The sequence below is a fragment of the Veillonellaceae bacterium genome (assembly GCA_012523975.1).
Taxonomy (GTDB): Bacteria; Bacillota; Negativicutes; order JAAYSF01; family JAAYSF01; genus JAAYSF01.
Genome location: JAAYSF010000071.1, coordinates 57,672 through 165,678, shown reverse-complemented (window position 1 = coordinate 165,678; position 108,007 = coordinate 57,672). Strand labels below are relative to the sequence as shown.

The window sequence follows — 108,007 nt, the reverse complement described above, 5'->3', positions numbered from 1 at the left end:
TGGGGAAACCCGCCACTTTATTTTTAGGTTGATTAGATTTTGACCTAGCCTCGTTGTTTTTTTAGGGACACGAAGGTATAATAAATACATATAAGCAGAAGGATGTGAGAACATGTTCAGCTTTAGCATGCCAGAACTGGTACTGATTTTAGTCATAGCGCTAGTAGTTTTTGGACCGGGCAAGCTGCCGGAAGTCGGTAAGGCGCTTGGCAGAAGCCTTCAAGAATTTAGACGCGCTACAAGCGGAGAGTCAGCTAAGCAGGTTACAGCACAATCAGAGGCTGTTAATGATAATAAGGTAGAAGATAAAAAGTGAGGACAGCCTTATGTCTGATATAACACCAAACAGTCAGGAAGAAGAGCTGGCACCAGCCCCGACCGAGGGGGAAATGTCGCTCGTTGACCACCTGCAGGAACTCCGATGGCGAATAATTACAATAGTGATAGCCGTTTTAATTGGAAGCGGTGCCGCGTATTTTTATGCACAGGAGATTATCCATTTTATAACGGCGCCTGCCGGCAAACTTTATTACCTCAATCCGGCCGAAGCTTTTTTTACATATTTGAAGGCCTCTTTTTTTGTAGGCTTTTTATTAGTACTGCCGATTGTACTATACCAGATATGGGCATTTGTTGTGCCGGCGCTGACCACTACTGAACGCAAGACGGCTGTAATTCTGCTGCCTGCGTCGGTATTGCTTTTTTTTGTGGGCTTGGCATTCTCGTATTATTTCGTCTTGCCGGCCGCCATCAAATTTTTTATGGGATTTGCAACCGAAGACCTGCAGCCCTTATTTTCGTTGGGGCAATATCTGTCGTTTGTAATTGCTTTTCTCCTTCCTTTTGGGTTTATTTTTGAACTGCCGCTTTTTGTGCTTGTTCTGGCTAAATTAGGGATTATCAGTTCGGAATTTCTTAAGGCCAAGCGTAAAATCGTAATTGTCGGCACTTTTGTTATTGGTGCCGTAATATCGCCGACTCCGGATGTATTTTCTCAATCAATGATTGCTATCCCAATGATTATATTGTATGAATTAAGTGTTTTAATTGTAAAATACGTGCTGCGCAAATAATACAACACCTGATATTGAAAGGAGCACTCAATTTGGCTTTTAATGATTTACGTGAATTTATTAATGCTTTAGAGCGACGCGGTTGGCTAAAAAGAATTACTCAGCAAGTTAGTTGTGATTTGGAGATAACTGAAATAACTGATAGGGTATCAAAAATGACGGGCGATAAGAATGTCGCGCTATTGTTTGAGAATGTCGAAGGTTACGATATTCCGGTCTTAATTAATGCCTTTGGCAGCATGGAACGGATGGCGCTCGCGCTTGGAGTCGAAAAAATTGACGAAGTGGCTGATGAAATCAGCCAAATTCTCAAGCTGCCATATATATCGCTTCAAAATAAATTAGACTTAGTTAAAATTATCCCAACTGCCAAACGGGCTATTAATTTTCCGAAGTATGTAAAAAATGCGCCGTGTAAAGAGGTTATTATTAAGGATCAGCCTTCGCTCGATAAGTTTCCGATTTTGAAGTGCTGGCCTGACGATGCCGGTAAATTTATTACGCTGCCGCTCGTGTTTACCAAGAATCCGCAAAATGGTAAGCGCAATGTCGGCATGTATCGGATGCAAGTTTATGACGGACAAACTACTGGAATGCACTGGCATATTCATAAAAACGGCGCCGACAATTACCGGGCTCATCGGGAACTAGGGTTAAATAAAATTGAAGTTGCAGTTGCTATTGGCGGTGATCCGGTATTAACTTATGCTGCAACAGCTCCGCTGCCGCGTGATATAGATGAAATGGTATTTGCCGGATTCCTTCGTAAAAAGTCGGTTGAAATGGTTAAATGTGAAACTGTTGATGTTGAGGTACCAGCCCATTCGGAAATCGTCCTTGAAGGCTATGTTAATATTGACGAACTACGGCGGGAGGGCCCCTTTGGCGATCACACTGGATACTATTCATTAGCTGATATGTACCCGGTATTCCATATTACTTGTATTACCCACCGCAAAGATCCAATTTACCCTGCTACAATTGTAGGTAAACCACCGATGGAAGATTGTTTCCTGGCTAAAGCTACCGAGCGAATTTTCCTGCCGGTATTAAAAACCCACTTGCCGGAAATTGTTGATATGAATTTGCCGCTTGAAGGCGTTTTCCACAGCTGTGCGGTTGTTTCGATAAAGAAGAGTTTTCCTCAGCATGCCAAAAAAGTCATGCATGCCCTTTGGGGAATGGGGCAGGCTATGTTTACAAAAATGATTATTGTAGTTGATTCGCATGTGGATGTTCAAAATATGAACGAAGTTTGGTGGCGCGTTTATAATAATATTGATGCCCGTCGCGATATTGTCATGGTGGATGGACCGCTTGATGTCCTGGATCATTCTTCGCCGATGCCTAACTGGGGAACTAAGGTGGGAATAGATGCTACTAAGCCTTGGCCTGAAGAAGGACATACTCGTGAGTGGCCTGATGAGATTGTAATGTCGGACGAAATGAAAAATATAGTAGATAAGAAGTGGAAGGAACTCGGCCTTGAGTAAATTAAAAGCACATCTTGATAATATTGCCTTATCACATTCGGTATTCGCGCTGCCGTTTGCATATATGGGTGCTGTACTGGCGGTTGGAGGAGCTCCGAGCGGCCGCGATTTTTTTTGGATTACGCTAGCCATGGTTGGCGCGCGCAGCGCCGCCCTGGCCCTAAATAATTTCATTGACTTGAAGTATGATCGATTGCACCCCCGTTTTACTAAACGACCGATGGTCACAGGCGAGGTTAGGGCCTGGGAAGCTATTGCATTGATAATTGCAACTTTGGCGCTGTTTGTGTTGGCGGCGGCTAATCTTCATCCGTTGGCGCTCAAACTCGTGCCGGTCGCGCTTATTCCGCTTGCGGTATATCCATACATGAAACGATTTTCCTGGACTTGTCATTTAGTGCTCGGCTTGGCGTTGTCGATAGCGCCAACAGGCGCATATATTGCCATCCAAGGCACGCTGCCTTTAGGTGTTATACTGTTGGGGTTAGCGGTTGGTATTTGGATTGCAGCTTTTGACGTTATTTACGGCTGCCAGGATGTAGAATTCGATAAAGCCCATGGTCTTAACTCGATGCCAGTCCGTTTTGGGATCCAAGGAGCCATGAACTTGGCAAAAGGGATGCATTTCATAAGTATTGCATCATTCGTTGCAGTTGGTATACTATTTAATTTATCTTGGATCTACTACATAGGTGTGGTGCTGGCAGCTGTAGTTTTGGCATATCAGCATTCGATTGTCAGCAGTACTGATTTCAGTAAAGTCACTCAAGCCTACTTTATGCGGAATGGTCTAGTAGGCATTTTGGTCTTTCTGTTTACTTTTGCAAGTTTAGTATTTTAGCAGATTAAACTATCAGATGGAGGCCGTAATATGACAGCAACAATTTTAGAGGGTAAGGAATTTGCCGCAAGAATCAAAGGTGAAGTGAGCCGACAATTGGCGGCCTTGAAAGTCGAGTCCGGAATAACTCCCGGGTTGGCTGTTATAATCGTAGGTGAAAACCCGGCGTCTAAAGTTTATGTAGCGAATAAGCATAAGGCTTGCGAAGCAATAGGTATTTACTCTGAGGTAATCACAATGCCGGAGAATACAACTAAAGAACGGCTTTTAGCTGAAATTTCCCGGCTTAACAATGATGATAGCATTCATGGTATTCTTGTACAATTACCATTACCTGACCATATCCGTAATGATGAACCCGAGATAATGAATAGCATCTCACCTGATAAAGATGTTGACGGATTCCATCCCGTCAATGTCGGTAAGCTGGCGATTGGTGAAGAACACTTGGTGCCATGCACACCGCATGGCTGTATAAAAATGTTAGAATTGGCAGGTATTGAAATAACCGGTAAGCGGGCCGTAGTCATTGGCCGCAGCAATATCGTCGGTAAACCGATGTTTCATTTACTGCTGGCCCGGAATGCTACTGTAACGGTATGCCATTCGCGGACACAGGATTTAGCGGATATAACCCGTCAGGCTGATATTTTAGTCGCTGCAGTTGGTAAGCCTAAATTTGTTACTAAAGATATGGTCAAACCAGGCGCGGTTGTAATAGATGTAGGTATCAATCGGGTTGCTGACAAAAAATTGGTTGGCGATGTTGATTTTGACCAAGTCAAAGAAGTTGCAGGAGCTATTACTCCGGTCCCGGGTGGTGTGGGATTATTAACTATCGCCATGTTATTGCATAATACTGTTAAGGCTGCAGCTGTGCTTAACAAAAGGTAAATCAATTTGGGAGGGCAGCAACATGAAAAGTGATGTGGAAATTGCGCAGGAAACAGTTTTGAGCCCGATTACCGATGTCGCCGCTAAGATTGGTATTCCTGGCGAAGAACTTGAGTTATATGGTAAATATAAGGCCAAGGTTTCGCTAGAGACTTGGGAACGGGTTAAAAATCGCCCAGACGGCAACCTCGTGCTTGTAACTGCAATCAACCCAACCCCGGCCGGCGAAGGGAAAACGACAACAACTGTCGGACTCGGTGACGCACTAAGCCGTCTTGGCAAAAAAACAGTTATTGCCTTGCGGGAACCCTCACTCGGACCCTGCTTCGGCATCAAAGGCGGAGCTGCCGGCGGCGGCTATGCTCAGGTAGTACCGATGGAAGATATAAACTTACATTTTACCGGCGATTTTCATGCTATAACAACTGCGCATAATCTTTTAGCCGCTATTCTGGATAATCATATCCAGCAAGGCAATGAACTCAATATTGATCCACGGCGCATAACCTGGCGCCGCGTTCTAGATATCAATGAACGCGCTTTGCGTAATATCATTTGTGGGCTTGGCGGAAAAGTTAACGGAGTGCCGCGCGAGAGCGGATTTGATATAACGGTGGCCTCAGAAATGATGGCAATTTTGTGTTTGGCTCGCGGCTTGGATGATATGAAGGAGCGCATTGGACGAATTATTGTTGCTTACACTTATGACAATAAGCCTGTAACTGTTGCCGATTTAAAGGTAACGGGAGCTCTGACCTTATTGTTTAAGGACGCAATAAAACCTAATCTGGTCCAGACATTAGAAAAGACACCGGCTTTTGTTCACGGCGGACCTTTTGCAAATATTGCGCATGGCTGTAATAGTGTAATGGCAACTAAGTTTTCTTTGAAGCTTGCCGATATTGTTGTTACCGAGGCTGGTTTTGGTGCCGATCTTGGCGCTGAAAAATTTATTGATATTAAATGCCGATTTGCTGATATCAGACCATCTGCAGTCGTTATTGTTGCTACTGTGCGCGCCCTTAAAATGCATGGCGGTGTTCCTAAGAATGAACTTACGGGCGAAAATATGGCGGCGCTTGAAAAAGGCCTTGCCAATCTTGAAAAACATATTGAGAATATGCATAAATTCGGCTTGCCGGCTGTTGTCGCTATCAATGCATTTCCCACTGACACCAAAAACGAACTGGACTTTGTCGCAGAAAAGTGCCGGGCGTTAGGAGCAGAGGTTGCATTGTCGGAAGTTTGGGCTAAAGGTGGAGCCGGCGGACTTGAACTTGCGGAAAAAGTACTTAAAGCTGTTAAAACCCCTAATAATTTTAAGTTTATCTATGATGAAACAAGCCCGATTAAGGAAAAAATTGCGACAATTGCCCGGGAAATTTACGGGGCTGACGATGTTAACTATACATTGGCAGCTGAAAAAGCGATAGCAGAATTAGCAGCCAACGGTTTTGATAAGACTCCTATTTGCATGGCTAAAACCCAGTACTCTTTAAGTGATGATATGGCTAAGATTGGACGGCCGAACGGCTTCACGATTACGGTTCGGGAATTGCGGATTGCTGCGGGAGCAGGCTTTATTGTAGCGCTCACTGGCGATATTATGACCATGCCGGGCTTGCCGAAACGCCCTGCAGCTGAAAGAATGGATATTGACAATACTGGTAAAATTACCGGTCTGTTTTAATTAGCCGCTGCCGATGTCCGCAAGAATGAAAGCTAAGCGTCTTTTAATATTTAAATAGTTATCGGAGGAATGACATTGACAAGAATTTCAGTTGAATTAGTGCCTAGAAATGAAGAATTTCTAACGGCAGAACTTAACGCGTTAATAGACCAATTCCCTGTCGATACCGTCAATATTCCTGACCTTTTAAAGTTTGATATTCGAAGTTGGACAGGCTCCGGATTGGTTCGGCGTGCAGGTAAAAAGGCCATTCCTCACATACGTGCGATTGATATTGACGTTCGCAAGGCACTGCCAATGGCGCAATTTCTAATAGATAATCAAATCATGGAGGTTCTTGTGCTGACCGGCGACCGACCTCAGGACATGGGACACAAGATTTATCCGTCAACTAGCGTAGATGTTATCAGGAAATTTAAGCAAGAGCTGCCGAACGTTAAGGTGTATGCTGCCATAGACCAATACCGTTCCAGTATTCGCACTGAAATAGATTATGCAATGCGCAAGCTGTACGCAGGAGCTGATGGTTTTTTCACTCAACCGTTTTATGATCTAAGGTTTATGGAAATTTATGCTGAGCAGTTACAGGATACAGAAGTATTCTGGGGTATTTCTCCGGTAGTTTCTGAGAACTCGGTAAAATATTGGGAGGTCAAAAACAATGTTGTCTTCCCAGCCGGGTTTAAGCCAACCTTAGAATGGAATATTAATTTTGCCAAACAGGCATTGGATTTTGTCAATAGTATAAATTCCAATATTTACTTTATGCCAATTCGAATAAAGGTCGCAGAGTACTTATCAGGAATATTTAACTTTATAAAGGAGGATAAAAATGTATAAGATCCTCGTAAAACGAGAATTAGCGCCAAATGTAAAATTGTTTGAAATGGAAGCGCCGCTCATTGCGAAAAAGGCGCTGCCGGGTCAGTTTGTTATTTTACGTATTGATGAAGATGGTGAGAGGGTTCCTTTGACAATTGCCGATTTTAATCGGGATAGAGGAACTGTCACTATTATATTTCAAGAGGTTGGAGCCACAACCAAGCAGCTTGGTATGCTTAATGAAGGCGATAGTCTACTTGACTTGGTCGGGCCGCTTGGCAAGGAAACCCATATTGAAAAGTTTGGTACGGTAGTCTGCGTAGGTGGCGGTATTGGAATTGCGCCTGTTTACCCTATTGCTCGCGGCATGAAAGAGGCCGGAAATAATGTGATTTCGATTATTGGCGCCCGCAATAAGGATATTCTGATTTATGAGGAGGAAATGGCTGCCGTTAGCGATAAATTTTATGTAACAACTGACGACGGGTCGAAAGGCCATAAGGGATTTGTAACCGATCCTTTAAAGGAACTAATTGAGTCAGGAACAAAAATAGATTTGGTAATGGCAATCGGACCTGTTATTATGATGCGTAATGTCGCTGCTACGACCAAACAATATAAGATACCAACCGTTGTAAGTCTTAATCCGATTATGGTTGACGGCACGGGTATGTGCGGCGGCTGCCGGGTTTCGGTAGGCGATGAAACTAAGTTCGCCTGTGTTGACGGACCAGAGTTTGACGCTCACCAAGTTGATTTTGATGCGCTGATCTCCCGTCAAAAGATGTATCTTCCGCACGAAAAGAAACATTCCGAATACTGTGAAAACCACGGTAAAGGGGGATGCAAATGTCACTCTCACTAAAGAAACATAAGATGCCTGAACAAAACCCCCAAGAGCGGGCTAGAAATTTTAAGGAAGTAGCCCTAGGCTATAGCGAGGAAGACGCTGTTTCCGAGGCCGAACGCTGTTTAAACTGTAAAAACCCGGCCTGCCGTAAAGGCTGCCCGGTAGGAATAGATATACCTGGCTTTATAAAGCATATCAAAGAGCGCAACATCGATGGAGCGTTTAGTACCATTAAAGAATATAGCAGCCTGCCGGCAATCTGCGGACGTGTTTGTCCGCAAGAGGAGCAGTGTGAAAAGCTATGTATATTGGCAAAAAAAGGTGAATCTGTAGCCATCGGCAGGTTAGAGCGATTTGCCGCCGATTATGCTAAAGCTAAGGGACAAGCCGTTGAGCCGATTGAGTATTCGCCGGATGCGCGTAAAGTTGCTATTGTTGGCTCAGGTCCGGCCGGGCTCACCTGTGCCGGCGACTTAGCCAAAAAAGGCTACAAGGTTACTATATTTGAAGCGCTTCATCAACCGGGCGGCGTGCTGTCGTATGGCATTCCTGAATTTCGTCTGCCCAAAGAGGATGTAGTTTTGCCGGAAATTAATAACCTCCGTAAAATGGGGGTAGAAATAGTCGTTAATGTTGTAATCGGAAAAACCATAACTATCGACGAGCTTATGGAAGAAAAGGGCTTTGATGCAGTATTTATCAGTACAGGAGCGGGCTTGCCGTACTTTATGAATATTCCGGGAGAAAACCTCAACGGCGTGTACTCAGCTAACGAATTTTTGACTCGCTGCAACTTAATGAAAGCCTACCGTTTCCCGAATAGCGGAACTCCGATTCATGTTGGGCAAAATGTAGCTGTTGTGGGCGGCGGCAATGTTGCGATGGACGCCGCACGGACAGCACTGCGGCTGGGAGCGGAAAATGTCTATATCGTTTATCGTCGTTCCGAAGCTGAACTTCCGGCTCGCCTGGAAGAAGTTCACCACGCAAAAGAAGAAGGCATTCAGTTCAAATTGCTAAGTAATCCGGTTGCCGTTATTGGCAATGAAAATGGGTGGGTCACAGGCTTGGAATGTATTAAAATGGAACTTGGCGAGCCGGATGCGTCAGGACGACGCCGGCCGGTCGAAATTCCAAACTCTAATTTTGAGCTTAAAGTCGATACTGTTATTATAGCTATCGGTCAAGGCCCGAACCCGCTTGTTCAATCTACTACAAAAGGACTTGAAACTAATAAACGCGGCAATATTGTGGCTGACTCGGAAACAGGCGCAACTAGCCGGCCTGGTGTATTTGCCGGCGGTGATATTGTTACCGGAGCGGCAACTGTCATTTTGGCTATGGGAGCAGGCAAGAAAGCTGCTGCCGCCATAGACGATTATTTAAAAGCTAAGGATGCTAATAAAGAAAGCTAGAATTCATTGTAAAACTTGACAATTGTCCATGCTCACGCTATATTGTTAGTATTATATATGTAAAGGCGATGACAGGAAGGAGTACACTATTGTTGGCTGTTTAGAGAGGAGACTCACGGCTGTAAAGTCTCTCAGACCGGATAGTGGAAGGTAGTCCTTGAGCTGTTGCGTTGAAATTTCAGTAGGCGCAGCCGGTGGCCCCGTTACGGCGTACGAGTTCAGCTGAGTTTAGGCTGGAGAAACAAGGTGGTACCACGAAAGCAGGCTCTTTCGTCCTTTTAGGACGAAAGAGCTTTTAATTTTTTTAGGAGGAGTCTTTATGGAAGAAAAAAATATCCCGTCAGTGTATGACCCACAAGCTGTAGAATCGAGATGGTATAAGTTCTGGGAAGAAAATTCTTTATTCCACGCGGAGCCCGAACCAGATAAACAGCCATTCAGTATTGTAATTCCGCCACCCAACGTTACTGGCCAGCTCCATATGGGACATGCTCTTGATAATACGCTGCAGGACGTGCTGATTCGCTGGCGCCGTATGCAGGGCTACAATACATTATGGATGCCTGGTTCAGACCATGCAGGTATTGCAACTCAGATTAAAGTTGAAGAGACTTTGGCAAAGGATGGTCTAACCCGTTATGATTTGGGGCGGGAAGACTTTATTGATAGGGTTTGGGATTGGAAACATCAGTATGGCAGCCGAATCACTACTCAGCTGAAAAGTCTTGGCGCTTCCTGTGACTGGGCGCGTGAGCGTTTTACTATGGATGAAGGCTGTTCGCGGGCTGTTCGTGAGGTATTTGTTTCTCTTTATGAAAAGGGCCTTATATATCAAGGTAGCCGAATTACTAACTGGTGCCCTCGCTGCAACACGGCTTTGAGTGATATTGAAGTTGAGCATGAAGACAAACCAGGCAATTTGTATCATGTGCGCTATCTGGTCGAAGGTACTGAGGATCAATATGTTACTGTTGCAACTACCCGCCCGGAAACTATTTTAGGTGACAGCGGGGTTGCCGTCCATCCTGATGACGACAGATACCGAGATTTAGTCGGCAAGAATCTGATTTTACCGATAGTAGGGCGGAAACTTCCTATTGTTGCCGATGAATATGTAGATCCTTCCTTTGGAACGGGTGCGGTCAAAGTTACTCCGGCTCATGATCCTAATGACTTTGATATGGGGCTTAGACATAAACTGCCGGAAATCGTTGTTATTAATAATGACGGAACAATGTCTGAAGATACCGGTAAATATGCAGGAATGGATCGGTACGAATGCCGCAAACAGCTCGTACATGATTTAAAGGAATTGGGCAACCTTGTAAAAATTGATGAACACAACCACGCTGTCGGTCATTGTCAGCGCTGCCGGACAGTGGTCGAGCCGCTTATTTCAAAACAGTGGTTTGTATCGATGGAACCTTTGGCTAAACCGGCGATTGAGGCTGTACAATCAGGCGCAATAAAGTTTGTTCCGGAGCGGTTTACCAAAATTTATATCAACTGGCTTGAAGGGATTCGGGATTGGTGTATTTCCCGTCAGATTTGGTGGGGGCACCGCATTCCGGCTTGGTATTGCGAATGCGGCGAAACTATCGTTTCTCGGGACGATATTTCAGTTTGTCCTAAGTGCGGCGGCAAACTGGAACAGGACCCTGACGTGCTTGATACTTGGTTTAGTTCGGCTTTGTGGCCATTTTCGACCATGGGCTGGCCTGAGCAGACCGCTGAATTAAAACAGTTCTACCCGACCAGCGTGCTGGTGACTGGCTATGATATTATTTTCTTCTGGGTAGCCAGAATGATTATGATGGGCTTAGAGTTTAAAAAGGAAATTCCATTTAAACATGTGTTTATTCATGGTTTGGTCCGCGACTCACAAGGACGGAAAATGAGTAAATCGCTGGGTAACGGTATCGATCCGCTGGAGGTTATAGAGAAATACGGCGCTGATACACTTCGGTTTACCCTTGTTACCGGCAATACGCCCGGCAATGATATGCGCTTTTACTGGGAGCGAGTGGAATCAAGCCGGAACTTTGCTAATAAGCTATGGAATGCATCGCGGTTTGTAATGATGAATCTTGAAGGCTTTGATGCCGCGGACAAGCCTAAAGATGAAGCATTAACCTTGGCCGACCGTTGGATTCTAAGCCGTTATGCGCAAACAGTAAGTGAAGTTACCCGTAATCTTGACCGTTTTGAAGTGGGTGAAGCGGCTCGTTTATTATATGAATTTATTTGGAATGAATATTGCGATTGGTATATCGAACTGGCAAAATCCCGTCTTTACAATAAAGAAGACGAGGTTAGCAGAGGAGCCGCGCAGTATGTATTATGGTATATACTTAATAATACTTTAAAATTGCTGCATCCGTTTATGCCGTTTATTACTGAGCATATCTGGCAGCATCTGCCGCACGAAGGGGTAAGTATTATTGTTGCACCATGGCCTAAAGATCGGCCTGAACTGATTTCAGTCGAAGCCGATCGGGATATGGGCGTAATTATGGATACAATTAAAGCCATTCGTAATATGCGAGCCGAAGTTAATGTGCCGCCCGGCCGCAAGAGCGAGGTTATCCTGCAGATTGCCGATGATTTCAGAACTACTTTTGAGGCCAATCAAAGCTATTTAAAAACACTGGCCGCAGCTGAGCCTATAACTATGCTGCCTATCACTGAGCAAAAACCAGAGAATGCGATGACTGCTGTTGCTAGCGGTGTTGAAATATATCTCCCGTTAAAGGGACTTATAGATGTTGAAAAAGAGACAGCCCGCTTAAGAAAAGAACTCGAAAAAATCGAGAAAGAGCTTAGCCGTATTGCAGGTAAACTTGCTAATGAGGGCTTTGTCGCAAAAGCACCGGCCGAAGTTATTGAAAAAGAGAGGGCCAAAGAACAGGAATACCGTGAAAAACGTGATGCTATCAACGAGCGGTTAAGCTATTTGGCCAGACTATAAGAGGATGGCTGAGATGACTTACGAAGATTCACTGCAATACCTTACTCAGCTAGGAAAATTCGGTATAAATTTAGGTCTGACCAGAATCGAGCGACTGCTTGAGCTCATGGGTAATCCTGAACGCTGCTTTAAGCCTATTCATGTTACAGGCACTAACGGCAAAGGGTCCACAACGGTAATGCTGGCTTCCATCCTACAAGCCTCAGGCATTAGGACTGGTATGTATACCTCGCCCCATCTTAATGAATATACTGAGCGAATAGTCGTAAACGGTCAGGAGATTTCCGAGACAAAATTTAGTGAGGCAATTTCATATACAGCGCAATTTGTAACTAAAATGGCGGAACAAGGATGGGAGCACCCAACAGAGTTTGAAGTGCTGACAGCAGCGGCGTTTTATTATTTCGCCGCTGCTGATGTAGAGTATGCCATTATTGAAGTTGGGCTTGGGGGGCTTTTAGATTCAACTAATGTTATTAATCCTGAAGTAGCCGTAATTACAAATGTAGCCCTTGAGCATACCGACCGCTGCGGCAGTACCATCGCTGAAATTGCTGCCCATAAAGCAGGTATTATAAAAAATGCTGTACCGGTTGTTACCGCTGCGCAGCATGATGCTTTTACGGTAATTAACACAAAGGCGTTAGGCACTCGATCCGATGTGTATTTGCTTGGTCGCGATTTTAAAGCTACGTTTGCCGGCTTAGCGGGTTTGCAACAAAAGGTTAGTTTTGAGCTGGTTGATGATCCGGACGGTCCAAAACAAGTGACAGCTAATCTCATTGGCAGTCATCAGGCTGAAAACTGCGCCTTAGCGATAATGACTGCTATTCTTATCGGTAAAAAAGACAAGCGAATAAGTTGGGAGCAGATAGTGAAGGGGGTAGCTGCTGCAAAATGGCCAGGCCGGTTTGAAATATTCTCCGGCCGGCCGATGGTAGTAATTGATGGTGCGCATAACCCGGCAGGGGCAATAAGGCTGCGCGATAATCTTGATCTTGTGTTTGCTGGTAAAGAGATTGTCTTTTTGCTAGGGATTTTAAAGGATAAAGATGTTTGCGGTATTGTTAATTCCCTGATTAGGCCTAATGATAAAGTTGTTGTTGCCGCGCCTTTATCAGACCGTGCCGGCGAGCCAAGCGAGGTTGCAAAGCTAATAAAGGCTAACGTAGTAAGCACTGCTGAAAATATTGAAGAAGGACTTCGACTGGCTAAAGTTTTGGCTGGTTCTGACGGTATTATATGTATTGCTGGTTCACTTTACCTAATCGGTGCCGCCCGCGCTATAATAGTAGGTGGACAAAAAATTGGCTGTTAAGTATAATGTCTGTATAATTAATGGATAGGTGAAACATGTGAGAATATCATATCGGCTTATAAAATTACAATACTATTTTGATTTGATTATCGAGCACTGCATTATCGCGGTGGCCTTTTTTTTGCCGTTGTCAGCTATTACTGCTGATGTCTTTTTTGTGGCAGGTTTAACGGCTTGGGCTCTAAAGATGATTGCAACCCGCAAATTCAGTCTGAAACGCACCCCGTTTGATGAACTCATTTTAATGTTCATCATTTTTTCAGCACTATCTATCGGGAGTTCGCCTGACCGAGGGTTTAGTTTTTACAACTATTATAATTTGATGGGCCGCTATATACTTATCTACTATTTGGTCGTTAACAATATTCAATCGACCGACCAGGTAAAAAGGATTGTATGGGCTATTTTAGGATCAGCTTTTATTGTCGCGTTATACGGTTTTTATCAGTATCTATTTAGTGACAGAATGATAACAGAATGGGTTGATTATGAGCAGTTTCCAGATCTTAAGTTTAGGGTATTTTCTACTATGCAAAATCCGAATCTGCTGGCGGGATTCCTTGTTACTATTATGGCAATTGCTGCCGGGCTTGGCTGTAAGGAAACTACTCTTAACTGCAGAAGCGCAGCTTTTAGTCTGGTTGCAATACTGGCGGTCTGCCTTGTACTTACCTATTCCCGCGGCGCTTGGCTTAGTGTTTTAGCTCTAATTGCCGCATTTGGTGTATTGTATAATCGAAAAATCTTTTGGCTGCTATTATTGCTTCCTCTTCTTGGGCTGTTTGGCCATGATGTTTTACTTGAGCGTTTGATGTCGATATTTAATCCGACTGATACTTCTTCAACGCTTCGGATAGCGCTATGGGAAAGTACGGTAGCCATGATAATGGACAAGCCATTCTTTGGGATTGGCTGGGGAGCATATTGGATGGTTTATCCTGAGTATGATTTCTTTATTAACGATTCTAGTACCAAGATTGTCCATGCGCATAATATGTATCTAAATATAGCAGCCGAAATCGGAATACCTGGCTTGATGGTTTTTCTGGGGATTATTTATTCTCATTTAAAGACTGCTGTAAATTTGATCAGCTATTCGGCAAATCGCTTTACAGCGGGCTTGATGCTTGGGATTGCCGCTGCTCTTATCGCTCTGGCTGTCAACGGATTAACAGATTACATCTTGTTTAATATCCAGATGTCGATGCTATTTTGGTTGCTGAATGCGATAATTACCGTTCTATGGGGCGAAAGCTGCAGGTATGGAACAACGTCCAGGTTTTTGAAAAAAATGTAAAAGTGTAAACTTTAGCAGGATTTTCCTAGGATATCACGAATAATTAGTATTAATAACAGACAAGTCATATAGTTATCGCTAAACACAAAAAGGGCCTCCGGCCCTTTATTTCTGTATACAAATGTGTGAAATTTCGTACTAAATAGTCGTTAGCTCCAAACCTGAAATATACCCAGGCTAAGCTCGGTCAGTAGATCGATGAAGGGGGAAGGGTTTATGAAGCTTGCAGAGGTCAGACAGATACTCGGGGCCGAAATTCTTAGCGGCGAAGAGTTATTACTAGTGAAAGAAGTTGCCACGGTCTGCGGCTCCGATTTGCTGAGCGATGTTTTAGCCTGTCCCATTAAGGAAACATTGCTTCTCACTGGCCTAACTAACGTTCAGGTCATTCGCACAGCCGAGATGAGTGATTTAGTTGGGATTGTTTTTGTAAATGGGAAATGCCCTAACGCCGAGTTACTGCCAATGGCTCAGCAAAAGGGTATTCCGTTGCTTACTACAAAACTACCAATGTATGAGGCCTGCGGACGACTTTATCAACATGGGCTGAAAGGTTGTATGTAGGTGGAACAAAGCACACAGTTTATCGTATTGGACTTTGATCTAAATGGTTCAGACTTTGACGCAGCAGGTGAGGCGTCAAGTAAAATAAAACTTGTACTTCAGCAAATAGGTATTCCTGCCGAGGTTATACGCCGTATCGCTATTAGTACTTATGAGGCCGAGATGAATGTAATCATTCATGCTTATCGAGGTAAGATTAAAGCGGAAATATTTTCAGACCGTGCGCAAATAACCGTTAATGATGAGGGACCTGGCATTCCTGATATCAAACTGGCTATGCAGGAAGGTTACTCAACGGCGCCTGATTATATTCGCGAGATGGGGTTTGGTGCCGGTATGGGCCTGCCGAATATGGTTAGGTGTACCAACGAATTTGAGATTAAATCGAAAGTTGGGGTTGGGACAACCATCACGATGACTGTTTATTATAATGGAAGTTTTAATGCTCTTACCAGGTAGCATAACTAAGTTTTAATGATAGTGTGGTGTTGAATGTGGGCGACTATTTTCATTCGGTTCGATTAATTGAAAACCGCTGTAAAGGTTGTGTCATCTGTGCTAAACGTTGCCCCACAGAAGCTATAAGAATACGCAGGGGCAGGTCACAGATAATAGAAGCTCGCTGTATTGATTGCGGTGAATGCATTCGGCGATGCCCGGCCCATGCCAAAACGGCCGTTACTGATTCATTGGATGACTTAATTCAGTACAAGTATAATATTGCGCTGCCGGCACCGACCTTATATGCACAGTTCAGTGCTGATATTCGGATTGATAACATTTTAGCCGCTTTAATGGAATTAGGTTTTCATGATGTTTTTGAAGTTGCCAAAGGCGCTGAAATAGTATCGTTAGCGATCAAGGATTATTTGAAGCGTTCCGACATTAGGTATCCGGTAATTTCGTCGGCTTGCCCGGCTGCTGTTAGGCTCATTCAAGTCAAGTTTCCCGAACTTATTGACAATCTTGTGCCCATCGACTCGCCGGTAGAAGTAGCGGCTCGAGTCGCTCGTGCAAAAGCCAGCCGCAGGCTTGGATTAAGTCCAGATGAAATAGGAACTTGGTTTATTTCGCCTTGCCCGGCTAAGATGACTGCCGCCAAGCAGCCGCTTGGCTCCGAAAAATCAAATATTAGCGGCGCTATAGGCATTTCACAAGTTTACGCCCCGCTCTTGAAGGCACTGCAAGATATTCCTGCCGGTGTCGAAAGGCGGCATGCTTCTTGGGTTGGTGTCAATTGGGCTGTGTCGGGCGGCGAAAGTGCGGCTGTTGGTTCCGAAAACCAACTCATTGTGCATGAAATAAATAATGTAAGCGACATTTTAGAACAAGTTGCACTAGGCAAGTTATCCGGCGTTAAATATATTGAGACTTTGGCGTGCGCGGGTGGTTGTATCGGCGGTCCGCTGACTGTCCAAAATCGCTTTGTTGCTGAGTTTAACATGAAAAAACGGGCTCAAAATATGCAGGCAGAAGATGCTGCAAAAGGCCGGGTGCCCCTCCAGGAATACCGCGAGTCGGCGCTTGGCGTAAGTGAGCGGCGTGCGATTGAGCCGCGCCCGATATTGCGTCTCGATGAAGATATTTTTAAGGCCATGTACAAGGTTGAGGCTATGGAAAAAATGCTTAAGCAGCTGCCGGGACTCGACTGCGGGTCGTGCGGCTCACCAAACTGCAAAGCGTTAGCTGAAGATATTGCTCAAGAAAAGGCCAGTGTAACCGACTGTGTATTTAAATTGCGGGAACGAGTAAGTGAACTTGCGAAGGAAATGATGGATTTGGCCGAAAAGCTGCCGCCATCTCTGGACAAGGAGCAGAGCTAATCGGTAAATCGTAAAAGCAGCGAGGGAGGCGTTTATGTGCAAATAAGTCAAATAGTGTCAGAATTGCAGCTTGAAATCGTTGCCGGCCATGGTAGGCTTAACCGGGAGATAAGCGGCGGCTATGTTTCAGATCTGTTGAGCAATGTTATGGGGCGGTCCTGCGCTGGCACAGTTTGGGTTACTATGCAAGCTCACCAAAATGTTGTTGCAGTAGCAGCGCTCCTGGATCTGGCCGCAGTTATTATAGCCGGTGGCGTTACACCTGATCATCAGACAGTAACTAAAGCCCAATTCGAAAACATCGTGATTTTGACGACAACGCTGTCCGCGTATGAGGTCGCTGGCCGTCTATATGGTATGGGGATTAAAAGTTCATGATGCGGCGCTTCGTGGCCGATCTCCATGTTCACTCACTGCTGTCACCATGCGCGGCCATTGAAATGACGCCACGAAATATTGTAAATTATGCAATTGAGCACAACATTGATATCATAGCCATTACCGACCATAACGCGTGTGATAATGTTCCTGCAGCCGTTGAAGCCGCTGCCGGAACGAATGTTACTGTTATTCCGGGTATGGAGATTGAAACCAAAGAAGAAGTCCATCTAATAACTTTGTTTGAAACTGTTGCTCAGTTAAAATCATTTAACGACTATGTAGTCAATCATCTGTCCGGCCGATTGAACGATCAAGGGCGTTTCGGGGCCCAAATTATTGTTGATGCCTATGATGAATTTCTCGGCTGTCGCAAGGAAATGTTATTAGCCTCGCTAACCTGTGGGGTAGAGGAGGTGACGGCCGAAGCAGCCGCCCGGAACGGGATATGTATTGCAAGCCATGTTGATCGGCCGGTCTACAGCATTTTATCGCAGCTAGGTTTTGTTCCGCCAGATTCATTGCTTGCGGCTGTCGAAGTATCACGCTTAACGAGTATTCAATCGGCAGCAGAAAAGTTTCCGGGAATTGGAGGGCTGCCTGTTATAACTTCTTCCGACGCCCATTTTATCAGCGACTTTATCACAGGTCCGAAGACCGTCTTTTTTATGGAAAAGCCGACGCTACTAGAAATTAGCCTGGCGTTAAATAACCAGAATGGTCGAAAAGTTCTAAGCTAGTTGATTAATCTTAATTTCTTGTCAAGGGGGTTAACCATGAGTAATCAATGTAAATGTAACTGTGACGGCAAAAACAATCCTTTTACCCAATTGGACGAAATTCTTTCGAAATACAAAGAGGTTAAAGGCGCTCTGATTCCGGTGCTGCAGGAAGCACAAAGCGCGTATGGCTACTTGTCGAAAGAAGTTATTGAACATATCGCGGTCAAAATGAATATTCCGGTTAGTCAAATTTATGGCGTTGTAACATTTTATGCTCAATTTCACCTTAATCCGCGCGGCAAAAATATTATTAGGGTTTGCCAAGGGACTGCCTGCCATGTGCGCGGAGCCAAAGCGGTTTTAAAAGCAGTAGAAGATAATTTAAAGATTGCGGCTGGTGAAACTACTCCCGATCTTAGTTTTACCTTGGAAACTGTTGCTTGTATCGGGGCTTGCGGGCTAGCGCCGGTTATGATGATTAATGAAGACACCCATGGGCGTCTAACACCGGAGAATATTCCCGAAATTCTGGCAAAATATCGCTAAAATGCGTGAATTGTCGCTTCATATTCTTGATTTAGTGCAGAATTCCCTGGAAGCAGGCTCCTCAGAAGTCAGCCTGGTCGTTATTGAGGATCTGGCAAACGACAAGCTAGTTATTACTGTTAGTGATAATGGCAGGGGTATGAGTGAGAGCAAAAGAAATAGTGTTAGTGATCCGTTTGTAACTAGCCGCCATACTAGGCGTGTGGGCCTGGGCCTTCCGCTTGTTGATATGTATACTCAATTGTGTAATGGCAGTATGAATATACAATCGCAGCCGGGAGCGGGCACTACCGTCCAGGCTATTTTCCAGTACAGCCATTTTGATCGTCCGCCGCTTGGCAATATGGTAGAAACAATAAAAACAATCATTATCGCCAATCCCGGCTTATTGTTTAAATATACTCATAAAGTAGGAGACAAGACTTTTCAGTTATCTACACATGACATTACTGAAGCTCTTGGCGATGTTCCGCTTAGTTTCCCTGAAGTAATTGTTTGGCTTGACGAATACCTGACAACTAATTTGGATGGTTTATATGGAGGTGCAGAGCATGAAAACGATTGAGGATCTGAAACGTTTACGCGAACAAGTTGAATCAAAGACAAAACTGCGGCACACAACGGGAACAAGAATTATTGTCGGCATGGGCACATGCGGTATTGCTGCCGGAGCCCGTGAGGTTATGTCGGCAATTTTAGCTGAGATTGCCCGGCGCAACCTGGAGGACGTTGCTATTACTCAAACAGGGTGTATAGGTATGTGCGAACAGGAGGTTTTAGTAGATGTTGTCCGGCCGGGCGAGCCGAGGGTCACTTATGGCAGGGTAACGCCCTCTGACGTGGCTAAAATTATCGCCCAGCATGTTGTGAACGGGCGTATTGTTGAAGAACTTGCAGTTGGTAAAATAGACTAATATTCGATTGCGGGAGGGAGTAAATTGGAACACATTAGGTCGCATGTACTGATCTGCTCAGGAACAGGCTGTGTTTCCTCAGGGTCGAAAAAGGTAGAGGCCGCTTTGCGCGACCAATTAGCTCAAAAAGGCCTTGATAAAGAGGTGAAGATTGTTGAAACCGGTTGCCACGGTTTTTGTGAAATGGGGCCGCTGGTTATTGTCTATCCTGAAGGCGTTTTTTACGTAAGGGTAAAAGAAGATGATGTTGCGGAAATAGTTGAGAGCCATTTATATAAAGGACGGATAGTCGAGCGATTGCTATACAAGGAACCTATTTCTTTAGAAAAAATACCGAACTATGGCGATATACCATTTTATAAAAAACAGATGCGAATGGTTCTGGCTAATTGCGGTCATATTGACCCCGAAAATATTGAGGAGTATATCGCAGTTGGTGGTTATGAGGCGCTGGGGAAAGCACTGTCCGAAATGCAACCTGCCGATGTTATTGAAGAAGTTAAAAAGGCCGGTCTTAGAGGCCGGGGGGGCGGCGGTTTTCCTACCGGCTTAAAATGGGGCTTTACACGCAATGCGCCCGGAGAAAAGAAGTATGTTGTTTGTAATGCCGACGAGGGTGATCCGGGCGCTTTTATGGATCGCAGCATTCTTGAAGGGGACCCGCACCGGATTATTGAAGGGATGGCAGTGTGCGGCTACGCAATAGGGGCTGACGAAGGCTATGTCTATGTACGGGCTGAGTATCCGCTGGCTATAAAAAGACTAAAGCTGGCTATTGCTCAGGCTGAAGATTATGGCTTATTAGGGGAAAATATTCTCGGGTCGGGTTTTAACTTCAAGGTTAAGATTAAAGAGGGGGCAGGGGCCTTTGTCTGTGGCGAAGAAACGGCGCTGCTCGCTTCTATTGAAGGAAAGCGGGGAATGCCCCGACCGCGGCCGCCGTTTCCGGCAGTTTCAGGCCTGTGGGGTAAGCCTACCAATATTAACAATGTTGAAACCTTTGGCAATGTGCCGCAGATAATTACTAACGGCGCTGAATGGTATGCTTCCATCGGAACTGAGCGCAGCAAGGGAACTAAAGTCTTTGCACTTACCGGCCGTATTAATCACACCGGCTTGGCTGAAGTACCGATGGGAATTAAAATGCGGGAAATAATATACGAGATCGGCGGCGGTATTCCTAACAGCAAGAAATTTAAGGCCGTGCAAATCGGTGGTCCGTCCGGCGGCTGTCTGCCGGAGCAGCTCTTGGATTTATCTGTCGATTACGACTCACTGACTGAAGCCGGGGCAATGATGGGGTCCGGCGGTCTAGTTGTTATGGATGAAACAACTTGCATGGTAGATGTAGCTAAGTTCTTTCTTAATTTTACGCAATCAGAATCATGCGGCAAGTGTACGCCATGCCGGGAAGGCACTAAGCGGATGTTAGAAATTTTAACTCGGATTACCGAGGGTGAAGGCAGAGTCGGTGATATTGAGCTTCTTGAGACAATGGGTAAAAATATTAAAGCAACAGCACTCTGCGGTCTTGGTCAAACGGCTCCTAACCCTGTGCTCAGCACTCTTAAATATTTCAGACATGAATACGAAGCCCATATAAATGAAAAGAAATGTCCGGCGGGGGCATGTGCTAAATTGGCAGGATATACAATAACTGACCTGTGTAAAGGTTGCAGTTTGTGTAAGAAATCCTGCCCGGTTGAAGCAATTAACGGTGTGGTCAAAGCTAAGCATGAAATTGACCAGGCAATATGTATTAAGTGCGGCACCTGTCTGAGCAAGTGCCCGTTCAAGGCAATTATCAAAGGCTAAATGAGGAGGGCGAATTTCATGGAAACGGTTAATATTACAATCGACGGCAGCCTATTCGAGGTTCCAAAAAATTTCACCGTCCTCGAAGCGGCCCAGACAGCCGGAATCAAAGTTCCTACTTTGTGTAATCACCCGGAATTAAGACCGGAGGGCAACTGCAGAGTTTGTGTGGTAGAAGTTAAAGGCGCCCGCAGTTTAGTTGCATCTTGTGTGTATCCGGTAAGTGATGGGATGGTCATAAATACTAACACTCCAGCTGTTAGAGATGCCCGTAAAATGGTTGTTGAATTGCTTTTAGCTAACCATCCGCAAGATTGTCTATCCTGCCAGCGAAATCTGAATTGTGAACTGCAAACGATTGCGGCTGACTTAGGGATCAGACAAGTACGGTTTGACGGAGAAAAGAAGAGTCATCAGATTGATAATAGCAACCCTTCACTGGTACGTGACCAAAATAAATGCATCTTATGCGGCCGCTGCATTCGTGCATGCAGTGAACGCCAAGGTGTTCATGTTTATAGCTATGCCAATCGTGGGTTTAATACAACGGTGGTACCCGCCTTTAACCAGACGTTAGACAAAGTGGCTTGTACCTATTGTGGTCAGTGTGCCAGTGTATGTCCGACAGGGGCTATTGTCATCAAAGATGATACTGCGCGGGTATGGCAAGAGTTGGCAAACCCCGCTAAGCATGTTGTAGTACAAACAGCACCGGCTGTCAGAGTAGCATTAGGTGAGGCTCTTGGGCTGCCCCCTGGTGCTGTAGTTACAGGCAAGATGGTAGCTGCCCTAAAGCGACTTGGCTTTGATAAGGTTTTCGATACAAACTTTAGCGCTGATTTAACGATTATGGAAGAAGGCGCTGAATTTCTGCACCGGCTGAAAAACGGTGGCAAGCTGCCGATGATAACATCATGCAGTCCGGGGTGGGTAAACTTTGCTGAGCTATTTTATCCTGATTTATTAGAGCATCTTTCATCGGCCAAATCGCCGCAACAAATGTTTGGCGCCCTTGTTAAGACATATTATGCCGAACAAGCTAATCTTGACCCTGCAAACATAGTTTCAGTATCAATTATGCCTTGTACTGCTAAAAAAGCTGAAGCGGCTCGCGATGAAATGACGGCAAGCGGATATCGCGACGTAGATTATGTTATAACAACATCTGAGTTAGCGGCAATGATTAAAGAGGCTGGGATTGATTTCGGCTCGCTTGCCGAGGGAAACTATGACGATCCGATGGGGATTGCGACAGGCGCTGGTGTTATATTCGGTGCTACAGGAGGGGTTATGGAGGCGGCGCTGCGCACCGTTAGTGAACTAGTAACAGGCAAAGAACTTGAATGTATTGATTTTCATAATGTGCGCGGGCTGCAAGGCGTAAAGGAAGCGTCGCTCAATATCGGCGGCATTGAAGTCAAAATAGCGGTAGCTCATACACTATTAAATGCCCGTACGCTTATGGATAAAATCAGGGATGGTGAAGCCGATTACCACTTTATAGAAATCATGGCCTGTCCGGGCGGCTGTATCGGAGGCGGGGGGCAACCTATCAGTGCCGTTACCGATTTCCGTCAGAAACGAATTGATGGACTCTATGACTGCGATACAAAGGCTATTTTGCGCAAATCACACTCGAATCCGGCCATCAAAGAGCTGTACGCTACATGGTTAGGCCAGCCTTTAGGCGAGAAAGCCCATAAATTGCTTCATACTCATTATCATAAGCAAAGCCGCGGCTAGGTGAGAATAATTTGTAGGAAAATGTTGAACCATATAAAAAATACTTTATAAAATCGCATGTAGTCGGCAGGATTATGCAGGTTAAGTGAGAATATATGGATAAGTTAGAGGATAGGTCAGATATTACTCTGCTGAAAATCTGTCAGGGGGGCTCGGTCATTGAAAGACCATATCATTATTTCAAAAGCTACCGTTGACCGTCTGCCGCTATATTATCGGACATTACGCAGCAGCCAAGAAGAAGGGCTGGAGATTATTTCTTCAGAGGAACTCGGTCAGCGTCTTGGCGTCACGCCGGAACAAATTCGCAAAGATCTAGCAGCTTTTGGTCAATTTGGTAAAAAAGGTGTAGGTTATTACATCCGCGAATTGATTCGCAATATTGGCGAAATATTAGGACTAGATAGAAACTGGAATTTTGCTGTTATCGGCATTGGGCATCTTGGGTGGGCGCTTATCCATTACCGCAACTTTAAGGCGCTCGGGTTTAATCTAGCAGCAATGTTCGATGTAAATCCCGAAAAAATTGGCATGGAAATCGGGGGCGTTAGGATAGATCATTTCGATCGCATTGAGGAAGTTATAAAGGAACGTAATATTAATATCGGGGTAATTGCTGTTCCGCAAGCGCAAGCCCAAGAAGTTTCCGACAAGTTGGTAGCCGCCGGTGTTCGCGGTATCTGGAACTTTGCACCTTGCAAAATCAATGTACCTGATACAGTCAAGGTGGTAAATGAAGACTTATCAGTTGGTCTTAGCAGTATTTCTTACTATTTGGCTAGAATGCTGTGAAAATATGTACAAATATCAAATGAATCCCAAAATTATAGCAGGAGTTTGAAAATTTATATAGAATAAATTGAGAGTATGTAATTTGTAATAGTCTTATCGGGGGAATTATAACTAGGTAATGCTTTCTATTTACAGTACCGTCAATCAAGTATGTAATGCTTGATTGACGGTACTGTTGCGAAAACTTTCCCGAAAAAAGCTTAGTTTTAATTCCTTGGAGGTATAGCTGTTCAATTGCATAAATTACTCTGAATGCGTACCTCTCTAAAAAGCGTATTGGCGCTATATATTATGGAGGTGGTCGTTCGACAAGATAACATCAATTAATTATTAAATGGCAACGATGTTGACCAACAAGGAGGAAGTTTGAGAATGATTGACATTCGGGACCGGGTGCGGAATAAAGCACTCCATGCCAAAATAGTAAGCGCAGAAGAAGCTGCGGCCATTATCAAGCCCGGGATGAATGTGGCTACTAGCGGTTTTACCCCGGCTGGTTATCCCAAAGCAGTACCTCTTGCCTTAGCTGAAAGAATGAAAAAAGAACCTTTCCAAATTAATCTTTGGACAGGCGCGTCGGTTGGTAAAGAATTAGACGGCGCATTGACAGAAGTTAATGGTATTGCAAGACGCATGCCGTATCAGACTAATACTGAACTTCGCAATGCCCTTAATAAAGGACAAGTTCAATACTTTGATCTTCATCTTAGTGAATCAGCTCAATTGTCACGTTATGGTTTTTTAGGCGGTAAGGTTGATGTAGCTATTGTAGAAGCATGTGCTATTACAGAAGAAGGGCATATTATTCCGACTACATCGATGGGTAATACAGCATCATTCGTCCAAAGCGCTGATATTGTTATAGTAGAAGTTAACACTACTCAGCCATTGGAGCTTGAAGGCATGCATGACGTTTATGTGCCGCTTGATCCCCCCCATCGTTTGCCTATTCCGGTTGTGAAGGCAGATGATCGTATCGGTACTACATATATCCCCTGTGGGCTTGATAAGATTAAATACATAGTTCCTTGCGATATTGGAGACGATGTTCGTCCATTCGCTCCGCTTGATGAAGATTCTAAAGCGATGTCTCAATTTGCAATCAACTTCTTCAGGGATGAAATAAAAGCGGGCCGCTTACCGGAAAATTTACTGCCGCTTCAGTCCGGTGTTGGTTCAGTGGCTAATGCAGTTATTAGTGGCTTTGTTGATTCTGATTTTAAAGATTTGCAAGTTTATACCGAAGTTATCCAAGACGGTATGCTTGATTTAGCTGATGCTGGCAAATTGAAGTTTGCGTCTGGTACTTCGTTCTCGCCTTCTCCGGATGGTTTGGATAGATTGTACAGCAATATCGATAAGTACCGCAAATTAATGATGCTTCGCCCGCAAGAAGTTGCAAACAGCCCGGAAGTTGCCCGTCGTATTGGCATAATCGCTATGAATACTGCTATTGAATTTGATATTTATGGCAATGTTAACTCAACTCATGTTATGGGTAGCAAGATGATGAATGGTATTGGCGGTTCAGGCGACTTTGCCAGAAATGCCTACCTGACTATCTTCTTCTCAACTTCAACCGCTAAAGGCGGAAAAATTTCTTCGATTGTTCCCATGGTTTCTCATGTGGATCATACCGAGCATGATGTTGATGTATTTATAACCGAACAGGGCGTAGCCGATGTTCGTGGTCTGAGCCCGCGCGAACGCGCTCGCAAGATTATCGAAAATTGTGCACATCCTGACTATAAACCTATGCTTCTGGATTATCTCGAAAGAGCGGAGAAGGCAACTAAAAACGCTCATACTCCGCACATTCTTTCCGAAGCATTTTCCTGGCATACCCGGTTTATGGAAACCGGTACAATGAAAAAGTAGGTAAAGGAGGACATTAGTTTAATGAGTAATGAAACTTTGAAAACTAAACTGGCAGAGTACAATGCAAAAGTAGAAAAAGCACTAGCTAAGTTCCCCGAACGCAAGAATCTTGCTCACAACAGGCTTTACACTCCGCTTGACATCGAAAATGTTGACTACGTAAATGAAATTGGGTTCCCTGGTGAATATCCGTTTACCCGTGGCGTGCAGCCTACTATGTATCGTGGCCGTTTCTGGACCATGCGTATGTATGCAGGTTTCTCAACTGCTGAAGAATCCAATAAACGCTATCGCTATCTGTTAGAGTCGGGCGGCACAGGCCTGTCCTGCGCGTTTGACCTTCCGACCCAAATCGGTTATGACTCCGATCATCAGATGGCTGAAGGCGAAGTTGGTAAAGTAGGCGTTGCTATCGACTCTCTTGCTGACATGGAAATTCTGTTTGACAGCATTGACCTCAGCAAGGTTTCAACATCAATGACAATCAACGCTCCTGCATCAGTTCTGTTGGCAATGTACATTGCTGTAGCTGAGAAAAACGGTGTTAGCGCTGATAAACTTAGAGGTACTATTCAGAATGATATCCTGAAAGAGTACGCAGCTCGCGGCACTTATATTTTCCCGCCGAAGCCTTCAATGCGCCTAATCACTAATATCTTCGAATATTGCTCAGCAAATGTACCGCAGTGGAACACAATCTCGATCTCCGGTTATCATATTCGTGAAGCCGGTTCAACTGCTGCCCAAGAAATTGCATTCACTATCGCTGACGGTATCGCTTACGTAGACGCTGCTATTAAAGCAGGTCTTAACGTTGATGATTTTGCCGGCCGTTTGTCGTTCTTCTGGAATGCTCATAACAATGTGCTTGAAGAAGTTGCCAAGTTCCGCGCATCGCGTCGTGTATGGGCTAAAGTTATGAAAGAACGTTTTGGCGCTCAGAAACCTAAGTCCTGGATGCTGCGTGTGCACACTCAAACTGCAGGCTCCATGCTTACAGCACAACAACCTGACAACAACATTGTCCGTGTTGCCCTACAAACTGCAGCAGCTGTAATGGGTGGTACTCAATCCCTTCATACTAACTCTAAGGACGAAGCACTTGCTCTGCCTACTGAAGATTCAGTTCGCATTGCGCTCCGTACTCAACAAATCGTTGCTTACGAAAGCGGTTTAGCAGATGTTGTCGATCCGCTTGGCGGCTCCTACTATGTAGAAGCTCTTACCAACCAAATTGAGCAAGAAGCTTGGGACTATATCACAAAGATTGATGAACTCGGTGGCGCTGTTGTGGCTATTGAAAAAGGCTATATTCAAAAAGAAATCCAAGACAGTGCTTACAAATGGCAAATGGAAGTTGAAAAAGGCGACCGCGTAATCGTTGGCGTTAACAAATTCCAAATCGAAGAAAAACCTATTGAAGGTCTACTCCGTGTTGACGCTTCAGTTGGCGAACTTCAAAAGAAAAAGCTGGCTGATCTCAGAGCAAGACGCGATGGTGCTGCTGTTACCAAAGCACTTGAAGCACTCAGAACAGCTTGCCAAGATGAAAATGTTAACCTTATGCCATTTATTCTTGATGCAGTTAAAACATATGCAACACTCGGCGAAATTTGTGGCGTAATGCGTGAAGTATTCGGCGAATACCAACCGCACGCAACATTATAAGGCGAGAGTAGGAGGGATAACGATGGAAAAAACTATTAGAGTATTAGTAGCAAAACCCGGTCTTGATGGTCATGATCGCGGCGCAAAAGTCGTAGCCCGCGCTCTTCGCGACGCTGGCTTCGAAGTAATATACACTGGTCTCCGTCAAACTCCGGAGCAAATTACCCAAGCTGCATTACAGGAAGACGTACAGGTAGTAGCACTTAGCCTTCTTTCCGGCGCTCACAACACACTCTTCCCGCGTGTGGTTGAGCTTCTGAAGCAAGAAGGTATGAATGACGTGCTGGTTATCGGCGGCGGTGTTATTCCTGATGCAGACATCCCTGGTCTTAAAGCTGCAGGGATTGCTGAAGTATTTACACCTGGAACTCCGACCAGCAATATCGTTGACTTCATAAATGCTAACGTTAAATAGTTAGCTGACTTAAGTTGTGGGAGCATGTTGCCCCTGCTATAGGGGCAGCATGCCACCATGTAGGTGGTGCTATTTAATGAATATTGTAGAGGATTTGCTGGCCGGTTCACGTTTGGCATTATCGAGGGCCATAACGGCTGTTGAAAATGAGTATGATAATGCGATAGAAATTATGCAAAAACTCTATACTCACACAGGCCGGGCCCATGTAATCGGTATAACTGGTCCTCCGGGAGCAGGGAAAAGCACACTCACCGACAAACTGGCCAAAGAATATCGGCGTCAGGGAAAAACGGTGGGTATTGTTGCGATTGACCCGACAAGTCCTTTTTCAGGCGGCGCCATCTTGGGTGACCGCATCAGAATGAACGATCTTACAATGGACGAAGGCGTTTTCATCCGAAGCATGGGTACGAGAGGTAGTCTTGGCGGTTTGTCGCGTAAGACTGCTGATGCAGTGAAAATATTAGATGCTTTTGGTAAAGACGTAATTTTTATTGAAACAGTTGGCGTAGGCCAGTCAGAGGTTGACATAGTTAAAGCGGCTGATACTACGTTAGTTGTTCTCGTGCCTGGCCTTGGTGACGATATACAGGCAATTAAGGCCGGTATCCTTGAAATTGGCGATATTTTCGGGATTAATAAAGCTGATCGCGAAGGTGTCGACCGTTTAAATATCGAACTTGAAATGATGCTTGATCTCAATCAGGATATGGTCGATTGGCGCCCGCCGATAAAGCGGACAGTTGCCAGCCGCAACGAGGGAATCGTTGAGCTGGTGGCAACCATTAATGACCATATAGCTCATCTCCATGAATCAGGCAAGCTAACCGTCCGACGCACTGAAAGAACGAAAAATGAGCTCTTGGCTATGCTAAATGAGCAACTTGGACGTTATGTGTTAAAGCATGTGCAGGCGTCTGGCGAGTTTGATCAAATGGTGACTGATATTGAGCAGCGTAAAAATGATCCGTATACCGCTGTCAGCGGCATCTTGTCGGCTGTTCTTCGCTAATAGCTGGTATATTGATCAATAAATATCCAAGTTCATAAGAAGGAGGTATTACCATGTTTAAAACTTTAAGACTAGACCATGTCGGTATTGCTGTAAAAGACTTAGAGCAAGCTAAAAAGTTTTATACAGAAGTTCTGGGCATGACTGCAATGGGTGAAGAAGTTGTTGAACAACAAAAAGTAAAAGTATGCTTCATTCCTTGCGGTGACAGCGAAGTTGAGCTTCTGGAATCGACTTCCCCCGACGGCCCTATCGCTAAATTCATTGAGAAAAATGGCGAAGGTATTCAGCACATAGCAATCAGAGTTGATGACATCAATGCAGCTTTGGCAGATCTCAAAGCTAAAGGTGTTCGTCTGATTGACCAAGAACCTCGCTACGGCGCTGGCGGCGCAAGTATTGCTTTTATTCATCCTAAAGCTACTGGTGGTATACTGCTTGAATTATCCGAGCGTAAATAAGGTATACTGTTGATGCTACCATAACTAAACAAGACCTTATGGGTGTATTTAGTGATTCCTTAGGAATCACTTTGGAGGTGTAAGATGGCTACTGTCCAAGAAAAAATTCAGGAACTCAGAGCAAAGCAGGAAAAGGTTAAGCTCGGTGGTGGCGCAAAACGTGTAGAAAAACAACATTCTCAAGGTAAACTTACTGCACGTGAACGGATTGAGAAGTTTTTTGACGCCGGTACTTTTGTCGAACTCGATCAATTCGTAAGTCATCGCTGTGTCAATTTCGGCATGAGCGAAAAAGAAATTCCTGCAGAAGGCGTTGTAACAGGTTACGGCCTGGTTAACGGACGTCTTGTGTATGCCTTTGCCCAAGACTTCACTGTTGAAGGTGGTTCACTGGGTGAAATGCATGCTGCTAAAATTTGCAAAGTGCTAGACCTTGCTGTAAAAATGGGTGTACCAGTTATCGGAATTAATGATTCCGGCGGAGCCCGTATTCAAGAAGCTGTTGATGCACTTGCAGGATATGGAAAGATTTTCCATAGAAACACTTTGGCTTCAGGCGTAATTCCGCAAATTTCAGTTATCATGGGTCCATGTGCTGGCGGCGCCGTGTATTCACCGGCTCTGACTGACTTCATCTACATGGTTAAAAACACCAGCCAAATGTTCATTACCGGTCCTGCTGTTATTAAATCGGTAACTGCCGAGGAAGTTACAGCCGAAGACCTGGGTGGCGCTATGACTCACAACAGTACTTCAGGTGTTGCTCACTTTGCCGCTGAAAATGATGAGGACTGCATTGAGCAAATCCGTTATCTGTTAGGTTTCTTGCCTGACAATAACTTAGATGAGGCTCCACAGGTAGAAACCGGTGACGATCCCAATCGTATGGATGATGGCTTAAATGCGCTGCTACCTGATAATCCTAATATGCCTTATGACATGTTTGATGTTATCAAATCTATTGTCGATAACGGCGAATACTATGAAGTACACAAGTACTATGCTCAAAATATCATTACTTGCTTTGCCCGCTTTGACGGTCGCACTGTAGGTATTATTGCTAACCAACCTTCAGTTATGGCTGGTTGCTTAGATATTAATGCATCGGACAAAGCTTCCCGCTTTATCCGTTTCTGTGACGCTTTCAATATTCCGCTGTTAAATCTTGTTGACGTACCTGGTTTCCTGCCAGGCGTTGATCAAGAGTACGGTGGTATTATCCGCCACGGCGCAAAGCTTCTGTATGCTTACTCGGAAGCAACAGTTCCCAAAATTACTGTAATTACTCGTAAAGCTTATGGCGGTTCATACCTTGCTATGTGTTCACAAGACTTAGGTGCTGACCAAGTTTTAGCTTGGCCGACTGCTGAGATTGCTGTAATGGGCCCAGCTGGTGCTGCTAATATCATTTTCCGTAAGGATCCTGATGTTAAAGAAAAAACCGCAAAATATACTGAGGAATTTGCCACTCCGTATAAAGCAGCAGAGCGCGGCTTCGTGGATATTGTAATCGAGCCGAAAGAAACCAGACCGCGCGTCATCACCGCCTTGAATATGCTGGCAAGCAAACGTGAAGCACGCCCTGCTAAAAAGCACGGCAATATCCCGCTATAAGGAAAGGTGAAGCAAATGAAAATCGATGCTAAGGGTGTTAAGCCGGAAATAGTAGCGGCAATCACTGCTGCTGTTTATGCGATGATGGGTACTCGCGGTCTTGCTTTGCGCATTAAACGTACTAGCAATGCTTGGGCGCAAACCGGTCGTCAAAAGAATATGAACTCCCATTAATGGTGTCCTGTATCTATTAATTACCTATTAGGCTTTAGGCCATAGGCCATTATAAACGAAAATGGAGGAAGAATAGAATGAAAAAATTTAATATTACTGTTAATGGTACTTCTTACCAAGTTGAAGTAGAGGAAGTTGCAGCTCAAGCTGCTGCTAAGCCTGCAGCAGCTCCTGCCGCTAAACCTGCAGCCGCTCCTGCTCCGGCAGCTGCTCCTGCTCCTGCTGCAGCCGCTCCTGCTCCTGCTGTTGTTGGCGCAGGCGATACTGCTGTTAAAGCTCCAATGCCTGGCAAAATCATCAGACTGGTTGCTGAAGCTGGCAAACAAGTTAAGAAAGGCGAAGTTCTTGTAATTCTTGAAGCTATGAAAATGCAAAACGAAATCACTGCTCCAGTTGCAGGAACTCTTAAGTCTATCAATGTTGCTGCAAATCAAGGCGTAAAACCTGGCGATATCTTAGCTGTTATCGGCTAATATCAAAAATTCGTGCGGTAAATCCGCACGAATTTTTTTTATTGGAACTTATAAGTATAAATTCTGGTGATATTAGCGTAAGCGGCAGCTAGTGCTTGCGATAAAACTCGGCGGAAACTGGGTTTTCTAAATATATACTGGTTTATTAATGGTTAATATTGGCTTTTTAGCCAATTAATAATTATAATAATAGAGTAATATATTAGTAGGTTATGATCTAACCTTAAATAGGAGGGTGGGGACAGGTTATGAGTGAGAATGCCTGGCTTGCTATAACGATTTTTATAATTGTTTATAGCATTATTGTGTCAGAAAAAATTCACCGCACCAAAATCGCCTTGATTGGGGCAATTTTGGTTATCTTAGCGGCTATTATGCCTCAAAGTGAAGCGATTGCTAAAATTGACTTCAATACCTTAGGATTACTTATAGGTATGATGATTATTGTGGCGATTGCAATGCGGACAGGTATGTTTCAATATGCTGCCGTAAAACTGGCTAAACAGGCTAAAGGTAAACCAGTGCGGATAATGACGGCATTTTTTATTTTTACGGCAATAACATCGGCGCTTTTAGATAACGTTACTACAGTTCTGCTTGTTACTCCGATTATTTTTTCGGTTACAAGTGTGCTCAATATTAATCCAATCCCCTTTATAGTTTCAGAAATATTTGCGTCCAATATCGGTGGTACGGCTACTTTGATAGGCGACCCACCTAATATTATGATTGGCGGTGCTACTGGACTCGGCTTTAACGATTTCTTATTTAATCTTGCTCCAGCTGTTATAGTAATCGCCATAATAACAAATTGGTTATTTATTATGCTTTACCGTAAAAAACTTGTTGTTTCGGACGATGCTGAAGCACGAATAATGGGACTTGATGAACATTCATATCTGACTGACAAAAAACTTCTTGTTAAGGTTTTGGCAGTGCTGTGCTTTACTATTGCCGGTTTTGCCCTGCACCAAATGCTTCATTTAGATTCAGCGACAGTGGCAATGGCCGGCGCTGCTGTTCTGCTGCTTATATCCGGGTTAGAGCCTGATGAGATATTCAAAGAAGTAGAATGGAATACTATCTTCTTCTTTATTGGTTTGTTCATAATTGTTGGCGGACTTGAGGCGACTGGCGTAATTTACAGGATAGCAGAATGGAGTTTAAGTGTTACCAATTCCGATTGGGCAATGATGCATATTCTAATTCTGTGGCTATCAGCTATTGCGTCGGCGTTCATCGACAATATCCCCTTTGTTGCAACAATGATTCCGCTAATAAAGTCGATGGCAAAAATAAGCGGTGTGGATGTAACAACCTTATGGTGGGCTTTGTCGTTAGGCGCTTGCTTAGGCGGCAACGGTACAATTATCGGTGCTTCGGCAAACGTTGTTGTTTCCAGTATTGCAGCTTCGCGTGGCTATGTTTTAACTTTCATAGACTTTATGAAAATTGCATTTCCATTAATGATTGTTTCCATTATAATTGCGCATATCTATATATATTTAAGGTTTCTTATGTAGCATATAAAATAACGATGAATTTTCCAAGGACTTCCTTTTTTAGGGGCAGTCCTTTTTTCGTTTCAGACCTATTTACACTACAGCAGGATTGGGGTACAATAAGCTAGATTAGACAACTCTGTTTTTCTATGAATTTAAGTTATTTCTTTTGATCAGTTACATGTTTCATACTTTACTAGCATTGTTGCGGGGGAGGTCTTACCTTGAGAGGCAGTAAAAGTGCAAGTTATGGTATTTTAGCGCTGTTTATGATTACCGGCGCGGTATTGGGAGGCATATTAGGCGAGATTATTGCAACATCCTCTATGCTGTCAGGGGTAGCCCCTTATTTTGTAAAAACTTTTCCGATTTTTGATTTGCCCCCTGTAACGATAAATTTATATGTGATAAAATTGGCCATAGGGTTCGCACTTTATCCTAATTTAATTAGCATTTTGGGAATGATAATAGCGATAATTCTCTATCGTCGGTTTTAAACATTGTGCAGTTAGGTTAAGGAGGTGGGCTTATGGCGATTATTTTGGCCTCGGCCTCGCCGCGTCGCCGCGAGTTATTAGCTCAAATCGGCTGCGAATTTAAAGTTGTTACAAGTGATATTATAGAGGATAATGAGCAGAATATTGATCCCAACCAGCTCGCGATGGCTCATGCTGCAGCCAAAGCTAAGGCTGTTGCTGTGTTAGTTAACCGTGATGATGTTGTAATTGGCGCTGATACCATAGTTGTACTAGACGGTAAAGTGTATGGTAAGCCAGTGGACGTCGATGATGCCAAGAGAATGCTTCTTAGCCTTAGCGGGCGTGAGCATCAGGTAATCACCGGCCTCGCCGTAGCACATCGGGGCTTACTATTTACAGATTGTGCAGTTACGATAGTAAAAATGGCAAATTTAACGGCCGAGGATATTGATAACTATGTTGCCAGCGGTGAGCCGATGGATAAGGCCGGAGCTTATGCGATTCAGGGAAAAGGTGCTGTTTTTATTGATGGTATCGAAGGTTGTTATTCTAATGTAGTTGGATTACCGCTAAGAAGGCTTGCTAAAATCTTGGCGAAGGTTGGCGTGAGTGTGTCATGAATTTGGACAAGCTTACCATCAAAGAATTGCCGGAAGATGAACGTCCGCGTGAGAGACTACTGGTTAAAGGACCTCAAGCATTAAGCAATGCTGAGCTTATTGCAATATTGCTCCGAACTGGAACTAAGCGTGACTCGGCAGTCAGCGTTGCCCAAAAGCTATTGAAAAAATATGAGGAAGCGGGGATTGCTGTTTTATCGGGATTGACACCTCAGGAGTTAACCCTGGAAGATGGTATCGGTCCTGCAAAAGCAGTTACTATTGCGGCGGCTGTCGAACTGGGCAAGAGGATTAACAACTTGGCAGCTGCTGAACGACCTGTCATAAGATCACCGCAGGACGCTGCTTATTTAATGATGCCGCGACTTAGATTCGAGACTAAAGAACTGTTTATTGCCATACTATTATCAACAAAAAATCATGTCTTGGCTACGCCAATTATTTCAACTGGAATACTTAATGCTTCAATTGTGCATCCGCGCGAATTATTTCGCCAGGCAATAAATTTTTCAGCTGCGGCTGTAATCCTGGTTCATAATCATCCCAGCGGCGACCCAAGCCCTAGCAAAGAGGATATCGACTTGACCAACCAAATGATTGCAGCTGGGAAACTGTTGGGTATTAACGTTTTAGACCATGTAATTATTGGTGATAAGAGGTATGTAAGCCTAAAGGAAAAGGGAATAATATAATTGAGTTTTATTGCTAAATGCAAACAAGGGTTATGCTTGTTTATTGAATGAAAGGGGTCATTTGGAATGTTGAAGATATTCGATTCATTTTCCCGTGATATGGGTATAGACCTTGGCACTGCCAACACTTTGGTTCATGTTAAGGGAAAGGGTATAGTACTAAAGGAGCCTTCAGTTGTTGCTATTCAGCGCGACACTGGCGAAGTATTGGCCGTTGGCGAAGAAGCTAAACAAATGATTGGCCGCACGCCAGGTAATATAGTTGCAATCAGACCACTCAAAGATGGTGTAATTGCTGATTTTGATATTACCCAAGCAATGCTTAAATATTTCATTCGCCGCTCAATTGATAGTAAATCATTTATAAGACCGCGTGTTGTTGTCGGCGTGCCTTCAGGTGTTACTGAGGTTGAAAAAAGAGCAGTAATTGATGCGACAATTCAGGCCGGTGCCAGAGAAGCGTATTTAATTGAAGAGCCAATGGCAGCAGCAATAGGCGCAGGACTACCTGTTCATGAGCCAACTGGCAATATGGTAGTTGATATTGGCGGCGGTACAACTGAGGTTGCCGTAATTTCTTTAGGCGGAATTGTAACCAGCCGATCTATTCGCATCGGCGGTGATGAAATGGACGAGGCCATTGTGCAGTATATAAAGCGAACCTATAATTTGATGATTGGTGAACGGACTGCGGAAGAGGTCAAAGTAACAATCGGCGCAGCCATTATGCCTGATATTGATGAATCTATGGAAATTAGGGGACGTGATTTAGTAACCGGTTTACCTAAAACATTGACAATTAAAGCACGTGAAGTTCAGCAGGCGCTCAGCGAGCCTGTTTTTGGGATAATTGAGGCTGTGAAAGTAACGCTTGAAAAGACCCCGCCTGAACTTGCTGCAGATGTCATGGACCGTGGCATTGTAATGACAGGTGGCGGCTGTTTACTTCGTAGTATGGACATACTTTTGAGCAAAGAAACAGGCATGCCGGTTCACATAGCAGAAGATGCGCTTGACTGCGTCGGCATGGGAACAGGAATGGCTTTAGAAAGCATCGACGTATTAAAACGGGTGCTAATGTCACCGAAAAAACTTGGATAGAGAGAGGAGCCAGTCAGGTGCGATTTTTTAACAAAAAGGCGGTCATCTTGTTGGTGGCTGTAATAACCGTCTTTTTGCTGGCAGGATCTTCGGAGCGTGACAAGAATAAGTTCCCTTTCCTGGAAAGAGTTATTACTAGTGGACTGGCCCCTATTGAGTCCGCTGTCTCCAAGTTGGGTTTTAGTTTCCGGCAGGTCGGATCTTCCGCTGGGCAGTTGATAACTGTTTATAGAGATAATCAAGCTCTTAAGGCGGAGAACGAGCAATTACGGCAAAGTAACTTTAATGTTACTGAAATTATGGCAGAAAATGCACGACTGCGGGCCATGCTTGATTATAAAACCAAGGCTCCGCAGTTTGATTTTGTAACGGCTAAGGTAATTGCTCGTGATCCGGGAACATGGACCAGTACCATAGTAATAAATAAAGGGACTGCCGATGGTATTGCCAAAGATATGGCGGTAGTTACGCCCCAAGGACTTGTTGGTGATGTTATAAGTGTCTTTAATAATACGGCAAAAGTTCAGCTTATCTTGGACCAACGCAGTGCTGTCGGGACGCTAGTCCAGCGCCCTGAATCCCGTGTTGCCGGGATTGTTGAGGGGAACGCTGCTAATCCTTTGGCACCCCGTATGGTTAATATTGCCCGGGACGCTGATATTATTAAAGGTGATCAAATCATAACCTCCGGATTCGGCGGTATTTATCCTAAAGGGTTGCAGGTGGGTCAAGTGACTGATGTGGTAAACGAAGAAGGCGGATTATTAAAATATGCTGTTTTGAAGCCATCTGTAGATTTTGATAAGCTAGAGGAGGTTTTGGTTATTGTGGGCTCACGTGAACCGGTTGCGAGGATGCCGGTTGTGCCGCAAAAACCGTCTAATACGCAAGCCTTTTCGGCGGCGCCGCAAGGAGCAGGACGATGAAGGTGTTTTTTTGGACTCTAGTAATTGTTATGATGTTGGTTATTCAGTCAACAATAGTGCCGCTGTTAGCCATACAGGGGATCACCCCGGATCTACTGCTTATTGTAGTAGTTTCGGCAAGTTTATTATTTGGCAAGGATCATGGTGTAGGTACAGGTTTTTTTTCCGGCCTGCTCCAGGATTTGGCGTCCGGAAATATATTTGGCGTAAATACCCTTTCTAAACTATCAACTGGGTACTTATTTGGTATGGCTGAGCGTCAGGTATTTAAAGAGCATATCCTCCTCCCTATTCTGGCTGTAGCGGTTGCAACTTTGTTCAGCGGCCTTATTGCGCTTTTAATGATGCTTATTCTTGGTTATAAAATTCAATTATTCGCTGCACTTATAAATAGAGTGCTGCCGGCTGTTCTATATAATATGGTTTTCTCCATCCCTATTCATAAAGGAATTTATAGCTTGAGTAAGAAGTTTAACAAGGCATAGCTATCGGCAACTGGTCGAAGGAGGTTGTTTTGTGCTAGTCAGGCGTTCGAGTAATAGATTGGATATTTTAGCACTGATTGTAGTGCTTGTCGTTGCGCTGCTTATTGGACGCTTAGCCTATCTGCAGGTAGCGCAAGGAGCCTATTACGGAAAGTTGGCTGATGGCAACCGTATCCGATTAATTCCTATTATGGCACCTCGAGGCATATTTTATGACCGGAATGGGGTTTTGATGGTTTCAAACCGACCGGGTTTTTCAGTGTCGCTGTTACCTATTTCAGGTCCGGTTGAGGATAAGGTTATTGTCCAACTGGCAGACATTTTAGAAATTAGCCCAGACGATATAAAATCTAAATTAGCGCAAAATAATGGCTCGTTTGAGCCGATTCGTATCAAAAGTGATATTGGTCCGGAAGTTGTAACGAAGATTGAAGAACGGCGCAGTCAATTGCCCGGAGTGGTTATTGAGATTCAGCCTATTCGTAATTGTGTTAATAATGAGCTTGCTGCCCACGTGTTTGGTTATGTTAGTGAAATTAACGATGCTGAACTAGAAAAGCTCAGGCCGCAAGGTTATAAAATTGCCGATATCATTGGTAAGTTTGGTTTAGAAAAGGTTTATGATAAGGATATCCGAGGCATCGACGGCGGTGGGCAGGTTGAAGTTGATGTTACCGGTCGTCCGATTCAGGTTTTAGGAAAGAAAGAGCCGATTCCAGGCAATAACTTGGTGCTGACAATTGACTATCGTATCCAAAAGGCTGCGGAGAAGGCTATTGATGAACAGCTAAAATATTTACAAACGGAAACTGAGTTTATAAATGCCAAAGCGGCTGCAGCTGTTGCAATAAATCCGAAGACAGGCGAAGTTTTGGCAATGGTTAGCAGACCGGCCTTTAATCCTAATCTATTTGCCCAAGGAATCTCAGTTAAAGACTGGAATGCTATTAATAATAACCCTCATCATCCAATGGACAATAAGGTTATTTCCGGGGAATACCCACCGGGTTCGACTTTTAAAATTGTTACCGGTGTAGCCGCGCTTGAACTAGGTAAAGTAACACCCGAAGAAAAGATTCTCGATACAGGCCGGCATTGGCTTATTCCCAAAGGAAACGCCATGGGTGAGGCATTAGGTTGGATTAATTTTAAAGAGGCTTTGTCCAAGTCTGACAATGTTTACTTTTATGAAATGGGTAACCGGCTTGGTATCGATAATTTAGAAAAGTTTGCCCGGGCATTCGGTCTTGGTAAGCCGACGGGTATTAACTTGCCTGGTGAAACAGGCGGATTGGTAGCTAACCGGCGTTATAAAGAAAAAGTATACGAGGAAGAATGGTATTTATCAGAAACGTTTGACGCCGCGATTGGCCAAGGTTTTCAATTGACGTCACCGCTGCAAGTGGCGTCGATTATGTGTCAGATCGCTAATGGCGGGCACCAGTATCGACCTTTCCTTGTAAGCAAGATTACTAAACCAAATGGTGAAGTTTTAAAGAGCTTTGAGCCCGAAGAAGTTGGAAAAATAAATATATCAGATACAACGTTAAGTCTGATTCGCGAATCTCTCCGGCAGGTAGCGCAGGAGGGAGGGACAGCTGGTCAGATATTTAATGATTTTCCAATTGACATTGCCGGCAAGACAGGAACAGCCGAAAACTCGCATGGCAGCGATCATGGTTGGTTTGTCGCGTATGGACCATTTGACGATCCAAGAATTGTTGTCGCTGTAATTGTTGAGCAAGGTGGTTTTGGCTCATCTTCCGCTGTTCCTATTGCTAAAAAAATTCTTGAGGCTGCTTTTAATATTAACCAACCAATCGGTAATGCACCAAAAATATATAAGCCTAATACAGCAATTTGATAATAACGGGACATTTTAAAGTCTCGTTTTTCTTTTTGATATAGCAGGGCTAAGCCAAGATCCTTGTCTAGGCCTTTGGTACTGTTATGAAATTGCTGGCTTTATATAGAAGGAATTATGGCAGAAAAAGCGAATTTTAGTATCATATAGCAATGCATGGTAAAATATGGGAGAATGATATGCGCAGTAACGTAGTTTTTAAAGGAAGTAAAAATGGATTACAACTTATAATTGATGATAGCGCTGATTTTGAGTCTGTAATAGAGCAATTGAGGTTAAAACTTGAATCGGCAAGTGCTTTTTTTGCGAGCGGAAATGCTCTTGTTCACGTACCCGCCGCTAAGCATAGGCTGACATCAGAGCAGCAAAAAGAGCTAATAACGCTATTTAATAATTACGGACTGACTTGGCAGGAAGATATAGACAATGCATCGCCGGCAGTGGATTCTAGCCCAGAAAATCAAGCGGAAGAGGCTGAGGCAGACCAGACATTGATTTTCAATAGAACCGTTCGCAATGGTCAGGAAGTGGTCCACCGCGGTACGGTTATTGTTATGGGCGATGTTAATCCGGGCGCAAAGGTTATTGCCGGCGGCGATATTATTATCCACGGGACTTGCCGCGGAATTGCTCACGCCGGTGCCTTAGGGAATATAAGTGCAACAATAACAGCGGACAGGCTTATCGCTTCGCAAATCAGAATTGCTCATCTTATTTCCAGAGCACCTGACAATCTCGATATTCCTGAGTGTATTGAAACAGCCCGGATTAAAGACGGTGTTGTAATAATTGAGCCAGCTCAATAGGAGGGTTAAATAAGATATGGGTGAGGTAATTGTAGTTACATCGGGTAAAGGCGGGGTCGGCAAAACGACAACTACTGCTAATATCGGAACCGGTTTTGCTTTGCAAGGGAAAAAAGTAGTATTAGTAGATGCTGATATCGGACTAAGAAATCTTGATGTTGTTATGGGGCTTGAAAACCGTATTGTGTATGATCTTATTGATGTAACCGAAGGTAATTGCCGGTTAAAGCAGGCTCTTATTCGGGACAAGCGCTATGCAACGCTATATCTTCTGCCGGCGGCTCAGACACGGGATAAAAATGCCGTTAGTCCTGATCAAATGAAAGAGCTTTGTGAAGACCTGTCTAAAGATTTTGATTATGTAATTATTGACTGCCCCGCCGGAATTGAGCAAGGTTTTAAGAATGCTATTGCTGGTGCTGATCGGGCAATTGTCGTTACAACTCCAGAAGTGTCTGCTGTAAGGGATGCTGATAGGATAATCGGGCTACTTGAGTCGGAGGGCAAGCATAACCCTAAGTTGATTGTAAATAGGATACGCCCTAAGATGGTAAAAAAGGGCGATATGATGGATATTGATGATATTATTGAAATTTTGGCTGTTGATTTGCTGGGGATTATCCCAGAGGATGAATATATAGTTATTTCGACTAACCGTGGTGAACCTGCTGTGGTCAACCCGGTGTCGACTGCAAGTTCCGCCTATAAGAATATAGTAAGGCGGCTGACCGGAGAAAATGTACCGCTTATGACGCTTGAAACCAATGATGGCTTTTTCGACAAGCTGAAAAAGATTTTTGGGTTATAGAGAGGAGGAATGTTGATGTTTGAGCTTATTCAAAAGTTATTCGGCAGGGAATCGTCAAGCTCAAAGGACATCGCCAAAGAACGGCTGCGTTTGGTGCTTGTGCATGATCGTGTTAATGTGTCGCCGCAGTTTATGGAAGGTTTAAAGGATGATATGATTAAGGTAATATCCAACTACATGGATATAAATGAGAAGGATATGGAAGTTAACCTTACAAATACAAAAACGTCCGTTGCGTTAGTTGCTAATATTCCTGTAAATCGCATGAAACGCGGTGTTTATATTCAAGAATAATTTTACAAGTTTTCAGACACAGAATTTTTTTCTGTGTCTTTTTTTACAATGGAGTAAATTGTATAATGCCCCTAGTACTGGACGCAATACGGAAATACTATTATAATTAATAAATGTAATTTAAGGCTGAATTTTATGGAAGGTAAGTGTAAAGATGCTCAACCAGCGGTTATTGCGAAATTTGGATTTCATCACTATTATCGTCACGTGTATGCTAATAGCTGTTAGTTTAATAATAATCGGCAGTGCCACCCACATTAATAACCCCAGTGAAGATCGTTATTGGTATGTGCAGCGCCAAGGACTTTTTGCGCTAATCAGTTTTATCATAATTTTTATCATGCTACATTTTGATTACAAATCGTTAGGCCGATATGCTAATGCTTTATATGTCATTAATCTCATCATGCTGTTAGCCGTTATGTTTATCGGACAATCGGCATTAGGCGCACAGCGTTGGATTCAAATCGGTCCGATTAGTCTGCAGCCGTCCGAGTTTTCTAAAATAATTATGATTATTTCGATCGCTAAAATGCTTGATAAACAGACTGGCAAGTTAAATACTATAAAAGATGTCATTCCTATATTTATTTATGTCGGGATACCCTTTCTGCTTGTTTTGAAGCAGCCTGATCTGGGCACAGCGTTGGTGTTTATGGCAATTTTGTTCGGGATGGTTTTTGTGGCAGGAATAAACACAAGGGTATTAATGAGCATACTTGGTGCCGGAATTGCCTTAATGCCAATCTTCTGGCATTTTCTCAAGGACTATCAAAAAAAACGTCTGACAGTTTTTCTTGATCCCAACATCGATCCGTTAGGTTCCGGATACCACATAATTCAATCGAAAATTGCCATAGGCTCAGGGATGATATTTGGCAAAGGTTTATTCAGCGGTACGCAGAGCCAACTTAATTTCTTGCCTGAGAATCACACAGACTTTATTTTCGCTGTTATTGGCGAAGAATTAGGATTTATCGGCGCGGCGTTTGTGCTTCTACTGTACCTGATTCTCTTATATCGTGGTGTAAAGATAGCGGGGGCGGCCCGCGATAATTTCGGCACGCTGCTCGCAACAGGTATTACCTCGATGCTGACTTTCCACGTACTGGTAAACGTAGGCATGAATGCCGGAATTATGCCTGTTACTGGGATTCCATTACCATTTATGAGTTATGGCGTAAGTTCGCTTACTACTAATCTAATCTGTATCGGAATCTTGCTTAATATTTACATGCGACGACAGAAAATAATGTTTTAACGGCTAGCACGGAGACTTGGTTTAGGCCAAGTCTTTTCTAATTGTCTTGTTATCCTGGTTATAAAATCGGCCTGCTGTCATATACATTGCTATAGGGAGCTGTACTATGCGGGGTGATGATAGTGGCAAAATTGTGGAATAGGTGGCGTAATCGCAGTGACAGCCGAGATAGCTGGGCCTACCATGATGAAGGTCCGGACTTAGGCTGGTTGAAACGTACCTTAGCAGCGATTGTTATTTTCTTATTGGTTTACGGCGCTCATATATCCGGGACCGCTGTTGGGACAATTGTGGATTCCGGCGTACATTACGCATTAAATACTGAGACCGACTGGAGCTATCTTGCCGACAAAGTAAGTAAATATGTACCGCCAGATCTGGATTTAGCCATGTTTAAAAAAGTACAAACAACGGTTTCAAAGCCTGCTGACCCGCTTATGTATATGACAAGGCCTGTTGACGGCAAAATAGCGGCGGATTTTGGGTGGCAGACACATCCTATTCTAAAACAGGAGATGATGCACGAAGGCGTTGATTTTGAGGCTCCTATTGGTACAAATGTCCAGGCCAGTGCTCCGGGTAAAGTTGTCGCCATAACTGACAGCGCAAAACATGGCAAAGTAGTCATCGTCGAGCATAGTCAGGAAGTTTCCACAGTTTACGGGCATTTAGGCGAAGTGTTAGTTAAGGAAGGTGAAGCAGTAAGTCAGGGCCAGGTAATTGCTAAGGTTGGTAAATCAGGAATGACTAAAGTACCGCTGCTGTATTTTGAGGTTCGTGAAAACGGTAAACCAGTTGATCCTGCAACAAGGCTTAAAGGTGACCTTCCAAGCGGGGAGAGGAAGTGATAGGTTGCGGGCAGGGAAAATTGGCGGTATTCAAATAGTTCTTAATAACTGGTTCTTAGTATTAATTGGTTTATTTGCATTTTCCGGCCTGGCAGCAAAGGCTTTAGCGGTATTCGGTGCGGTTTTGCTGCACGAGTTTGCGCACGCGCTGGCAGCGTTGGCTCTAGGATTTAAAGTGCGCGAAATTGAGCTCTTGCCGTTTGGTGGGGTTGCGCGCATAGATCGTTTGGGGGAGGCCGGTTCATCGCGGGAAATGCTTATAGCAGCCGCCGGGCCAATAATAAGTTTGGTCTTGGCGGCTTTTATGTATATTGGAATCGAGATGCTGCCAGCTTGGTCTGCTGAGTTCAGCTTTTTTTATCAGGTGAATTTAATGCTGGCGGCTTTTAACTTAATTCCGGGCTTACCTCTGGACGGCGGCCGGATTTTACGTGCTTGGTTGGCACAGTATCGTGATTATGGCCGCGCAACACTCATCGCGGCATCAATTAGTAAAATAACGGCATTTTTATTGTCAGGTGCATTTGTTTATGATTACTTGCAGTCCGGAACTATAAATCTGACTTTTCTTGTTGCCGCGGTATTTTTATACGTATCGGCCAAGACTGAACTCCAAGTAGCGGGATTTAGGCAGATGAGAGTACTTTCCCAAAAGAAAGCTGAGCTTACAACTAAAGGAGTTATGCCGGCAAAACACTACACTACCCTGGAAGCAGCGCAGGCTCGCGATATTATCAATTTATTCGGGCCAGACTATTATCATATAGTACTGATTGTGGATAAAAATTTCCGCTTATGCGGTACATTAACTGAGACCGAGGTGTGGGAGGGCTTGCCATATCATGGACTTTATGCTAAAATTGGCGAGTTTCTTTGATTTGCAGGAGTATTTTTTTATAACGTAGAACCTAAGGTAGGGTATACTGACTATTTTTTGGATGACAATGGGAACAATATGTACATACATTCTCAGCAATAGATGGAGGTAAAGATGGTTGTTTTAGATAATGGTGTTTTGAGCCGCGTATTGAAACCGGCGCGTTACACAGGCAATGAGGTTAATAGTATAAAGAAAGACCATGCTCTGGTCGATGTTACTGTAGCACTGGCGTTGCCAGATGTTTATGAAGTTGGAATGTCTAATCTCGGTTTGAAAATTTTGTACCAAATATTGAATAACCGGACTGATACAGCGGCGGAACGGGTGTATGCCCCATGGGTAGATATGGAAGCCGAAATGCGGGCCGGAAAAATTCCTTTATTCAGCTTAGAGAGTTTTAAGCCAATTAGCGAGTTTGACATCTTTGGGTTCTCACTGCAGTATGAGATGATTTACACTAATGTTCTTAATATGCTTGACCTAGCTGGTATACCGCTGCTGGCGGCAGAGCGTACAGACGAATGCCCGCTTGTCATAGCAGGCGGACCATCGGTTTTCAATCCGGAACCGGTTGCTGATTTCTTTGATTTGTTTGTTATCGGCGAAGGTGAAGAGGTAATTGAGGAGGTTGTTGAAGCCTGCGGTAAATGGAAAAAAGCCGGCAAACCTGGCGGTCGAGCCGCCTTACTAAAAGAAATGGCTAAAATCAGCGGGATTTATGTTCCAAGCCTATATGATGTAGCTTATAACGATGACGGGACAATTGCTAGGGTAACGCCTAACTGTGCCGAGGTTCGCCCGACTGTAACCAAAAGGGTGGTAAAGGATCTCAATGAGGTAGAATTTGTAACCAAGCCGGTTGTGCCATTTCTTGACATTGTTCATGACCGTATTATGCTTGAACTATTTCGCGGTTGTACGCGCGGCTGCCGGTTCTGTCAGGCCGGGGTAATTTATCGGCCTGTACGGGAAAGACGGCCGGAAAAGTTGGTTGAATTGGCTCAGCAGCTTATTGATAATACCGGTTATAATGAAATTTCATTGACTTCGCTGAGTTCTGCCGATTATTCGCACTTACATGAAATCGTTAGAGCACTTTTGGCGAGATTCAAGGGCCAAGGGGTTAGTGTTTCGCTGCCTTCGCTGCGAATTGACAGTTTTTCTGTAGAATTGGCGCATGAAGTACAAAAAGTGAGAAAAAGCGGTCTAACATTTGCGCCGGAGGCGGGCACCCAGCGTATGCGTGATGTCATTAATAAAGGCGTAACTGAAGAAGATTTGGAAATGGCAGTAAGCGCTGCCTTTAAGGCTGGATGGTCAACAGTTAAGCTCTATTTTATGATTGGACTACCTACTGAGACGGATGAAGACGTTGAGGGAATTGCTAAGCTTGCTCATCGTGTTCTCGATATTTATAAAGAGGTTAAAGGCCGCCGCGGCGCCAAGGTGACGGTCAGTGTATCTTCGTTTGTGCCTAAGGCTCATACCTCATTCCAATGGTTTGGACAAAGCTCCATAGCTGAGATTGAGCGTAAACAAAGACTTTTAAAAGAAAAATTGCGTGATAGGAGCATATCGTTCAACTATCATGATTCCAGAACAAGTTTATTGGAAGGTGTATTCTCGCGCGGCGACCGTCGTTTGTCCAAAGTGCTGATCAAGGCCTGGCAGAACGGTGCAAAGTTTGACGGTTGGTCTGAACATTTTAAGTTTGATGTCTGGATGGAGGCCTTCAAGGCAGTTGGATTAGATCCGGCGTTTTATGCTAACAGAGAAAGACATCAAAACGAGCATATGCCCTGGGAACATATTTCCTGCGGTGTGGATAAAAAGTTTTTGATCCGTGAATATCAAAATGCGGTATCTGAAGCCTATACCATTGATTGCCGTCGTGATGCCTGCAGTGCCTGCGGTGTTTGTCCGGGACTCGGAGTAGAGGTTCTCGATTGGGGGAATGAAACGAATGGCTAAATTACGGATGGAAATTACTAAGGGCAATGAAATACGGTTTATAGCCCATCTCGATTATGCCAGGGCAATTGAACGTGCTGTTCGGCGGGCAAATTTGCCGGCAGCCTATTCCGAAGGTTTTAACCCGCATATGAAAATCGCCTTTGCCTCGGCGCTGGGTGTAGGGGTAGCGAGTGATGCTGAATATGTAGATATCGAGCTTAAACGGGAAGTAGCGGTAAATGATGTTATAAGCCAACTCGGCGCTAAACTGCCGCCGGGTGTCCATTTGAAACGAGCCAAATATATTCCCGCCACAAGCCCAGCCTTGATGGCAAGTGTTAATTTAGCTAAATATAGTGTAATTGCCTCAATTTCGTCCAAAGCCGACAAAGCGGCAATTGATGCCAGTCTGAGTAATTTTAATAATGCTCAGGAGGTGCACTTTACCCGCCAATCACCGAAAGGCAAACGCGAGATTAGTGTTAAAGAGTTTGTTAAGCGAGTAGAAGCGAGCGTAGAAGAGAATAAGCTTATAATAAATTTTGCTTGTATCATTACGCCAAAAGGAACAATTAAGCCCAGTGAAGTTATTGAAACCTTAGCAGTGTCGTTTGGACTGCCGATTGAAAAAGACAGCATTTCAATTAACCGACTGGGACTGTATATTATTGACAAAGGCATACAGTTGTCGCCGCTTGACCTTTGATAATAAAAGGGGGCGGCATTGGCAAGGGGGATTACGATGGCCAAGAAAATAATTGTCAACGTTATGCCGGAGGAAACTCGGATGGCGCTTCTCGAAGACAGCGAGCTTTCGGAAGTGGCTATAGAACGAACAGATAATGCGCATATTGTTGGAAATATTTATAAAGGGAAAATAAAAAATATTCTACCGGGTATGCAGGCAGCATTTATAGATATCGGCTGTGATAAAAATGCCTTTTTATACACCGGTGATATCTCGCCTCAGACTATGAGCGGAAGCGGAAACCTTACTGTTGGACAAGACATAATTGTTCAAATTGTAAAGGAGCCTATTGGCACCAAAGGGCCGAGAGCAACAACCAATATTACTGTGCCTGGGCGCTATATAGTCCTCATGCCGACAGTGGATTATATCGGCATTTCCCGCCGCATTGACCAAGACAGCGAACGGGAAAGGTTAAAGACATTGGCTGGTAAAATAAAAGCAGAGGGTACAGGGCTTATAATTCGAACAGTAGCCCAAAGCAAAGATGAGGCTGATTTAAAAAAGGATGCCGACTATCTCTATAATCTATGGCACTCTCTGGCAGCCAGAGCTAAACGGGCGCATGCTCCGGCGTTATTGTATCGCGACGTCGATATGGTTATTCGTGTCGTTAGGGATCATTTAACCGCAGATGTTGATCAACTTATTCTTGATAACCGTGAAGCATATGGCCGGGTTTGTGATTTGTTAAAAGCAATTTCGCCGGAATTAGTGACTAAGGCAGTTTTATATGAGGGAAGAGAAGACGTTTTTGATCACTTTGGTATTGAAAAGGAACTTGAAAAGCTAGGTCAACGGTGTGTGTGGCTCAAATGTGGCGGATATATAATAATTGATCGGACTGAAGCGTTGACAGTTATTGATGTTAATACCGGCAAGTACGTAGGGGACAGCAGTCTTGAAGATACCGTATTTCGCACTAACCTTGAGGCGGCAGCTGAAATTGCTCGGCAGCTCAGGTTAAGAGATATCGGCGGTATAATCATAATTGATTTTATTGATATGGATACTGATGAACATAAACAAGCCGTGCTTGAAACGCTTACAGGACATTTAAAGAAAGACCGGACAAAGACAAATGTCATTGGGCTTACAGGGCTGGGTCTTGTTGAAATGACTCGTAAAAAGTCGCGTCAGAACATTGAAAGTATATTATATACCGCTTGTCCTTGCTGCGAAGGGCGAGGGAGGGTTCATTCCCCGGAAACTGTTAGTATAAATATCAGGCGGCGCCTTCGCAAGCTTAGCTCACAAGCAAGCTGGCAGGGCGATGCCATTGTTCAGGTTCATCCGACGGTTGCAGCAATCCTTAATCGGGGAGACGAGGTTGCTTCATTGCAGAAGGAGCTTGGGCGAAGCATAATGATCGAATCCGTATCGTCGATGCATCCTGAGGTTTTTACGATTCTGCATCATAAGCAATAAGCGTTTGACAAAGATTATCCGGTATGTTAACATTCTATATTGTAGGCGTTTGTGCTTACGTTCCCGAACCGCACGGAGAGGTTGTATAAAGCGCCTTTCGGCGCACCGTATTCGGCGAGTCTAATCGAAAGGGAGGTGTAACAATGTACGCAATTATCGAAACAGGCGGAAAGCAATATCGTGTCAGCGAAGGCGATGTACTTACTATCGAAAAGCTTGATACTAACGAAGGCGAAACAGTTGAGTTTGACCGCGTGTTAACTGTTGTAAAAGACAGCGAATTGATTCTTGGCAAACCGGTAATAGCTGACGCGAAAGTGACAGCAAAAGTTCTGGAGCATGGCAAAGGTAAGAAGATTTTGGTATTCAAATATAAGGCAAAATCCAACTACCGTAGACGCCAAGGCCATCGCCAACCGTTTACCAAAGTTGTTATTGAGAAAATCGAGGCTTAATGATCACGATAGATATTTTTCGTAATCAGGCCCAAGCTATTGTTGGCTTTAGTGTAAAAGGACATGCCGATACAGCGCCGCATGGTCAGGATATTGTCTGTGCTGCAGTATCAGCCTTAACCCAAACGTCAATACTAGGGCTTGAGCGATATTTAGGACGCGAAATTGAGTTGGATATTGAAAGCGGTAATCTTAAACTTGAATTATTATTATCGCCGGATAGCTTAACTAGCGCTATTTTGGAAACAATGCTGCTTGGGCTTAGCGAAATTGCCAAGCAACATTCGCGGAGTGTTCGGATAATAGAACACAGGAGGTGAATTACTGATGTTTAAATTTGACTTACAGTTATTTGCTCATAAAAAAGGTGTGGGTAGTACTCGTAACGGTCGCGACAGCGAATCCAAACGCTTAGGCGTAAAACGCCATGCAGGTGAAGTTGTTACCGCCGGCAGCATTTTAGTCCGTCAAAGAGGTACGCACTTCCATCCGGGCAAAAACGTTGGTATCGGTAAAGACGACACCTTATATGCAAAAATTGCCGGTCGCGTGTCCTTCGAACGTAAAGGTCGCGTAGACAGACAAGTCAGCGTATATGCTATAGAAGAAGCTATGTAACAAGTACCTGCGGTCACACGGCCGCAGGTATTATTATTTTTGCTAGCTGAACAGGAAACTTTTCCTAGTATGGCGAAGTACATACATTTAAAATAGACAGACTCCTACTCACTTATTCGGGGGAGGAATTATCGCTATTATGGATAAAACGCCGGAAAATGGTCAAGTTTGCGAGGAATTGGTTAGGTTGCTTAGAGTGCAGCGTCATGATTTTATTAATCATCTGCAGGTTATTCATGCGATGCTGCAACTTGGCAGGTCGGAAAAGGCCCTTAATTATATCGAAGATTTAGCTAAAGATAAGGGATTGGTGGATGACCAAATCATGAGACACGCCCGCCAACGCGAGTGCAAACATAAGCTTGATGTTGTGTAAATTTTTGTTTATTGCGCATATTACAATAAAGTAGATTTTGCTTCAGGCGGGGTATCAGCTCTATCCAAGAATAGTCATCAGGCTAAATGAGAATTTACATTGGCTTAAAGGGGATTTAGAATGTTTATAGACAGAGCAAAAATTCATGTAAAAGCCGGTGACGGCGGGAACGGTATGTCAAGCTTTCGCCGAGAAAAATATGTGCCCAAGGGAGGGCCTAGTGGCGGTGACGGAGGCCGCGGCGGTGATATTGTTCTAGTAGTTGATCCTAATATTAATACATTAATTGATTTTCGCTATAAACGAAAATTTGCCGCTGAGCGTGGCGTAAATGGCCAAACTAAAAATATGCATGGCCGTGCTGCCGACCCGCTTTTCATTAAGGTTCCGCCAGGGACCATCGTCCGAAATGAAGAAACCGGTGAAGTCATCGCCGATCTTACAACTGCGGGACAACAGGTAGTTGTTGCGCGCGGCGGTCGGGGCGGTCGCGGCAACGCCCGCTTTGTTTCAAGTACCCATCGAGCACCGACTTTTGCTGAAAATGGGGAGCCTGGCGAAAGCAGTACTTTGCTGCTTGAGTTAAAATTACTTGCGGATGTAGGACTCGTAGGCTATCCCAGTGTAGGCAAGTCAAGCATTATTTCTCAAGTGTCCTCGGCTAAGCCGGAAGTAGCTGCCTATCATTTCACTACCCTTACACCGGTTTTGGGGGTGGTAAGAATTGATGAGGGAAAGAGCTTTGTGCTTGCCGACATCCCAGGTCTGATTGAAGGGGCGCATGAAGGCGTTGGTCTTGGCCATGATTTTTTGCGCCACATTGAAAGAACTAAAATAATTATTCATGTCCTTGATGTTTCCGGTCTTGAGGGCCGTGATCCGATTGAGGACTATCAAAAGATAAATAAGGAGCTTAGCTTATACAACGAGAAACTCTCGCAACGCCAGCAAATTGTGGCGGCGAACAAAATGGATTTACCTGAGGCGCAGGCAAATTTTGCGCGGGTTGCTGAATATATGGCCAAAGAGGGGCGCGAGATATATCCTGTTTCGGCCGCAACCGGAGAAGGCCTAGAGAAGCTTATGCAGCGAGCAGGGCAATTGCTAGCTGAATACGTTGAGGAGCCTCAAGAAAGTATTGCAGCGCCGGTTATTTTTGAAGCTAAGCCGGAAGAAGAATTTAAGATAACTCGTGATGATGACGGCGCTTATGTTGTTCATGGTAAAGAAATTGAGAAAATTGTTGCCATGATTAACTTTGATAATGATGAAGGCGTACGCCGCTTTCAGCTTGCTTGGCGCAGGATCGGAATCGAGGATGCGCTCCGTGAACGCGGTATCAAAGAAGGCGATACTGTTCGGATTCGTCACATGGAGTTTGAGTATAGGGAATAAGGAGGCAAGACGTTGGAAGATTGTGTGCTGACAGGCAAGCAAAAGCGTTTTCTGCGCGCTATGGGCAGTGAAATTGATCCGGTGGTGCAAATTGGCAAAGCCGGTGTCGTTGATTCTGTAGTTGAAAGTGCCAAACAGGCATTAGCCGCTCGTGAGCTTATCAAAGTTCGGGTACTGCAAAATTGTTCCGAAGAGCCTAAGGACGCTATTGCACAATTATCTAAGGCCGCCAGAGCGGAGTTAGTCCAGGTTATTGGCCGTAACGGGCTTTTATATCAGAAAAATCATGAGAAACCTAAAATAGAACTACCTTAATTTGTAGGTGGGGGAGAGGACCATGTTTACCAGAACCAGTTTAGCTGAGGCTAAACGCATTGTCGTAAAAGTAGGAACAAGCACGCTTACCCATAGCACAGGCAAGCTTAACTTTTTTCGGATAGAAAAATTGGTACGGGAACTTTCTGATTTAGCCAATCAAGGCAAAGAGGTAATTTTGGTAACTTCCGGAGCTGTGGGGGCCGGGATGGATCGTCTAGGTCTAAAGGAAAAGCCAAAAACAATCCCCGAAAAGCAGGCTGCTGCTGCTGTAGGTCAAGGCATACTTATGCATACATATGAGAAATTGTTCGGCGAGTACGGACAAGTTGTGGCCCAAGTGCTTTTAACGCGTGAAGACTCAGTCAAGCATAAACGTTATATAAACTCGCGCACCACACTTTTGACCCTCTTGAAAATGGGTGTAATACCGGTTATCAATGAGAATGATGCGGTAGCCATCGATGAATTAAAAATCGGCGATAACGATACGCTCTCAGCCGTGGTCGCCAGCATTGTTGATGCTGATTTGCTAATAATCCTTTCTGACATAGAAGGTCTTTATAATGATAATCCCCAAAAAAATCCTGACGCTAAACTCATCAGTGAGGTCGCTGATATTACGCCTGAAATTGAAGCCTTGGCCGGCGGTCCTGGTTCGCTGCGCGGAACGGGCGGAATGTATACTAAGCTTCAGGCAGCAAAAATTGCTATAAATTCTGGTGTCAACATGCTGATTGCCTCAGGTGGGCGAGATGGCGCAATTCGTGACATTCTTAGGGGCAGCGATATCGGGACTATATTTCCTGCCAAGCATAACCGCTTACAAACACGTAAAGGCTGGCTGGCTTTCGGGGCGCGTATTCAAGGCTCGGTTGTAGTGGATAGTGGTTGTGAAAAAGCTATTACTATGAAATGTTCCAGTCTCCTTTCGGCCGGTATTATAGCTATTGATGGCAAATTTGAGCACGGTAATACCGTTAGAGTTGTTTCGGAAGCAGGACGGGAAATTGCCCGCGGCATTTCTAACTATAGCTCGGATGATATTCGAAAAATCATGGGACGGCACACCGATGAGATTACTGAGATTTTAGGAAATAAACCTTATGATGAAATAATACATCGCGATAACTTGGTGGTTTTAGTTTAGAGGTGGGAGGGATCAATATGGACTATGCTGCAGAACTCACGTATAAAGGAAAAACGGCGAAAACCGCAGCCAGAAAGCTCGCTGTAATGCCTTCAACTATCAAGGATAAAGCCCTTATCGAAATGGCAGATGCTTTGGAGCGCTTTCAAAGTGATATTATGGCAGCAAACGACACTGATATAGAAAACGGGAAGGCCAAAGGGTTATCTAAAGCGTTACTTGATCGTTTGCTTTTGAATGAGGCTAGAGTAAAAGCAATGGCCGAGGGTCTTAGGCAAATAGCAGCTTTGCCTGACCCTATCGGTGAAGGACTAGGAACCAAGCGCCGCCCCAACGGTCTTGAAATCACGAAAGTGAGGGTTCCGCTTGGTGTAATCGGTATTATTTATGAGGCTCGTCCTAATGTAACTGTGGATGCTGCCGGATTATGCCTAAAGTCGGGTAATGCCGTCATTTTGCGCGGCGGTTCGGAAGCTATTGCCTCCAATACTGCGATAATTAAGGTAATTACAGCGGCGGCCTATACCGCCGGGATTCCCGAGGGGGCTATTCAGTTTATTGAAACAACTGACCGTCAAGCGGTTAATGCTATGCTAAAACTAAATCAGTACCTAGATGTCATTATTCCGCGGGGCGGGGCGGGTCTCATAAAGACAGTAGTCGAAAATAGCTCGGTACCGGTAATTGAAACCGGAACAGGCATCTGTCATACTTTTGTAGATGAGTCGGCTGATTTAAACATGGCAGAAGCTATTGCTTACAATGCCAAGGTTTCCCGACCGGGGGTTTGCAACGCTATGGAGACCTTATTAGTACATGAGGCAGTTGCAGCCAAGTTTCTGCCCAGTATGCTTGAAAAATACAATCAAGCGGGGGTAGAACTCAGAGGATGCCCAAAAACAGCCGTCTATAATAGGGCCGTTAAACCGGCTGCAGATGAGGATTGGGCAACTGAATATCATGATCTTATCTTGTCGGTTAAAGTAGTTTCAGGTCTTAACGAAGCTCTAGAGCATATTGCTAAGTATGGAACACGTCATTCCGAGGCAATCGTAACTAAAAACTATAATAATGCCCGGCGGTTTCAGCAGGAAGTCGATGCTGCAGCCGTTTATGTTAATGCATCAACAAGGTTTACTGATGGTTTTGAATTCGGCTTTGGGGCTGAAATCGGCATAAGCACCCAAAAAATTCACGCGCGCGGACCGATGGGTTTACCGGAACTCACTACCATTAAGTATGTTATTGCCGGTGATGGTCAAATAAGGTGAGTATATTTTGACAGGCTCTTGTTTAGCAATTGACAAGAGCCTTATAATTTTTCGACAGTTAATAGTATCCGGCCGGTTCCCCTTTTTGTAACATATGAAGGAATTAATACTTATATTAGGTGGGGTGCTTAGAGATGAATAAAAAATTTACAGGCTATTTTTGGGCACTCTATAACTATCAGAAAACAGCAAAAGCCAGACATGATATAAAAGACTACTTGCGGGCTCTTATTTTAATAGGGCTAGTTATTTTCTTAATCTGGAGCTTATTAGCTCAATTATTATAGTAAATTGAATATGGTATACTGAGATAGTTAATTACTGTGGTATAATGTTGGGAAGAATAATATATTGACAGCCGAACATTGCAATAGGGAGATTGGTATGACGGAAAAGCGAAAAATCGGCATAATGGGTGGTACATTCGACCCCATTCACATTGGCCATTTAGTTACCGCTGAGGCAGTGCGCATTCAATACGGTCTAGAAAAAGTTTTGTTTATACCTGCAGGAAATCCACCGCATAAGCAAGACCAAAATGTAACTCCGGCGATGCATCGTTATATTATGACGGTGATGGCGACTTACTCGAACCCCTATTTTTGTGTATCGCCTATTGAACTGGAAAGATCCGGACCTTCGTTTACAATTGATACAGTTAAAGAACTGATAAAAATATATGGCAAAAGGACAGAACTTTATTTTATAACCGGGGCGGACGCAATCCAAGATTTGCCTACTTGGGAACAGATAGACGAGCTGATTGGGCTTTGTCATTTTGTTGGCGCAACCCGGCCTGGGTGTATAAGCAGTTTAGATAATGTTATTAAAAGATTCGGTACGCTCGGGCGGAGACGAATTCATCGTCTGGCAACACCTGAACTTGAGATATCTTCGACAGATATTCGTGAGCGCGTTAGAAAAGGGCAATCTATTAAATATGTCGTTCCGGAAAGTGTAGAAAGTTATATTCTAAAAGAAGGTCTGTATATTTAAGCAATTAACAGTGGTTGTACCAAATAAAGGCAGGCATAAAACTACCTAGTTTGCAGATAATGTAAACAAGGGTTCCCTAGATTTCATGAAAAAGAGGTGAGTTTTCCTAGATGTCAAAAACTCTCTATGTTGGCAACCTTCCATGGTCCACCACTGAAGATTCTTTGGCAGACGCTTTCCGTCCGCACGGTTCAGTAATTTCAAGCAGGATAATAACCGATAAAGAGACTGGGCGTTCAAGAGGTTTTGGTTTTGTAGAAGTTGAAGACGCAGATGCTGATAACATGATTAATGCTATGAATGGTTCAGATCTAGGCGGTCGTCAAATTGTAGTCAACGAAGCGAAACCGCGGCAAGGCTAGTTTTAACCTGCCTCCTACAAAAACGGGAGGCTTTTTATTTTGCAGAAGGAATATAGCAAAAATTGGCGAATTTTATCATGACAGGTGATAAAAATGGAACTCGAGGCGATTATTGACAAATTAAAGATTTCTTTAACGCCCAAACGCCTGCTTCATTCATATGGGGTAAGCGAAACAGCAGTTTTATTAGCCAGCAAATATGACGCTGATCAGGATAAGGCCCGATTGGCTGGTATTTTGCATGACTGTGCGCGAGAAATACCTTCCCGAAAGCTTGCTGATGAAGCGTCAAAACGTATGATTAATATCGATGAAGTGGAGCGGTTGCAGCCTATCCTGCTTCATGCAGCTCTTGGAGCAAAACTTGCTGAAGAAAAGTATGGAATTAGGGACAAAGAAATTCTGGAGGCAATTGAGAAACATACTGTCGGCGGCCTGTCAATGAGCAAGCTGGCTAAGATTGTTTATTTAGCAGATTTCATCGAACCTAATCGAAACTTTCCTGGTGTAGAAAAACTGCGCCAAATTGCTGAAAATAATCTTGATCATGCTGTCTTGGCGGCTTATGATCATACTTTAGAATACATTATTAAGCAGCGCGGCTTAATTCATCCGGCTACTGTTGCTGGGCGTAACCAAATTTTAAAGAATATAACTGAATGATTTGTTGAATAAGTATAGGGGGAGAAAAAATGCGGACCGTTCGCCGTAGAGTTCGCTGGTCGCGAGTCCTACTGGTTTTAATTATCTTTATAATGTTTATTGCAGCGGTTGCCGGGGCGGCTTTCTATATTTATAAAATAGCATTCAATGCGGTGCCGGCTAGCATGCATACGGTTTCCGCTAAAGAACCAACGGGAAGGACCAATATACTGCTGCTTGGACTTGATAGCGGCGATGAAACAAATGCTGATTCACCGCGGCGTTCAGACACCATGATTGTGGCAAGTATTAATAACGAGGACGGAACAGTTAACCTATTGTCAATACCACGTGATACAAGGGTGATTATTCCGGGGCAAAAGAACTACGACAAGATTAATCATGCTTATTTTTTTGGGGGTCCAAGGCTTGCTGCAAAAACAGTAGAGGACTTCTTACAATTGCCGATTCATTACTATGCGGCTGCCGATTGGCAAACTTTTGTTAAAGTTGTTGATATTGTTGGTGGAGTAAATCTTTATGTCGAGCGGGATATGCATTATAATGACCCATACGCCAATTTTGAGATTAGCCTTCAAAAAGGCTATCAGCATCTGGATGGTCGTAAATCCGGTCAGTATATTAGATACCGGAGCGATGAACTTGGCGATATAGGACGTGTTCAACGTCAGCAGCGGTTTATCAAAGCGTTAAGCAGCGAGGTTCTCAACGCTGGGCTGATTATAAAAGTTCCGGAACTTGCCAGTGTGGCTAAGGAACATGTAGAAACCGATATACCGCCGGGGCAGGCGCTTAAGCTTGCTTACAGTTTAAAGGGTTTAAATTCCGGAAATCTGCATATCGAAATGCTGCCCGGCAACTTTGTAACGCATGAAGGACTAAGCTATTGGAGCCCGGACACGGAACGAATCGCACAAGTAGTCGACCGTATGTTTAATTCCCGTTCGTCTGAAATGAGTGGGATATTTGATAAAAATAAGCGTAGCAATTGAAGGCGGCCTTTATTGTAGGCTGCCTTTAGGGTATTATATAAAGTAATAATTTAGCAGGATAGTGCTTGATTTGCCAGAATAGAATAAGTAGTTATTATCACAAACTACTTATAATGTTATTTTGCAGGAGGGACAACATGACCGAATTAGCTAGCGATATGCCGCAATTGATAGCAGCCGCCGCAAGTGATAAGAAAGCTTTTGATATACAAATCCTAGATATGAAAAAAGTTACGTTAGTAACCGATTATTTTATTATATGCAGTGGAAATACAACAACCCAAGTTAAAGCTATTGCCGACAATATTGACGAAAAGTTAGCTGAGCAAGGAATAAAGATGCTTCATAAAGAAGGATATAATGAAGCTCGCTGGATTCTTTTGGATTTCGGAACTTGTGTTGTGCACGTTTTTGTTGATGAAGAACGACGGTTTTATAATATCGAACGGCTGTGGAGCGAGGCCAAAGCACAGTTATATAGTGAATAGAGAAGAGGGAATATATGAGCAAAACTGAACGTTCCGCTTTAGTACCAGGAAGCGTTGCGGTACTAAAGGTGGTAAGGATTAGTGATATGGGTGCTTTCCTCGATGCTGGTACAGGCAACACAACCGATGATATTTTACTGCATAAGCTGCAGCAAACTGAGCCTGTTAAAATCGGTGATGAAGTTAAAGTTTATCTGTACCGTGATCCAAAAGGGAGAACAACGGCCAGTATGAAAGTCCCTAAGATGAAAGAGGGTCAGGTAGCGCGGGTTCAGGTCGTTAATGTTACTCGTGATGGTGCCTTTGTTGACGTAGGCGCTGAGCGCGGTATTTTTCTTCCGTTTGCCGAGATGCGCGGAAAGCTTTCTGTCGGTGACAAGATATGGGTAAAGCTATATACTGATAAATCAGGTCGGCTTGCAGTGACGATGGAAGTAGAAGATGAGCTAAGGCAAGCCTCCAAACCGGCGAGCGATGTTCAGGTTGGAGATACCGTTACAGGAACTGTCTATAATTTTAGTGATCAGGGCGCATTTTTATTTACGCCAGAACGCTATATAGCTTTTTTGCATAAAAATGAGATGACATCTAGGCCCCAAATCGGTCAGGAACTTACTGCTCGCGTTACATATGTCCGTGAAGACGGTCGTATCAATATTTCAGTACGCCCGCTTAAGGAAGATGCAATAGATGTTGACGCAAGCAACATCCTTGCCCACTTGCGGGAACGTGGCGGTAAAATGCCTTACGACGATAATACTGCGCCTGAGATAATAAAGGATAAGTTTCATATTAGCAAAGCGGCCTTTAAACGTGCTATTGGGCGGCTGTTAAAGCGAGGTTTAATTGAACAGCGGGCAGGCTGGACTTATCTAAACGAAGGCAATTAGGAAATACAGTATTCCATTAGAAAAAAACAGAGCACTTGTACACAAAATATTGTTGACACATAATATGGGATAAGTTATAATATCTATGTCAGCAGGAATGCCAATAATGGAATAGTGAATGAACCTAATTGGGGGTATAGCTCAGCTGGGAGAGCGCTTGAATGGCATTCAAGAGGTCAGCAGTTCGATCCTGCTTATCTCCACCAGTGAACTAAGGCTTCGCGGACTTCCCGCAAAGCCTTTTTTGTTAGGCGGAACTTTGTTACATATTTCTCAGAACCCCAACAATCTGGTTAGCCCCCATAGTTTCACCTAAGTTATTAGTGGTATTCGTAAGTTTTCTAGGTTTTACCCGGGAAGCAAAACTGAGGCTATTTTGAATATTGGGTGATCTTCAAGTCATTCAGATTATAAAATGGCTATCAAGGGTTTCTCCTAAACGGTTCTGAACTAGTGTTCATGCCGTCGTCAAACCATTTATGTTTCTTGCTAGTTTAGCTCCAAGGCCGTATTCAGGCCGCACGGAATTCTAAAAAGTATACTGCTGTGAAGTTTATAAACCGTCCACTGCTGACACTGGTTGACAATGCTTAGGCTATCATTTTAATTAACGCTGCTCGCTAAGCTGCAAAGTTTATGTTAAGCCAAGGCAAGTTCCCGGGTGGTACATAACGTATCTCTGTTTGGGCGGTTGACAACTATTCGGGGGTTGTTTATTTTTGAGAAATGTAAGGTTCTTAGACTTGCATTTCATTTTGATGTGCATGACGTGAAGTTTTAGATGCCTCGATTCACAAGCAAAACTTATAGGGAAGATTTTTTATATGGGAAATTACAAAAAAAATTCCTAGTATTAGCATGCCCCGTATTGTAAATTTTATTACATTACAGCGGACTAATGATCTGTGTTGGAGAAAAAAGGCGAGGAACATTGAAAAATAAACTGGGAGGTAAGTGATTGTGCATATTGTTGTTTTTGTAAAGCAAGTTCCTGGTACAGATAACGTAAAGATGGACCCAGAAACTGGTGTAATGATCCGTACCGGTAAAGACGTAATAATTAACCCTCTTGATGAAAACGCCTTAACAGAAGCAATCAAAATTAAAAATTCCCGTAACGATGTTAAAGTTACTGCTATCAGCATGGGACCACTGTCTGCTGAAAAAGCACTTAAAGAGGCTATTGCTATGGGCGCAGATGCTGGTATCCTTGTTTCCGGCAGAGAATTTGCTGGTTCTGACACCATTGCTACTGGTAAAGCTCTGGCAGCAGCAGTTAGAAAAGCTGGCGATGACGTAGATTTAATTCTTTGCGGTGAGCGCGCAACAGACGGCGAAACTGGCCAAACTGCTGTAATGGTAGCTAATTACCTCGATATTCCTGGCGAAACTTACGTTTCGGCTATAGATGTAAAAGATAATGGTGTTGTAATTAAACGTACAGTTGAACGTGGTTTTGAAATGGTAGAAATACCGTTCCCGGTTCTTGTCAGCGTTAACAAAGACATCAATGAAGTCGGTATGCCTACTCTGGGCGGTAAGCTGAAAGCCAAAACAGTTCCGATTGCAGCATACGATACAGCTGGCCTTGGCATTGAAAAAGCCGAAGTAGGTCTTAACGGTTCTCCTACTCGTGTTGTAAAAGTATTCAGTCCGAAACTTTCCCGCGACACTATCATGAAGAAAGCTGACGGCACAACACAACCAGTTGACGAATTGGTTAAATTCCTCATTTCCAAGGAATGCATATAAGGGGGTAACACACGTGTCTACTTATGTAAATGCAGGCGTTCAAAAAGAAACTGATCTTTCTCAATATAAAGGTGTATTTGTTCTTGGCGAGCAAAAAGACGGCCAACTTCTTCCTGTAACTTTTGAATTAATCGCGCGCGGCCGTTCATTGGCTGACGATCTTGGTTGCCAACTTAGCTGTATTTTACTTGGCAATGAAATTCAAGATATGGAACAATGCTTCCATCGTGGTGCTGACCGCGTACTTTTCGTTCAAGACCCAGCATTGCAAAATTTCTTACCTAGACCTTACCAAAATGCTATTGTAAAACTTATCGAAGAAGAAAAACCGGAAATTATTATTGCAGCCGCTACTACAACTGGCCGTACAGTAATGCCGCTTGTAGCAGCTAAAATTAATACCGGTCTTACTGCAGACTGCACTTCACTTACTATCGATCCTGAAACAAAACTGCTGCTCCAAACTCGTCCGGCTATCGGTGGTAACATCATGGCTACTATCAAAACTCCGCAGCATCGTCCACAAATGGCAACAGTTCGTCCGCGTTCTTGCAAACCGCTTGCACTTGACTGCAGCCGCACCGGCGAAGTTGTTGTAAAAAAATACGACGCCCAAACCTTCCTGACTCCGGAAAAATTCCTTGAGTTCATTAAGGATGCTACCCAGACTGTAAGCATCGAAGACGCTGAAGTAATCGTTGCTGGCGGTAAAGGCATGAAAAATGCTGATGGTTTCAAAATGGTTGAAGAACTTGCTGACCTGCTAGGCGCTGGCGTAGGTGCAACTCGTGATGCAGTAGAACTGGGCTGGACAACTTACCCGCATCAAATCGGTCTGTCCGGTAAAACTGTAGCTCCTAAGCTGTATATTGCCCTTGGCTTATCCGGCAAAATCGCTCACTTGGCTGGTATGCAAACTGCCGAAGTAATTATTGCAGTAAACAAAGATCCAGAAGCTCAAATCTTCAAAGTTGCCGACTATGCTATTGTAGGCGACGTATTTGAAGTAGTTCCTATGATCATTGAAGCAATTAAACAGCACAAAGCTAACGCGAAGCCTGGAACTTGCGCTATCTAGTATAGTCTTTTAGATTGGGTAAACTGAAAGCTAGTTAAAAGGAGGAGCAGGAATGCAATATCATAAAATTACTGCTGAAGATATAAAAGAGTTGAGCGCTCTCATTGGCGAAGCCAATGTTGTTGTCGAGGAAGAAAAAATGGACATGTACTCCCGTGACGAAGTTTCTGACAAGAACTGGGAGAAGATGCCAGAAGTTGTTGTAAAGCCGGAAAATACTCAACAAGTTTCCGCAATTATGAAATGGGCTAATGACCATCTCGTACCTGTAATTCCGCGTGGAGGCGGTACTGGCCTGGCTGCTGGCGCCGTTGCTTTAACCGGTGGTATTGTTTTATCGCTTGAAAAAATGAACAAAATCCTTGAAATAGATGACCATAACCTATTTATGGTACTGGAGCCTGGTATCAGCACTGGCGAAGTTCAACGTGCTGCTAAAGAGCGCGGCTTGTTCTATGCTGGTGACCCTTGCTCTGCAGAATCGTCCTTCATTGGCGGTAACGTAGCAACTAATGCTGGCGGTAACAGAGCTGTAAAATACGGTACAACTAGCCGTCACGTATACGGTTTGGAAGTAGTTCTGCCTAATGGCGAAATCGTAACTTTCGGTGGTAAAAACGTTAAAGACGTAAGTGGCTACGATGTAATTCACCTGTTGGTCGGCTCAGAAGGTACTTTGGGCGTAATTACTAAAATCTGGCTAAAATTAATGCCGCTGCCTAAGTATGTTGCTACTTTGCTTGTTCCTTTCAAGGAAATGCAAGAAGCTATCAATGTTGTTCCTAAAATCATGACAGCTGGTATTATTCCTACTTGTCTTGAATTTATGGACAGCGAATCAATTAAGGCTTCCGAAATTTATCTCAATAAGAAACTTCCGTACAGCGATGCTGGTGCATACATTATCTGCCAAGTAGACGGAACTACCGAACAGCAAGTTGAAAGCGAATATGAAATCATTGGCAAAATTTGCCTTGATAATGCTGCTCTGGAAGTGTTTGTTTCCGATAACATGGCCAGCGAAGAGCGTATCTGGAAAGCGCGTAAAGCTTATGCAGAAGCACTCCGCATGATCAGCCCTGTATATTGCATGGAAGATATCGTTGTTCCAGTATCCAACATTCCTAAAGCACTGGAAGAAATCGATAAGGTTGCTAAAAAGTACAATTGCCGTATTCCTAGTGCTGGGCATGCTGGCGACGGCAATATCCACTGCACACTTCTTCGTGAAGACCGCGATGAGGATGCATGGCATGAGCTTAAGGATGCAGTACTGGCTGAGATTTATGCAGCAGTATACGCACTTGAAGGCAGCTTGACCGGTGAACATGGTGTTGGTGCAAAACGTGTTGAAGCTCAGGCAAAACACATGGATCCTGCTGCAATGGCAGTATTAAGATCTGTTAAAAACGCTTTCGACCCCAACAACATCATGAACCCAGGCAAAGTACTACCGCTATAAGTAGTAAGTAAAATGGTTGGCGCTTTCGCGCCAACCATTTTTTATTTCTCTGTATGTTTAGCCTTTTGATTATTACTATTAATAAACTGGGATCCTTTGGCAGCTCCTTGAGATACCTTGCCGGTTGTTTCGCCGCTGTTTTTCAAGTATTATACCCCCATAGAGCTACGAATTAAGCAGGCATTTCGGAAGTTGAGGACGTGTATAGCGAGTTCTCTTCCTCTAAAACTTGCGGGCTCTTTGTTGCGCCGCTTGCAGTATTGTTGTTAACCTCAGTATTAGGATCATTAGTTTCAGTTAGTTCACTTTGCTCGGCTTGATAATTTTTTTCTTCCAAGACTACTCACCTCCTATAAGTATTGTTTCCAGAGATGAATAAAATATTTAGTTATGCTTTAATAATAAAAACAGCCTTGCCAGAACATTTGTTCTATGCTACAATTACATAGAACAAATGTTCTGGCAAGGGGGAGTTTTTGAATGCGGATTTTTTTTGTGTTACTTTTTTTATTTGTTTTTTGGAATGCCGATTTATCAGCCCATATAAATCCTTATGTTCAAACAAGCAGTTATGAGAATGTATATGTTAGATCAGGCGATACAGTGTGGCATATTGCTGCTAAATATACAGATGACAGTGAAGATATTCGAGACTTAGTGCTTGCTATCATAAAAATTAATAAACTTAACAATAATGCGCAGGTTTATCCAGGACAAACATTAAAAGTACCGCAAAAAACACAGCGATCAGTTGCGGTTAAATAAATCAGAACTCAAATATTTCATACCGCTATCGCATAGTATTGTTACGATATTAGTCCCGAGAGGACAATCTTGGGCTATCTTAAGGGCAGCCGCAACATTGGCGCCGGCAGTATAGCCTACAAGGATACCTTCACGAGATGCCAGTAGACGCGCCATCATAATAGCCTCGTCGTCGGATATTGTTAAATAACCGTCGCAAATATCGGGCTTCCATAATGGTGGGATCATGGCATAACTCGATCCCTGTAGTTTATGCTGAGGATTTGTTACCGGCTTTCCAGCCAGTATTGGTGCGGTAGCTGGCTCAAGTGCTAGGCATTTAATTGCTGGATTGTGAAGTTTCAGTGCGCTGGCTGTTCCAACGAAGGTGCCACCAGTTCCTACAACATCAAGAAAGATATCAACCTTACCGTTTAGCTGTGAGATTATCTCAGCGGCTGTAGTCTGAGCGTGCGCAGCAGGATTTGAAGCGTTGTTAAACTGATTAACAAAATAAGCCTTTAACTGGTCAGCCAGCTTTTTACCGTGATCCTCTACGAGTTTTAAGTCTTCACCTGTAACTTGCCCGGGTTTTCCTCCCGGATGCTGCGGGACAAGAACCACCTCGGCTCCCAAAGCCTCTAGAATTAGCTTACGTTCAGGACTGTTGCCCGCAGACATCACGGCGATGAATTGATAGCCTTTGACGGCACATACTATGGCCAAACCTATACCGGTATTTCCGCTGGTTACCTCAACGACGGGGACACCAGGTCTCAATTGCCCACTTTGCTCGGCAGCCTGTATCATTTGTAAAGCGATTCTATCCTTCATACTACCGCCTGGATTTAAGAATTCAGCTTTAGCGAAAACCTTGCCTGGCAGACCGGAGCATAGATTGTTAAGTTCAATAAGTGGAGTATGTCCAAAAGCCTCTAGTATTGATTGGCATGCTAAAAATCTAGACAAAAAAATATTACCTCCTTAAAAAAAACTTGCCTATGGTGGTAATATTTTACGCTATAAACTATTATTTTAAAACTTATTTTTACCTGTGATATAAAAACCTTGCTGAATGCTAGTTGCTTTTTCCCAAGTGATTGTAGGACTGATATTCTCCCAACCTTTAGTAATAAACATACGTTGATAACGGTAGCCAATTGTAATTGAAGTTGTCTGAGTTGGCCGCCAATCAATTCCAATACTGCCATCAAACATTTGTGCTGGTGCCTGGTGCTTGAAATCAAGGCCGCGCAGATTCCACCAGCCATGCCCTTGAGCAATGGCAAGCGGTGAATAAGACAGTGTACCGATTGCTAGAACCTTATTGCTTATAGGAGCTTTAGCAGTAAGACCAACATGCAAACCCTGATAGATAGTAGAATAATACGAATCTAAGTTGCTAAAATTTTCATTTATGGAGCCATAATTCCAAATTTTATAGGTTCCGTTCTGCATACGAAAATGGTTCATGCGATAACTATAGCCGTAAAATAAATCGGTAGTTCTATTTATAGGCTTAATTAAATCTACATTTATAAAGTTACTTTTACCAGTTGTGCTAAACTCACCATAATATTGTACATTATTACTTTTACTATAATCCCAATCAGAATCGCTGCCTACTGCATTGTTGATATCTGCCATTATCCCGCCTTCGATACGCAGTTTCTTGTTGGTGGCTATTTCGTTCTCATAACTGGCAGTAAGATAGTTCCCCGAATGGGGATAATATAGTTCTGATGCGCCGTTAATCATATCGGAAGCAGATGATATGGGGAAAGTTGTTCGCCAGACTTCAGAGCCGGTGGTCTGCCATGATCCAATTGCAAGATGAGCTCCATAAACAATATTAGGCGCCAAACATAATAGTAAAACTATTAACGCTAGACGGGATATGAAGTGTATCACAAGGCTTCCTCACTTTACATAATATAGTGCTTAATTCGTTTTGATACGTGAGAAAACCTGCTTAAAAGACTAAGGTAAATAAAGTTAAACACTGTTTAGCGTACGTAAGACCGTGCAGTGAGCCAAGATCTCTGCCAACCTAACAGGGAATTTTTATCATTTTACCTTCGGAATAAAGGTAGACATCGGCAGGGCGGTCTTCATTAAATATGATTGTGGCGCGATGTATGAACTGATGATTGAGATAATAGCGAAGATCATAAATATTAATTCTAAGTGAGCTGATATCATATTCTTCTTCATAATAAGCGAATGGAGTAAATGTGCAGAAAAATTTCCCTATTAAAGTTTGCTTAGCTTTTTCGGTAATTTCAGATGATTTATTTTGCCTTGGTAAATTAAGCCAAAATTCAATTTCGCCTTTATAGGACTTGATTTGGCCGATATAGTGAAAGTCAGATGTTTCAAGAATAAAATCCCAAGCAAAAACTTTTTTTAATGACGGCATGATGGCTAAGCGAACAATCTGGTAGTCTTTGAAATGGATTAATAACTGGTGCTTTGCTTTATATCGTAAATAACATCTTATGGCTATATATACAGTTAAGGTAGCGAAGGTAACAACCCCGAGGGTAAGGGGGGACATATTTAATAAGTATAAGGATAGTAGTACCCCTAATAATATTGGATCAAATACGTTTAATAAGTGCAGACTTTTTCGTTCTTTCCTAACTGGCCATAATATAGCTGTACCATGGGTATTGAAATAATCAATTAGAATGTGGGAAAAGGCGCCGGCTAAGGCCCAGCAAAATAATGTATAAAACGAGGCAGAAGGTATAAAAAAGTTCAAAGATCCCGCGATTAAGGTTGAGCAAGCTATTATACCAGGAATTGAATGCGAGAAGGCGCGGTGTTGCCGTATAAAAGCAAAATTGCCGCGTAAGAGGGCAATAATATCAAAGTCAGGTGCTTGTGAACCTAAAAGAGAAGCCAGATAAATAGGATCGTTAATAGAGAATGGCTGTCCGGACATACTGGCTATGGCGATGCCAAATACTGCATGTGATAATGAATCCACTAATTACCACCTCCTAAAAGTAAAGTTTACATAATTGAAATTATAACAATTAAAAAGGAGGTGGTCTATGGTAAGTTGTGGACCGGGCTTATATATAATTTTACTGTACAAACTAATTATGATGGAGGTGGTATTATGAAGCGTAAGAAAGCAGAGTACCATATAAATACGGAAAAAGATAAGCTTAACCATGTAGGCGGAATTGCCGGTGATGCCGGGGGTGTTGATCCGGACATTGATCAGAATCTTATACGGCTTTCAGGAGGCCCATGATAAAAACTCGGCGTACGCCGAGTTTTTATCATTACTTAGGCTGAGCTATTGACGGTGATTTTCGCTTACTAAGAAAGAATTGATAATAAAGATAGATGCATATCAGTACTGGAATTCCAGTATATAGTACAATTCGCTGTGATTCGTCAAAATAAAGGCTTATTATTACACCTAAATTTAGAATAATCGCTAATACCGGTACTATAGGATAAAGCGGGGTCTTAAAGACAAGATCTTTCACATTCCCCCCTAATTTTAAAAATTCTTGACGGAAATTAAGTTGGCACCAAGCGATTATTACCCAGATAAGGCAGCCTGTAAGGCCGGTACTGGACATTAACCAAAGGTAGACAGTATCAGCGGCAAATCTTTCAGTTAACAGTGACATGCAAGCCAATACTATAGTGATAAGTACCCCATTGAAGGGTACGCCCCGGGAATTAATTTTACCCAGCCAGGAGGGTGCTAAACCTTCTTTAGACATTGACCAGAGCAGACGAGAGCAGGCGTAAAGGGCTGAGTTGTCAGCTGATAACGCTGAGGTTAGGACAACAAAACTCATAATGTCCTTAGCAACTGGGATACCAATTCGATCGTAGACATGAGCAAATGGACTTTCGAGTACCCCAGCTTCAGTCCAAGGAATGGTTCCGGCCAATACAAACATCGCAAGCACGTAGAAAAGAACAATGCGGACAGCAATACCACTTATTACGCGGGGGACGTTCTTACCGGGGTTTTCACACTCACCGGCAGCAATTCCAACTAGCTCAGCTCCCTGGAATGAATACACGACAGCAATCATGGTTAAGAAAACCGCTTGAAATCCTTTGGGAAATAGGCCGTCTTCACCAGTATTAGCTGTAAAGTTTGATAGGCCAATAGCGCCTTCATGACCAGTGAACCCGAACATTAAACCCGCACCGGCAATAATAAAGCCAACTATGGCAGCAACTTTAATACTGGCAAACCAGAATTCGGCCTCACCATAAGCTTTAACAGATATAATATTGAGCAGGGCTAACATAATTGCAAAAATTCCACACCAAATCCAAGTTTCAACCTGAGGAAACCAATTATGCATAATAATTCCGGCAGCAGTAAAGTCAGCAGCAATGCAAATTGCCCAGTTAATCCAATACAGCCAGCCTGTTGTAAAGCCGGCGCCAGGTGAAATGAAACGGGAGGCATAGGTTTGAAACGAACCCGATACCGGCATAGCAACTGCAAGTTCAGCTAAGCAGAGTAGGACCATGTACATTATAAAGCCGCCAACCATGTAAGCCAGAATGGCGCCGAAGGGGCCGGCTTGACTAATTGTTTGGCCCGAGCCCATAAAAAGTCCGGTGCCGATCGTTCCGCCAATCGAGATCATCATGAGATGGCGTGACTTCATTTCGCGTTTAAGGCCCTTTTTTTGAGGGCAGAGTTGTTCAGTATTTAATACAGGCGAATTCATAAAGACCTCCTTAATTTAAAGCACAAAAAAGTGGTTGTGAGCATCTCACAACCACGCAGAAAACATAGTATTCCCGCATAGTGAGATAGTGCTTCACCATAGCTTGGGAGGCTAGGTGACAGTCTTATACTTATTAAGTACAAGACCAGCAGAAGCTTGTTGGCTCCAAATATCTGCTTCGGCAAAAATCCCTTTCCGTACAGGTCACAGCAGCCAGCTCACTATACGTATTCTTGATGTTTGCACCTCTATACATCACAATATATTATGTCTACTTAATTCTAGTATAATTTTATCGTATCTGTCAATGGAATTTTAGTCAGAAGCATTAACTTTACATGAGTTGCGTTATATAATTAATGTATGGCAACACAAAGTATATCTTAGATAATATGACTATTGGAGGTAGCAATGCAAGAATATTACACAAGTTTAGACCCAAAGTTTGCTCAGTCATTAGTTGATATTGTCGCCAGTGAGCTGAATAAAAATGTAAACATTACCGATGATCATGGCGTAATAGTTGCATCGTTCAGTAAGGAGCGGATTTCACAGGTACACGAAGCTGCGGCGCGTATGCTTAAAAGTGGCAAGATTACAGCGTTCTCGGTTAGCGCAGAAGATGAAAAAAATTTAAAAGGGGTTCGCAGGGGATTCAACGTTCCAATTATTTTTGGCAATAAATGCGTGGGAGTAATTGGTGTTACCGGTGACCCTGAATTAGCAGCACCTTATGCCCGTTTGGCTGTTCGCTTTGTTGAGGCGGCTCTTGAGGCTAATGCTCGTCAGGAACAGCTTGTCCGGGCCCTTAATGAAAAAAAGAAACTACAATCAATTCTATTAAACAAGACTATCAGCATTCAGGAAGAGGAGCGCAAGAAAATTTCCCGTGAACTGCATGATGAGACAAGCCAAGCTCTTACCTCCATTATTGTCGGTTTGCGAGTGTTAGCCGAACATTCCTCTGTCCCGGCCGATCGTGAAAGTATTTTGCAGATGAGAGATGTAGCCGTGCAAACCTTAGAAGCAGTTCACAATTTAGCTTTGGAGCTTCGTCCGGTCCTTCTTGATGATATGGGTTTAGTTGCAGCAATTCAAAGATATGTGGACAATTATACGCGCCAGTATGGGATAAAAATAGATGTTGACTTTAGTAATTTAGGCCGTGAACGTTTTTTACCTGAAATTGAGATTACTTTATACCGTTTGGTACAGGAAGCGCTAACAAATATTGTCCGTCATGCCCGAGCTAGTGAGATTAGAATAACCTTATGTAAGCAGCGAGCCAAGTTATTTCTTAGCATCTGTGATAATGGGGTAGGTTTTGAAGCTGCAAACTGGCCAGCTAATAATGAGAATATTGGACTAGGAATTTATGGAATGAGAGAGAGAGTTGCTTTGTTAAACGGAAGATTCAGGCTGCAATCGGAAATTGGTAAAGGTACTGAGATTACTGTAGAAATTCCGGTACGCAAAAAAGAAAAAAGCAGAAAGTATGTTGAAGAATAACATACTTTCTGCTAAAGGGGTTAATAAATATATTAGTATTTATTGACCTCTATTTTTTTTTGCCGGCTTGATAAGCTCTATCTAACAATTGAATAACGTGGAATACTTGAGCATCTTTATTATTTTGAACTAAGCCGTCAGTAATGTGCATACGGCAAGTGCCGCAGCTAGTGGCAACAATGTCAGCTTTTGTGCTGGCAATATCAGCGATCTTCTTATCATTAATTTGGCGTGAAATATCGTAATGGGCTAGACTGAATGAACCGCCTGATCCACAGCAACGATCAGGTGCTTTCATCTCAACAAAATTAAGGCCTGGAATAGCTTTTAGTACTTCACGCGGCTGACGGGTTACTTTAATACCACGTGCCATATGGCATGGATCATGCATTGTAACTGTTGCATTTACCGGGCCAAGGGTATCGGTACGGAACTTAAGCACATCAACGAGGAATTCGCTGATTTCATAAGTCTTCTTCGATAGCTTTTCAGCGCGAGCTTTCATTGCCGGGTCGTCCTTGAACATATGAGGGTATTCAATTTTGAAGGCTTCTGTGCAAGAACCGCAGGCGGCAATGATGTAATCAACATCATACCGTTCAAAGGTTTCGATATTGTGTTTAGCAAAGGTTTTGCCCATATCAACTTCACCAGAAGTGAAGACTGGAGTACCACAGCAATGCTGCATACTAGGCATTACAACTTCGACGTTATTGGCTTTAAGGACATTGATAACAGATTGGCCAACGTCAGTATACGCATAGTTAATCGTACAGCCAGTAAAGAAGGCAACACGCATTTTAGGTTTATCAACTTTTACGGTTTCAGGGTATTGGCTGCGAAGCGGGGTTGATTGGAATGGTGCAGTAACGCGCTTGGCATCCATACCTGGCATTGGGAATCGGGCAACCGCAGCCATTGGACGCGGCAATTTTTTGAAGCTGAGCGGTCCGAATAAGCCAGCCATCCGGAGCGCAAAATCAAATAAATGTCTGTTCTGGAGAAGATTAAACACGTTTTTCTTAATTGAACCAAGTCCGCGTGCTTTAACTACTGCTTGGCGGCCGCGGATGATAAGTTCATCAGCACGAATGCCGCAAGGACAGTTCGCAGTACATGCTTTACAGGAAACGCACATTCCCATAGCTTTTTCAAAGTTTTCAGAAATTGGAATCTGCCCATTCAAGACACCTTCCATAAGAGCAAGCTTGCCGCGCGCAACTGAAGATTCGACGCCCAGTTCACTAAACATAGGGCAGACTGCCATGCAGCCGCCGCATTTCGAACAGTTGGCAAGCGAGTTCTCAATGTCACGGAGCAGAGCCTTATCTTGCTCGTTTACATCCTTTGCTGTAATTTCGTTACTCATTTTCAACACTCTCCCACTAATTTTCCTGGATTTAGAATCAGATTGGGGTCAAGTGCGCGCTTAATGGCTTTCATTGCGTTCATACCAACAGGACCATGTTGGTATTCCATCCATTCAAGTTTGCCGAGGCCGATGCCATGCTCACCGCTCAATGTACCGCCAAGGTCAACTGCGGCTTTAAACATTTCATCCATAGCTGTATAAACACGTGCCATTTCTTCTTTGTCACGGATATCGCAAACAATTGTCGGATGCATATTGCCATCGCCTGCATGTCCGAAAGTGCCAATTTGTACGTTGTTTCTCTTGGCAATATCTTGTACAGCACGCAGGAATTTTGGTACCATGCTGCGAGGAACGGTAGCGTCTTCACAATAGGTTGTAGTCCGGAGTTTATTGAGGGCTGGCAGTGCTGCACGGCGCGCAGCCCATAATTTATCGACTTCTGCAGCCGTTTTAGCTACTTGAACAGTGGCGGCATTATTTTCTTTAAGAACTTTCAGTACTTTTTCAGCTTCTTGCTCGACAACTGTTGGGTTGCCGTCAACTTCAATCAGCAGTACAGCCTCCATGTCAAGGGGCAGCCCGACTTTAGCATAATCCTCAACTGTGCGGATTGTTGCATTATCCATGATTTCAAGAGTCGCTGGAATAATATTGGCAGCAATAATTCCTGCGACAGTGTTACCGGCATCATCAAGATTTTTGAAGATTGCCATCATGCTCTTTTTAGCTTCAGGAGCAGGTACAAGCTTAACAATAACCTTGGTAATAACGCCAAGTGTACCTTCAGCGCCAGTAAACAATTTAGTCATATCATAGCCGGAAACGTCTTTTACGTTTTTACCGCCGCAGTTCATTACTTCGCCATTAGCAAGTACTACTTCCATACCCATTACATAATGCTTTGTAACACCATACTTCAGTCCGCGTAAGCCGCCGGCATTTTCGGAAACGGTTCCGCCGAGAGTAGCTGTTTTAACTGTACCGGGATCAGGTGGATAAATCAAGCCGAACTTAGCAGCCTCGGTGTTTAAGTCACCGACGATAACGCCTGGTTCGCATACAGCAATTAGATTGGCTGGGTCTAACTCAATAATTTTGTTTAAGCGGGTCATAACCATGACGATACCGCCTTTCATAGGGCAGGTACCGGCAGAAAGGTTAGTGCCCGAGCCGCGGGTATAAACAGGAATCTTGTTGCTGTTTGCCAATGCTAAGATTTTTGAAACTTCTTCAGTATTGGCAGGTCTAACTACTGCATCAGGCAGATTCTGGAACCCAGGAGTTGCATCATAGGAGTAGCTGTACAGGTCTTCGGGGCTGGTCATAATATACTCCTGACCAACAATCTTAGTTAATGCATCAATGATTTGACTTTGCATTTTCTCATACTCCTCTACCAAATTATTTTAAATTTTATAATATAGAATAAATTTACTACTAATTATAGTTTGGACGAAAAATGTCAAATTGTAAATCAGGCAGACTAGGTAAATGAGCGTAGGGGATATCCCTACAATTACTTAAAGAATACCTTACCAACTGTGGATTAGGTGCTGATAAGCTTATACTTAATTGCGTAGTTGACTAATTCGGACTTCTTGCGCAAACTGAGTTTATTCATAACGCGTGAGCGATATGTGTCTACAGTTTTAGCGCTAATTGAAAGTAAATCAGCAATTTCACTGTTAGAATAACCTTGTGCCAAAAAACGGAGAACTTCGCGTTCACGTATGCTTAAGAGAACATAGGGATTGCGAATATCCGGTTCGACTGCAGCAGTATGCAATAAACTCTCAATTAAAGTCTGGGAGACTTTTTCGTTAAGATACATTTTGCCTGAATGAATCTTAACGATGCCTTCGATTAACTCTGTGTCGGCAGATTTTTTGAGTACATACCCATCAGCGCCTGCCCGCATTACTTCCTTAATATATTCTTCATCGTCGTACATCGTTAAGACAAGTACACGGCAGGTTAGGTTGCGTGAACGGATTTCTTTTAAGCAATCTACTCCGTTCATGTCGGGCATTGATATGTCCAGGATGAGGACGTCTGGTTTTAGTTCTTCAACCATTTTTATCGCCTCTAACCCGTCACCTGCTTCACCGATAACTTCAAACTGCGGAGAGCAGTTAAGCAGTGCTTTTAATCCAGACCGTAAAACTGCGTGATCATCGGCAATCACTATTCGTATAGTTTCCACAATAACATCGGCGCAATAAGCTTTCTTTCAAAAGCACGCCTCCTCCTTTCGCTAAAATTTAGCGGGTAGGGCCAAGTACTTATAGTTAAACTTATCACAATTTGATTTTTAAGTAAACAAGTGAGTTTTGCCAAAATTGCTTCTTTTCACGCTAATTGTTAACCATTTTGTCTGGTATTGACAATTAATAGCGGGTTTGCTAAATTTAAATCAAGTTAGCAAGCTCCGCTGTAAAAGGCAGGAAGGTTGTGAATATGGAAACCATTATGAGTATTGATGTCGGTCGAGCAGCGATTAAGATTTGCATAAGTGAGACCCGGCAGGATGAACAGCAAATACGCGAAATTTTGCTTAGACGAGGTATAAATTCTGTAGCTGTAGATTTTGGCGGTGAATTTGTGCCGTCCGTTAAAAAAATTATTGAACGGGCGGTGGTTGCTGCTCAACGTCAGGGTTTAGTCGCTGCAAATCACGTTGGTGAGGGTGCTGTAGCTGGTGCGGCGCGAGCAGCGCTTGAGCAAATTTCACCAATGGCGGTAGGCCTTAATGTAGGCGGTAAAATCGGTATTGCCCGTCATGGTGAACATTTATGTGTTGCTATTTATTGCGGGGTTGGGATGCTGAATCTAAATGAGGTCGCTATAGGGTTGGCGCATCGATCATTACCAGTTTAACAGTAATTATTTTAATCGAGCAGAAGAACTGCTCGATATTTTTTTGTCTAAATTCTGCCTATATAAATAAATTTTGATTTTATTGTAAAAAATAGTTACAAAGCATTGAAGGAGGTAGAGCTGTGTCAAATAATGGCGATCAAAAATTGATAAAAAGTACTGACCCTGTCAGCAAAGGCGATGTTGAGTCGGTGTTAGGAAAAGGTGATGCAAGCGCCACCAATAATCCTGATGATCATTTTGATGTTCACCAAAATCAACGTAAGTACTATGATATCGAAAAGTCCCCGACTTCGATGGAAGATGTCCACAAATGGCAGCGTCAGCATATAAAAGTGCATGACCAAAGTAAGGAAGGCTTTCCGCTAAATGTAATTATTGATCCGGCCATGCGCGAAATGTATCAGCATGTTCATGCTCAAGGCTTGACTAATGTATTTGACCGGTTTGAACAACAGGAGAAAATTCGCTGTAATTTCTGCGCGCAAGGCTTGTCTTGCCAATTATGTGCAAACGGCCCTTGTCGTATTAACGCAAAAGTACCGCGTGGCAACTGCGGTGTTGATGCTCATGTAATGGTTGCCAGAAACTTTGTTTATCGCCATGTTACGATTGGAACGGCCGCTAATATTTTTCATGCCCAGCAGGCGGCCCGTACTTTAAAGGCAGCCGCGGAAAACCCAAACAGCGGCCTTAAGATTCGAGATACGAATAAACTTTTGAAATACGCCGAGATGGCCGGCTTAAATAGTCATGAGGACGTAAACAAAGTCGCCGTTAATTTTGCCAATTTTATTATGGAAGATATGGGGCGGCCATACTGGGAGGAATCTAAGCTTGTACAAGCCTTTGCGCCACCTAAACGTCAGGAGCTTTGGCGTAAATTAAAGCTTTACCCAGGCGGAGGATTTAGCGAAGTAGCTACAGCTCAAACAAAATGCATGACTAACCTAAATGCAGACCCAATTGACTTCTTACTGACATCGGTGCGTTTAGGGGTTGCTAACGAATATCAGGGATTATTCGCACTCGATACTCTCCAGGAAATTTTGATGGGTACGCAAAGAATTCGCACCGCCAAGCAAAACATGGGTCTGCTGAAGAAAGACATGGTCAACATCATAACGAACGGGCACATGCCTCTTACTGCGCATGTTGTTGTTGAACTTGCTTCGACCCCGGAATGGAAGGAAAAAGCCAGTAAGGCTGGTGCTAGCGGCATCCAAATTCTCGGCCATGTATGCGAAGGTCAGCAGCTTTTAAATTATGAGGATACCGGCAAAATGAGCGCTTACGGTGGACAAGAAGGCGAGTGGCTGTCGGAAGAGTATCTGTTAGCTACTGGTGCGGTAGATTTATTTATGTTTGATTATAACTGTACGATTCCTACCTTGCCGCTTTACGCAAAGCGGTTTGGTACTACAATGGTCAGTACGCATGAAGTTATTCGCATGCCAGGCACTGAAGTAGTTGAATTTAAACCTGAAGAAATGCGCAAACAAGCCGAACAAATTTTAGATATGGCAATTGCAGCTTATGCTAAACGGAAAGCAGAGAATAGGGAAGTTTACATTCCGCCGCATGTTTCGGATTGTATGATCGGTTTTAGCACTGAATCAGTAAAAGAAGCATTGGGAGGATCATGGAAACCACTTATTGACGCCATTGTCGAAGGTAAGATTCGTGGCATAGCGACGATAGTTGGCTGTACAACTGCTCGTTACGGGCAGGGTGGCAGTAACATTTTTAGGATTGCCAAGGGCTTAATTGAGAAAGATATTCTTATTCTGTCCGGTGGTTGCACATCTTCGGTAATGGAATATACCGGTTTAGCCGATCCTAAAGCTGCCGAAGAATGCGGTCCTGGGCTTAAGGCGGTATGTAAGGCGCTTGGAATTCCACCAGTGTTGTCCTATGGGGCTTGTGTGGATATTGGTAAGATGACACAAACTGCTAAAGAAATAGCAGATACCCTCGATGTCGATACCAATATGCTTCCGATTGTTATCGGCGCGCCGGAATATCTTGAGCAAAAAGCTGTAGCTGATGCCTGTACGGCAATTGCGCTCGGCTGGTTAGTGCATGTTGCACCAGTTCCTTCTGTGACCGGCAGTGATGTTGTTGTTAAGACACTGACTGAAACCACTGAGACACTCGGTCTTGGAAAGCTTACTGTTGAGGTTAGTGCTGACAAGACGGTACAACTATATGTCGATCACATTGAAAAGAAACGTAAAGAGCTAGGTATTTAAACTTAGAGCGCTCCTTTTGGAGCGCTCTAAAAAGTTAGGAATTCAAAGAATATGCTTAGAGGTATTTTATTATCGTATGTGGAAAATAGTGGATAAGTATAAAGGGGGAGTACTATGAAAAAGGTAGTTAATACATCAATGGCTCCGCAGGCCATTGGACCGTATTCGCAGGCAATAAAAGCTAATGGTTTTTTGTTTGTTTCCGGCCAAATCCCACTTGATCCGGTAAGCGGTCAGCTTGCCTACGGCGGCATCGAGGTGCAAACCCATCAAGTCCTCAAGAATCTGAGCGCGATTCTTGCGCAGGAGGGATTAACGTTTGATCATGTTGTTAAGACCGGCGTTTTTCTACAGGATATGAATGATTTTGCAGTGGTTAATAAGGTTTACGCTGAATATTTTAAGAACGAGCCGCCTGCCAGAGCCTGCGTCCAAGTAGCCCGGCTGCCGCGTGATGTTGGAGTAGAAATCGAGTTAATTGCGGCTTACAATAAGTAAAATGGATAAGGTGGACCTAAATAATCTAGGTCCACCCTTATTCATTCTCCGACTTCCTTGTTTTCGCGCTGATTTATCCGCTGACCATAGCGACCGCAAAGCGCAAAGAGAATTAAACCGATAATGATAACGGCAAGGCTGGTTAGCTGAGCTGATTTAAGGCCGAATAGCAGCGTCCCGTAGTCACCCCGTATATATTCTAGGAAAAACCTGGCCGTTGAATATAGTACCGCATATAAGATGAAAGCTTGACCTTTAGCATGGTTAGTTGTACGAAATAGTAGCAGCAGAACAAAGATTATTATATCAATTTGTCCTTCCCAAATCTCGGCCGGCCATAGCGGCTGATTGCCGTAAGTCTGATAAGCCAAAGTAGTAGGGGGATAAATTATTCCATACGGTCCGCCGGTAGGGTGACCAAAAGCATCACCATTCAATAAATTAGCCATTCTGCCGATTGCCTGACCGATTATTACTGCCGGAGCGGCAACAATATCAGCAAATGCCCAAGTGTCTATCTTGTGATACTTAGTATATATATAGCCGGCAATTGTTCCGAATAGGATGCCGCCCTGGATGGCCATACCGCCTTGCCAAACAAAGGGAATTTCTAGTAAATGATGTTGGTAGTAGCCCCAATCAAAAAAGAATACGTCCCAAAGGCGGGCTCCGACAAGACCAGCCAAACCGCAGTAAATACCCATATCAGGCACATGATGATGCCAACGTCCGTCCTGCTTAGCAAAAAAATAAGCAGCACCAGTTGCCAGGATAATACTAAGGCTTAATATTAAGCCGTATGTTCGAACCGGAAAATCACCGATAAAGAAGAGATATTGGTGCATTAAAAACCTCCACTGTAATAGCGACCAAAATTACTTTAAAAAGGTCAGCATCTGTTTAATAATTTCTTCAACTTTTTTCTTATCAACTGGTTTCTCGTCATGATCGCCGCATAAGCAATCGACAGCATTGTTTTCTAATATATAGACGCCAATTTTTTCAATGGAGGCTCGCACTGCTGACAACTGAATAAGTATATTTGGGCATGGCTGGCCTTCTTCGACCATGCGCTCAATACCGGCAATGTGGCCTCTGGCATTTTTAAGGCGGCTGAGGACTTCGGATTTCGGATCTGTATCTGAACTATTATGCACACTAACGCCTCTTTCTATTTTTTGGATTTTATATATTATAAGGTATTTCCCTGGTATTATCAAGCAATCGCTCCAATGATAAAGATAATAAATAAGGCCGCGAACCTGTATCGCAGCCTTAGGAATAAGTAGATAAATTATATTGTTTTCATCCATTCTTCAAATTTACCCATAAGCTCGCTCTTTGCATTGTCAACTTCGGCGCCATGCCATTCTTGGCCGGTATCGCCATCATACCATACATCTTTGTTAGTAAAAGAATCTGTGGGATAAAGCTTTTCTTTGAGCGTCGCATACATGTCATCAACGATACTTTGTTTTAACGTTTTTCTAGCTGCTCGGCAGCCTGTTTTTTCGGTCGTAGTTACCTGAATGCCTGTATCATCGGCGCTAATTTCAATAAGACTGAGAAGTTTCCCATGCTGATTAGCTGTATTAATAGCCTGTCGGGCTGCAGCGGCAGCTTGTTCACGCGTGATACTGTCATCAGATACCGTTACTCTGACATTGCCAATGATTAATTTGTACATAACGCACCTCCTCATCAGCATTTATATGCCGCTAAATAAGATATAGAACAACGTATTGACGTATTGGCGAAAGTTGACTTTTCATAACAACTGGGATATAATTATGTCTAAAATCCTTAGAAATGGATTAGTAAGCTTGAATTGCGGTTCAGAAAGCTGGCGGTAGATGCGAGCCAGTCTGCCTAGAGCTGAACTCACCATGGAGGAGCAGTCGCGACGATTGAAGTGACTGACGTTTAACCAGCGTTAAGGGGTTATTAAGAGGGCAGCACACTGCTGCCAATCAGGGTGGTACCGCGGGAAAAACTCGTCCCTGGCTAATAGCCAAGGGCTTTTTTTATTTGTCTTCATTGTAAATATTTGGAGGAACATATTTAGGAGGATTAAAATGGAAGAAAGATATACACCGCGCGAAATAGAGGCTAAATGGCAGAAAGCTTGGCAGGAAGAAAGTGCTTTTAAAACCGAACTGAACCGCCAGCGGCCCGAATATTACGTACTAGAAATGTTTCCATATCCTTCCGGAAACCTACATATGGGTCATGTACGCAATTATTCAATAGGTGACGTAATAGCGCGCTTCAAAGTAATGCAAGGCTATAATGTACTTCATCCGATGGGCTGGGATGCTTTTGGCATGCCCGCCGAGAATGCTGCCATTAAGAATGGCATACATCCATCAGCATGGACATGGGATAACATTGCAAATATGCGGCGTCAGCAGCAGGAACTTGGACTTTCTTATGACTGGGACCGAGAAGTGGCTACTTGTCATCCTGATTATTATCGTTGGACGCAGTGGTTGTTCTTATTATTTTATGAACGCGGCCTGGCTTATAAAAAGAAAGCGGCGGTTAACTGGTGTGAAGAATGTAATACAGTTTTAGCTAATGAACAGGTAATTGACGGTCACTGTTGGCGGTGTGATTCAGCTGTTATTAAAAGAGAACTTGAACAATGGTTCTTTAAGATAACTGACTATGCTGATAGGTTACTGGAGGATTTAAAAGAATTAAAGGGCTGGCCTGAGCGCGTTAAGATTATGCAGGATAATTGGATCGGCCGAAGCGAAGGCGCCGAGTTTAGTTTTGAAGTGCCTGAAATTAACGAGAGAATCCCGGTATTTACAACAAGACATGACACGGTTTTTGGTGTAACCTATATAGTGCTAGCGCCAGAGCATCCGTTGGTTGAAAAACTTATTACCGGAAAAGAAACTGCGCCGGCCGTACGTGATTTTGTAGAGAAAGTTCGTAATATGAGTGAAGTAAGCCGAACTTCCAACGATTTTGAGAAAGAGGGCATGTTTACCGGCGCCTATGCACTGCATCCATTTACAGGAGAAAAAATTGAAATATGGGTTGCAAACTATGTGCTGTTTGAATACGGAACAGGTGCGGTTATGGGGGTTCCTGCCCACGATGAACGCGATTGGCAGTTTGCGACCAAATATGGATTAAAGAAGAAGCTTGTTGTGCAGCAGCCTAATAGTCAAATGACCATCGAAACTATGGAGAATGCTTATAGTGGCCCGGGTATTTTAGTAAACTCTGGTCAGTTTGATGGCATGGAGAATGAAGCAGGTAAAGTTGCCATTGCTAAATGCTTTGAAGAGAAAGGCATTGGTAAACGACGCATTAACTACCGCCTGCGTGATTGGCTTGTTTCCCGGCAACGTTATTGGGGAGCGCCTATCCCCATAATCTATTGTTCGGAATGCGGTATAGTACCTGTGTCTAAAGATCAACTGCCTGTTATGCTGCCAGATAACGTGGGATTTGAAGGCGGTTCCGTGTCCCCGTTAACAAGTGTTGAAGAATTTGTAAATTGTGCATGTCCAAAATGCGGCGGACAAGCTCGCCGCGAAACTGACACGATGGATACCTTCATTTGTTCGTCGTGGTATTACATGCGCTACACCGATCCAGATAACACCTCTTTACCGTTTGACGCTTCCAAAGCTAACTACTGGATGCCTGTCGACCAGTATATAGGCGGTATTGAGCATGCAATACTCCATCTTTTATATTCGCGGTTTTTTACAAAGGTTCTGAAAGATGCCGGTTTAATTAACGTCAATGAGCCATTTAAAAACCTCCTAACACAAGGTATGGTAATCAAAGATGGTGCCAAGATGTCCAAGTCAAAAGGCAATGTAGTTTCGCCTGAAGAGATAGTTGGCAAGTACGGCGCTGATACAGCAAGGCTCTTCATTTTGTTTGCCGCACCGCCTGAACGCGATTTAGAATGGAGCGATCAGGGTGTCGAAGGTGCATATCGTTTCTTAGGACGCGTCTGGCGGATAGTCGGACACTATGAAACATTTATCAGCGAAGAAGACACTAGTGATTATAGTAATCTTACTAAATCTGAACGTGAATTGCGGCGAATGCTCCATAACACGATTAAACGGGTAACAGACGATGTCGGCAACCGTTATAACTTCAATACAGCCATAAGCGCCATCATGGAATTGGTTAATTTTATGTATAATGTTAAAGAACAGAATGAAAAGATTTCGTCAAGTGTTGCGCGCGAGGTAATATCCGGACTGTTAAGGCTGCTGGCGCCATTTGCCCCGCATATGACTGAAGAACTATGGAGCTGTGTAATAAAAGAAGGCAGCGTCCATAAACAATCCTGGCCAGCTTATGATGCTGAGGCAGCTAAGATAGATGAAGTTGAAGTAGTACTGCAGATCAATGGTAAAGTTCGAGACAAGCTTGTAATTTCTGTAGGACTGAGCCCGAAAGAAATGGAAGAAAAAGCCCTCCAGCAGGATAAGGTTAAAGAAATGCTGGAAGGCAAGCAAATCGTAAAAGTTATCTGTGTTCCGCAAAAGCTAGTCAATATTGTTATAAAGTAATTACAAAAAGAGGGAATTCACATTAAAGTGAAGTTCTCTCTTTTTTTGTGCTATTTGATAGACAGAAAAAGGAAATTGGCGCAATTTGCCGAAATATTACGAAAAAATTGATTGGAGGAGAGGATGGTGGACGAACAGAAAAAAAGATTGCTGCTGCTTGCAACACTTACAGTTATAATCCTTTGCGGCAGCTGTTATGCCTATTGGCAGAAAAACTCAGCACCTGAAAGCGTTGCGGTTCCGACAAACCTGAAAGCAAACAAGGAAAGCAGAGTTAATCAGGAGGAGTTAACAGTCTATATTACCGGGGCAGTCATGCAGCCAGGCGTTATTAAAGTACAGGCTGGTACTCGAATTATTGATGTAATCAATGCAGCTGGTGGCTTAGCGCAGGGAGCTGAGGTGAGTAAACTAAATTTGGCTAAGACAGTAAAAGATGGCATGCATATTAAAGTGTCAGGCGGTGCCGAGCTGCCTAGAACAGCAGTCCGTAACGACTCAAACAGAGCTGCAGGAAATAAAATAAATATTAATACAGCAACCAAGGGCGAATTAGATAAGTTGCCGGGAATCGGGCCAACGCTTGCGCAAAGAATAATAGATTACCGCCAAGCCAATGGGCATTTTAAGAATATAGCTGACATAAAAAAAGTGTCTGGAATAAGCGAAAAACGCTATAACAAGCTGAAAGATAATATAAGCATATAGCTATGAAAAGGATATCAATAATTTTTACAGCGGCTTTTGCCGCCGGCATTACAATGGCAGACTTTGATGTAATGACAGGGAATTTAGCTTTACTTTATGCAGTGGCTGCTGGTTTGTTTGTTGGTTTTTTAATTGCTGTATTTAGATGGATAAAGGCGGCAGCGATATTGATGGCGGCCCTTTGTATTGTAAGCGGTTTAATTCATGCCTTGCATGTCAGCCAAGTGCCCTTATCAGATATTAGCCATCTAGCCGGGCAGCGCCTTACAGTGGTAGGAATAGTATCAGATATCCCGCAAGTGCTGCCAATTAGCCAAGACAATGTTAAGGTTAGGTATATAATTAATGCTCGTGCTGCTATAACTGAACAGGGCGAGGAAGTACCCGTGACGGGTGGCGTGCTAATTAATATTAATCAAAGAATTAGCCAGCAGATTTTACCTTATGGGACTGAAACTGTAGCAGCAGGCAAACTAACGTTGCCTCACAGCTATGGCAATCCCGGAATGATTGATACTAGCGCTGCTTTAAAGCGGCAGGGAATAACAGCCCGTCTGTCGGCGGCTGATGGCATGATACGGTTTTCTGATGATAATAGTAAGCGGCACTGGCAAAACACCTTATCCGACTGGCGGGAGAATATTACTAAGCGTATGGAGAAGGCCATGCCGCCTGAAACGGCAGCTATTCTAGCCGGAACGCTTTTTGGCGGTTATGCAGGAATACCCAAAGAGGTTATTGCAAGTTTTGCAACTACAGGTATTATTCATATTCTGTCTGTCTCAGGTACACATATTGCCTTAGTAGCGGCGGTAATTTTTTGGTTTGGCTCGCTGTTTAGAATACGACCGGGGATTATTTCCGCTTGGGCGGCTTTTTCCATAGTTATCTATGCCTTGATCTCGGGTTGTACTCCGCCGGTTGTGCGCTCGGCGATAATGGGAATCATCGGACTTGCTGCTGTCGGTCTAGGCAGGGAAAAAGATGCCCCCACAGCCTTGATGATAGCAGCTTTTCTAATGCTTTTGTACCAACCTGGTCTTATATATGATATAAGCTTCCAACTATCTTTCAGCGCTGCCGCAGGACTGATTTTCTTATATCCAAAGACCGTAGCCTATCTTAAGCTATTACCGGCTTGGCTGGCAAAACCTTTTGCAGTGACGCTTGCGGCGCAATTAGGTGTAGTGCCGTTTATAGCTTGGTACTTTAAAAGTTTTTCGCTCAGTTCATTTATAGCCAATCTTATTGCAATTCCAATTATTGAAGCGGCGGTAATATTGGGTTTGTTTACCTCAATTTTGGGAGCGATGCTAGCACCAGCTAACATATTGTGGTATTCCTGCAGTTTTCTCATTAATTTAGTTGTGGTAATAATAGAAAAACTTGCTACTCTGCCGGGGGCGAGTATTTATCTTCCGCCAATTGGCCTTGAGGCTGGGATTGCCTATTATTGTCTGGTAGCCTGGTTATATGGGTATAGGCCAATATGGATACCCTCACTTTCAGATGTTTATAGTAAGTGGTTCAAAGCTAGTACGGTTTTTTCTATAATTATAACTGTGGCTTTTGCCGTTTATATTAACTATCCGCGGCAATTTGCGGTTCACTTTATCGATGTAGGTCAAGGGGATGCAGCATTAATTATTACTCCGCACCGCCGCTCCATTTTAATCGACAGCGGGGGAACACTTGGCGAAGCAACTGATTTCGATGTTGGTGAGCGAGTGGTTTTGCCTTATCTTAAACATTATGGTATATTGGATATCGATTATCTTATATTGACCCATGGGCATCAGGATCATGCTGGAGGAGCATCAGCGGTTGTTTCAGGTATCCCGGTAAAAAATATAATGATAGCGAGAGAAGAGTTTACGCCGGCGCTAAAAAAGCTGATTAACGCGACGCCTGATGCTGTCTTTATTCCGATTTACCAAGACCAGCAAATCATGCTTGACGGCACAAGAGTTTCAATAATCCTTGATGGGATTAGAGACCAAGCAAAATCAAATAACGAAAGCTCGGCGGTAATTAAAGTTACTTATGGCAGTCATAGTTTCCTATTCACAGGAGACCTAGAGGCTAAAGGTGAGCAGGAGATTTTAATTAAAAAACTGCCGGTGAGATGCTCAGTGTTAAAAGTCGGACATCATGGCTCTAAAACCTCATCTACTCCCGAGTTTTTAGCGGCAGTCCAACCCCAATATGCTGTAATATCTGTCGGTTATAACAATAGGTTCGGTCATCCACATCCCGATGTGATAAAAAGGCTAACTGAGCGGAACATCGAAACCTACCGAACGGATCAGCATGGGGCAATAATCTTTCAATCAGATGGAGAGAACTTACATATTGAGACGTTTCGAGGCTTAAAATGAGGTTACTCCCCTCGTATAGGAGAGCAAATGAATCATACAGATGTTTTACGTGAGATAAAAAACAAGCAAATAAGGTCGGTTTACTTGCTTTACGGTGAAGAAACTTATTTTACCCGCCAATTGGAAAAGGCGATTATTGATGCCGTGCTTACCCCCGAAGAATGTGATATGAATTTGGTTGTATTTAATCAAGATCCGCCTTTTCAGGAATTAGTTACTTTAATAGAGACTATTCCTTTTCTGGGGGGGAGAAATGTCATTGTTATACGGGGAACGTCATTGTTTAAGGCACGAAGAGGCAGTAATGATGAGAACCAACCTTCTTCCGGAAGTAATGATGAACAGTTAATCAGACTTCTGAGTAATATGCCCGACTACAGTCATCTTGTGATGTCAACTACCGACAAGGTTGATAAACGGCGTAAGTTGTTCAAGACAGTTGAGGCATATGGAATAGCTGCGGAAATGGCACCTTTGAAGCTAGGGGATATCAGAGGCTGGCTAAATACTAAGCTGGTATCGCTTAATAAAAACATGGCACAAGATGCTATTGAACATCTACTGGGGGCCATTGCGTTGATGCCGCAGATTTCACTCAGCTTTTTGGACAATGAAATAGAAAAGTTGGCGCTTTATTCGGGGAACCGGAATATAACTCTTGAGGATACAGAGCAAGTTTTAGCATCAATACCGGAAGTTTCAGTATTTGTGTTGATTGATGCCTTAAGCCAGAAACAAAAAGCTAAGGCATTAGAACTGCTGAATCAGCAGCTTGCAGCCGGAGATCATCCCTTAAGGATATTGGCGTTGCTCGTAAGGCAGATAAGAATGTTGTGGCAGGCAAAAGAACTGGCAGCACAAGGCATCAATGCTAGAACGTTAGCAGCATCTATCGGTGTACCGCCTTTTGTGGGCGAAAAAGTCCTCCGCCAAAGCCGAAACTTTTCTCATAAGACTTTAAAGGAAGCTCTATTGGCGCTGGCGGCCGCAGACTATGAGTTGAAAGCCGGCAAATCCGATAATATAGCGCTTGAAAGAATTATAATTGAATTGTGCCAATAGCAAAAAAAATAAGCCTTTCAGTTAAGGCTTATTTTTTATAGCTTACATACTTAGTAAAAAGACTTGGCAAAGCCAAGTCTTTTCTTATGCTAAAGCTTGTATTTTGGTAGCTAGGCGAGACTTTTTACGAGCAGCGGCATTTTTATGAATAACGCCTTTGGCGACAGCTTTATCAATGATACTGCTTGCTTCGGTCAGGAGGTTTTTAGCCTCGTCGGCCTTACCGGCATCAATAGCTTCCAGAACTTTACGGGAGATACTTCTGATAGCTGTTTTAACCGGGAAGTTACGGGCGCGCCGTTCAGCATCAGTTTTTACACTGCGGATAGATGACTTAATATTTGGCAAGTATTTCACCTCCTTGCGAGCATGTTTACCTAAAATATTCTAGCACGTACTTATTCAAAAAGCAAGTAATAATTCATAGTTATTCAAAGAATATTGGCAGTAAAGACAAGGAATTATTAACCGGAGACTCGACGGCAGGTCGGTAGTTGTATAGGGCGCCCATATTTAGGAAAAGATAATGGCAAACTTAGTATTAAAGCAGTTTCCTAATAGTAATTAAGAGGTGAAATACATGAATTATGCTTTAAACAGCCCCCGCACAGACTTAGCCCTGGAAGCTCGTGAAATGCTTACTAAACGGGTTGAGCAAACTATTCCCGGAGTTCAAATGGAGACGGCCGAGGACGAAGAAGTTATTATTACCCGTGTCAATATTACTACTCCGCAAGCTGAACAAATGATGGGCAAAATGCGTGGTAAATATATCACAATTGAAGCTCAAGGTTTACGCTATAAAAATACTCCCCTGCAGGAAAATGTAATGAATCACTTAGCGCATGAACTCGCTGCCATGGCAAACTTACCGCTAAACGCAACGGTTTTGGTAGTTGGACTTGGCAACTGGAATGTAACCCCAGATGCATTAGGTCCTCGGGCTGTTGATAAAATTGTTGTTACCCGTCATCTACAAGAAATGCTCTCACCTGAGCTAAAAGGCGGTGTAAGATCGATATGCGCTATTGCGCCAGGGGTTCTAGGCATTACCGGTATGGAAACGGCTGAGATAGTTGCCGGGATAGTAGGTAAGATTAAGCCCAACCTGGTGATTGCTATCGATGCTCTTGCAGCGGCGTCTAGCCATCGTGTAATTACTACAGTACAGATTGCTAATACCGGTATCCACCCCGGGTCTGGAGTTGGTAACAAGCGTTTTGGTTTAACTCAAGAGTCACTAGGGGTTCCGGTAATAGCTATAGGGGTTCCTACCGTTGTACATGCCTCAACTATTGCCATGGATACTATTAATACCTTGCAGCAGCATGCTTCATTTGCGAGATACTTTAAAAGTATGGAGAATCTATCAGATAACGATCGCCAAGTTATCGTACGCCAGGTATTGCCAGAGACACTGGGCGATCTCATGGTAACACCAAAAGAGGTAGACAGGCTTATAGCCGACATTGCTGACGTTGTAGCTGGGGGGATAAACCAGGCGATGCATCCTAATATCGACTATGAAAATATTCACATGTACTTACACTAGTTAATTGTACACTCAAAGCAACATAGCCATTATGGTTTTTAATAGGTGAGTAATATCGTTTTGTTGCCAGGCATATACATTGTATGTAAACAATAACAATGACAGCTAAATCGTGGTTGTCACGGGAGGCAGCAATGTTATCGAGACGGCAACGCAAACAATATTACTCACGAAGTCGCGTAATCATAGTTAGCATTCTCGCAGGATTGTTTTTTCTTTTATCAGCGTGGGCGTTTCTTGTCCGGTCAGCTGTAGCTGTGCCGGCTGTGCCGGTATCAGCAGCATTAGGAGCTGATATTCTAAAAAAACAGGAACTAAAATGGCCCAACTGGGGTGAAGTGCTATTCTCGGGTCTGCCGCGATTTGATAAACAAGAGAAGACTACGGAAATAGTTAAAAAAGATTTATCAGTCCAGCATGTTTTACGGGGCGTAGTTATGCTGTTTACTGGTATCGATATAAAAGATATCCGCTCGCTATTTCATAGCGAAATTCCTATGATAAGCGTATTAAAGATAAGCCCCAAAAGTATCAGTACTACAACACTGCCGAACTTTCCCAAGTTTGACCCTGCGAGCCTAATGCCAAAAGGCAAACCGTTAGTCGGCGTTTACCATACCCATACTGCTGAAAGCTTTATCCCTAACAGCGGCGTCACTCACCGGCCAGGCGGGCAGAGGGGTGAAATTGTCGGGGTAGGTGAGTCACTGGTCAAGCGGCTGAAAAAGCATGGTGTTCCGGCTGTGCAATACACAGACATCCATGACTATCCAAGCTTCATGAAGGCATACGGGGTCTCTGAGGGCACTGTAAGAAAAATGTTGCAAGAGCACCCATCAATACAAATGATATTTGATATTCACCGAGATGCCGATAAAAAGGAAAATAGTACTATAGTTATTAACGATGTATCGGCTGCTCGAATATCGATAGTGGTTGCCACAGGACAGCAGGATCTTATTCAGCCTCATTGGCAGGAAAATCATGCATTTGCTAAATTAATTGATGCTAAATTAAACCAGCACTATCCGGGACTTTCAAAGGGAATCCATCTCGTTGATTGGCGCTATAATCAGCATTTACATCCACGTGCTCTTTTAATTGAAGTTGGGTGCCAGGAAAACACTAAGGAAGAGGCCGACCGAAGCATAGAAATGCTAGGAGATGTAATTGCAGAGATAATAGCCGAGAATAATAGTTAAAGTTGGAAACAGGAGAAGATATGTTTATCCGCCCGACATCAACAGAAACGGCCGTTATATTTCGTGGTGTGGCTGCTCTAATGCTTGCAGTGGTTTTTGGCGTCACACTTGCAGAGAACCAACTAAATAATCTAACGCATCGCCATGAGTATGTTCAGGCTATCAACCTAAAACGCGATACAACAGGGGCCTATTCATTTTATCTGTTGGGATCAGAATACAGCATCCGGGCTGTTTATAATGTAGCCCGGATTTCTCATGATGATGAAAAAATAGACATCGAGGCTGCAGGGCATAAAATTATTATACCTACAGCAATAGATTGGAACTATTTTAGGGCATTATGTAATCTGTGGCGTCAGCAATTCATTGGCGAGGCATTGCAATTCAAAAAATCTTTTGAGGGGCATTTGCAGGACTTTAGGTTAAAGAGCAGATACTATATTGAGCAGTACCGGCATGAGTTTAGGTAGCACTTGCAGCCTTCAAGCTCCAATGCTATAATTTGATACAGCATTATATTAGGTGTTTATTGGCAAAGTTCCCGCAAAAAAGGGTACAGCCGACAGAGAGGAGGATTTATGAATAAAGCAAATATCCGCAACTTTTGCATTATCGCCCATATAGACCATGGAAAATCGACTTTAGCCGACCGACTGCTGGAGCATACCGGCGCCCTCTCTGCCAGGGAGATGGAAAACCAGGTCTTGGATCAAATGGACCTAGAGCGTGAACGCGGTATTACTATCAAAGCACATGCAGTAAGGTTGGAGTATATCGCAAAAGATGGACAAGTATATATGTTAAATCTTATCGACACGCCAGGCCACGTTGACTTCACTTATGAGGTTTCACGAAGCCTGGCAGCCTGCGAGGGTGCGTTGTTAGTTGTCGATGCTGCGCAAGGAATAGAGGCTCAGACATTAGCCAATGTCTATTTAGCGTTGGAACATGACCTAGAAATTATTCCAGTGATAAACAAGATTGATCTACCGAATGCCGACCCTGACAAAGTCAAAAATGAGATTGAAGAGGTAATCGGTCTGGACGCCTCAGACGCAATCTTGGTAAGCGCCAAAACCGGCATCGGTATTGACGAAGTTCTTGAAGCTATCGTGAATAAGATTCCGGCGCCGGTAGGAAAGGCCGATCAACCTTTAAGCGCATTGATTTTTGATTCACATTTTGATGCCTACAAGGGTGTTATTGCTTATGTTAGAGTTATGGAAGGCACAATTAGGCCGGGAATGAAACTGAAAATGATGGCTACTGACAAAAAGCATGAAGTTACCGAGGTGGGGGTGTTCCGTCCCTACTTGGATAATATTAAGGAGTTAAGTGCCGGACATGTCGGTTTTGTTGCCGGGAGTATAAAAAACGTTAAAGATGTACGGGTCGGTGATACAATTACCAATGCTGACAATCCTATTTCGAAGCCTCTGCCCGGTTACCGCAAAATAACTCCGATGGTTTATTGCGGTTTGTACCCGGTAGAAAGCAACGAATATGAATCTTTGCGTGATGCTTTGGAAAAACTTCAGCTGAATGATGCTTCATTGTTGTTTGAACCTGAAACTTCGGTAGCGCTTGGTTTTGGTTTTCGCTGCGGCTTTTTAGGACTTCTGCATATGGATGTTATTCAAGAAAGGCTTGAACGTGAGTATAATCTCGGTTTGATTACTACAGCGCCGAGTGTTATTTATAATGTATTTAAAACTAACGGGGAAATGATTGCTATTGACAACCCGTCTAAGTTGCCTCCGGTGACTGAGATTGACCATATCGAAGAACCGTTTGTAAAAGCCACTGTAATTGTTCCTAACGATTTTGTCGGCGCAGTTATGAAATTGTCACAGGAAAAACGCGGTGAGTTTAAGGACATGAAATACCTCGATACGACCCGTGTAATGCTGACCTATCATTTACCGCTGAGCGAAATTATCTATGATTATTTTGATCGCCTCAAGTCCTCAACGCGCGGTTATGCGTCACTTGATTATGAGTTTTATGGCTATCAAACATCGCAGCTTGTCAAGCTAGATATTCTCTTAAACGGAGAACCTGTTGACGCACTATCGGTCATTGTTCATCGTGATAAGGCAGTAGCTCGGGGGCGCCAGCTTACCGAAAAATTAAGGGGAATTATCCCAAGACAAATGTTTGAAATTCCAATTCAAGCAACTATCGGCAATAAGGTAATCGCCCGGGAAACCGTGCGAGCAATGCGTAAAGATGTGTTAGCTAAATGCTATGGCGGCGATATTTCGCGGAAACGTAAATTGCTAGAGAAACAAAAAGAGGGCAAAAAGCGCATGAAGCAAGTTGGCAGCGTAGAAGTTCCCCAAGAGGCTTTTATGGCCATCTTAAAAATTGACTAAAAAGTAAAAGCGAGGTAACTATGAATTTAGGACTGTACCTCCACATTCCATTTTGCCGACAAAAATGCTTATATTGCGATTTTCCTTCATATACTAATATGGAATATTTATACAATGACTATGTTGCCGCCTTGAGCCGGGAAATTGCCGCTCAAGGCGGTATTTGTGCACATCATACAGTAGACACTATTTATATTGGCGGCGGAACGCCGACTTTGCTGTCAAACCAGCAAATTGGAACAATTATGAACAGTATCCGGCTGAACCTTAATCTGGCAGCCGATGCCGAAATAAGCATTGAGGCAAATCCCGGAACAGTCGATTATCATAAGCTTGTCTTTTTAAAAGAGTATGGAATAAACCGTATCAGTTTCGGTGTCCAGTGTTTTTCTGATCGTCTGCTAAGCAAAATCGGCCGAATTCATAGCTCATCTGACGCTGTCGAGACAATTAATATGGCTCGCAAGGCCGGGTTTGATAATATTAACATCGATTTAATGTACGGACTCCCCGGTCAAACAACGAGGGATTTGCGACATAGCATTGAAACTGCTGCTTCCCTTAATATTCAGCATCTTTCAATTTATGGTCTCAAGGTTGAAGAAGACACGCCTTTTGCTGAATTGCAGGTAAGCGGCAAACTAGATCTGCCGAATGATAATGATGAAGAAGAAATGTATGATCTGGCTGCTGCCTTGGCGCCGCACTATGGATATGAGCGCTATGAAATATCTAACTATGCCCGATTGGGCTTTGCATGTAAGCATAATCTTAAATACTGGCGTTACCAGCCTTACCTAGGTTTAGGAGTTTCGGCGCACACGTTTTGGGGTAAGGAAAGAAGAGAAAATACGACTAGTGTGGCTGAATATATCAAGGCCGTTAATGCCGGACGGCCAGCAGTAGATTTCCGAGAAACAATTACAACGCAAAACGCAATGGCTGAATATGTGTTTTTAGCTCTTCGGACGGTATCAGGTCTAAGATATGAAGATTTTAACAGCTACTTCGAAGATGATTTTTTGCAAAGATATCAGGAGGTAATTCAAGATTTAGAGCAGCGTAATCTAATTATTGCAGATTCGCTAGGGGTTCGAATGACTGAAATCGGAATGAAATATGGCAACATTGTATTTCTAGCTTTCATGGCGTAAAAGCGGGGAATATCCTTGACATTGATAAAAAGGAGTGGTATTTTTTTATTAGGTGTTAGCACTCCCTTCGATAGAGTGCTAACAATAGGAGGTGGAATGATGTTAGATGCGCGTAAAAGAAAAATTCTCCAGGCTTTGATTACCGATTATATTTCCACCGCAGAACCTATTGGTTCACGCACCATCGCGCGTAAATACGATCTGGGGGTTAGTCCGGCGACAATTCGTAATGAAATGGCTGACCTTGAAGTTTTAGGATATATTGAGCAACCGCATACATCGGCCGGACGTATACCATCTGTCAAGGGCTATCGTTTTTACGTAGACTCTTTATTATCGCCTGAGCAAGTGAGTGATAATGAAAAGGTACTAATTCAAAACTGGTATAATGCTAAAGTCCGCCGCGTTGAAGAGGTTTTCCAGGAAACTGCTAAGATTATATCGCGAATGACCAAGAATATCTCGATGGTTTTAGCTCCGCAGTTTTCCCAATGTATTTTTAAGTATTTGCAGTTTTTGCCGCTCGACGAGCGCCGGGTAATTCTCGTGGTTGTTACTGACACGGGTTTTGTTGAAAACAAGGTAATAAGTTTTCCGGAAGGTATGACGTTTGCTGATCTGCAGCAAATCGCAGCCGGCATTAACAGCAGATTAGCCGGGTTGCCTTTTGACAAAATAAAATCATCTATTCTACGGGAAATTCAAAATGATATCATACAGGACCGGCGTCTTTTTGATATTGCGCTTGGTGTTCTGCATGAAGCACTATCAGTTGAAAAGAATGAGCGTGTCTATTTAGGGGGCACAACCCAACTTTTAAACCAGCCGGAATTTCGCGATGTTGACAAAGTTAAAGAGCTATTGAATATTCTTGAGCAAGAAAAATTGCTACGTGATATTATGCATGTATCAGATAAAGACGGTATTTCTGTCAAAATCGGCGAAGAAAATAAATATACCGGTATCCAAGATTGCAGTATGGTGCAAGCGACTTATTCAATTGACGGGCAAGTAGTTGGTTCAATTGCTGTTCTAGGTCCGACTAGGATGGAGTACGGAAAAGTCATGGCAATCCTTGAGTTTATGCACGGCCACCTAGAGGAAATACTAAAGAAATATAAAGTATAGGCTATGCCTATACTTACATACGGGAGGATACGGGATGAATTTAAAACAAGCCGGCAGTGCGTCAGAAGTGGATGAGCGTCTGGCGGCACTGTTGACCAATGCAAATGCTGTCCGCGCAATTACAGCGGCAGTTGAAGGAACAATCGGCCCTAAAGGGCTTGATACTATGCTTGTAGATAGATTTGGTGAAGTTATCATCACAAATGATGGTGTAACTATTCTCGATAAAATGGATGTTAATCACCCGGCAGCTAAGATGCTGATTAATATAGCGAAAGCTCAGCAGGCCGAAGTTGGCGATGGTACGACTACCGCCACAATAATGGCCGGGGGCCTGGTATCCGAGGGTGTAAATCAGGTTTTACGCGGCGTGCCAATCGCACGAGTTATTGAGGGCATAAAGTATGGGGTAGCTAAAGCCATCGAAGAAATAAAAGTTAGTGGCCGGCAAGTGACTGATATTAACGATCCAGTTTTGAGAAAGGTTGCCATGATTGCCGGTCGTGAGTACGACGATATCGCCGATTTAGTTGTAAGCGCGGCAAAACTTATCGGAATTGAAAAATTGCGTGAGCCTAATTTTAAGTTATCCGATATTATAACGGCTGAAGAAGGCGCTAACAACGAAGTCTTTATGGGCGTCATTGTTGATAAAGAGCGCATGAATCAAGAGATGCCTTCCGAAATCAGCAATGGTAAAATTCTTATTATTGATGATGCCTTAGAGCCGGAAGAAATTGAAGATGAGGCGCTTAGCACTGAGTCTGGTTTTAAGCGTTATATTGAATTACAGGAAGAGTTCAAACAAAATATAAAGAAAATTGTTGACATGGATGTCAAGATTGTCCTAGTTGATCGCGGTGTTCATGATACCGCCGAAGAGATTCTTACAGATGCCGGCATTATGGTAATTCAGCGGGTGCCCGCTAAAGACCTTAGGCGCACGGCTGAACATGTCGGTGCCAGAATGATTAAACGTACCGGTCTTAAAAAAGAACTTAGCGATATTGAAAAGTATCTGGGCTTTTCAGAAAAAGCCTATGAGGACGAAAAACTCGAACAAGTGAGAATTCTAGGCGGTACCGGTAAACCAATGGCCACTATCTTAGTAGGAGCAGCTACTGAAGAAGTTGTCGGTGAACGTGAGCGTATTGCCAAAGACGCTGCATCGAGCGTACAGGCTGCTGTTAAAGGCGGTTATGTGCCTGGGGGCGGCTCGATAGAGATTGCTATTACTCGGCGGGTTGAAAAAGCTCGGGAGCAACTAAAAGGCATGGCGGCATACGGATTAGACTGTGTCGTAAGTGCCCTGAAGCACCCTCTTTCGCAAATTGTTGAGAACGCAGGTTATAATCCCTTAGAGAAAGTCGAAGAAGTTATTACTGCTCAAACTTCCCAAAATGCTGATTCGCTTGGTATCGACTGTGACACTGGAAAAGTTCATGATATGCTGGCGTTAGGCGTTGTTGATCCAGTGCCAGTCAAATTGCATGCCATAAAAGCAGCCGGCGAAGTTGCAGTGGCGATTCTGCGCATTGATACAATTATTAAAAAGAAAGAAGACGGAACTGCCGAGAGTAAGCCTAAAGCCGTTAATGACGCTGGATTGCCTGATTTTTAAAATATTAGGGCTATTAGCCGGTATGTCCGGCAAAAAAAGTGAACATTATGCGAGGTGACATAATTGACAGAAGAGCTTCGACAAGAACAGAATCAAGCCGACTCAGTTGCTGAAAATGTCGATAAAACGGAATTAAATGATAAAGAGAGTTATGTTGACAACCAAGAAATCAACAAAATATTGGCTGCGATCGAAGAGAAAAATCGCCTATTAGATGAAAGTACAGAGCGCATAAAACGTCTCCAGGCGGATTTTGATAATTTTCGCCGCCGTACCCGACAAGAGAAGGAAGAACTTTCAAATATTGTTGTTCAAGCAATAATTCTAGAATTATTGCCTGTGCTTGACAATTTTGAACGCGCCCTTGCTGCAGGGGAGACTCAAGATGCAGCCGGTTTAAAATCCGGAATAGAATTGATTTTCCGCCAATTGATTGGCATATTGGAGAAAAATGGATTAGCTCCTATACAGGCTGTAGGAGAAACTTTTAACCCGGAACGTCATGAGGCTGTAGCGAGGGTTGAAGATAGTGATAAGGAAGATGGAACTATTACCGAGGAGTTACAAAAAGGCTACATAGTCCGTGGTAGAGTGATCAGACCTAGTATGGTTAAAGTAGCAGTAAACTAATGGATAGTATTAAAGGAGGATTTTACAATGGCAAAGGTTATTGGAATTGACTTAGGTACGACAAATTCAGTTGTAGCAGTAATGGAAGGCGGTGAGCCTATAGTTATTGCTAACGCTGAAGGAAATAGATTAACACCTTCTGTTGTCGGTTTTTCCAAAACGGGAGAACGTCTTGTTGGACAGCTGGCTAAACGTCAGGCTGTTTCAAATCCGGAACGCACAATAAGTTCCATAAAGCGTTATATGGGAACTGACCATAAAGTAAAAATTGACGACAAGGACTATAATCCGCAGCAAATTTCGGCTATGGTTCTGCAAAAACTAAAATCAGATGCTGAAGCTTACCTAGGTGAAACTGTTACTCAAGCAGTTATCACTGTTCCGGCTTATTTTAGCGACAGCCAGCGCCAGGCAACCAAGGACGCTGGTACAATTGCGGGATTAGAAGTATTGCGTATTATTAACGAACCTACAGCCGCATCATTAGCTTATGGCATGGATAAGGGCGATGACCATACAATTTTAGTATTTGACCTTGGCGGCGGTACTTTTGACGTATCCATTCTTGAACTTGGCGACGGCGTATTCGAAGTTAAGGCGACAAGCGGTAATAACCGTTTGGGCGGTGACGATTTTGACGAGCGTATCATGAATTGGTTAATCGCTGAATTCAAGAAAGAAAATGGTATTGACCTTTCTAATGATAAAATGGCTGTGCAACGGCTAAGAGAAGCTGCTGAAAAAGCCAAAATTGAACTGTCAGGTGTTTTAACTACAAATATTAACTTGCCGTTTATTACTGCTGATCAAACTGGACCTAAACATTTGGATCTTAACTTGAGCCGTGCTAAGTTTGATGAATTGACTGCAGATTTGGTAGAAGCGACAATGGGGCCAACTCGGCAGGCGCTTAGTGATGCCGGGCTATCAGCGAAAGATATCGATAAAGTTATTCTGGTTGGCGGTTCTACGCGAATTCCAGCCGTACAGGAAGCAATTAAAAAATCACTTGGCAAAGAGCCGCATCGCGGCGTGAACCCGGACGAATGTGTTGCTATCGGTGCAGCTATTCAGGCCGGTGTACTAGTTGGCGAAGTTAAAGATGTACTTCTCTTAGACGTAACTCCGCTTTCATTGGGCATTGAGACGTTAGGCGGAGTATTCACAAAAATTATTGAACGCAATACAACAATACCAACATCGAAAAGCCAAATCTTCTCAACTGCTGCTGATAATCAGCCGTCGGTTGATATTCATGTGCTTCAAGGTGAGCGGGAAATGGCGTCATATAACAAAACACTTGGACGTTTTGAATTATCAGGTATTCCTCCGGCTCCGCGCGGCGTTCCCCGCATTGAAGTTACCTTTGATATCGACGCTAATGGTATTGTCCATGTATCAGCAAAAGACCTTGGCACCGGCAAGGAACAGAAAATTACAATTACTTCCTCTGGCGGTATGAGCAAAGAGGACATTGAGCGCATGGTCAAAGAGGCCGAAGCTAACGCGGCTGAAGATAAAAAACGCAAAGAAGAAGTAGAAGTTCGAAATAACGCCGATTCACTAGTATACCAAGCTGAAAAAACTATTAAGGAAATGGGCGATAAGGCCGATAAAGCTTTGGTAGATAAGGTTCAGCAGGCTGCTGATAATCTCAAAGAAACGATTAAAGGCGGCGATATCGAAAAGATTAAAGCCGATACCGAAGAACTGACCAAACCGCTTTACGAATTAACTGCAGCTGTTTATAGCAAGACTGAAGGTGCTGAGGGCACTCAAGCGCAAGACCAGCCTCATCAAGGCGCTGGCAAAGACGAGAAAATCATTGACGCTGAAGTAGTTGACGAAGATAAGAAGTAGAGCATAGATTAGTCAAGAACCTAGTAATACAAATGCGACTCCGGCTCTTATACAGGGCCGGAGAGCTATGTTTAAGGACTTTGGGGTATTATCCCAAAATTGTAATAGGATGGTGCAATGTGAGTAAACGCGACTATTATGAGGTTTTAGGCGTATCCAGGACAGCATCAGATGACGAAATAAAGAAAGCGTTTCGCAAACTAGCCCGTAAATACCATCCTGACGTTAACCGTAATAATCCTAAAGAAGCTGAAGAAAAGTTTAAAGAGATCAATGAAGCATATGAAGTATTGTCTGATTCGGGGCGGCGCGCCCAATATGACCAGTTTGGTCACGCGGCATTTGAAGGTGGGGCAGGAGCTGGTCAGCAAGGTTTTGGCGGACCGGGCGGTGGCTTCTCAGATATATTTGATATGTTTTTTGGTCAGTCAGGCTTTGGCTTTGGCGGACGTCAGAATGGTCCGGAAAAGGGCGCTGATTTGCGTTATGATATGGAAATTACATTTGAACAAGCTGCGTTTGGTGTGGAGAATGAAATTCAGATTCCTCGCACCGAGGAGTGTAATGCCTGCCAAGGGACCGGGGCGGCACCTGGAACGCATCCAGAAACTTGTCAGCATTGCAAAGGTACCGGTCAGGTTCAAGTGGTGCAGAATACCCCGTTTGGCCGGATGGTAAATGTCAAGGCCTGTGATCGTTGTAATGGTGAAGGTCGGATTGTCCGTACGCCTTGTAAAGAATGTCACGGGAAGGGCAAGGTTCGCAAGCGGCGAAATATAAAAATAAAAATTCCGGCAGGCGTTGATAATGGGTCACGCTTGCGGGTTGCACACGAAGGTGAGGCGGGGCAGCGGGGAGGCCCTCCAGGCGATTTGTATGTTTATATTTTCGTAAAACCGCACAAACTGTTTACGCGAGAAGGTAGCGATATAATTTGTGATGTGCCGATTAATTTTGTTCAGGCGGCGCTTGGTGATGAAATCGATGTACCTACTCTTGACGGAAAATTAAAGCTCAGGATTCCAGAGGGAACTCAGTCTGGAACCATTTTTAGGCTAAGGGAAAAAGGAATTCCTCACTTGCGAGGCCATGGCCGCGGTGACCAGCATGTCAGAGTTAAAGTGCTTACGCCTCAGAAACTCACCGATAAGCAGAAAGATTTACTCCGGGAATTTGCCAAAACGTGCGGTGACAATGTAAACCCAGAGCAAAAGACCTTTTTCAAGAAGGTAAAAGATGTTTTTGGGGTATAAGTTAACAATTCGGGATAAGGGGGATTATCATGAAATGGGCCGAGATTAGTATTCAGACAAGTCATGAGGCTACAGAGGCCGTAGCTAATATTTTCCATGAGTTAGGCTCAAGTGGTGTAGTCATCGAAGATCCCGAACTTGTAAACTCATATCGTCGCTCAGGTGCTTGGGATTACACTGACATTCCGGAATTTACTGATACCGAGACGGTGACCGTTAAGGCGTATCTGCCGGCCGATGATCAATTGGATGAAAAGCTTCGTTTGTTTAAAAGACTGTTTAATGAATTAGCTGTTCATAACTTAGATCGGGGCAGTGGTATTTTTAATTGTCATGAAGTAAATGAGGAAGACTGGTCTTCAGCTTGGAAAGAATATTTTCATCCTGTGAAGATTGGTGAACGTATTGTTATTAAACCCTCATGGGAAGAGTATCAAGCGAGAGACGATGATCTGGTAATTGAACTCGATCCCGGTATGGCCTTTGGCACGGGTACACACCATACTACCGCGATGTGCTGTCGCTGTCTGGAAGATGTAATTAGACCAGGTGTTACTGTTTTTGATATCGGCACAGGTTCCGGAATTTTGTCAATAGCGGCGGCAAAACTCGGGGCAGCGAAGGTTGAAGCTGTTGATCTTGACTTAGTGGCAGTACGGGTTGCCTGTGAAAACGTTGCTATTAACAATGTCCAAAACATTGTTAAAGTAGCGCAGGGGGATTTGCTGACTGGGATAAACGGCAAAGCCGATGTCGTAATTGCTAACATAATTGCCGATGTTATTATAAAAATGGCTCCTGATATTCCAGATTATTTAAATGATAATGGCTACTTTATTGCTAGCGGCATTATATCTGAACGGTTGAGCGATGTCAGCACCGCCATTGTTGACCAAAACCTTGTAATTGAAAAGGTTTTGGAGGAAGGCGGCTGGGTCGCGGTGGTAGTTAGCAAGGGGGAGCATTAAGTGCGCCGCTTTTTTATCAATTCACCGTTAGCGCCCGAAATTCTGATTACTGGTGACGATGTCCGCCACATTGGCAAAGTGCTTAGAATGCAGGTGGGAGATAGTTGTGTTGTTGTTGCACCCGATGGCAGTGCAGCAGTTGCTGTTATTAAGTCTATTACAAGCAGCGAAGTTATGCTGAGTTTGACAGCCGTCATCGATGATAATAAGGAGCCGCCAGTTAAGATAATTTTAGTCCAAGGATTGCCGAAAAGCGATAAGATGGACTATATCGTACAAAAGGCAGTAGAACTTGGAGTTTATAAGGTTATACCCATGCACGCTGCCCATAGCGTTGTCCAATATACAGATCAAAAGAAAGCGGCGCGCGTTGAGCGTTGGCAAAAGATAGCGGCAGAGGCAGCTAAACAGTGCCGGCGTAGCCTTATACCGCAGATTTCAAATATTCAAAGTTTACATGAAGTACTATCAAGTCTTGAGGGCAAGGCTGAAATAATAATGCTCTACGAAGGGCAGACCAAGGTGCGGCTGCGAGACATATTAACAATGTCCCACGCTGAAGCTATTGCTATTATCGTTGGTCCAGAGGGTGGATTCAGCGACGAGGAAGTCGGGCTAGCAAGCCGGCGAGGTGCAGCAATCGCTACAATGGGGCCGCGGATTTTGCGTACCGAGACAGCGTCTGTGGCCGCTGTGGCAGCTGTTATGTATGCCTGTGGCGACCTTGGAGGCTAGAAACTACTGGGAGGATATAGCGTGCCAAGTGTTGCTTTTACTACTTTAGGATGCAAAGTAAACCAATTTGAAACCGAAGTTATGGAAGGTCTGTTTAAACAGAAGGGATATAGTATTGTTAGTTTCGAAACGGAGGCTGACGTTTATATTATTAATACTTGCTCGGTTACTCACTTAGGGGAAAAAAAGTCCCGCCAGGTTATTCGGCGCGCAAACCGGCTTAATCCCAAGGCCATAATTGCGGTAACGGGTTGCTATGCCCAGGTATCCCCTGAAGAGGTACAAGCCATTGAAGGAGTAGATGTCATTGTTGGTACGCGTGAACGCCACCGCATAGTTGAACTTGTTGAAGAAGCAGCTGCGTCAAGAAGTAAAGTAAATGCTGTAACCGATATTATGTCAGCCGATACCTTCGAAGATATACCACTTTTTAATATGCCAGGCCGGACCCGCGCTTTTTTAAAAATTCAAGAAGGCTGCACTAATTTTTGTACATACTGTATTATTCCATATGCGCGCGGCCCGCTGCGTTCCCGGTCTTTAGATAGTATCAGTGCCGAAGCGCAGAAGTTAGTTTACGCCGGTTTCAAGGAAGTTGTCCTGACTGGAATTCATCTTGGTGCCTACGGTCAGGACCTTGATAATGAAACTTCTTTGGTCGACGCTGTAAAAGCAGTTCTTTCAGTAAATGGTCTTATAAGACTGCGTTTGGGGTCATTGGAATCCATTGAGGTTTCAGACGAGCTTATTGGGCTGATGGGCAGTGAACCAAAATTATGCCAGCACCTGCATTTGCCGCTGCAAGCCGGTGATGACAGTATTCTTGCGGCAATGAACAGGCATTACACTACGCAAGAATATAAAGCATTAATAGAGAATATCCGCCAACAAATTCCTGGAATAGCTATATCCACAGATATAATTGTCGGGTTTCCGGGCGAGACTGACGAGATGTTTAATAACGCTCTTCGATTTGTCGATAGCATGAATTTTTCGCGGATGCACATCTTCCCCTATTCACGGAGGAGTGGGACCCCTGCAGCCGATTATCCTAACCAAGTAACCGAAGAAACTAAAAAATATCGTGCTCAGGCAATGGGAGAACTTGCCGTTAGAAAAACAGCCGATTTCGAGAAGCAGTTTATTGGTACAAATGTTTCGGTTCTGTTTGAAACAGAACAAGAAGGGATTGTTGATGGATTAGCTGGCAACTATATCAGAGTTTATGCCAGCGGACATGCTGATTTGGCTGGCAGTGTGAAGAAAGTACAAGTTGATAAAATCTATAAAGATGGGCTTTGGGGAACGATTATTGATTAATTTTCCAGTGGGTGAACTTTTTTGAAGGATTATGATATAAATAGGCAGAATACTGGTTTATACTGTATATTACTTAAGTTTAAGTTGCATAATGAGAGGGGGTGTGCCTTATGCGGCAAGATTGTATTTTTTGCAAAATCGCGGCCAAGGAATTACCGGCAAAGGTTATTTATGAAGACGAGTTTATGCTTGCATTTCCGGATATAAACCCAGCAGCTCCTGTGCATGCTTTGATAATTCCTAAAAAGCATATTGCTAACCTTCTTGAGCTACAGTCTGAAGATAGTGATTTACTAGCTCACATTATGCTGACAATACCAAAGATAGCTAGCCAGTTAGGCTTAGCTGATGACGGATTTCGCCTGGTAGTTAATACCAAAGATAATGGCGGGCAGACAGTTCAGCATTTACACTGGCATATTCTTGGGGGAAGATTTATGACCTGGCCCCCAGGCTAATATTGACAATTAATATATTTTCCGTATATAATACTTAGGTGTATGTGAACAAGTACACTTCCCGTAACGGCATAGTGGAGGGAGGGAGAAACAGATGTCAGAAGTGAAGGTAGGCAAAAACGAAACAATCGATAGTGCACTCCGCCGGTTTAAGCGCACTTGCCAAAAAGCTGGTACTCTCGCTGAAGTTAGAAAACGCGAGCATTACGAGAAGCCCAGTGTAAAAAGAAAGAAGAAGTCCGAAGCAGCCCGTAAACGTAAGTTTAATTAGTTTCGGAGGTATTAAGAATGTCGCTAAAAGAGCGATTGACTGAAGACATGAAGCAGGCCATGAAGGATAAAGAAGCAGGAAAGTTGCGTCTTTCGGTTATCCGCATGGTACGTGCCAATATAAAAAATGTGGAAATTGATCGAAAAAAGGAACTCTCTGAGGAAGAGGTTCTAGAGGTATTAGCAAAAGAAGTTAAAATGCGTCGGGACTCGCTAGAAGAGTTCCAAAAAGCTAACCGTACTGATTTAGTGCAGAGCCTTCAGCAGGAAATTGAAATTCTGACGCAGTACCTCCCCGAACAATTAAGTGAAGCGGAAGTTCGCAGTTTAGTAACGGAAGCTGTTGACTCTACTCAGGCTTCTGGTCCCAAAGAAATGGGTAAGGTTATGGCCGTGCTAATGCCTAAGGTTAAAGGTCGCGCTGATGGTAAAATGGTTAACGCCATTGTACGTGAATTATTGAATAAATAGTTAAATCCGGTACCGAATACGGTGCCGGATTTAATTTTATGCCTGATATCATCGGCAGAGAGGTATTGGGGTACCTAGTAGGGAATAAACTATATATACAATTGAATGGGGGTGAGTAAATGCGTTCCATGAAGGCGCTTCTTGTTCTGTTTCTGATAGCAATAGCTATGTTGTGGCATCCAGCTGCTGAAGCGGCCCCAGTAGTTATTGTCAATATAAAAGGTGAAATTAATGGTGGGCAGACTGCGTTAATTCAGCGAGCTCTAAATGACGCTAATACAATGGGCGCTCAATTTATATTAGTAGAACTTGATACTTTTGGTGGGCAGGTAGACGCTGCTGTGAAAATTCGCGACATGATAAGCGAAACCCCATTAAATACAATTTGCTATATAAAAAACCGGGCGTGGTCCGCAGGGGCTCTTATTGCCATTGCTCATCGCCAAATTGCTATTGCTCCCGGGGGCAGCATTGGAGCGGCTGAACCGATACCGGCGACTGAAAAAAATATTGCAGCCTTGAGGGCTGAATTCGCTGCTACCGCAAATAAAACAGGTCGTAATGCCCAAATTGCCGAAGCGATGGTAGATAAGACGCTTGGTTTTGTCGGGGTTGCTGAGCCAGGCAAGATTGTGGCCTTGACGGACTATCAAGCGGCCTCCTTAGGCTATGCCGATGTGGTAGCTCCTGACAGAGCCTCTGTTTTGGCTCATTATGGATTAGCGGGCAATGAACTATTGGAATATACCCCGTCTTGGCGGGACACGTTTTCCGGCTGGTTATCGGAAGAAGCAACGAAGTCATTGCTTATCACCATCATCATTCTGGCAATACTAACCGAGATTAAAACTGCGGGTACGGGAGTAGCGGCATTGGTGGGACTCGTTGCTGCCGGCTTATTCTTTATTTCGCAGTGGTGGGTTGGCTTTGCTGGTTGGGTGGAATTGGCTCTGTTCTTTGGCGGATTGTTGCTGCTACTTGTTGAATTATATACGCCTGGAGTAGGAATCTTTGGCGTTAGTGGCTTAGCGGCAATTTTACTTAGTTTCTTTCTGGTTTTAGGTGCTTCTACAGCTGCTCTCTCGTTATTGGCGACTAGTTTGGTTATTGCGGTTCTGATTTTTCTACTTATCCTTAAACGGCTTCCGTCTAGCAAATTGTGGACTAAATTGGTTCTCAAGGATTCTGCAACTGATGCGGAGGGTTTTGTAAGCAGTGATGATTACAAAGCTTATACTGATAGAGAAGGCATTGCGATAACTCCGCTTAGGCCGGCAGGAATAATGGCCATTGACGGCAAACAGCTAAATGTTGTTTCGGAGGGACAATTCATACCGCAAGGAACTAAACTAAAGGTGGTGAATACTAGCGGCAATCGAATTGTTGTGAGACCTGCGGAAAATTAAAATGGAGGTTGATTGAATGACAGGATTAATCGGTTCAGGGCTTATTTTGATATTATTTTTAGCGGCGGCTGCGCTTTTTTTGCACTTTGTACCGCTTGGATTGTGGATTTCAGCTATTGCAGCCGGTGTTAATGTCGGTATTTTCACGTTAGTCGGTATGCGGCTTCGGCGTGTGCCGCCAGCCTATATTGTACTTCCGCTTATCAAGGCCAACAAAGCCGGTCTTGATGTAAGCGTAAATCAGTTAGAAGCGCATTATTTGGCAGGAGGAAATGTTGATAGGGTAGTCGATGCTTTGATCGCAGCACATCGAGCCCAGATACCATTACCTTTTGAGCGTTCTGCAGCGATTGATCTGGCTGGACGTGATGTACTTGAAGCAGTGCAAATGAGTGTAAATCCTAAGGTTATTGAAACCCCGGTTGTTTCAGCTATGGCTCAAAACGGGATTGAGTTAAAGATTATGGCTAGGGTCACAGTTAGAGCCAATATTGATCGATTGGTTGGCGGAGCCGGAGAAGCGACTATCATTGCCAGAGTTGGTGAGGGCATCGTAACAAGTGTTGGCTCGTCTAATAGTCATAAAGATGTTCTTGAACATCCAGATTATATTTCACGGACAGTGCTTGATAAAGGATTAGATGCAGGCACTGCCTTTGAGATTTTATCTATCGATATCGCTGACGTTGATGTTGGCCGCAACATCGGCGCTGAGCTTTTGACCGATCAGGCCGAGGCTGACAAGCGGATTGCGCAGGCTAAAGCTGAAGAACGCCGGGCGATGGCAGTTGCTAAAGAACAAGAAATGAAAGCTTATAGCCAAGAGATGCAGGCTAAGGTTATAGAAGCCCAAGCCGAAGTGCCTCATGCGTTGGCTATTGCCCTAAAAGAGGGGCGAATTGGGGTAATGGACTATTACAATATGAATAATGTTCTTGCTGATACGCAGATGCGGGAATCTATCAGTAAAGTCGGCCCTGGCGTACCGGCAGTGAAACCGGAAGAACCTAAGCAACGGTGATATTATGGACATTATTATAACGCTTGTTTTAATGGCGGCTTTGTATATTATCCCGGAACTCTTCAAAAGCAAGAAATCTAAGGAATATGAATATCCGGAAATACCCGAGATACCTGATCCAACAGACATTCCCCAAAAGCCTAAGCCAAAGATGCAGTCTGTTCCTGCTTCTACGAATAAAGATCTGGCGTATCAATATTCAAAAGCTATTAAAGCGACAGGTTCTGTCCACTTAAATAACTACCCGCTGCCGCCAAAGGTCAGTAATAGCGAAGCTGCTGCGCCGACGCAGGCCTTGGTTGAGAAGCAGAATGAGCAAAAAGCTCAAATTGATCAAGCCGTAATACTAAATGGTATAATCTGGGCTGAGGTTCTCTTGCCACCGCGGGCTCATCGTCCGTTAGCGGCAATTCGTCCCAAATCAAATTTCTAGTAAATATAACCAAGTAACTTTCTAGGGTGCTAAATAATATATTAAGTAGTGAGAAAGTTTTTAAGTAAAGTCATTTCATATTCCCTTATTTTTGTAATGCCTTGTCACTAAATACAAGTGTTGATAAGGCATTATTTTTTTTTGTTTGTACAAAATAAAAATTGAGTCGTATTAAAAACTTGGTACAGAAGGGGGGCAATTGAGTGTCACAATATAAAGGGCGCTTGACTTATGCAAAAGGCACCTATGTTGAATTTGTCGTTGCTCCTAATCAAGATGTAGATTTTGGCGATATTTTAGTTGTTGAAGGGAAGAATGGTGATCGCTTCTATATTAGATTATATGATTTTAAGGTAAAATCACGGTGGTCTGATATAAATGGGGTAAATTACCTAATGAGCAAGCTCAATAACGATGGTCAGGTTGATAATCAAGAAGAGTTGGATTTTTATTTAGGGGGAAACCACACTGTAAAAATCGGTATGGCGGAGCAACTGTGCTATGCTGATACCCAGGGAAGTTTATTCAATCCTAAAACCTGTCCTGACTTTTTTTGCGAGGTGCGTTCGCTAAGTCCGGACGATAGCGCGCTGTTGACCGAAATGAAAGGTGATCTCGAAATTGGCTTTTTAAAATCGGGACGCGGTGTTATGGGATTACCTGTAGGTATATATGGCTCTAAAGCCATTACCGAGCATATCGGCGTATTTGGGACTACCGGCTCAGGCAAGAGTAATTTAGTTAAGGTTTTGGCGAGTTCGATAATAGATAATGGTAACTATGGCTTACTAATTTTTGATGTTCATAACGAATATTATAAAGACTTATCGACCCATCCGAGGGCCAAAGATAGGCTGAGTGTTTATAATACAAGTCCGCAAGCGGTATATAGTCAAAAGTTGGCTATTAACTTCGAAGAGGTAGATCCAGAGGATATTACTGCCTGTGCAACTCTCACTGAGTCGCAGATGGATGCCATTTATAAAATGTCCCAGGTATGGCAAGAAAGTTGGATGGATTATGTGCTTAGATATGAAACTGAGGATATTATTGGTGAATTGGCAGGCTGTACCGGTCAAAAATTTCAAGCCAGAACAATTAGTAAGATAAAAAGTATTTGCTGGAATCTGAAGCAAGAATTGAATATCGAAGAAGAACAGCAAACCGCAATTCAAAAGATTATGCGAGAACTCGAAGAAGGGAAAATAGTTCTTATAGAACTAAAAAATATTTCCCCAGTAGGTGAACAGGCTTTGTCTACGCTATTATCCAAAAAGCTTCTTCAAAATTATGCTGGTAAAACCGATAGCGAACGCAGCAACGTAAAACCGGTTTTAATTGTACTTGAAGAAGCACATCGATTCTTAGGCAAAAAGGAGCATTCCAACAATAATGTTTTTGCTCGCTTAGTTAGTGAGGCCCGTAAATTCAATCTCGGTATGTGTGTTGTTGACCAACAGCCGCGCTTATTGGCTGACAAGGTATTATCGCAATTAAATACCTTATTTATCCTTGGCTTGGCTTCCAAAGCTGATCGAAATAAATTAGAGGCTATGTGTCGTAAAGATATACTGCAACAGCGTAACGAGATAAAAAACTTGGATTGTGGCGAAATGATTGTAGCAACCAATTATATGCGATTTGCTGCTCCGGTTAAGGTTCATAAGTTTGAAGACTTCATAACAAAGCGGTTTAATTGTTGGGGGACGGACAATGTAAATACCAATCTGATGCCATCAGTCGATATTTTGTCACCGATAACTTAATAAGAGTCTAACTTACACTGCGCTTGGATGCCTGAAGGGTTCCAGGCGCTTTTTTAGTATGTGTGATTAGCAAAGCTATTATCTAATGTACTAAATGATTGTTTTGAGCATACATTTTTATATATGAAGGGAGGGAGTGTCATGCCGAGTCGAAACAGAGGACTGCAAAAGCTGGCAGGAATTCTCGAGATACCGCAGGATATTGTTCTGGATTTACCGCGCATTACCATGTTGGGCAATAAGCAGATATTAATAGAAAATCATAAAGGTATTATCGAGTACACTCCATCGCTGGTACGTATTAAAGTTAGTCAAGGAGAATTAATTATAAACGGTAATAACTTATCGCTTAGCAATTTACAGATTGAGCAAATTCTTGTTGAGGGTACAGTGAGGGATGTTGTTTATGACATATAAGTTATCTAATTATATCTACGGAATGGTTAGAGTAAGGATTAGAGGACTGATGCCCGAAAAGTTCGTTAATTTATGTATCGCACAGCATATTTTGCTATGGGATATTGTAAAGCGCGACGATGATTTATACGCTAATATGAGATTAAATGATTTTTTTAGAATTCGCCCCATAACTCGGGTTAGCCAGGTGCGTGTACGTGTGGTATCTTATCGGGGACTGCCATTCATTATTAAGCGCATAAAACGTCGTAAAATGATGCTTGTGGGGGCGAGTCTCAGCTTTATTTTGTTGAATATTATGGCATCATATATATGGTTTGTAGATGTAAAAGGCACTAAACAGCTCACTACTGAAATGATTAAGGAAATTGCCAGTCAAAGCGGTTTAAAGCCTGGTATTGTTAAAGATTCAGTTAATGCCAAACAAATAGAGAAGACAATTCAGCTTAATATTCCGGAAATAGCATGGGCGGGAATAACATTCACAGGTACACGCGCTGAAATTGAGATTGTTGAGAAAACCATGCCCAAACAGCAGGATAATGCGCCGGCCGATATTATTGCAGCTAAAGACGGAGTTATAGTAGAGTTTATTGTTTTGAGTGGCAAGCCTATGGTGAAAAAAGGCGATACTGTTAAGAAGGGTGATTTACTGATAACGGGGGTTGTT

At 43.5% G+C, this 108,007-nt stretch carries 109 protein-coding genes, 1 tRNA gene and 2 other annotated features (1 of these 112 running past the window's edge); of the genes, 98 read left to right on the top strand and 12 right to left on the bottom strand.

Annotated features, from left to right (window positions below):
• Positions 1–112 precede the first annotated feature (112 nt).
• The 66 genes from GX348_10095 (at position 113) to GX348_09770 (ending at position 62,614) form a co-directional block, all read left to right on the top strand.
• A complete protein-coding gene (locus GX348_10095) occupies positions 113–316 on the top strand; it encodes a twin-arginine translocase TatA/TatE family subunit (protein ID NLP42528.1) in 204 nt (67 codons plus the stop codon).
• A gap of 10 nt (positions 317–326) precedes the next feature.
• Complete coding sequence (gene tatC / locus GX348_10090) at positions 327–1,073, top strand: twin-arginine translocase subunit TatC (GenBank protein ID NLP42527.1); 747 nt, start codon at positions 327–329, stop codon at positions 1,071–1,073.
• A 32-nt stretch (positions 1,074–1,105) separates the two neighbouring features.
• A complete protein-coding gene (locus GX348_10085) occupies positions 1,106–2,566 on the top strand; it encodes a menaquinone biosynthesis decarboxylase (protein NLP42526.1) in 1,461 nt (486 codons plus the stop codon).
• Positions 2,559–3,407: a UbiA family prenyltransferase gene (locus GX348_10080; GenBank protein ID NLP42525.1), complete on the top strand. Its 849-nt coding sequence runs from the start codon at positions 2,559–2,561 to the stop codon at positions 3,405–3,407. Before GX348_10085 ends, GX348_10080 begins: the two co-directional genes overlap by 8 nt.
• 30 nt (positions 3,408–3,437) lie before the next feature.
• Entirely contained in the window at positions 3,438–4,301 is an 864-nt protein-coding gene (gene folD, locus GX348_10075; GenBank protein NLP42524.1) for a bifunctional methylenetetrahydrofolate dehydrogenase/methenyltetrahydrofolate cyclohydrolase FolD, read from the top strand.
• 22 nt (positions 4,302–4,323) lie between these two features.
• The gene (locus tag GX348_10070) at positions 4,324–5,991 is read left to right on the top strand and encodes a formate--tetrahydrofolate ligase (GenBank protein ID NLP42523.1); all 1,668 of its coding nucleotides are present in this window, start codon (positions 4,324–4,326) and stop codon (positions 5,989–5,991) included.
• Between the two features lie 69 nt (positions 5,992–6,060).
• The gene (locus GX348_10065; GenBank protein ID NLP42522.1) at positions 6,061–6,831 is read left to right on the top strand and encodes a methylenetetrahydrofolate reductase; all 771 of its coding nucleotides are present in this window, start codon (positions 6,061–6,063) and stop codon (positions 6,829–6,831) included.
• Complete coding sequence (locus GX348_10060) at positions 6,824–7,678, top strand: sulfide/dihydroorotate dehydrogenase-like FAD/NAD-binding protein (protein ID NLP42521.1); 855 nt, start codon at positions 6,824–6,826, stop codon at positions 7,676–7,678. The genes GX348_10065 and GX348_10060 overlap by 8 nt, the downstream gene beginning before the upstream one ends.
• Positions 7,663–9,078, top strand: coding sequence for an NADPH-dependent glutamate synthase (gltA, locus tag GX348_10055; GenBank protein ID NLP42520.1), 1,416 nt, complete (start codon positions 7,663–7,665; stop codon positions 9,076–9,078). Before GX348_10060 ends, gltA begins: the two co-directional genes overlap by 16 nt.
• A gap of 59 nt (positions 9,079–9,137) precedes the next feature.
• Positions 9,138–9,359: a binding site (T-box leader), on the top strand.
• Between the two features lie 38 nt (positions 9,360–9,397).
• Positions 9,398–12,046, top strand: a complete 2,649-nt coding sequence (locus tag GX348_10050) for a valine--tRNA ligase (GenBank protein NLP42519.1) — start codon at positions 9,398–9,400, stop codon at positions 12,044–12,046.
• Between the two features lie 13 nt (positions 12,047–12,059).
• Positions 12,060–13,364, top strand: a complete 1,305-nt coding sequence (locus GX348_10045) for a bifunctional folylpolyglutamate synthase/dihydrofolate synthase (protein ID NLP42518.1) — start codon at positions 12,060–12,062, stop codon at positions 13,362–13,364.
• Between the two features lie 37 nt (positions 13,365–13,401).
• Complete coding sequence (locus GX348_10040) at positions 13,402–14,661, top strand: polymerase (GenBank protein NLP42517.1); 1,260 nt, start codon at positions 13,402–13,404, stop codon at positions 14,659–14,661.
• A gap of 216 nt (positions 14,662–14,877) precedes the next feature.
• Positions 14,878–15,225, top strand: coding sequence for a hypothetical protein (locus GX348_10035; GenBank protein NLP42516.1), 348 nt, complete (start codon positions 14,878–14,880; stop codon positions 15,223–15,225).
• A gap of 21 nt (positions 15,226–15,246) precedes the next feature.
• A complete protein-coding gene (locus GX348_10030; protein ID NLP42515.1) occupies positions 15,247–15,684 on the top strand; it encodes an anti-sigma regulatory factor in 438 nt (145 codons plus the stop codon).
• Positions 15,685–15,719: 35 nt separating this feature from the next.
• Entirely contained in the window at positions 15,720–17,048 is a 1,329-nt protein-coding gene (locus GX348_10025) for a 4Fe-4S binding protein (GenBank protein NLP42514.1), read from the top strand.
• 36 nt (positions 17,049–17,084) lie between these two features.
• Positions 17,085–17,426, top strand: coding sequence for a serine kinase (locus GX348_10020; protein ID NLP42513.1), 342 nt, complete (start codon positions 17,085–17,087; stop codon positions 17,424–17,426).
• The gene (locus tag GX348_10015; GenBank protein NLP42512.1) at positions 17,426–18,166 is read left to right on the top strand and encodes a PHP domain-containing protein; all 741 of its coding nucleotides are present in this window, start codon (positions 17,426–17,428) and stop codon (positions 18,164–18,166) included. Before GX348_10020 ends, GX348_10015 begins: the two co-directional genes overlap by 1 nt.
• Positions 18,167–18,202: 36 nt before the next feature.
• On the top strand, positions 18,203–18,694 hold the full coding sequence (gene nuoE, locus GX348_10010) for an NADH-quinone oxidoreductase subunit NuoE (protein NLP42511.1): 492 nt from the start codon (positions 18,203–18,205) through the stop codon (positions 18,692–18,694).
• 1 nt (position 18,695) lies between these two features.
• Positions 18,696–19,259 (top strand): ATP-binding protein, encoded by a 564-nt coding sequence (locus tag GX348_10005; GenBank protein ID NLP42510.1) that lies wholly within the window; start codon positions 18,696–18,698, stop codon positions 19,257–19,259.
• On the top strand, positions 19,246–19,608 hold the full coding sequence (locus GX348_10000; protein NLP42509.1) for a (2Fe-2S) ferredoxin domain-containing protein: 363 nt from the start codon (positions 19,246–19,248) through the stop codon (positions 19,606–19,608). Before GX348_10005 ends, GX348_10000 begins: the two co-directional genes overlap by 14 nt.
• A gap of 24 nt (positions 19,609–19,632) precedes the next feature.
• On the top strand, positions 19,633–21,423 hold the full coding sequence (gene nuoF, locus GX348_09995; GenBank protein NLP42508.1) for an NADH-quinone oxidoreductase subunit NuoF: 1,791 nt from the start codon (positions 19,633–19,635) through the stop codon (positions 21,421–21,423).
• An 18-nt stretch (positions 21,424–21,441) separates the two neighbouring features.
• On the top strand, positions 21,442–23,166 hold the full coding sequence (locus GX348_09990; GenBank protein NLP42507.1) for a 4Fe-4S binding protein: 1,725 nt from the start codon (positions 21,442–21,444) through the stop codon (positions 23,164–23,166).
• A 159-nt stretch (positions 23,167–23,325) separates the two neighbouring features.
• Complete coding sequence (locus GX348_09985) at positions 23,326–23,958, top strand: redox-sensing transcriptional repressor Rex (protein NLP42506.1); 633 nt, start codon at positions 23,326–23,328, stop codon at positions 23,956–23,958.
• 372 nt (positions 23,959–24,330) lie between these two features.
• Positions 24,331–25,836, top strand: coding sequence for an acetyl-CoA hydrolase/transferase family protein (locus GX348_09980; protein NLP42505.1), 1,506 nt, complete (start codon positions 24,331–24,333; stop codon positions 25,834–25,836).
• A 21-nt stretch (positions 25,837–25,857) separates the two neighbouring features.
• Positions 25,858–27,504, top strand: coding sequence for a methylmalonyl-CoA mutase family protein (locus tag GX348_09975; protein NLP42504.1), 1,647 nt, complete (start codon positions 25,858–25,860; stop codon positions 27,502–27,504).
• A 22-nt stretch (positions 27,505–27,526) separates the two neighbouring features.
• Positions 27,527–27,919, top strand: coding sequence for a cobalamin B12-binding domain-containing protein (locus GX348_09970; protein NLP42503.1), 393 nt, complete (start codon positions 27,527–27,529; stop codon positions 27,917–27,919).
• Positions 27,920–27,995: 76 nt separating this feature from the next.
• The gene (gene meaB / locus GX348_09965; GenBank protein NLP42502.1) at positions 27,996–28,934 is read left to right on the top strand and encodes a methylmalonyl Co-A mutase-associated GTPase MeaB; all 939 of its coding nucleotides are present in this window, start codon (positions 27,996–27,998) and stop codon (positions 28,932–28,934) included.
• A 53-nt stretch (positions 28,935–28,987) separates the two neighbouring features.
• The gene (gene mce, locus GX348_09960) at positions 28,988–29,395 is read left to right on the top strand and encodes a methylmalonyl-CoA epimerase (GenBank protein NLP42501.1); all 408 of its coding nucleotides are present in this window, start codon (positions 28,988–28,990) and stop codon (positions 29,393–29,395) included.
• Positions 29,396–29,479: 84 nt separating this feature from the next.
• Positions 29,480–31,009: a methylmalonyl-CoA carboxyltransferase gene (locus GX348_09955; GenBank protein NLP42500.1), complete on the top strand. Its 1,530-nt coding sequence runs from the start codon at positions 29,480–29,482 to the stop codon at positions 31,007–31,009.
• Positions 31,010–31,015: 6 nt separating this feature from the next.
• Complete coding sequence (locus tag GX348_09950) at positions 31,016–31,183, top strand: hypothetical protein (protein NLP42499.1); 168 nt, start codon at positions 31,016–31,018, stop codon at positions 31,181–31,183.
• A 77-nt stretch (positions 31,184–31,260) separates the two neighbouring features.
• Positions 31,261–31,656 (top strand): biotin/lipoyl-binding protein, encoded by a 396-nt coding sequence (locus GX348_09945; GenBank protein NLP42498.1) that lies wholly within the window; start codon positions 31,261–31,263, stop codon positions 31,654–31,656.
• Between the two features lie 248 nt (positions 31,657–31,904).
• Complete coding sequence (locus GX348_09940; GenBank protein NLP42497.1) at positions 31,905–33,179, top strand: ArsB/NhaD family transporter; 1,275 nt, start codon at positions 31,905–31,907, stop codon at positions 33,177–33,179.
• 203 nt (positions 33,180–33,382) lie between these two features.
• Positions 33,383–33,655 (top strand): DUF4321 domain-containing protein, encoded by a 273-nt coding sequence (locus GX348_09935; GenBank protein ID NLP42496.1) that lies wholly within the window; start codon positions 33,383–33,385, stop codon positions 33,653–33,655.
• Between the two features lie 32 nt (positions 33,656–33,687).
• Positions 33,688–34,257: a septum formation inhibitor Maf gene (locus GX348_09930; GenBank protein NLP42495.1), complete on the top strand. Its 570-nt coding sequence runs from the start codon at positions 33,688–33,690 to the stop codon at positions 34,255–34,257.
• Complete coding sequence (gene radC / locus GX348_09925; GenBank protein NLP42494.1) at positions 34,254–34,949, top strand: DNA repair protein RadC; 696 nt, start codon at positions 34,254–34,256, stop codon at positions 34,947–34,949. Before GX348_09930 ends, radC begins: the two co-directional genes overlap by 4 nt.
• A 66-nt stretch (positions 34,950–35,015) precedes the next feature.
• Positions 35,016–36,050 carry a rod shape-determining protein gene (locus GX348_09920; GenBank protein ID NLP42493.1) on the top strand — a complete coding sequence of 345 codons (1,035 nt, stop codon included), beginning with the start codon at positions 35,016–35,018 and terminating at the stop codon, positions 36,048–36,050.
• A gap of 17 nt (positions 36,051–36,067) precedes the next feature.
• Positions 36,068–36,976, top strand: a complete 909-nt coding sequence (gene mreC / locus GX348_09915) for a rod shape-determining protein MreC (GenBank protein ID NLP42492.1) — start codon at positions 36,068–36,070, stop codon at positions 36,974–36,976.
• Positions 36,973–37,461 (top strand): rod shape-determining protein MreD, encoded by a 489-nt coding sequence (gene mreD / locus GX348_09910; protein ID NLP42491.1) that lies wholly within the window; start codon positions 36,973–36,975, stop codon positions 37,459–37,461. Before mreC ends, mreD begins: the two co-directional genes overlap by 4 nt.
• Before the next feature lie 31 nt (positions 37,462–37,492).
• Positions 37,493–39,325 (top strand): penicillin-binding protein 2, encoded by a 1,833-nt coding sequence (mrdA, locus tag GX348_09905; GenBank protein NLP42490.1) that lies wholly within the window; start codon positions 37,493–37,495, stop codon positions 39,323–39,325.
• A gap of 179 nt (positions 39,326–39,504) precedes the next feature.
• Positions 39,505–40,131, top strand: a complete 627-nt coding sequence (gene minC / locus GX348_09900) for a septum site-determining protein MinC (protein NLP42489.1) — start codon at positions 39,505–39,507, stop codon at positions 40,129–40,131.
• Positions 40,132–40,147: 16 nt separating this feature from the next.
• Positions 40,148–40,939: a septum site-determining protein MinD gene (minD, locus tag GX348_09895; protein ID NLP42488.1), complete on the top strand. Its 792-nt coding sequence runs from the start codon at positions 40,148–40,150 to the stop codon at positions 40,937–40,939.
• A 15-nt stretch (positions 40,940–40,954) separates the two neighbouring features.
• Positions 40,955–41,233, top strand: a complete 279-nt coding sequence (minE, locus tag GX348_09890) for a cell division topological specificity factor MinE (protein NLP42487.1) — start codon at positions 40,955–40,957, stop codon at positions 41,231–41,233.
• Positions 41,234–41,387: 154 nt separating this feature from the next.
• On the top strand, positions 41,388–42,494 hold the full coding sequence (rodA, locus tag GX348_09885) for a rod shape-determining protein RodA (GenBank protein NLP42486.1): 1,107 nt from the start codon (positions 41,388–41,390) through the stop codon (positions 42,492–42,494).
• A gap of 116 nt (positions 42,495–42,610) precedes the next feature.
• Positions 42,611–43,342 carry a M23 family metallopeptidase gene (locus tag GX348_09880; GenBank protein NLP42485.1) on the top strand — a complete coding sequence of 244 codons (732 nt, stop codon included), beginning with the start codon at positions 42,611–42,613 and terminating at the stop codon, positions 43,340–43,342.
• 4 nt (positions 43,343–43,346) lie between these two features.
• Entirely contained in the window at positions 43,347–44,219 is an 873-nt protein-coding gene (locus GX348_09875) for a peptidase M50 (protein ID NLP42484.1), read from the top strand.
• Positions 44,220–44,333: 114 nt separating this feature from the next.
• On the top strand, positions 44,334–46,193 hold the full coding sequence (locus GX348_09870; GenBank protein NLP42483.1) for a TIGR03960 family B12-binding radical SAM protein: 1,860 nt from the start codon (positions 44,334–44,336) through the stop codon (positions 46,191–46,193).
• On the top strand, positions 46,186–46,881 hold the full coding sequence (locus GX348_09865) for a DUF2344 domain-containing protein (protein NLP42482.1): 696 nt from the start codon (positions 46,186–46,188) through the stop codon (positions 46,879–46,881). The genes GX348_09870 and GX348_09865 overlap by 8 nt, the downstream gene beginning before the upstream one ends.
• A gap of 36 nt (positions 46,882–46,917) precedes the next feature.
• Positions 46,918–48,351 (top strand): Rne/Rng family ribonuclease, encoded by a 1,434-nt coding sequence (locus GX348_09860; GenBank protein NLP42481.1) that lies wholly within the window; start codon positions 46,918–46,920, stop codon positions 48,349–48,351.
• Positions 48,352–48,494: 143 nt separating this feature from the next.
• The gene (rplU, locus tag GX348_09855; GenBank protein NLP42480.1) at positions 48,495–48,806 is read left to right on the top strand and encodes a 50S ribosomal protein L21; all 312 of its coding nucleotides are present in this window, start codon (positions 48,495–48,497) and stop codon (positions 48,804–48,806) included.
• A complete protein-coding gene (locus tag GX348_09850) occupies positions 48,806–49,126 on the top strand; it encodes a ribosomal-processing cysteine protease Prp (GenBank protein NLP42479.1) in 321 nt (106 codons plus the stop codon). The genes rplU and GX348_09850 overlap by 1 nt, the downstream gene beginning before the upstream one ends.
• Positions 49,127–49,133: 7 nt before the next feature.
• Positions 49,134–49,424, top strand: coding sequence for a 50S ribosomal protein L27 (rpmA, locus tag GX348_09845; protein ID NLP42478.1), 291 nt, complete (start codon positions 49,134–49,136; stop codon positions 49,422–49,424).
• A 139-nt stretch (positions 49,425–49,563) separates the two neighbouring features.
• Positions 49,564–49,800 carry a histidine kinase gene (locus GX348_09840; protein NLP42477.1) on the top strand — a complete coding sequence of 79 codons (237 nt, stop codon included), beginning with the start codon at positions 49,564–49,566 and terminating at the stop codon, positions 49,798–49,800.
• A 120-nt stretch (positions 49,801–49,920) separates the two neighbouring features.
• Positions 49,921–51,195 (top strand): GTPase ObgE, encoded by a 1,275-nt coding sequence (gene obgE, locus GX348_09835; protein NLP42476.1) that lies wholly within the window; start codon positions 49,921–49,923, stop codon positions 51,193–51,195.
• A 24-nt stretch (positions 51,196–51,219) separates the two neighbouring features.
• Positions 51,220–51,510 (top strand): ribosome assembly RNA-binding protein YhbY, encoded by a 291-nt coding sequence (gene yhbY / locus GX348_09830; protein ID NLP42475.1) that lies wholly within the window; start codon positions 51,220–51,222, stop codon positions 51,508–51,510.
• A 22-nt stretch (positions 51,511–51,532) separates the two neighbouring features.
• On the top strand, positions 51,533–52,660 hold the full coding sequence (gene proB, locus GX348_09825; GenBank protein NLP42474.1) for a glutamate 5-kinase: 1,128 nt from the start codon (positions 51,533–51,535) through the stop codon (positions 52,658–52,660).
• Positions 52,661–52,677: 17 nt separating this feature from the next.
• Positions 52,678–53,931, top strand: coding sequence for a glutamate-5-semialdehyde dehydrogenase (locus tag GX348_09820; protein NLP42473.1), 1,254 nt, complete (start codon positions 52,678–52,680; stop codon positions 53,929–53,931).
• A 384-nt stretch (positions 53,932–54,315) separates the two neighbouring features.
• Positions 54,316–54,927, top strand: a complete 612-nt coding sequence (locus GX348_09815; GenBank protein NLP42472.1) for a nicotinate-nucleotide adenylyltransferase — start codon at positions 54,316–54,318, stop codon at positions 54,925–54,927.
• Between the two features lie 110 nt (positions 54,928–55,037).
• Positions 55,038–55,289 (top strand): RNA-binding protein, encoded by a 252-nt coding sequence (locus tag GX348_09810; protein NLP42471.1) that lies wholly within the window; start codon positions 55,038–55,040, stop codon positions 55,287–55,289.
• Positions 55,290–55,382: 93 nt separating this feature from the next.
• A complete protein-coding gene (locus GX348_09805; GenBank protein ID NLP42470.1) occupies positions 55,383–55,952 on the top strand; it encodes an HD domain-containing protein in 570 nt (189 codons plus the stop codon).
• Positions 55,953–55,981: 29 nt separating this feature from the next.
• Positions 55,982–56,944, top strand: coding sequence for an LCP family protein (locus GX348_09800; protein NLP42469.1), 963 nt, complete (start codon positions 55,982–55,984; stop codon positions 56,942–56,944).
• 137 nt (positions 56,945–57,081) lie between these two features.
• Complete coding sequence (gene rsfS / locus GX348_09795) at positions 57,082–57,432, top strand: ribosome silencing factor (GenBank protein ID NLP42468.1); 351 nt, start codon at positions 57,082–57,084, stop codon at positions 57,430–57,432.
• A 14-nt stretch (positions 57,433–57,446) separates the two neighbouring features.
• Complete coding sequence (locus GX348_09790) at positions 57,447–58,322, top strand: S1 RNA-binding domain-containing protein (protein ID NLP42467.1); 876 nt, start codon at positions 57,447–57,449, stop codon at positions 58,320–58,322.
• Positions 58,323–58,452: 130 nt separating this feature from the next.
• Positions 58,453–58,528, top strand: a tRNA-Ala gene (locus tag GX348_09785).
• A gap of 754 nt (positions 58,529–59,282) precedes the next feature.
• Positions 59,283–60,074 carry an electron transfer flavoprotein subunit beta/FixA family protein gene (locus GX348_09780; GenBank protein NLP42466.1) on the top strand — a complete coding sequence of 264 codons (792 nt, stop codon included), beginning with the start codon at positions 59,283–59,285 and terminating at the stop codon, positions 60,072–60,074.
• Positions 60,075–60,087: 13 nt separating this feature from the next.
• Positions 60,088–61,152, top strand: coding sequence for an electron transfer flavoprotein subunit alpha/FixB family protein (locus tag GX348_09775; protein ID NLP42465.1), 1,065 nt, complete (start codon positions 60,088–60,090; stop codon positions 61,150–61,152).
• A gap of 52 nt (positions 61,153–61,204) precedes the next feature.
• Positions 61,205–62,614, top strand: a complete 1,410-nt coding sequence (locus GX348_09770) for an FAD-binding protein (GenBank protein NLP42464.1) — start codon at positions 61,205–61,207, stop codon at positions 62,612–62,614.
• A gap of 172 nt (positions 62,615–62,786) precedes the next feature.
• Here GX348_09770 and GX348_09765 read toward each other — a convergent pair whose 3' ends face one another.
• Complete coding sequence (locus GX348_09765; GenBank protein NLP42463.1) at positions 62,787–62,951, bottom strand: hypothetical protein; 165 nt, start codon at positions 62,949–62,951, stop codon at positions 62,787–62,789.
• Between the two features lie 143 nt (positions 62,952–63,094).
• Here GX348_09765 and GX348_09760 point away from each other — a divergent pair, with 143 nt between their 5' ends.
• Positions 63,095–63,379: a LysM peptidoglycan-binding domain-containing protein gene (locus tag GX348_09760; protein ID NLP42462.1), complete on the top strand. Its 285-nt coding sequence runs from the start codon at positions 63,095–63,097 to the stop codon at positions 63,377–63,379.
• Here the strand turns inward: GX348_09760 and GX348_09755 are convergent.
• The 3 genes from GX348_09755 to GX348_09745 form a co-directional block, all read right to left on the bottom strand.
• Complete coding sequence (locus GX348_09755) at positions 63,362–64,327, bottom strand: PLP-dependent cysteine synthase family protein (protein NLP42461.1); 966 nt, start codon at positions 64,325–64,327, stop codon at positions 63,362–63,364. The genes GX348_09760 and GX348_09755 overlap by 18 nt on opposite strands.
• A 66-nt stretch (positions 64,328–64,393) precedes the next feature.
• Positions 64,394–65,269 carry a hypothetical protein gene (locus GX348_09750; protein ID NLP42460.1) on the bottom strand — a complete coding sequence of 292 codons (876 nt, stop codon included), beginning with the start codon at positions 65,267–65,269 and terminating at the stop codon, positions 64,394–64,396.
• 139 nt (positions 65,270–65,408) lie between these two features.
• On the bottom strand, positions 65,409–66,350 hold the full coding sequence (locus tag GX348_09745; protein NLP42459.1) for a metal-dependent hydrolase: 942 nt from the start codon (positions 66,348–66,350) through the stop codon (positions 65,409–65,411).
• 135 nt (positions 66,351–66,485) lie between these two features.
• On the opposite strand from GX348_09745, the gene GX348_09740 reads away from it, so the two are divergent.
• Positions 66,486–66,623, top strand: a complete 138-nt coding sequence (locus tag GX348_09740) for a hypothetical protein (GenBank protein ID NLP42458.1) — start codon at positions 66,486–66,488, stop codon at positions 66,621–66,623.
• Between the two features lie 31 nt (positions 66,624–66,654).
• On the opposite strand, the gene GX348_09735 is transcribed toward GX348_09740, so the two are convergent.
• Positions 66,655–68,082, bottom strand: a complete 1,428-nt coding sequence (locus GX348_09735) for an amino acid permease (GenBank protein NLP42457.1) — start codon at positions 68,080–68,082, stop codon at positions 66,655–66,657.
• Positions 68,083–68,493: 411 nt separating this feature from the next.
• On the opposite strand from GX348_09735, the gene GX348_09730 reads away from it, so the two are divergent.
• Positions 68,494–69,591 carry a sugar diacid recognition domain protein gene (locus GX348_09730; GenBank protein ID NLP42456.1) on the top strand — a complete coding sequence of 366 codons (1,098 nt, stop codon included), beginning with the start codon at positions 68,494–68,496 and terminating at the stop codon, positions 69,589–69,591.
• 49 nt (positions 69,592–69,640) lie between these two features.
• On the opposite strand, the gene GX348_09725 is transcribed toward GX348_09730, so the two are convergent.
• The 3 genes from GX348_09725 to GX348_09715 all read right to left on the bottom strand — a co-directional run bounded on the left by GX348_09725 (position 69,641) and on the right by GX348_09715 (position 73,172).
• Positions 69,641–70,960: a (Fe-S)-binding protein gene (locus tag GX348_09725; GenBank protein ID NLP42455.1), complete on the bottom strand. Its 1,320-nt coding sequence runs from the start codon at positions 70,958–70,960 to the stop codon at positions 69,641–69,643.
• Positions 70,961–70,962: 2 nt separating this feature from the next.
• Positions 70,963–72,345 (bottom strand): FAD-binding protein, encoded by a 1,383-nt coding sequence (locus GX348_09720; protein ID NLP42454.1) that lies wholly within the window; start codon positions 72,343–72,345, stop codon positions 70,963–70,965.
• Positions 72,346–72,512: 167 nt separating this feature from the next.
• Positions 72,513–73,172 carry a response regulator transcription factor gene (locus GX348_09715; GenBank protein NLP42453.1) on the bottom strand — a complete coding sequence of 220 codons (660 nt, stop codon included), beginning with the start codon at positions 73,170–73,172 and terminating at the stop codon, positions 72,513–72,515.
• A 251-nt stretch (positions 73,173–73,423) separates the two neighbouring features.
• Here GX348_09715 and GX348_09710 point away from each other — a divergent pair, with 251 nt between their 5' ends.
• The 3 genes from GX348_09710 to GX348_09700 all read left to right on the top strand — a co-directional run bounded on the left by GX348_09710 (position 73,424) and on the right by GX348_09700 (position 76,593).
• Complete coding sequence (locus GX348_09710) at positions 73,424–73,843, top strand: HutP family protein (protein NLP42452.1); 420 nt, start codon at positions 73,424–73,426, stop codon at positions 73,841–73,843.
• Positions 73,844–74,139: 296 nt separating this feature from the next.
• On the top strand, positions 74,140–76,095 hold the full coding sequence (cooS, locus tag GX348_09705; GenBank protein ID NLP42451.1) for an anaerobic carbon-monoxide dehydrogenase catalytic subunit: 1,956 nt from the start codon (positions 74,140–74,142) through the stop codon (positions 76,093–76,095).
• Positions 76,096–76,209: 114 nt separating this feature from the next.
• The gene (locus tag GX348_09700; protein NLP42450.1) at positions 76,210–76,593 is read left to right on the top strand and encodes a RidA family protein; all 384 of its coding nucleotides are present in this window, start codon (positions 76,210–76,212) and stop codon (positions 76,591–76,593) included.
• A 41-nt stretch (positions 76,594–76,634) separates the two neighbouring features.
• On the opposite strand, the gene lgt is transcribed toward GX348_09700, so the two are convergent.
• From lgt to GX348_09685, 3 genes are read right to left on the bottom strand one after another with little or no spacing between them, the layout of a single operon-like run.
• Positions 76,635–77,438: a prolipoprotein diacylglyceryl transferase gene (gene lgt / locus GX348_09695; GenBank protein ID NLP42449.1), complete on the bottom strand. Its 804-nt coding sequence runs from the start codon at positions 77,436–77,438 to the stop codon at positions 76,635–76,637.
• A gap of 30 nt (positions 77,439–77,468) precedes the next feature.
• The gene (locus GX348_09690) at positions 77,469–77,906 is read right to left on the bottom strand and encodes a metal-sensitive transcriptional regulator (GenBank protein ID NLP42448.1); all 438 of its coding nucleotides are present in this window, start codon (positions 77,904–77,906) and stop codon (positions 77,469–77,471) included.
• Positions 77,888–78,280 (bottom strand): hypothetical protein, encoded by a 393-nt coding sequence (locus GX348_09685; GenBank protein ID NLP42447.1) that lies wholly within the window; start codon positions 78,278–78,280, stop codon positions 77,888–77,890. Before GX348_09685 ends, GX348_09690 begins: the two co-directional genes overlap by 19 nt.
• Before the next feature lie 108 nt (positions 78,281–78,388).
• Positions 78,389–78,598 (top strand) — a binding site (T-box leader).
• 70 nt (positions 78,599–78,668) lie between these two features.
• Here GX348_09685 and GX348_09680 point away from each other — a divergent pair.
• From GX348_09680 to holA, 4 genes are all read left to right on the top strand, one after another.
• Positions 78,669–81,146: a leucine--tRNA ligase gene (locus GX348_09680; GenBank protein ID NLP42446.1), complete on the top strand. Its 2,478-nt coding sequence runs from the start codon at positions 78,669–78,671 to the stop codon at positions 81,144–81,146.
• Between the two features lie 123 nt (positions 81,147–81,269).
• Entirely contained in the window at positions 81,270–81,854 is a 585-nt protein-coding gene (locus tag GX348_09675; protein ID NLP42445.1) for a ComEA family DNA-binding protein, read from the top strand.
• Between the two features lie 2 nt (positions 81,855–81,856).
• Entirely contained in the window at positions 81,857–84,232 is a 2,376-nt protein-coding gene (locus tag GX348_09670) for a DNA internalization-related competence protein ComEC/Rec2 (protein NLP42444.1), read from the top strand.
• A gap of 27 nt (positions 84,233–84,259) precedes the next feature.
• Complete coding sequence (holA, locus tag GX348_09665) at positions 84,260–85,294, top strand: DNA polymerase III subunit delta (GenBank protein ID NLP42443.1); 1,035 nt, start codon at positions 84,260–84,262, stop codon at positions 85,292–85,294.
• An 84-nt stretch (positions 85,295–85,378) separates the two neighbouring features.
• On the opposite strand, the gene GX348_09660 is transcribed toward holA, so the two are convergent.
• Positions 85,379–85,642, bottom strand: a complete 264-nt coding sequence (locus tag GX348_09660; GenBank protein NLP42442.1) for a 30S ribosomal protein S20 — start codon at positions 85,640–85,642, stop codon at positions 85,379–85,381.
• A 232-nt stretch (positions 85,643–85,874) separates the two neighbouring features.
• On the opposite strand from GX348_09660, the gene GX348_09655 reads away from it, so the two are divergent.
• From GX348_09655 to yqfD, 22 genes are all read left to right on the top strand, one after another.
• Positions 85,875–86,846 (top strand): GPR endopeptidase, encoded by a 972-nt coding sequence (locus GX348_09655; GenBank protein NLP42441.1) that lies wholly within the window; start codon positions 85,875–85,877, stop codon positions 86,844–86,846.
• Between the two features lie 134 nt (positions 86,847–86,980).
• The gene (locus tag GX348_09650; protein ID NLP42440.1) at positions 86,981–88,048 is read left to right on the top strand and encodes a stage II sporulation protein P; all 1,068 of its coding nucleotides are present in this window, start codon (positions 86,981–86,983) and stop codon (positions 88,046–88,048) included.
• 2 nt (positions 88,049–88,050) lie between these two features.
• Positions 88,051–88,521, top strand: coding sequence for a hypothetical protein (locus GX348_09645; GenBank protein ID NLP42439.1), 471 nt, complete (start codon positions 88,051–88,053; stop codon positions 88,519–88,521).
• A gap of 108 nt (positions 88,522–88,629) precedes the next feature.
• Positions 88,630–90,426 carry an elongation factor 4 gene (lepA, locus tag GX348_09640; GenBank protein ID NLP42438.1) on the top strand — a complete coding sequence of 599 codons (1,797 nt, stop codon included), beginning with the start codon at positions 88,630–88,632 and terminating at the stop codon, positions 90,424–90,426.
• Positions 90,427–90,446: 20 nt separating this feature from the next.
• Positions 90,447–91,580, top strand: a complete 1,134-nt coding sequence (gene hemW, locus GX348_09635; protein ID NLP42437.1) for a radical SAM family heme chaperone HemW — start codon at positions 90,447–90,449, stop codon at positions 91,578–91,580.
• 99 nt (positions 91,581–91,679) lie between these two features.
• Positions 91,680–92,708, top strand: a complete 1,029-nt coding sequence (gene hrcA / locus GX348_09630) for a heat-inducible transcription repressor HrcA (protein ID NLP42436.1) — start codon at positions 91,680–91,682, stop codon at positions 92,706–92,708.
• A gap of 34 nt (positions 92,709–92,742) precedes the next feature.
• Positions 92,743–94,329 carry a chaperonin gene (locus GX348_09625; GenBank protein ID NLP42435.1) on the top strand — a complete coding sequence of 529 codons (1,587 nt, stop codon included), beginning with the start codon at positions 92,743–92,745 and terminating at the stop codon, positions 94,327–94,329.
• Between the two features lie 63 nt (positions 94,330–94,392).
• Entirely contained in the window at positions 94,393–94,959 is a 567-nt protein-coding gene (gene grpE, locus GX348_09620) for a nucleotide exchange factor GrpE (protein NLP42434.1), read from the top strand.
• Between the two features lie 27 nt (positions 94,960–94,986).
• Positions 94,987–96,819: a molecular chaperone DnaK gene (dnaK, locus tag GX348_09615; GenBank protein ID NLP42433.1), complete on the top strand. Its 1,833-nt coding sequence runs from the start codon at positions 94,987–94,989 to the stop codon at positions 96,817–96,819.
• A gap of 119 nt (positions 96,820–96,938) precedes the next feature.
• A complete protein-coding gene (dnaJ, locus tag GX348_09610) occupies positions 96,939–98,072 on the top strand; it encodes a molecular chaperone DnaJ (protein NLP42432.1) in 1,134 nt (377 codons plus the stop codon).
• A 29-nt stretch (positions 98,073–98,101) separates the two neighbouring features.
• On the top strand, positions 98,102–99,040 hold the full coding sequence (gene prmA, locus GX348_09605; GenBank protein ID NLP42431.1) for a 50S ribosomal protein L11 methyltransferase: 939 nt from the start codon (positions 98,102–98,104) through the stop codon (positions 99,038–99,040).
• Positions 99,041–99,775, top strand: a complete 735-nt coding sequence (locus tag GX348_09600; GenBank protein NLP42430.1) for a 16S rRNA (uracil(1498)-N(3))-methyltransferase — start codon at positions 99,041–99,043, stop codon at positions 99,773–99,775.
• A 21-nt stretch (positions 99,776–99,796) separates the two neighbouring features.
• Positions 99,797–101,095: a tRNA (N(6)-L-threonylcarbamoyladenosine(37)-C(2))-methylthiotransferase MtaB gene (gene mtaB / locus GX348_09595; protein NLP42429.1), complete on the top strand. Its 1,299-nt coding sequence runs from the start codon at positions 99,797–99,799 to the stop codon at positions 101,093–101,095.
• A gap of 110 nt (positions 101,096–101,205) precedes the next feature.
• Positions 101,206–101,553: a histidine triad nucleotide-binding protein gene (locus GX348_09590; GenBank protein NLP42428.1), complete on the top strand. Its 348-nt coding sequence runs from the start codon at positions 101,206–101,208 to the stop codon at positions 101,551–101,553.
• A gap of 94 nt (positions 101,554–101,647) precedes the next feature.
• Positions 101,648–101,824, top strand: coding sequence for a 30S ribosomal protein S21 (locus GX348_09585; protein NLP42427.1), 177 nt, complete (start codon positions 101,648–101,650; stop codon positions 101,822–101,824).
• A 17-nt stretch (positions 101,825–101,841) separates the two neighbouring features.
• A complete protein-coding gene (locus tag GX348_09580) occupies positions 101,842–102,294 on the top strand; it encodes a GatB/YqeY domain-containing protein (protein NLP42426.1) in 453 nt (150 codons plus the stop codon).
• Positions 102,295–102,413: 119 nt separating this feature from the next.
• On the top strand, positions 102,414–103,700 hold the full coding sequence (locus GX348_09575) for a nodulation protein NfeD (protein NLP42425.1): 1,287 nt from the start codon (positions 102,414–102,416) through the stop codon (positions 103,698–103,700).
• Positions 103,701–103,716: 16 nt separating this feature from the next.
• A complete protein-coding gene (floA, locus tag GX348_09570; protein NLP42424.1) occupies positions 103,717–104,721 on the top strand; it encodes a flotillin-like protein FloA in 1,005 nt (334 codons plus the stop codon).
• Between the two features lie 4 nt (positions 104,722–104,725).
• Positions 104,726–105,154 (top strand): hypothetical protein, encoded by a 429-nt coding sequence (locus GX348_09565; GenBank protein NLP42423.1) that lies wholly within the window; start codon positions 104,726–104,728, stop codon positions 105,152–105,154.
• A 203-nt stretch (positions 105,155–105,357) separates the two neighbouring features.
• Positions 105,358–106,920, top strand: a complete 1,563-nt coding sequence (locus GX348_09560) for a DUF87 domain-containing protein (GenBank protein ID NLP42422.1) — start codon at positions 105,358–105,360, stop codon at positions 106,918–106,920.
• Positions 106,921–107,061: 141 nt separating this feature from the next.
• Positions 107,062–107,337: a sporulation protein YqfC gene (gene yqfC / locus GX348_09555; GenBank protein ID NLP42421.1), complete on the top strand. Its 276-nt coding sequence runs from the start codon at positions 107,062–107,064 to the stop codon at positions 107,335–107,337.
• Positions 107,327–108,007: the 5' portion of a sporulation protein YqfD gene (gene yqfD, locus GX348_09550; protein NLP42420.1), read on the top strand. 540 nt of this gene lie beyond the right edge of the window; only the first 681 of its 1,221 coding nucleotides appear in the window; its start codon is at positions 107,327–107,329; its stop codon lies beyond the right edge, outside the window. The genes yqfC and yqfD overlap by 11 nt, the downstream gene beginning before the upstream one ends.

Coding starts and splice junctions, on each gene's coding strand:
- GX348_10035 (NLP42516.1), top strand. CDS start 14,878: ATGAAGCTTGCAGAGGTCAGACAGATACTCGGGGCCGAAATTCTTAGC.
- GX348_09685 (NLP42447.1), bottom strand. CDS start 78,280: ATGTACAAATTAATCATTGGCAATGTCAGAGTAACGGTATCTGATGAC.
- GX348_09815 (NLP42472.1), top strand. CDS start 54,316: ATGACGGAAAAGCGAAAAATCGGCATAATGGGTGGTACATTCGACCCC.
- GX348_09585 (NLP42427.1), top strand. CDS start 101,648: ATGTCAGAAGTGAAGGTAGGCAAAAACGAAACAATCGATAGTGCACTC.
- GX348_09710 (NLP42452.1), top strand. CDS start 73,424: ATGGAAACCATTATGAGTATTGATGTCGGTCGAGCAGCGATTAAGATT.
- GX348_10015 (NLP42512.1), top strand. CDS start 17,426: ATGCGGCGCTTCGTGGCCGATCTCCATGTTCACTCACTGCTGTCACCA.
- GX348_09865 (NLP42482.1), top strand. CDS start 46,186: ATGGCTAAATTACGGATGGAAATTACTAAGGGCAATGAAATACGGTTT.
- GX348_09650 (NLP42440.1), top strand. CDS start 86,981: ATGTTATCGAGACGGCAACGCAAACAATATTACTCACGAAGTCGCGTA.
- GX348_09945 (NLP42498.1), top strand. CDS start 31,261: ATGAAAAAATTTAATATTACTGTTAATGGTACTTCTTACCAAGTTGAA.
- GX348_09920 (NLP42493.1), top strand. CDS start 35,016: ATGTTGAAGATATTCGATTCATTTTCCCGTGATATGGGTATAGACCTT.
- GX348_10005 (NLP42510.1), top strand. CDS start 18,696: ATGCGTGAATTGTCGCTTCATATTCTTGATTTAGTGCAGAATTCCCTG.
- GX348_09670 (NLP42444.1), top strand. CDS start 81,857: ATGAAAAGGATATCAATAATTTTTACAGCGGCTTTTGCCGCCGGCATT.
- lepA (NLP42438.1), top strand. CDS start 88,630: ATGAATAAAGCAAATATCCGCAACTTTTGCATTATCGCCCATATAGAC.
- GX348_09930 (NLP42495.1), top strand. CDS start 33,688: ATGGCGATTATTTTGGCCTCGGCCTCGCCGCGTCGCCGCGAGTTATTA.
- GX348_09730 (NLP42456.1), top strand. CDS start 68,494: ATGCAAGAATATTACACAAGTTTAGACCCAAAGTTTGCTCAGTCATTA.
- GX348_10045 (NLP42518.1), top strand. CDS start 12,060: ATGACTTACGAAGATTCACTGCAATACCTTACTCAGCTAGGAAAATTC.
- nuoE (NLP42511.1), top strand. CDS start 18,203: ATGAGTAATCAATGTAAATGTAACTGTGACGGCAAAAACAATCCTTTT.
- tatC (NLP42527.1), top strand. CDS start 327: ATGTCTGATATAACACCAAACAGTCAGGAAGAAGAGCTGGCACCAGCC.
- minE (NLP42487.1), top strand. CDS start 40,955: ATGTTTGAGCTTATTCAAAAGTTATTCGGCAGGGAATCGTCAAGCTCA.
- gltA (NLP42520.1), top strand. CDS start 7,663: ATGTCACTCTCACTAAAGAAACATAAGATGCCTGAACAAAACCCCCAA.
- rplU (NLP42480.1), top strand. CDS start 48,495: ATGTACGCAATTATCGAAACAGGCGGAAAGCAATATCGTGTCAGCGAA.
- radC (NLP42494.1), top strand. CDS start 34,254: ATGAATTTGGACAAGCTTACCATCAAAGAATTGCCGGAAGATGAACGT.
- GX348_09625 (NLP42435.1), top strand. CDS start 92,743: ATGAATTTAAAACAAGCCGGCAGTGCGTCAGAAGTGGATGAGCGTCTG.
- GX348_09675 (NLP42445.1), top strand. CDS start 81,270: ATGGTGGACGAACAGAAAAAAAGATTGCTGCTGCTTGCAACACTTACA.
- GX348_09990 (NLP42507.1), top strand. CDS start 21,442: ATGGAAACGGTTAATATTACAATCGACGGCAGCCTATTCGAGGTTCCA.
- mreD (NLP42491.1), top strand. CDS start 36,973: ATGAAGGTGTTTTTTTGGACTCTAGTAATTGTTATGATGTTGGTTATT.
- mce (NLP42501.1), top strand. CDS start 28,988: ATGTTTAAAACTTTAAGACTAGACCATGTCGGTATTGCTGTAAAAGAC.
- GX348_09810 (NLP42471.1), top strand. CDS start 55,038: ATGTCAAAAACTCTCTATGTTGGCAACCTTCCATGGTCCACCACTGAA.
- holA (NLP42443.1), top strand. CDS start 84,260: ATGAATCATACAGATGTTTTACGTGAGATAAAAAACAAGCAAATAAGG.
- GX348_09770 (NLP42464.1), top strand. CDS start 61,205: ATGCAATATCATAAAATTACTGCTGAAGATATAAAAGAGTTGAGCGCT.
- rsfS (NLP42468.1), top strand. CDS start 57,082: ATGACCGAATTAGCTAGCGATATGCCGCAATTGATAGCAGCCGCCGCA.
- GX348_09565 (NLP42423.1), top strand. CDS start 104,726: ATGGACATTATTATAACGCTTGTTTTAATGGCGGCTTTGTATATTATC.
- GX348_10050 (NLP42519.1), top strand. CDS start 9,398: ATGGAAGAAAAAAATATCCCGTCAGTGTATGACCCACAAGCTGTAGAA.
- cooS (NLP42451.1), top strand. CDS start 74,140: ATGGAAGATGTCCACAAATGGCAGCGTCAGCATATAAAAGTGCATGAC.
- GX348_09700 (NLP42450.1), top strand. CDS start 76,210: ATGAAAAAGGTAGTTAATACATCAATGGCTCCGCAGGCCATTGGACCG.
- GX348_09975 (NLP42504.1), top strand. CDS start 25,858: ATGAGTAATGAAACTTTGAAAACTAAACTGGCAGAGTACAATGCAAAA.
- GX348_09590 (NLP42428.1), top strand. CDS start 101,206: ATGCGGCAAGATTGTATTTTTTGCAAAATCGCGGCCAAGGAATTACCG.
- GX348_09820 (NLP42473.1), top strand. CDS start 52,678: ATGGACTATGCTGCAGAACTCACGTATAAAGGAAAAACGGCGAAAACC.
- floA (NLP42424.1), top strand. CDS start 103,717: ATGACAGGATTAATCGGTTCAGGGCTTATTTTGATATTATTTTTAGCG.
- GX348_10095 (NLP42528.1), top strand. CDS start 113: ATGTTCAGCTTTAGCATGCCAGAACTGGTACTGATTTTAGTCATAGCG.
- GX348_09725 (NLP42455.1), bottom strand. CDS start 70,960: ATGAGTAACGAAATTACAGCAAAGGATGTAAACGAGCAAGATAAGGCT.
- yqfC (NLP42421.1), top strand. CDS start 107,062: ATGCCGAGTCGAAACAGAGGACTGCAAAAGCTGGCAGGAATTCTCGAG.
- prmA (NLP42431.1), top strand. CDS start 98,102: ATGAAATGGGCCGAGATTAGTATTCAGACAAGTCATGAGGCTACAGAG.
- GX348_09955 (NLP42500.1), top strand. CDS start 29,480: ATGGCTACTGTCCAAGAAAAAATTCAGGAACTCAGAGCAAAGCAGGAA.
- GX348_10070 (NLP42523.1), top strand. CDS start 4,324: ATGAAAAGTGATGTGGAAATTGCGCAGGAAACAGTTTTGAGCCCGATT.
- GX348_09980 (NLP42505.1), top strand. CDS start 24,331: ATGATTGACATTCGGGACCGGGTGCGGAATAAAGCACTCCATGCCAAA.
- GX348_09805 (NLP42470.1), top strand. CDS start 55,383: ATGGAACTCGAGGCGATTATTGACAAATTAAAGATTTCTTTAACGCCC.
- GX348_09735 (NLP42457.1), bottom strand. CDS start 68,082: ATGAATTCGCCTGTATTAAATACTGAACAACTCTGCCCTCAAAAAAAG.
- dnaK (NLP42433.1), top strand. CDS start 94,987: ATGGCAAAGGTTATTGGAATTGACTTAGGTACGACAAATTCAGTTGTA.
- GX348_10065 (NLP42522.1), top strand. CDS start 6,061: ATGACATTGACAAGAATTTCAGTTGAATTAGTGCCTAGAAATGAAGAA.
- lgt (NLP42449.1), bottom strand. CDS start 77,438: ATGCACCAATATCTCTTCTTTATCGGTGATTTTCCGGTTCGAACATAC.
- hrcA (NLP42436.1), top strand. CDS start 91,680: ATGTTAGATGCGCGTAAAAGAAAAATTCTCCAGGCTTTGATTACCGAT.
- GX348_10000 (NLP42509.1), top strand. CDS start 19,246: ATGAAAACGATTGAGGATCTGAAACGTTTACGCGAACAAGTTGAATCA.
- GX348_09790 (NLP42467.1), top strand. CDS start 57,447: ATGAGCAAAACTGAACGTTCCGCTTTAGTACCAGGAAGCGTTGCGGTA.
- GX348_09575 (NLP42425.1), top strand. CDS start 102,414: ATGCGTTCCATGAAGGCGCTTCTTGTTCTGTTTCTGATAGCAATAGCT.
- meaB (NLP42502.1), top strand. CDS start 27,996: ATGAATATTGTAGAGGATTTGCTGGCCGGTTCACGTTTGGCATTATCG.
- rodA (NLP42486.1), top strand. CDS start 41,388: ATGCTCAACCAGCGGTTATTGCGAAATTTGGATTTCATCACTATTATC.
- obgE (NLP42476.1), top strand. CDS start 49,921: ATGTTTATAGACAGAGCAAAAATTCATGTAAAAGCCGGTGACGGCGGG.
- GX348_10060 (NLP42521.1), top strand. CDS start 6,824: ATGTATAAGATCCTCGTAAAACGAGAATTAGCGCCAAATGTAAAATTG.
- GX348_09690 (NLP42448.1), bottom strand. CDS start 77,906: ATGGATGAAAACAATATAATTTATCTACTTATTCCTAAGGCTGCGATA.
- minC (NLP42489.1), top strand. CDS start 39,505: ATGCGCAGTAACGTAGTTTTTAAAGGAAGTAAAAATGGATTACAACTT.
- proB (NLP42474.1), top strand. CDS start 51,533: ATGTTTACCAGAACCAGTTTAGCTGAGGCTAAACGCATTGTCGTAAAA.
- GX348_09740 (NLP42458.1), top strand. CDS start 66,486: ATGAAGCGTAAGAAAGCAGAGTACCATATAAATACGGAAAAAGATAAG.
- folD (NLP42524.1), top strand. CDS start 3,438: ATGACAGCAACAATTTTAGAGGGTAAGGAATTTGCCGCAAGAATCAAA.
- GX348_09580 (NLP42426.1), top strand. CDS start 101,842: ATGTCGCTAAAAGAGCGATTGACTGAAGACATGAAGCAGGCCATGAAG.
- rpmA (NLP42478.1), top strand. CDS start 49,134: ATGTTTAAATTTGACTTACAGTTATTTGCTCATAAAAAAGGTGTGGGT.
- hemW (NLP42437.1), top strand. CDS start 90,447: ATGAATTTAGGACTGTACCTCCACATTCCATTTTGCCGACAAAAATGC.
- GX348_09760 (NLP42462.1), top strand. CDS start 63,095: ATGCGGATTTTTTTTGTGTTACTTTTTTTATTTGTTTTTTGGAATGCC.
- GX348_09860 (NLP42481.1), top strand. CDS start 46,918: ATGGCCAAGAAAATAATTGTCAACGTTATGCCGGAGGAAACTCGGATG.
- GX348_09840 (NLP42477.1), top strand. CDS start 49,564: ATGGATAAAACGCCGGAAAATGGTCAAGTTTGCGAGGAATTGGTTAGG.
- GX348_09970 (NLP42503.1), top strand. CDS start 27,527: ATGGAAAAAACTATTAGAGTATTAGTAGCAAAACCCGGTCTTGATGGT.
- GX348_09940 (NLP42497.1), top strand. CDS start 31,905: ATGAGTGAGAATGCCTGGCTTGCTATAACGATTTTTATAATTGTTTAT.
- GX348_09850 (NLP42479.1), top strand. CDS start 48,806: ATGATCACGATAGATATTTTTCGTAATCAGGCCCAAGCTATTGTTGGC.
- GX348_09655 (NLP42441.1), top strand. CDS start 85,875: ATGAATTATGCTTTAAACAGCCCCCGCACAGACTTAGCCCTGGAAGCT.
- GX348_09870 (NLP42483.1), top strand. CDS start 44,334: ATGGTTGTTTTAGATAATGGTGTTTTGAGCCGCGTATTGAAACCGGCG.
- GX348_09800 (NLP42469.1), top strand. CDS start 55,982: ATGCGGACCGTTCGCCGTAGAGTTCGCTGGTCGCGAGTCCTACTGGTT.
- minD (NLP42488.1), top strand. CDS start 40,148: ATGGGTGAGGTAATTGTAGTTACATCGGGTAAAGGCGGGGTCGGCAAA.
- GX348_09880 (NLP42485.1), top strand. CDS start 42,611: ATGATAGTGGCAAAATTGTGGAATAGGTGGCGTAATCGCAGTGACAGC.
- GX348_09720 (NLP42454.1), bottom strand. CDS start 72,345: ATGCAAAGTCAAATCATTGATGCATTAACTAAGATTGTTGGTCAGGAG.
- GX348_09680 (NLP42446.1), top strand. CDS start 78,669: ATGGAAGAAAGATATACACCGCGCGAAATAGAGGCTAAATGGCAGAAA.